Consider the following 115,343-nt stretch of genomic DNA (forward strand, 5'->3'; position numbering starts at 1 on the left):
TTATGCTGCTGCGCCAATTCTTGCAACAAGGTCGAACATTCAATATCACTACCATCATTGACCAAAACCACTGGCAAACCATAAGGGTGAATATAGTCCAGTAATGCTTTGATATAATGCGGATGGTTATACACAGGAATCACAAAACCCAATCGATATTGCTGCATCATCTGTCTCCTAAGCGTTAACCGTAGTAGCAAAAACCAAACGTCCTGATGCTAAAGACTGTTCAGCCTGCTGCAATTGAAAACTGATTTTATCTGCTTTACGCTCAAGTTTAAGCAAAACCACGGCATGCGGTTGGATCAATTCCTGAAACTTAATTTGTTCCAATGCTGTACACCAATCTAGATCAGCCCAGATCTCTTTAGCGAACTTTTGAATAAAAGCAATTTGCCCAACACCAGGATAAATCGGTTGACCAGGAAAATGCCCATTAAAAGCAGCCAGTTCAGGAATAAACTCTAATTTAAATTCTGCGCTATTGGCATCAATATGCGATGCTAAAACCACGGGTAAATTTGAGTTTTCAAATAATGATTTCATATAATTTTTATTGAGCTTTGATTGGGAGTTTTTCGGTAATTGGCTTAAAAAACGCCACTGCCTCGGTATCGCAATATATTCCAATTTATCTGCAAGTTGTTGTTTTATTTTTGCGACAAATGCACGCTTATGACTGTGTCTAAGTTCTAATTGAGCTTGTTCAGACAATACCGCCACACATGCCAAAATTTGTCGATGATCCTTTTCAAAGATCAATGTATGACATTCACTGACTTCTGGCAATTCAACAATACCACTTTCAATAGAATCAAGACTTAAACGCTTTTCTTCAAGCTTAACAATACGGTCTAAGCGACCTTGAAGCTGAAACTGACTTTTTCGATCATCAGGCACAGACACTTCGACTTTATCTGCGGTATAGATCCAATCATTGATATACGCATGTTGAGTCAAGACACCCAGTTCACCTGCATCTGTAACGCTAATTTCGACATCTGCAAACGGCGTCCAAAGCGCCTCATCTTGTGTGCGATAAGCAATGCCACCCGTTTCGGAACTACCAAAAATTTCGGTGATACTGGCATTGAGCAGTGGACGCACTCCAGCATCTAATTTACCACCTGAAGAATAAACCACTGAATGCTGTTCAAGTAATACATCAGAGGTCCAACGTTTTAAAAGTGCTGGGCTGGAAACCACATAATGATTTGAACCAAAATGATCGTGACTTAAATGCTGTAACTTTTTTTGTGCTTCAACCACATCTTCAGGAAATGCCAATTGCGGATTATAAAAAGCTCTGCCACTGGCAAGTGGCCAAAGTAATTTAAACAATAGACCATAAATATGTTGATGACTGACTGTAGCAAGCGCCAGTGCATTTTCTGCTAGATCAAAACTTTGATCTAAACCTTGTACTTCATTAAGCAGCTGTTTTAGGGTGCGCGGAATCTTTTTAGGTTGCCCTGTAGAACCCGAAGTATAAAAAAACACTGCTGCACGATTTAAAAATGCATCATTTAGATCAATGTGTTGAGTATCTTCAACCACAGGATTAATCTGTTTATATTGTCGTTCAATAAAATAAATATTCTGAGCTGCTAAGCTTTTTTCCAAATCACGCACACGATTTGGCGGGAGAATAACCTGTTTATCCGCAAGCAAAACTGCAAAAAATAACACTAAAAAATCATAACTGTCATTTTGCCACAAGGCCCATGCACTTTCAGTGGATTGTTCAATGTGTGTTTTTTCACTCAACACTTCCTGCCAAAATTGGGAAAATGTTTTGACACTAAAATCAGAGGTGATACACAGACATTTTTCAGCATGAATGTGGCTTTGAAAATGACACAACATAAGCGTTTATTTTAACTCGTATGATTTTTAGCTTGATGAATTTTTCGCAGTACAAATTCACCTGCAAATAACAAACCCATCAAAAGATAAGAAATAAAACCATTATAAAGTACCCACATTTGGGTACTGCTAAATAACACTGTATAAAGCGCAATACAGGCATTTAAAATAAAAAAGCCACACCAAACAATCGTAACTTTTTTGGTCCAGATCACCCCAGACTCGGGCAAATCAGGTTCAACCAAACGTGCAAAACGCTCAATCATTGAGGGTGGTTTGATTAAGGTGGTCGCAAAAATTATCAACGCGCCCACACTCATCAATACTGGATACAGCTTTAACCAAGCATGATCTTTTAAAATCAAACTCAGCCCACCACAAATAATGGCAAACCAAGTTAATGGCCACATAAGATCACTTTTTTTAAAAAATAAGCGTGATCCACCGAGCAGAACCAACAAAGCACTCACCCAAATAAAATGACCATGCGCTAGGCTGTAGCCCACGATAAATGGGTAAAGTAGAAATAAGACGGTGACTCCACTGCGGATCAAATGCTTCATTCTGCAGACATATTTTGAATCACAACCACAACATCTTGCACTGTTCTGACATTTTTAAAATCTTCAGGTTTAACTTGCTTACCGGTTAATTCTTTAATTTTAACAACTAAATCAATAGCGTCGATGCTATCAACATCCAGATCAGAATACAGGTTTGACTCAAGCTGAATATCAGCAGGTTCAATTTCAAATAGTTCTTCCATCCACTCACGTAGATTTGTTAAGACGATTTCTTCAGATAACATAACGACCTCTTAAGCAGCGCGTTGCGCTTCAACCAAGTCCACTAAACTTTGCACAGAGGCGAAATGTTGCTTGGTTTCCTGTGATTCAGCATTTAAATGAATGTTATAGCGTTTTTTCAAAGCTAAACCTAATTCTAGGGCATCAATAGAATCCAGCCCTAATCCATCACCAAAGAGTGGTGCATTGGTATCAATATCTTCAATTGAAATATCTTCCAATGCCAGCACATCAATGATCATTTCTTTTAACTCATCAGCAAGATTGCTCATTTGTAGATAACTCTTGTTTAATTAACGCTTGATTAAATAAGTTGTGCAAAAAATGATTGAGCTGTTTCACCTGTTTTGAGTTAACAGCAGCATCATCCAATATATCGTGTACATGTACCGCATCTAACACTTTAATCTGAATGTGAAATGGTTCATTTGGAATGTGATACCACTTTTCATTTTTGGTCAGTGTCGAGGGCGTGCATTCTATCAAAATCGGACGAATTGGAACATTCGCTCGAATCGCAATATTTGATGCACCGCGTTGGAACTCATTCAGTGAGGCACCTCTTTCTGTTCGTGTCCCTTCTGGAAATATCAATAATGAGGCTGCATCTTTTTCTTGGAGTTTTTTAACGCAGTCCAAAATAAATTGCTCAGATCCCTCATTTAAAATATAACCTGCACTACGTACTGGCCCCAATGTAAATGGATTGCGCCAAAGTGCTTTTTTTACAATACAGTTGGCCTTTTCCATTAAGCCAATCAAAATCACCACATCAATCAAGGTTGGATGATTTGCAATGACTAACTCTTGACGGCTATGGGCCAGCTTTTCCAAGCCTTCGACCTCATAGGTCATGATGCCCAATTTAACCATCATTTCAGTAAAGCCTTTAAAGCTATATTTAATGGCTTTTTGCGCACGATCTTGTCTTTTTCTTGTATCAAATGTGCTCACTTTCACCAATGGTGCAACCACACCACCAATCACAATTCCGCCCAAGCCAAAACTTGCAAAACTAAAACCTGTAGCACCAACACGCCAAGCGTAATTTAACTTTTTCTTTACTTTATTGATATTTAGCATTTGACCCAAGCACCCTTTTCCTTCAGGTTTTGATTTTGCCAAAACGCATTAAAATCTTGAGCTTCTAAATATTTGCTTTGTTGCGGTTGCAGATTTTCTACAGCGATTTTTAAATTGGCATTTTCTAAACTGACCACTCCAGCCAATGAAAAAGCTTTAAAATTCTGATACTCATCGTATATTTCAGGCAATGCTTGGTCATAATAAATCACCAAGGCATTTTTAGCATTGTGGTGTGTTTTTAAATAAGCATAAGCTTCTATTAAAGCTTCAGACCATGATGCTGCCAAACTGGTCGCGAGCGTATCATCTTGACAAAATATAGAATACAAACCTGAAACTGCATTATGTACGGAAGTTGAAAAAAGTGTCGGAGATGGGGTCTGGTCTGAAAGGACATCTTTTAAAATTTTAAGTGTTTTTTCTTCATCGCCATATTGTGAGCTCCAAACAATATAGTCGACCTGAATCCCCTGCAAACTTTGAATTGCACTATTCAGTGCAATTTTAGCAATACTTGATAACCGTCTACGTTGCATCGCAGGAATTTTTTCAAGTGCTAAAAATGTATCACCATCTTCGCTCAAGGTGAGCCTAGAAATATTTAATTGAAGCATGTTTTATTCATCAACATCAGCTAATTTAATTGGCTTAAAAAGCCTTCTTTAGACAAATTATAACATTTGAATAACAATAAATACAAAAAATACAATTGAACTTTGTCTAATAATTAGTTCCTTAATTAAAAGATCCTCTTGCAACACTATTTTTTACTGCAACAGTTTATTCAATCCCATTTCATCAAGTGGCGTATTATACTTATAAAACTTATTTTAAAAGCTTGTTTACTGTTAATTATCGCTAAGTAATGCTATTTTTTTTAAATGTCTATGTTGATGGCATACTCAGGGTTTTATACAGAATATTAACTCGAAATAATACAGTATTTTGAACAGTCGATTGCTCTCTAAACAACATATCTTTGCTACAACAAACCTAAGCTTTGAACACAGCTATTTATACAACACTAGATTGTAATTTTACTGTAATTGCTGATTTTAAATCACAATCAATATTTTAAGCTGAACATTAAAGATCTTTCATAAATCAAAAAAATGATCATGTGGAGTAAAGCATTTTGGTATTGAAAATTCCTTCTCCCTCGGGAGAAGGCTAGGATGAGGGGGATTTTATGTTGATCTATGGTTTTAAAAAGGACTCATGGAACAAATTTATTGTTGGCATCCCTTTGCCATGGCTGATTGATTGCTACACGTCATGATCAGCCAAACATACATCTAACAAATCAGCCTGCTGCACTTTCCGCAACCCATTGTGAAAATTTACTTGGAACACCTTTGGTATTTTCATCAAAGCCAAAGAATTTAACACCATCTTCTGTATCTGAATAAGCCGCCATGACTTTACCTGTTTTGGTATTGATCGCAATGACGGCCTTACTCGAACCCGCCCCACGTGGGTCATAACCACTGCCTACCAGCCAATCACCCTGACGCTGCATTGCACTGGATACCACTAAAGCTGAAGTGAGATTTGCATATGATTTGCCAACTAATTGCTGAAAACGAGCTTTCCAAGGTGCTGCCTGTATAACGTCATGTGGGTGTTTACCATCTGGTTTCGCCATACCCGTTGTTGGAACAGGACGTGTACCGCACTTGCTTTTGATTTCTGACTCATAGCCGATATTACCAACTTCTTGCACATCGATAGTACGCCCAACCTTATCGGCACAGTCAGCCCATTGTTGTGGTGTTTTTGCCTGTGCAACAATTGGCGTAATCAGCATGCCCGCCAGTAAAAAACTAACAATTTTCATGATTTATTTCCTTTAAACTTTAAATATGTATTTAATTTAACATCGCGATAACAATGCGCTTTAATAACCTGAGCTTTTAACCAGTTTAGGGGTATCTGCTTTTTGGACTGATACCAATTTTGCCAAATCAGTACCATCACTTTCGCCCTTATAAACCGCATATTCTCCAACCGTTACAGTTGCATGTCCCGTATAGCCAATATAGCCTTCCTTGGGTCTTTTGTTGAGTTTTAATGCCTGAGCTGCCTGTTGAGTATCATTGAAACAAAACCAGCGTGAACGGCGATCATCCGGCTTACGCGGTATCAACTGATCTGAAGGCGCACTGGGATGAAAACAGATAACATCACCTGCCACTTCATCATCAAAATAATATGAATATTCTCCATTTACTGTAATTTGACCACGATATTGATCAAATTCCTGTGTGCTTTTTTGCAGTTTCAAGGCATCTGCATGTGCAAACAAGGGCAAAGCTAAAATACTGCCCAGTAAAAAATTAACCGCTTTCATCATTTTTATCCTTTAAAAAGATCCGATCTTTTATTTAAATATATTTTACTTCAAATACTTATCTCGGGTTTATCACAATAGGCGATGTGACTTAAAGCAGAACCCTATGTATTACCACCAATAAAATATACTGGCGCCCGGCTCGTAATAAGTACTACATGCTGAGTAAACCACTTTACACTCTTGCTTGTTTTTACTTTGACATTCATAAGCAGCTAATGCTTTGGCGCCTGCGGGCGTACGATCAATTCTAATCACAGACTCTTGACCACCTTGAGTCGGATCAGCCAAGGCAACACATTTATTGTTATAGGTAAAGATGACTTCACAATTTTTACCTCCCTTTTTTTGGCAATTTTCCAAGGCTATTTTTTTAGCCCCACGTTCGGTTCGTGTCGCTTGGGCATAACCTGTAGGTCGAGAAGGTGCTGCCTTATCTTCAGCAATCGCGCCCCAACGTTTTTCCCAAAGTGAGGGTTCCCATTTATATGTGCCACCACCGCCACCACCATTACTACCGCCACTTGGAATCGGTGCACACCCTTGCAGGCCTTGCCCACCAATTGGATAATAACCAGGAGGACAATTGCCCTCTGCGGCCACATGGCCTGACCACATCAAAACAACAAACGCCAACACAAGCGTGTTTGCAATCCCCATGAATTGTTTAAAATAGTGTTGCTCTGTGATCGTGAATGTTTTAAACATAATAAAAGCCCTCATGGCCAATAATCATTAACAAATTGAATGATTACTATCCAAAATAACAAACAATATATGATCAATTTTCTGATTGATGGAATGTTAATATTTTATCTAACGTTCAAACTTAGATTAAAACTTCTACAACTTTTTTCTGCAAGTCATTTTTATTCATTAAATTTTCTCTAAGCATTACCAGTAAGATGAAATGCAGAGCAGCTAAACACAAACAATTAAATCATGTGAAAAATCAATACAAAAACATGTTTTAAAACAGCAAAATACAGATAAACTTAACCACATCATCCTTAATTAAATCGCCAGTAAACATGCAACACGATATGATGACCCGCCGAAGTTGTGAAAACAATTCAACTGAAGCATTCCATGTATTGGCTAAAAGCAGACTGACCGATTTGAATAAAGCGATAAAACAAAAATCGTAATGTATTTACATAGCAAGGAATAAAATGAAACTGACGAGGATATGCACTTTACTGATATTGCCCATCGTTTTAACAGCATGCCAATCCAGTACGGTAAATAAGCTGATAAGAGATCTGCCCTCCCCTGATGGGCGCTTTCATGTGGAAGTCCTTCAGTGCCGAGCCAATGATGTAATGTTTGGTGGCGCAACCCAAGTTCAGATTTCAGTTCTGAAAAAAGGTGAAACTGAAAAATGTCGTTCATTTATTCATGCTTTGGCGCAATTCGATGTAAGAACCATCGACTTTGGCGCAAAGGATAATGCTTTGCATATAGCGTGGCTGTCAGACACTGAACTTAGTGCGTGGCATCGTAGTTTTGCAACATCTCAAGGCAAGAATTATATAGGGCCTGATGTACAGCAAAGTCAGGCTAACTCTCCAATTAAAGTGATTTTCTCGCCTTTGGCTGCGCAAATTGGAATACCATCTCAAATAAAAAAATAAAGCGCTATACACAATCAACCGTTGTATAAATCGTCTAGTTTTAATTGCTGTTGTGATAGCGCAAGGTTTGGCATCCCCTATACGAAAATTGAAGCATTGCCTACGCAAAGGTATTTAAACTTTGAATGTAAGCTATGGCATCACAACCTCTTGATAATCAAACAATCTATTTCCCCTTGCGATTAATATTAAATAGAAAAATAATTCTAACTCAAAAGTGTATCTACAAATGCAATGAGCATTTTTGATCAAAAAACCGTACTCACTTATATCAATAATAAGCAACAACACTGTACACAGCACATCTAAGCCAAGCCCTCAGATTAATCACATTAATTCATATACTTTTCATAAAAAAAGATAAGGGCGTCAAATACAAATTAATTATGCACAAAATACAAAGTTATCTATTGTGATGTACGTCACTATAACCCTGCATTTATTTAAGTACATTACTATTTTATTAAACAGTGCGACTAAGTGTAATTTATTGAAATCATAAAAAATGATTTTAAATAAATATTAAAAATCAACCTTCTAAAATGAATGGGTTTTACTATGAAATTAGCTCTATTAAGTACTGCAACTTTATCTGCTTTAACGCTTTCTGTTTCAGCTTTCGCTGCTGATCCTGTAACTGTTAACGGTGGAACAGTACATTTTACTGGTGAAATCGTAAATGCAGCATGTGCTGTAAGTACAGAATCTTCAAATCAAACTGTTGATTTAGGTCAATACCGTACTGCACGTTTAGCTGTTGCTGGCGATAAAACAACTCCAGTACCGTTCCAAATCAAACTTGTTGACTGTGATCCAACAGTTCAAGCAACTGCTGCTGTTGCATTTTATGGTCAGTCTGTAACGTCTAATGCAAACTTACTTTCAGTTGCTGCTGGTGGTACAAACTCTACTGCTGCAACAAATGTAGGGATTGAGATTGCTGATGACACTTCAAAAATCTTAGGTGTTACTGGTGCTAGTTTCTCTACACCTAAAACATTGATCACTGGTGATAACACACTTCAATTCAGCGCTCGTTATGTTGCGACTGGTGCATCTACACCAGGTCAAGCAAATGCTGATGCAACTTTTGTAGTGAAATATGAATAATTTATCTACTTAAGATAATTATTAAATATTTGATTACATGAGCTTATTTACCATGAAAAAGTATATAACCCTGATTGTTGGAATATTAGTAAGTACTCATATTTACGCAGAAAGTTATGTATTTGGTGGAAGAGCTCATTTTCAGGGAGTTTTGATAAATCAAAGCTGCTCAATCTTGATTGAGAATAATGCTGCTGTATCTATTAAAACTCCCAATTCTCCAATTCAAATCAATTTTTCATTATGCCCTGTAAGCATCTACGACAATCTCGCCATTGGTCTATCTGAACAAAATAAGCCAACCCATGAGATGTTTTATACAGATCCAAAAGCAAGAAATGATTTTGATATTAATAAAGAATTAAACATTCAAGATTTTGAACAGACCCGTCTGGATCAGAAATTTATTCGACAAATTGATCGACCTGAACGTTATGACAGTTTCGCTAAAAATAGGATTGGTATTCTCCTCAACCAAACCTCAGAAAAGCCATCCGCTCAAGCATCGAATATTTTAATTTCTGTTTTTTATCCATAAATGAATTCTAAGGACTTATATGAAACTGAACTTATTTAAAAATGGTGTTCTTAGTATAACCTTAGCCTGCTTAGCATCCACCAGCTTAGCCAATAACAATATTATTGGGGGTATATCACTTGGGGCAACTCGTGTTATTTACCCAACCGATGCCAAGCAAGTTTCATTAGCGATTGTCAACAGCAACAATAAAGAACGCTTTTTAATTAACTCGTGGATTGAAAATAATCTAGATGAAAAATCAAAAGATTTTCTGATTACTCCTCCCTTATTTGTCGCAGAAGCAAATAGCGAAAATACATTAAGAATTGTCAATGTTGCTACCAACTTACCCCAAGATAGAGAGTCGGTATTTTGGGTCAATGTCAAAGCAATTCCTTCGATTGATAAATCGACTTTGATTGACAAGAATATTTTACAACTTGCTGTTTTATCTCGAATCAAACTGTTTGTAAGACCGATAAATCTAAAAACTAAACCTGAAGCCGCATTAGAAACACTTAAGTTTTCAAAATCAGCAGAAGGAATCATGGTGAATAATCCATCTCCATATCATGTTTCTTTTGTGAACGTTTTTGTTGATAACCAAAAAGTGCCAAATGTGATGGCAAGTCCATTTGCCCAAACAAAAATTTCAGCGACTTCAGGCAATAAGCTGAGTTATCAAACGGTCAATGATTACGGTGGTTTAACGGCTAAAGTTGATTTAGAACTGAAGTAATAATTATGAATAGTCTATTTTCAATGCCATACAGTGTTGTATGCGTAAGGAGAAATATCAAGCGATATCCAGTGGGTATCGCAGTGACTATGCTGATTTCAATCGTAGTCCCAAGAACCAGTCATGCAGAACAGGTGTTTAACCCTGCATTTTTAACAGATAACTTATCCAATTCACAAATTTCTGATTTGAGCAGATTTGAGAAATCGACCCATCAATTGCCGGGCGTGTACCGGGTTGATGTGTATGTCAACGATCAATATGCGTTTACCCGCGACATCAATTTTATTGAAAAATCAGGCATTCAAGATACGACTGGTTTATTTCCGTGTTTAGACAGCAAAACATTGCAGGGATTTGGAGTCAATATTGCCCAATACGAGCAATTGTCTAGCTCCAACCCACAATGTGTAGATTTTATTTCAATTATTGACGGTGCAAACAGCCACTTTCAATTTGATAAACAAAAATTATTGATCAGCTTGCCGCAAGCGTCTTTACGCAACCAAATTCGCGGCTATATTCCACCCGATCAATGGGATGAAGGGATCAACGGCTTTTATACCAACTATAATATTTCGGGTTATGACAACTCTAAAACAGATACCAACAGTTTATTTTTACGTCTGGATAATGGACTCAATATTGGCTCATGGCAGTTCCGACATTCAGGCAGTTTTAACGCCAATTCACACAACGGTAAAACCACAAATCAATGGAATAATTTAAATACCTATGTACAAAAAACCATTATTCCTTTAAAAAGCCAGCTGGTAATTGGTGACGGTTCAACAAGTAGCGAAATTTTTGACAGCTTTGGTTTCCGTGGCGCACATTTGTCGACTTCTGAGGCAATGTATCCTGACAGTCAGCAAGGCTATGCACCTACTGTTCGTGGGGTTGCAAAAACCAATGCAAAAGTGGTGATCAAACAAAATGGTTTTGTGATTCATCAGGTAAATGTCGCACCCGGACCATTCCTTATCCAAGATTTAAATCCAACCTCAATCAGTGGTGACCTTTTGGTTACGATTGAAGAAAATGACGGTTCGATTCAAAGCTTTCAAGTGCCCTATTCAAGCCTTCCTGTTTTACAACGTGAAGGACGCACAAAATACAGTCTGGTGATTGGTGAGTACCGTAGTGGATTGGATTCTCAAGATAATCCATCATTGTTACAGGCAACTGCAATTCACGGTTTAAAAAATGGTATTTCCGTTTATGCTGGGACGCAATTGTCAGATAAATATAAGAGTGCATTGGTGGGTCTAGGCGCCAACCTAGGAGATTATGGGGCTTTGTCTTTTGACCTTACCCATGCGGACAGTGAGTTGGCAGATCAATCCTCGAGCAGTGGACAGTCTTTGCGCTTTTTATATTCAAAATCATTATTAAGCTCTGGAACAACTTTCCAGTTATTGGGCTATCGATATTCGACCAAAGGTTTCTATACCTTAAATGATGTTGCTTATAATCGTATGAGTGGTTATCACGTTTCCGAAACTCAAGACGGAAATCAAGCCAATACACCAATCATTACGGATTACTACAACTTATATAATTCTAAAAAAGGTCGCTTTGAAGTCAATATCTCGCATTCACTTGGAAACTATGGTTCTTTATTTGTCTCAGGCAATCAGCAAACCTATTGGGATACCAACAAAAAAAATGAATGGGTTCAAGCGGGTTATGCAAACTCATGGAAAGCACTGAATTATTCATTCTCAGTCAGTCGTAACAAATATTCTGAGATTAATCAAAGTGACACCATGTATGCCATGAATCTGTCCTTCCCATTGGACAAGCTATGGCCGAAAGCGAATTTCCGCAATCATCCAATCCAAAATGCATATAGCACTTTTTCGACCACACAAAATTCAAACGGTAATGAGTCCTATATGGCAGGTTTAAGTGGCACTTTACTGAAAGATCGTAATTTAAGTTATAGCATCAATCAGGGACAAGTCAGTAAGCAAGGTGATATTGGTTCAGTCAGCCTAAATTACAATGGTAGTTACGGTACGGTAGGTGCAGGTTATAGCTACGAAAAGAACTCAAATCAATTTACCTATAACGCATCTGGCGGTATTTTAGCGCACCGTGATGGTATTACCTTTGGTCAGCCTTTAGGTAGCACCTCAATTTTGGTTAAAGCACCCGGCGCCAAAGGTGTAAATATCGAAAACTATACCGGCGTTAAAACCGATTGGCGTGGATATGCCATCGTTCCTTATGCCACTGAGTATCGTGCCAATCGTGTTGCACTCAATTCAAATACTTTCAGTAATAATCTCGAAATCAGCAATAACGTTGAAAATGTCGTCCCAATCAAAGGGGCAATTGCCAGAGCAACGTTTAACACCAGTTTAGGTGTACGAGCACTCATCACCTTATCCCATAACGGCAAGTTTATACCGTATGCAAGTAGTGTGATCGAAAAGGAAAGTTCAGCCACCAGCATCGTTGCAGACGATGGCCGGGTTTATTTAACTGGGCTTCCGCTCAAAGGTACTCTGGAAGTGAATTGGGGCGAATCTGCTGAAGGAAAATGTTTGGCAAACTACGATATTTCAGACATGGACCTCAGCAAACCCGTTATTCAATTTGATCTTGAATGTCAATAAGGAGAGATCATATGAAATTTAAGCTTTTAATTTCCAGTATGTTGCTGCTTGCTTCAGCCCAATCTTTTGCAGTTGTCTGTTGGAACAGTAAAGGGAATGGTGTGGTGGATGACGTTTTTTATGATCTATCCAATAGTTTCAGCAGCTCGAATAATGCTGTAGGTAAAATTGTAGAGCTTAAAAAGAATTTTTCTTCGCAAGTTTATGGAACCTGCCCTGTTCATAATTCCAATATTAGTCGAAATAGAACCATGCGTAGTTATGTTTCCGACCTCTCTGTGATAGAAACGATTGATCGATATAAATACTTACCGATCAACGACTATCTGGTCGGTGCCATGAAAATTACCGATAGCTTTGCGGGGGATTTTTATCCTCCTGCAAATTATGTACAGATGGGTACAGATCCCAATGTAAGTAAAGGCCAACCCTTTGGTATTTGGGATTCAAACTTTACCTTCCGCCTCAAGGTGATTAAACCCTTTATTGATTTTGTGCCTATCCCGAAAAAAACCATGTTTACCGTTTATGTGACAACGGGTTCAGCAGATCCATTAAGTATCCCTGTTTATAAGATCAGTTACAGCGGTTCTATTTCGGTTCCACAAAGCTGCAAAATTGGCACAGGTGACTTTTTAGAAATTAAGTTTGGGGAAATCCCAGCCTATGCCTTTAGTCAGGCGGGTCCTGGCAATAAACCCAACAATGTCAATAAACAGAGTCATACCTTAGCGATTCAATGTACCAATATTGATGCCCAAGCAATGCTGACACTTCGGCTTGAGGCTGAAAAAGCCACTGGAGATATGATGATCTCAGATAATCCAGATATTGGCTTTAAGATGTCAGATCAAAATGACAATGTGTTGTTGCCCAATAATATCAATAGTGTGATTCCATTTAATCTTAAACAACAGCCAGCAAATGTGACCATCAAAGCTTGGCCCGTCAGTATCACTGGAAATAAACCAGAAATTGGTCCGTTTAAGTCTAGAGGATATCTCAGAGTGGATTTTGATTAGGAGACAACAATGAAAAAAAGAGCAAGATATATGGCTGCTGCCACAATAATATGTTGTTTAAATATTCATCAGCTCTCTCATGCTCAAAATACCAATGTAGAGCTAGGTCGGGTGAATATTGAGCTTTCAGGAATCGTGACGACAGCAACCTGTGGCGTATTAAGTTCTGAACAAGATAAATATATTCAGCTTGGAAGCGTTGCAAGCAAAGACTTACCCAATATTGGTAGTCAATCAAAACCAACCCCGATTCATTTTGAGATGAGTAACTGTCCGCCGAATGGATCTGTGACCATCACTTTTGAAGGGCCTCGAAATAACGAAAATGCTGAACTTTTAGCGCTCGATGCCTTAGCCAATAAAGCTGAAAATATTGCCATAGAAATCCGAGATCAAGATAAAAAAAGATTGCCTTTAGGCAAGAAAAGCGAAGCTTTTAGCACAGACATCAATGGCAATGTTTCGGCTCTCTTTTATGCAAATTATATCGTGACCAAAGCACAAGCCCTCGCAGGGATTGCAAATGCAAATGCTCAGTTTTCTATTCAATATGATTGAGCATATATCACGATTTATTATTAACGGTTAATACGATTGAGTATTCAAACTTTTTAAAGCACAGGGTTAGGAACTCCTCCTTTTCATTTGAATGGCATAAAAAATAGCGGAGGACTTTATCTATTTTCATCATTCAAATTCCCACATTGCTTTAAAGAAAAATGAAGACCTCACACATAACGACAAATCTTTGATTACTTTAAATAAAAAATAAATACACAGAAACATCAAATGAATATTGGGAGAATTCATGAAAACTTTTTTTAAAATAAAAAGTGTTAATAAAGGAATGGCACTTTTATTAGACGATTTCTGTAAAAAAAAAGGCTTAGATGTTTCAAGCGATGCTGAATATCCACTCAATGATCACCTACCGTTTGGCGAATGGCTCAAAAGAATAAAACAAATCAACAAACAATATCCCCAAGTGGGTATTGGATTAGACATCGGTGCTTTGGTTCAGCCCAAACATATCGGCATCGTGGCTTATATGGCTCAGTCGAGTGATACATTATTTGATTATATTGAAATACTGTCTCAATACGAAAAGCTTTGGTTTAATTATATTCCCAAAAAAGTGCTTATTGAGGAAAACCACTTTTCAATCTCATGGGATAAACCTGCATATTTACAAGTGGGTTTATATCTAGAAGAAACCACCATCGTTGAAGAAATACAAGTGTCTAGCCTTTTTCACCACTTACAACAACTGACCGATTCAGATGCAAGTGTTTTTCATTGTCTAGAACTTGCCATACCCAAACCCAATGACACAAAAAAATACCAACAACTGTTCAATTGCCCGATTAAATTTAATACAAAGCAAACTCGGATTGTCATACCGAATTCGCTATTGGAAACCAAATTAAAATATTATGACCCTATTCTTTTAGAAATATTGTTGAATCATGCCAACATATTACTCAGTAAAATGCCTCAGGAGGATTCTTTCTTAGAATTGGTTAATCTGAGTATGCTACAAGCACTTGAAAATAATAATGTGCAAATTCACTCTATTGCCAAATCATTAAATATTTCTGCGAGAGCACTGCAAAAATATTTAAAAAATAGAGACCTTTCATTTAAAGAAATCCTCAGTAATATTCGTCAAAATCTAGCCAAGAAATATCTCCAAAATCAAAACTTATCCATCACAAAAGTTGCCTTTTTACTTGCCTATAAGGACCAAACCTCATTTAATCGTGCTTTTAAAGCTTGGAACGGCGTTTCTCCTTCTACGTGGAGAAAGGAAAATATCAATAAAAAATTAGATGTAAATGAAAAGCATACTGTAAATGAAAGCTTTGAAACTGAGCTCAGTACACATGATGTTCAACTCAGCTAAAATAAGCCAAATCTCGCTCAAATAACCTAGAACATCCAACTTAAGTTATTGTTTTCTTTTTATAGACTGGCATGATGAAAGCAAAAGCCCATACATAAAAAAACAAACTTTGTATTGTTGGTTTTACCCTTAACCTACAAAGTTTGCTGCTTGTTCTGCGCTGTTCAATGATGATTTAATCCAAATGGACGGCCATACGCTTCGCGGTTTTATTCTTGCGTGTCACCATCAGACCACAAATCACCACAATGGAAGTTACCCCTAAGGACAAAGTCGTTTCATAACTATATTGAGGCGATAAAAACATATAGCCCAATACACTCATAATCACCACGATAACAAACCACGTCAGCCAAGGAAATAACCACATTTTAAAGGTCACTTGAGCGCCTATTCTTTCCAGTTTAGCTCTTGAGCGTAGTTGTGACACAGCAATGACTAAATAAACCACCAAGGCAATTGAACCCGTTGTTGAAAGTAAAAATCCAAAAACTTGCCCTGGGAACATATAATTCACGGCGCAACAAATCAGTCCAACAAAGGTTGAAGCAAACACTGCGATTGTTGGTACACCTGCATCATTAATTTTAGTCACAACTTTCGGCGCTTCTTGACGTGCACCCAATGCAAACAGCATCCGTGAAGAAGTATATACAGCCGCATTCATACAACTTGCCACCGCGATAAACACCACCATGTCCATAATCAATTTGGTTTGCGGCACATTGAGGCTGACCAAGACATACTGAAATGTCCCCAGTTTTTGTAAATCAGGCGAACGCCAATCGACTAAAGCCACTGCTAGAAAAATCGAAACAACAAAGAATAAAATAATACGATACAGCACTAAATTGGTGGCACGTTTAATTTTCTCTTGTGGATTTTTAGACTCTGCCGCTGCAATCGACAGAATTTCAACACCAAAAAATGAAAACGCCGAAATTAAAATAGCCGAAAGAACGCCACCCATACCATGCGGCATAAAACCGCCATTTGAAAATAAATGCCCCACACCACTGACATCACGAGCCAAAGGCCAAAGCCCAAATACAGCCGATGCACCAATCACAATAAACAGCAGTATCGCTACCACTTTAATTAAAGCAAACCAAAACTCAAACTCACCAAAACTTTTGGTACTAAAGAAATTGGCTAAACTGAGTAAAATAATAAAAGCAAAGGCATAAATTGCACTGGAAACTTGAGGAAACCATGCATGTAAAATTTCCGCACCAGCAATTGCTTCAATAGGGATCACCAAAACCCAAAACCACCAATATAACCAACCCACGGTAAAGCCAGCCCAAGGCCCAATTGCTTTACGCGCATAAGTGGAAAATGAACCTGTATCTGGTTGAGCAACGGCCATTTCACCGAGCATACGCATCACCAGAAAAACGATAATACTGGTAATAATATAAGCCAGTACAGCGGCAGGACCTGCTTTGGCAATTGCAGCTGAAGAGCCGACAAATAAACCTGCACCAATAACGCCACCAATACTAATCATCGTGATATGTCGGTTGGAAAGTCCTTCACCTAATTTTGTTGTTTTAACACCATTCATATTTTATTCCTTAAAAATACTTTTAAAATCGTGATTTACATTATTAAATCCTTATTCAAAAGAGAGAAAATCGATGATCTTCCCTCTATATACAAAAAATTAATTTAAAGTAGGCATTGAAAACTGCTTGGCTTCACGAACGTGTGTAGATGGCCAACGTTGGGTAATGGTTTTACGGCGCGTATAAAAACGTACTCCATCTGGCCCATAAGCATACAAGTCACCAAATAACGAACGCTTCCAGCCACCAAAACTATGATATGCAACAGGTACGGGCAATGGCACATTTACACCGACCATTCCCACTTGGATATGATGGGTAAAATAGCGTGCAGCTTCCCCATCACGGGTATAAATACAGGTACCATTTCCATACTCATGATCGTTGATTAACTGCATCGCTTGTTGCATGGTTTCTACACGAATCACCTGTAAAACAGGACCAAAAATTTCTTGCTGATAACTGGTCATGTCTGATGAAACCTGATCAATTAGCGTCGGGCCAACAAAAAATCCAGTTTCATAGCCGATAGGTTTGGCATCACGACCATCGACAACGATTTTAGCACCTTGCTGTTCAGCACTTTGGATAAAAGCTTGAACTTTATCTTTATGTGCTTGAGAAATGAGCGGTCCAAAGTCATTTTGTTGATTTGCATAATGACCAAACTTGAGTTGTTGCATTTCGTGGCTAAGTTTTTCAATCACAAGATCAGCAATTTCATCGCCAATTGCCACTGCAACAGACAAAGCCATACAGCGTTCACCAGATGAACCAAAAGCTGCACCTAATAATGAGTTCACCACATTATCGATATCTGCATCAGGCATAATAATGGCATGATTTTTTGCGCCACCTAAGGCCTGACAGCGTTTGCCTGCCGAGGTTGCTGTGCGATAAATATATTCAGCAATCGGGGTTGAACCAACAAAGCTAATCGCTTGAATATTTGGATGATGTAATAAGGCATCCACTGCTTGTTTATCACCATTGATGACGTTAAACACACCATCGGGTAAACCTGCCTGTTGAAGTAATTCTGCCAAATATAATGCTGCTGATGGGGTTTTTTCAGAGGGTTTTAAAATAAAGCAGTTCCCGCAAACAATCGCCATTGGAAACATCCACAATGGAACCATCACTGGAAAATTAAATGGTGTAATCCCAGCAACCACGCCTAAAGGTTGAAATTCGCTCCATGAATCAATATCTGGGCCAACATTTTTTGAGTATTCACCTTTTAAAAACTCAGGTGCACCACATGCATATTCAACATTTTCAATTCCGCGTTGTAACTCACCTTGCGCATCATGGCAGATTTTTCCATGTTCTTGTCCAATCAATTCACAGAGTTTTTCAGCATTGTCTTCTAGCAGTTGTTTAAACTTAAACATCACTCGTGCACGTTTAATCACAGGGGTGTCACGCCATGCTGGAAAAGCCTGTTGTGCAATTTGAACCACCTGATTGACCAATGCAGTATCGGCAAGCGCAACTTCTTTGCTGATCTTGCCTGTTGCTGGATGGTATACAGCTTGTGTTCTTGAGGTCTTGCTTACAAGTCCCCCTTGAATAAAATGCCCAACCAGCGTGATCGCTTGTACTGCTTCAGCTGTCTCAGTATTAGACAACTCGCCACCACTAAAATTTTCTAAATTGTTCATTACCTTTCCTTGTCTATTTGTTCCGTGTTTATTTGCTTAGTGACTCATCTTATTTATTTCACTTGATAAAGTGCCTCGCCTACAGCATTCATCAAACGGGTTAATTGTGCTTCTGTGGTGTTAAACATTGGACCAAACTGAAGGGTATCGCCGCCAAAACGCACATAGAAACCTGCTTTCCACAGTTTCATTCCAATTTCAAAACCTCGAATCGTGGCATCACCATCACGCGGTGCCAATTGCAAGGCACCAATCAATCCGCAGTTACGGATGTCGACAATATGGGGTGAACCTTTTAATTCATGGACAAGCTTTTCAAAACTTGGTGCCAAGTCAGCAGATTGAGAAATTAAATTTTCATTTTCGAGTACATTCAGCGTTGCTAGAGCAGCGGCACAGGCAACAGGATGGGCCGAATAGGTATAGCCATGGGTGAATTCAATCGCATGTTCAGGCAGGTCTTGCTGCATAAATGCATTGTAAATTTCACGGCTTGCCACCACTCCACCTAATGGAATTGCACCATTGCTAATCTGTTTAGCAAAGGTCAAAAGGTCTGGTGTAACCCCAAAATATTCTGCCGCAGTCCATTTACCGATACGCCCAAAGCCAGTAATCACCTCATCAAAAATCAGTAAAATATCGTGTTGGTCACAAATTTCTCTCAAGCGTTGTAAATAACCAATTGGTGGCACGATACAGCCTGCTGAACCTGAAATAGGCTCTACAATCACTGCTGCAATATTAGAAGCATCATGTAATTCAATCAGCTTGAGCATTTCATCTGCCAGCTCAACCCCACCCGTCTCTGCACAGCCTTTGCTAAAACTTAAATGCGCCTGTAAGGTATGAGGCAAATGATCCACATCCATCAATTGACCAAACATTTTACGATTTCCACCAATGCCGCCTAGACTGGTCCCTGCGACGTTTACACCGTGATAGCCACGCGCTCGTCCAATCAATTTGGTTTTGCTTGGTTTGCCTTGAATACGCCAATATGCACGTGCCATCTTGATCGCAGTATCCACAGACTCTGAACCAGAGTCGGTAAAAAATACATGTTGCAGTTTTTCCGGCATCCGCTGAACAATTTTTTCAGCCAATTGAAAAGATAAAGGATGTCCAAATTGGAATGCAGGTGAATAGTCCAGTTTTGCCAATTGTTTACTCACAGCCTGTTGGATTTCAGGTCGTGTATGCCCTGCACCACACGTCCATAGCCCTGACAATGAGTCATAAATCTCACGTCCAGTACTGTCAATTAAATACGATCCTTTTGCACCCACGATCATGCGTGGATCTTTATGAAAATTACGATTTGCAGAAAATGGCATCCAATGGGCTTGATAATTTAAATTCATCTGCTCATTTGACTGACTGGCTTCCAATGCGTCATCGCGGTCATTTGATGTATCGATATCAAACATAAGTACTCTTCTTGTTTTGTGGTTATCTCTTGAGTGTACAAAGCACAATAGTTTTGATAAATTCAAAATATCTTGAGTTTAGATATAAAAAAGCAAAACTAAATGAAACCTAAAAAATTAAATCAAGTTACTGATTTTGATATAAAATTACTTAAAATATTTAAAACAGTTTGTGATTGTCACAGCTTCACTGCTGCCGAAAGTATCCTAGGGATTAGTCGTTCTGCGATTAGTTTGCATATGAGTGATCTGGAAAATCGCTTAGGGATTCGCCTCTGTCAACGTGGTCGAGCAGGCTTTTCCATCACCGATGAAGGTCGGGAAGTTTTAGAATATATTGAGGTACTGACTGCATCGATTGAGGACTTTCGTGCCAAAATCAATCAAATGCATAATCAGCTCAAAGGTGAATTTAATATTGGTATTATTAATAACTTAGTCACAATGCCCAGTGCTTATATCACCAACACATTGGCACAGCTTGCGGAAGAAAATACTGAGGTGGTTATTAATATTAGTATAAGCACACTGTCAGATATTGAGTGTCGTGTTTTGGACAATCGATTACACGCTGGCGCGATTCCTTTGGTGAGCCCATTATCAGGTCTAGATTATTTTCATTTATATAACGAAGAATCTTCACTCTATTGTGGGCAAAACCACCCACTCTTTCAGCATTTAGGTAAAATAAGTTTAGATGACTTAAAACAATGCAATACGGTTCTTCCGAATTATGCCATTACCCCCGATGCAATGAAGTTGCATCAACGATTGAACTGTTCAGCGACTGCAAGTGACAGAGAAGGTATCGCATTTCTGATTCTTTCAGGAAAATTTATGGGGTTTTTACCCGATCATTATGCGAAAAAATGGGTCCAAGATGGTTTGATGCAACCGATTTTACAAGAGAGAATGCATTATAGTACACCGATATGTCTGATTACACATAAAGGAAAAAACTATAATATTATCTTAAAAACCTTTATGGATATATTAAAGAAAACCGTTCAACCGATAAAATAATATACAAAAATTTAAAAACAGTTTAAAAATTCGATTATTTTTAATACGAATTAAAATATAATCCAACCAAAATAATCAGATTATATTTTAACTTATCACACAACATAACTTTTAATTTATGTTATTTATTTCACAAATTAATTGGCTTAATAATAATCTACCACCAATATTTTATGCTGATCACTTTCCAAATCTTGAATTTTTAAATGGGCCATGCTATTGGCTTTTTTATCAACTAAGCTATTGAAATTAAAGCTATCTATTGTGGTGGTTTTTCTCAACACATCAATCGTATTATCAATCGCTTTGCAATTAGAATTATTAGAATTCTTTTCACATGTAAATTCTACAATCTGCCCTTGAAAATGAATCTCCTCTGCATAAGTGGCTAAACTTAAACTCGATATCGTTGTAAATGTTATTAATAAAAAGGATAGTTTTTTATTTAACTCCATCTCATTCCCCTCTAAAGAAATGGTGTAGTTAATTAATTACATAACCTTATTATTAATACAAGATTTTCCAAGCAATAAATAAAAAAATAATTTTAAAAAATATGATTTACGTCAATTAATCATATTCAATTGTGACGGTTGCCATAGCCCGTACTTTTCCGGGCATCACTTTGGTTGCAGTCTGATAGTAACGCGCAGTCATTGGCACATTGTATTGAATATTATCATTTGACTTTAACGTGCCTAATTCAAGCTTGTCATTTTTAGCAATCACTTTATTCGAATTTTTATATTGTGAAAGCAATTGTACGCCAACACCTGATGCATTACTTCCCGCAGCAGCATTGTTGGTAATGACATTTGTAGTATTGGTCACAGCATCATAATCAAAGCTTAGGCTAATTTTATTGCTTTCTTCATAACCCGTTGGGTTTTTTCCACCATTACATAAGATGTTCAAATCAAATGCTTGCTCACCTTGAGTTGAGCCGACACCTTTAAAATCAACCTTGTTTACAGTTGGCAGTGTCACTGTTTTATTAATATTGCCTTGGATTTCACATGATGAAGACGCAATAGTAATCGCATTACCATATACTGTACTGGTTAAAAAAGGCTGATTTGGATAACCAATCACATTATAGCGACTATACTGTCCAGGAACCAATGCCCCTGATCCTGTGGAAGGCGCAGTTTTAACAATCTCTACAACAAAATATCCAGGCGATAAACGATAAGTCGTATTTCGAGATAAACTTCTGGTATAAGGGTAATAACCTGAAAAGTTAGAGTTATCTGCCGCTTCGCGGTATAGACGAATACCAATCCCTTCAATATTGGTACTATAGATAGAATTACCTGATGGGCTTATAGGGTATCTCTGCTGCAATACTGCCTCAATTGTGCCCGCTGAATAATCACAAGAATAAGTAGATCCATTCGATGAAATTGGAAATGTCGCTTTACGTAAAATAGTTCCAACAGCATCACTCGGTCTCACCACAACACGACCAACAGACATGCTTACATCTTGCGGGGTAAATCCACGCTGAGGTACACAAGCTGCGTATGCGCCCGAACTCACAGTCCCAGCAATGAGCAAGAGAATACGATTTAAAACTTTAACGTTCATTGACATACACCTTCCGCCATAATCATATTTTGCTTTTTGTCTGCTGCTTGTGCAGAAACATCATATTGAATTCGACATTGTTCGTTGGCATTTTCGCCCCATTTCACTGTAACCGAGTCTGCTGTAGTATTGGTTCTTAAATAAACCATACTACCTTGCGCAACCATTCCAATATTTTCACCTTTTGTATCAAATACTTCTGCTGCAAAAGGTAAAGTTTCACCATTTTGTTTTTTACTACGAATATAAATTGCTTTACCAATTTTCGTTGCAAAACTCACTTGTGAAATTGAACCTGCATAGGGTGCGATACGCTGACTTGTACCATCTAACTCTACATCTGTCGACATGCCTTGAGGGTCAAGGGTAATGTCATTTAAACGATATGGTGTTACATATGGAATCACCGCATAACCAGATTTATTAATACTTAAACCTGTCGCATTATTCACTTTAGCACCAGCAGCTTCAGGTGCATACACCAAGACCATGGTTTGCCCCTGATCTGGTCCAAACAAGACACCTTCAGGATGAGCAACAATATTACCACGTGCAGTCAACATTGCTTGCTGATAACCGTCAGCCGCACTGAATGATCCACCAACAGTCGCGTAGTTGGTGCGATACTGAGCATTTAAATTGGCACTCGGATTATCACCATAGCGCGTCGATACAGATGTACCATAGTTAAAACGATCACCAACCACACCGCTCACACCGACAGTCGCATTATCTTGCGTCATAATCGAGTTAAGGTTTGCTGAGCTTTTCTTAAATGAAAGTGGTAAAGACATGGTCAGCATATACTCAGTATCACTATTGCTGATACTTGTGGCATTGTTTTCAACAATACGTTTAATTGCCGACAAACCATAAGTCAAACCACGATAGCTGTTGCTATAACCGACTTGATATTGACGGGTTGTTTCCTGACGATTCCAGTAATCTACCCACGAACCTGTTGCATAAATGTTGCCAAAATCACGTGGTAAACCCTGATTCAGGGTGATCTGAAATTCACTGCGCTGTTTACCTACATGAGCTGAACTAATACCTTTATTGTCGAGGTCTTGTACCAATATCGCATCACGTAACTTGTAAAAGTTTTCTGTAGAATAGCGATATGCAGCCAAAGTCAAATTGGTATCTGTTGGGGTAATTAATTTACTATAGCTAATTCGGAAACTTTGCCCACTTTCACTTTTACGACGTTCAAAATCTGCTTGTGAATGCGTCACATCGAGAGCAATTGCACCAATCGGTGTTGCAAAAGCACTGCCCAATGTCACTGCTGAATAGTCTTCTGAGAACTGCACACCACCATAAGCCGTGATCGAGTTATTAATACCGCGTTGATACTTCCCTTGTACAATAAAAGGATCTAGATCTATATCTTTATCGCGGAATTGACCCATTGACACAGAATAACGGCTCATTCCTGGACGTAGCATTTGTACAACAGAGGCGTAAGGAATTGAATAGCGTTGAATCTCACCATTGGCTTCTAAAATAGAAACTTCGAGTTCACCACCAAACCCTGTCGGATAAAGGTCATTGATTTCAAAACTCCCCGGTGCAACGGTTGTTTGATAAATCAATTGACCTTGCTGACGTACTTCAACCTTAGCATTGGTTTTTGCATTTCCGCGAATACGGGGTGCATAACCAATCATACTGTTGGGTAACATGCGGTCATCACTAGAAAAATCGAAACCACGATAGCCAAATGAATCAAAGATTTCACCATCGGTAAAGCTTTCACCTAAAGTCAACACGCCACGGTATTGCGGGAAAGCGCGTTGTACATAGGTGCTAATCGCATCATAACTCGATTTAGATTGATTATCTGTAGTCGTGCGGTCTTGCCATTGCCATTGACCATTATGGCGCAATTGCCAACCTGCCAAATTTGCACCAGCGGTTACCGAAGTAAACGCATTTGTGGTTTCTTCCCCACCTTGGATTTTATTAAATGTTTTATATGCACTGGCATTATAAGAAAGAAATGCAGCATTGATCCCACGATCCCAAACACTTGGGTCGACATAGCCTTGCGCATTTTTTTGCATCGCAACTTGCGGAATCGAAATATCGACACGTAAGCGTGAAGTATCAAATTCATAAAAAGAATCTTCAACCCACTGTTCGATTTTCTGACAACCTGTCAAAGCAAAGCTTTCGCCTTTTTTTAACACCTCTGCTTTAACGCCATATTCTAATAATTGGTTTGAGCTAAAGCAGGTAAAAGCATTTTGATTATTTTCAGTTGCTTTAAACACCATACGGTGTTTACCAAACCAGTTACCATTGACATAAATATCCACATTATAGTCACCTGGTAACACAGGATTGCCATATTTAAAGCGATTTACATCTATCTTTTTGGCATCGCCAATTAAAAAAGCCGAATCAAATTCTGCTTCTGCAGCAGTCGGAGACTTTTCAGCCTCTTTTAAGTCAGTTTCAGATGCATTAACTAAAGCAGGAATGCTGAGCGTAATAACCCCACAAGCCACATAGTAACTGATATGTCGCTTAATCCACTTGTAGCTTTGTTCATTTTTTTGCATAAAGAAGTCTGCCTATCAACAAATGAATAGGTTTTTTTACTCGCTTACTCTCAGATAAATGAAATGATTAAATCATCATTACGAAGGTGCTTTAAATTTCTTGTATTGAAGAAATTTAAAGACTTGATCAATCTATTAAAATTTAATATTTCGCTCTACACGCCCACCATAATCATTGATTGTGGTAAAGGTCATCTTAGCGACATTGGAATTTTTTAAACTCACCGTTCCATCAGAAAATGGTTTCAACATTAAACCTTGTGAAATCAAATCAACGCGTTTGCCTGATTGATCTTGCATAATAGAAGTCAAGGTAATATGAAATGGTGTTGGGTTTTTTACGGTTAACTGAGTACCGTTATTGCTCCACTGTAATTTTTCAGGTGCCAAAGCGACATCTTCTTTAAGTCCAGCTGGGCGATAAAAAAACTTTATACGCGATCGAATCGCAAGTTGTAAAAAGTTATCTGGTACAACATTCTGATCTTTCGCAGAAGGCTTTGGTGGGATATCGAGAATATTTAACCAAAATAGCGTTTCTTGAGTTTTACTTAACTCATTTGCATTCGGCAAACTGGTAATACGTAAAGACTGCCCTTTTTTTGCTTCCACACGCGATATAGGCGGTGTAATCATAAAAGGCGCTTTAGATTGATCTGGAGTAGATTTTGCATCTCCCTCATCAATCCATGCTTGAACCAATGCAGGATTATTTCCGTTATTACTTACCTGTAAAGTAATTTCACGTGCATCAGATGGATAGATGACACGAGTACCATGAATGATGATTTCAGCATTCGCTGCACCAAACGGAATTAAAAATGCGAGTAAACCTTTTTTAAGAAAGGAATGATTCAAGAACATAACGATTATCTCTATATCTAAAATAAAGTAAAAGAGCTAGGTTGCTAGACAACCTAGCTCCGTACCATTCAATAAAAAATTATTGATAGATAATAGTATATTGAACAGACGTTGTTACTTTACCAGCAGCAGATGCATCAGTTGCATAATATTCAGCATAGTAATTAAGATCAGCTGCACCTTTGTCCGCAACATCTACCCATTGAGAGTTAGTTTGCGCGCCAGAAGCACCAGCAGCAAGTACAGGAATGAATTGGTTATTTGAACCTAACAATTGAACTTGAACGTTTTTCGCGCCAGTTGCATCTGTGTTGTTTAAACGACCAGTACCAAAATCAACTGTTGAACCTGGTTCAAAATAAGTTGCAACTTTGCCTTCAGAGCAGTTAGCCAAGTTGATTGTGAATGGCGTACGACCCGCGATATCACCAGTTTTAGCAAGAGTTTGCTTAGAAACTGTTGGAAGCGTTACTGTGAAATCTTTACCTTGTGGAGTCACGATATCACAAGTTTTGTCAGTTACTAAACCGTTGATTGTGATTGTACCATCTGCTGCGAAAGCGCTAGACATTGCTAAAATTGAAACTGATGTTGCTAAAAAAATATTTTTCATACCAAGTATCCTATACAGACAAAAAAAATGATTCGTTTTGGTCGATGGGTATTATGCACACTGAGACAAAAATGTAAACAAAGTCACACTTTCTATAATGAATAGATACAAGCGTATATAAATTCGTATTTTTTGAGAAAAATATTTTTATTATATATTTCAATATATTAAATATTTATTACATTCATATTTCAGTTTTATTTAAAGTATTTTTTTTTGTAAATTTTTTACATAAAAACAAAATTCACATTATTTCACCTTAAATTTTGAATTAGTCACGTGCAGATAAACCATCACTCTATGTCATTTGATCAGGAAATTTGCTGTGTGTTTTTGGAAATTTAGGCAAGAAAACGGCGATATCACAACTCACCTCCATCCCATTACAAAGTCCAAAGATCAAGGATTAGCCATGCTTTAGCTTCTATTTTACTAACGGATATTTGGCTTAAATTTAGAATTTCCACTAACCAACATTTGCCAAAAGATACTCTCAAGACAATTAATAATTATATTTACATATGAGTTTAAGGAATAAATATTTTATTTTTCTTTACAATATTCAATTTTTTTAATGTTAAAAATCATATAAATATTTTTTCCAATTAAAATGTGAAATAGTTAACATATTAATATGTGTTGTGTTTGAACCTATTTCTGAACAATCTATTCAGGACTACACCTCTTCACCTGTATTGTCTTTCTCACTTTATCTAGATAATCACCTACATCTACCACTGCCCAGATCAAGCCTTTAAACTTTTCCTCATTCAGAAATGTACTTGCTTCTGATGCCAAAGGAATATTTTTGCCATCTTCTGCAAGAATCTCCAAATGATCTGCAATTGCTTCTTTCGCATTGCTTAATGCTTCTTCAAAAGTATCTCCCGCAGAGAAACATCCCTGAATATCAGGAACAATCACGCCATAGGCTTCATCGTTTGAACCTTTTTCTACTGCAACTGTATATAACATACTCACCTCTTTTGGAGAAAATAAAGTCTAACTGTAATACCGCATTCTAGACCGCATACTTCAACATGCTTTTTAAAATGATAATTGGTCAATTTTTTATAGATAAGATACTGTAACTCAGCTCCATGCTAGTCAGATTTCTAAAAAAATAAATATTACCCCCTGTTTAAATAATAACGATTTTTTCTTTCCCAAATAAACTCCATTTTATTTACTTACACTCCGGACCCAACCAATTTAAACAAATCATGCGTTATTTTAATACTTTACCAATGGCTCAACACCAACATCTTTAAAATAATTTTTATCACTTTTCAATAAAACACAGAATAAAAAAATCACTATAATTTAAAGTTAAGCACCTTTAGCGTTCTGATGTTTAAAATATCATTTAGATATAAATCCAATCTATTTTAACAATAATTTTTCCAATTGATTCTATTTACATTAAATTAAACCAATTTAAAATTTAAAAAAAACAACCATTTTATACAAAAAAATAAAAGATTTACATCTTAAATAACACTACAACTTAATTTTAAAAAGTTTTTATCAAAAACACAAATATCCTAAATTTAATTTAAAAATCCAAAATATTTATTAGCAAGTATTTTAAATATTATTATCTTACTGTTATAAAAAATCAGAATAAATTTTAAAACAATTAACCACAACATCAAACTTAAAAGTGCTTAACTTTTCATATCTAAAAGATTAATTAAAAAATTAATTTTTTAAATCTATAACATATGGACTAGAACCATATAAAAAAATGATTTTCTTTTCCTCATGTTCGATTTTGTAAATTTCATAATCAATCAATCCGTTTACAGAGCTAATCTCAATTTCATTGGCGTCATCAATAACTCTCGACTTATTATTTAGATAATATTTGAGTTGAACAACGAATATCTTATCCAGATTGCTCATTTGTTTTGCAACAACCAATCTACTTGTTTTAGCTTTGTTATTCATTTTAACGTTCATATTCATTTAATCCTCACCAATAGCATGGTCTGATGATTTTGAAAGTAGTCTTTGAATGACTGTTCTTGTAACCGAATACTGCTTAGCTAAAGAATAGACACTTTGCCCGTTTTTAAACTTTTCTAAAACTTCATCTTTCTGGGCCTTATTCAAAATTTCTGGTCGACCTACTTTGTTTATATTTTTATTACCAATCTTTCTATTCGATTGAAGTTTTCCATCGAAATCAGAACAGATTTTTAGAAAATGAAAAAAAATCTTTTTTATGTCTCCTTTAATTTCTTTCTTTGAAAATTCCAAACAGACTAAGCGAATTCCTTTTTTAAAAATAAAATTGACACTCGAATATATTTCTTTGAAATCACTTCCCAAAGAATCTATTCCATCTATTAATAAAAGATCTCCGCTTTCCAATGTATAGTTAATTAAGTTAATAAGTTTATGCCTAAATTCTAGGGGTATACCTATTTTCACCTGTTCAAATACAAGCCTATTTTTCGGTATTTCATAACCATACCCAAGAATATAGTCAGCATAATTAAATTCATCCATTGAGAATCCATCAATCCTGAAGTATGCATAAGTCCGCACAATAAGCCCTCTTCAAATAATAACATTTATATTCAGTATTCTTTAGAAAAACAAATATGTATAAAACATATAAATGATTTAAAACATAGAGAAACAATTACCCACCCTTATAATAAATAATTATTAAAATCCATATTTTAATTGAAAATTAAAACACGAATTAAGACCATAAAAGAATAGTCAAAAAACAAAAAAAAACAAATATTATGCCAATACCAACATCTTTAAACATCCATACAAACTATTTTAATCTTGAGATATTTCACATAAAAAATGTATAATAAATAATAAAATACACTTGTATATGTATAATAATGAATTTTAAGAATGGGTTTTAATAAGGCAAAAGGTTCGCATATTTTTATAAAAAAACATAATTAAAGAGAGTTTTTATTTAATATCGATAAAAAAATAAACTATAAAATTATCATTTAATAAAGCCATGATAAAATCATTATCATGGCTTTATATCGTTAAAACTCAACATTTACCGTTATTGTGTCTGAATAATTACCAGCAGGCAGACTTGGTGAATTAGTGTCCAGAACTTTTGCAGTAAAGGCAAAACCCTGTTGATTGGTATTATGCTGACCCGGGTTCGTTGTCGCCTCGAGACTTGACCAGCGTTCATTGCCGATACTGCCCCAACGTTCCGTCGTTGCATTTTTATAAATCTCATAACTCAAATAATTGTTACCCGTTTCAGATTTCATTGCACGTTGATTACCACTTTGTGGATAGAGACCATTATTTAAACTGACATGATAAGGTGTATATACTGAGCAACGTACGCCTAGAGAAGTTTGAACTGGTGTAAAGACATCTGCAAAAGGCGATGTTCCAAAATTAACCGCATTGGTAGAAATACGACAATCTGCTGAAACGTCAATATATAAGTTTAATGTTGCATCAATACCTGTACCCCAATTAAACCCGATCCCCAAAAAGCCTCGGCTAAAACCAGGACTTTCATAGTGTGTAGCCAAAGCACCTATTCCAAAACCAGCTACAGAATAATACCATTTGACTTTAAATGGCGTTTCAGCTTCGTATCTTCCTGGTGATACATTTTGCCCTGCATTAATTTTCGCCTTAAAGAGTAGTGCACCATCTGGTCCACTAAATAAATTAATCAGAGAAAAACCACCTATATCTACTTCTTTGCCGAGATTGATTGCTGCATTAGCGTTATCTAGATAATCTACTGTAAGAACCTCACCAGACCCAGCATTTTTATAACTTACTGGCATTTGATCAACCCGATATTTTATATAATTGGTTGTTGCAAAGGTCGCAAATGCAGTACAAGCCAAACCTGCTCTAAACTGATTAGATTGCGTCCCTTGCTCCGCCAATGTCATAGACGAAATCGTACCCATCGTCACCTTACCACTTGAGGTAATAACACAAGCAGCTTGACTCTGAGCTGTAATCAATATTAACCCAGAGAATAATAGACCTGCGGGTATTATTTTTTTTAAAGTAATCATGGTTGAGCCACCTCACGACAAACAACTGACTTAATCACCGCGATCTGTTGTTGCGCTTGTTTTAAATCCAACGAAAAGTTTGCTTCACATATGCGCTGATCCGGCAGTTGCACTCGAATGCTATTCTCTGCACTCAAATCTTCAAGATAAGCAATCCCCTCCATCCCCACATAACTCGATTCTTGATCGGCACGATGTACCACCGCACCTATTGGAACCGCTTGTCCATTGCTTTGCACTAAATACACATTCGCCGCATAAGACTGTTTGATTGGGAAGCCAATCACAACACCTGAACCTCGTTTTGCCGCAATCCGATTTTCAACTTGGGTTGCATTAAAGTTTGAAGGTAAATCGATTGGGTCAATACTATATTTAGCCGCGTAATAAGGCGTCACTGACGGTACAAATACATAGCCCTTGGCGTTACTACGACCGACCAAGCTGTTTTCATAATGCACTGGAACATCTGCAATTTTGTTGGTATCAATCAAAGCAAATGACTCGCCCAATCGATTGGCAACGAAAACATTGCCTGACATCAACACCACCGAACCTGACAGTCCAAACCAATAGTTGTAGTCATTGGCACCCGACATGCCGACATCGGTATTAAAATATTGGTTACGGTAGCTGACACGTGCCTGATTAAAGTCATCGCTGTTTTCATTAAAACGTCGACTTAAATCAACACCAACACCACCTGCCAACGGTGCACTACGGTTATAGTTGATATAAGCATAATCACCACTGGATTGTTGGCTATAACCTAGACTGGCAGTGGATCTGCTTTTGGAAAATGGAACCGATAACTGAAATGCTGCATTCCACTCTTTTTCCACAAAATCCCGATTGGCACTTAATGACACCGTTGCACCACGCATATAAGACGGGAGTATCGGTGCCCACGACAGATTCATCAGTTTATTTTTAATGTCGCGGTTCTTGGTCTGGATATAGGCCACCCCAAAAGTCCCTGATTTATCTGTGGCAAAATACGTGTTGGCAACCGAACTTTTATGATTGTTGGCTGAGACCAAATTGCTATATTGCAAGCGTGAAAGATCATAATAATCCTGATCACGTTGGGTATGATTGAGACTAAATCCAAAGCGTTGCTGGTTATAGCTATAGCCTAAAGTATATTGATTTCCCTTGATATTTTGGCTATTGATCCGATTAAATTCACGGTCTGCCCAACTTTGAGTTGCCGAACCACTTAACACCCCAAACTGATTCAACTTAAACACTGAACCTAGCCCAACCAACTGAATTGAATCGGAGAGTTCAACTCGTCCTTCAGCCGTGAGCCAGTCGTTAATCCCATAACGCGCATCCGCTGAACTGGCAAATTTGCCATATTCAAAGTTCTTGATCCCATAATCTTCGCGGATTTGTCCCATAGACACCGAATAATCCAATAACCCCGGTTTAAGCAAAGTATTCGAAATATAAAACGGCACCGAGGTTGCCACCTGACGGCCAACACTATCTGTGGTGACAATCACCGCCTCGCCTTTACCATTGATAAATGGAACATTATTTAGAATAAAAGGGCCAGATTGTACATCGGTTGAATTGGCTTTCTGCCCATTAATCAATAAGTCCACGGTGCTCGGTAAGGCCGCTTGTCCTTTAAACTGGGGTAAAGGATAGGTAATCAAATCTGGACGCGTACCAAAATTACGCTGTAACTGCAATCCACCTAAACGCACTGAACTTCCCCAAGCATTTTTACTTCCAGTAATTACATCGCCGGCTAAAAGTGAAACTACCCGGACTGGGTCATCATATTGCCAAGTGGTGTCATAGCGATGATAACCATCGCTGTTCTGATTGGATGAGTCAAAATCAGTTTTGCTATAAACCCCTGAATTTCTCAGTACCCCATAAGGTGAGAAAAAGCGTTGTTCTGTAAATAATGTACTACTATAGCCACCATTCTCTGGGCGGTAGGTATAAAAGTCATAGTTATTTAATAAACCAATACCCGACTGCGCTGTTTCAGGTTGATACCATGAATCCAAGCCGCGTATCTGCACCGGCATCCAGCTGGCAGGAAGATCTAGACTAAAATACTGTTGCGCTGAATTGTACTCATACTTCAATTCGGGAATCTGATTGAGGCTGACCCAATCCAAAGCCTTGCCCGAAAAGCCTAAAGTAAATACATCCAGATCGGTCAGGTTTTTTTCTGACTGTTGCTGAAGTGCATCCGCAGGCAGCTTAATCTGCAACTCATCCAGTTTCGATTGCTGGATAAAGTAATGATCTCCTTTGACAATGACCGGGATTACTTGTCGCGTCGAATATTGATTGATCACCAAGTCCAGATAGAGCTTAAATAAGCTATTCACTTCTGAAACATCTCGCGGTGGTGGTGGTAAACCATTTGCATAGACATTGCAGCTCAGCAATGGGATATTTGCGACCAATATCAATGTCAGGCTTTTGCATAAAAAAGAAGGGGTATTTAACCCTGATAAATAACGCATTTATCCTCCCCCTCCTTCTTTTTTAATCTCAACCAATTCCTGTTTCACCCCTGAACTGTCAACCCCATACAAACTACTTTGACCACTCAGGCTGTTGAGTAACTTATTGTCCAGATCAAACTTCATGGTGCTGTTTGCCAACACATAACCAAAGGCGGTTTTGCCAAAAGCCATTTGCTCTGAAGTCGGGGTTAATTTAATTCCTGAAAGCCGCGAAAATTTTGAACCTGTATTTTTAATATAAAGTTCAGGTTTGCCCTGTTCATTATTTTTGACCCACCAACTTAATATCGGTTTAGCCAAAGGATTTTTTGCATTGGTTTTTTGTGAAACTTCAGTTAAACCACTGCCAAGTCCTTTGCCATAGCTAAACAAGGGAATGGAATAACGCATCTGAAAGCTGACCGTTGATGTTTCTTTATTCGTTTCTGGATTGAGCTTAATCGGTAATTCATCGACAATAATTCGATAGGCAAGTTCTTTTGCATCAGGTACAGCAGCTGAGCGAGTCAAACGCAACATATGCTTTTCACCCGCCTTAATCTTCGCCACTGGCGGACTTGGAATAACCTCAGTTTGCTCCGCATAAGCATCTTGTTGATGATTCTGATCCCATTTAAATACCCGAATCTGTACCATGGCATCAGAATTACCGGTATTTTGTAGCCACACCGCAGAGGCTTTTTCATTTTCTTCGATTTTTGGATAGATTGGCCAGATTAAAAAAGTGGCCTGTGCGAATACCGGTGAAGTGACCATCAATATCGCGGCCGCAGAGAAAGTTCTGCCCGACCATATTTTCATTTTATTTAAGCTCATAGAATCACCATGTAATCGTAATTGCGACCGTATCTTTATAAAGGCCTGCTGATCGTGGTTGATTGTTATTATTCAAGTCTGCAACAGCGTAGACTGCAAAACCCAGTACGGTATTCAGCGTAGTGGTTGGTATCAGCGAGTAAGTACTCCCACTGGCATATTCACCTTGCAAATTACTGTCCTGATAAAGCTGATAAGGTACAAACTCATTCTGCTGGGCATGTTTCATTCGCCGAGAATTATTTGAAAAGTGATCACCACCATTCAACATCACCTTTACCGGTAGCCGTGCAGTACATTGGATATTCCAACTTTGTGTTGTATTTATCACTGATTCACTTAATTTTCCCTGCGCCACAACAGGATGACGACCAAAATCAAGTAACTGTTCGACATTACTTAACCCACAGCCATTGGCAATACGTGCTTGAACCGTAAAAGTTGCTTCTGTTTCAGCATATCCCCACTGCACAGCCAACATCAGCAGAACACTTAAACCTATTTTTTTCATGATTTCGTTCTTTAAAATTCGATGGTAATTGGAATAGTGTCGGTATATTGCCCAAGCGATACTGACCGACCATTATTAACAGTTTGACCCATGAGATTAAGCGTTTGCGGCTGACCATTATTGGTCAAGGTAATTGATTGATTAGGCTTGAGTGCTTCGCGAGCAGTTCCATATAAGATGTTGTAGGCAAGGAAATCTGTGCCATTACTGATGGCACGAAAATAATTTGCGCCAAAAGGTGCTGGAACCTTGCTGTCATTTTGCCCCGCACCAAAAGTAACTTTTATTGGAGCATTGCCAGGGCATTGAATGGTCAAACCTGATGTAGAACCCTGACTTAAGCTGGTCTCAATCACCTGATTAAATGCAGCTGTGGTTTCACCAAAATCCAGCTGACCAAAATTCAGACCATTTGTTGCATTACTGACAGACTGATTATTAATTTCACATGAGGGTTCTAATTCAATCTGCACATTTAATCTAGCTGCTAACTGTGCAGCACTGGTGAATGACGAAATAAGACTACAAACCAACAATCCCACGCATTGTTTAAGCAACAGATGCATACGTTCCTCCTTAAAACAGGCTTGTTTAATAACAAACCTGTTCACTGTTACGTATACCAATTAGAAATTAACAGTCACCAATAAAGTGTCTGTATAATCACCCTGTGCTTTTGCAGTACCGCTATTTGCAGCAACAGCACCAAAGATTGGAATTTCTTGAGCTACGCCTGTCGCAGCAGTGAAAGTCTGAGGCGTATTGATTGCATATGGGTTGGTACGTGCAGCATCACGATAAACGTTATAGCTGACTACATCTGCAGCAGTTGTATGTTTAAGACTACGATCAGCGCGTTGACCACCATCAATTGCAACAGTAAAGTTAACATCTGTTGTACCATCACATTTCACATTGAGATGGCTGCCCGTACCAGATGAAGCAACTTGTGCAGTAAGGGTATTGGTCCAAGTGCCAGAAGTTTTACCAAAATCTAATGTACCAAATTTGTTGATATTGCCATTCACTGTAGAACCTTCAACAGTACAACCTGTTGAAACATTCAGTTTTACATCAACCTGACCCGTCACTGCTGCTTGTGTAGTCGCGATATACCCTGTACCCAATAAAATAGTAAGGGTTAGTTTTGTAAAAATATTCATATTTAATCCCATGATGTGTATTATTTATTAACTTTTACACCAGAAGTGTGAAAGCATTTACATAATTACATGTGATAAATACGCGTTCAATAAATACACTAAAAAACACCATCGATTAAATATAAGTTTTTATATTTTAAAATAATTTTCCAAATCAATATGAATTAAATTGCACTAAAGATTTAAACATATAAAAAAACACTAAAATAATTAATATTATTATAGATATATGCTTATATAATTAACTACAAACCCAAGATTTACAAACATACTGAGCAAAAAAAACCCATTCAATTTTTAGGGGGAGAATGGGCGACGATATGGCATTATAAAATGCTGATCGAAAACTTTTAATTGACAAAAAGATAAAATTCGTCAATTTAAATTTCAATATTTCAATATTTCAATTTAAATATAATTTTATAAAAATTTATCACCTTCTTGTAATTCAAATAAATTTTGCTCTTCCACTCTCAACGAAATATGCAAGCCTAATGCAGCAACGGAATTATAAATAAAATCATTTTCCATAATATCTAAGTAAAAATGACTTTCCCTGCTTACTTCCTTATAAAGCCATTTGAGGTCATTTCGATCATCTTGGATACAACTCTTTTTAAAATCACCCAGTTCACAATCAATCTCTTTCCTCAGCATTTGAATAAAATGCTGACGAGATGCCTGATTATTTACTGCATAAAAAAAATGAGAGTTTTCACCCATTCCTTTATGAAAAATCATTTCATAGATCTTTATCATACACACCCACTATTTATGAGTAGAGTTGTTTATCGCTCAATAAGTTGATGAAAAATTTTCCATTTCAAATTCGTGGGTATTATTTATCACCAAACTTATAATATTTCAAAGTTAAGTATTTAATTTCACTGAATTAAATACACAACAAACATAAAGCAAGTGTATAATTATTATGAAATTATTTACTACCAACAATCTATTAATAGTCGGTATTTTGAGTCAATATATATCCTATTTCATCAAAATAAAAATATGTTATTCTATGAAAAAAAATAAGACCAATTGTAAATTAAATAAAAGAAACCTTTATTTATCTATATTCCAGATAAACCAAAATAAAAATACAAAGCAATAGATTAAATTTATATTTTTTGAGAACCTAATCATATAAAATAAAACACCAATAGCCAAAAAAAATAAATCAATATATAAAAGCAAAAATCTAATATTAATAATAAAAATATAACAACTATTATGTGATGATTATTTTTAAACATATTTAACAACAAAAAAGAAAGATAAAATTATTCAAAAAAACATCATAAAAAATCAAATAAATATTCACCAGATTAATCTTATTATTTAAAACAACAAATACTCACATAGAATAACTAAAAAACAAAAAGCAAGCCTTAACTTTATCTTTAAAAATTAAACACCCATATCGACTAGAGTTTTATTTTAATAAAAAATTTGATAAAATCAGGTTTTAAACCACTCTCTTAAATATTTAACGATGAAATATGAGATTAAAGAATGGAACAATCGTACTGTTTTTATATTTAAAAATCACATAAAAACATTTTAATAATTCACTGAAATTATTGATAATTTAATACAACCAGATCATAAGTCTGAAGTTGAGATAAAAAGTTGGACAGAAGCTTTTATTTTCAAATTTTTTATGCTGATGATTCTTGGTTTTCATTTGAATTATATCCATTTGACAAGCAAAATAAATCTGATTTAAAAAAATTAAAAAACTTAATGGATCAGTTAAGCGCATATTCTTTTTAAACCCAATGATGAGTCTGGAATATTTTTAAACGTAATCTCAGTGATATAAATGATCAAATCATTTTCACGAAGAGTATTAATCAGTCATTTGTAAGCTGCGTGTACATTATCCATCAATTTGATTTACAAACGTTCTCATGATGAAGTAGATCAAGCATTAAAATTGATAAGAATAAAATTTTTACCCATTCGTTCACGTCCATAGATGAAAAAATAAGCATGGAGAGTGAGTCAGATTGGTATTGGACGTTCCTCTCGCGTTGGGAAAAGACGAGGATCAGGGCGCTTTTGTGTTGATCTATACTTTTAAAAAGAACTTATAAAAGAAGCCTATTCAAAATATCACGTTAAAAATCTTATCTTAATTGTCTTTTCGATATTGGCGTAGCGTATAGCCTGTATGCTTTTTAAAATAACGACACATATAGGAAGCGTCATTAAAATGCATCTGGTCAGCAATCACTTGAATTGAGAGTGTATTCATTTTAAGTCGTTGTTTAAGATTAACAATCACCAGCCGATCTATCAGCGTTTTAGGGTTATCATTAAAAATTTGCTTACACAATTGCGATAAATAGTAGGGACTAATGTTTAAGGCTTGTGCATAAAACAAAACCTCCCGTTCAGCGTGACAGTGTATTGCGATCATTTCCCAAAACTTCCAACATAATCTTTCTTTTCTTGTGTACTCATTCTTGGCTAAGGTCTTTTTGTGATCGACGATTTCAGACAGTACCAGAAAAAAATTTTGCAAGTGATTGCATAATAATGTGCGCTGATACTGTTCTGTGGATTTAATAATAAAATCGGTTTGAGATTGCCATATCTTGATTAAACCTGCCTGTTCGGTATTGGGGGAAAAATGTGGCATTTGATTGAGATAAGCAAATAAAGCGTTTGGTAAAACAGCGGCAACTTCAGCAGCAAAATGACGATTGAATATACAATAATTACAAGAAAAATCAGCCGATTGGTTTTTTATAATAGTCAATGAATCTTCTGCAAGAACCAAAAAATCACCTGCTTGCAAATGGTAACTTTTAAACTGAATGCTTAAATCAGCATGGCCTTGTGTAATAAAAATAAGTGAACAATATGCTAATAGCAAAGGCTGGTTTAACGAATCACTTAGATGACTTGTTCCCCATAAATAATCTTTTGCATTTTGACGAAGATAATTTAGATCACTTTGCATTTTGAATAAAATTTATTAAATATTTGCCTAATTATAATGATTTTGTTTTTAAAAGTACCGAAATTGCCAAAATATGCGCATAGGAAACAGTCCCTAAAATGCCTATAGTCCCTTTTGAAATACTATAAATTTTATAAGAGGCTTTAAAAATATGATTTTGACAACTGAACGCTTAGTTTTACGACCTTGGCATGAAAGTGATGCAGGGAGTTTATACGAATACGCAAAAGATGAACGCGTTGGGCCAATTGCGGGTTGGCCTGTACATGAAAGTCAGGCACAAAGTTTAGAATATATTCAGACAGTTTTTGCACATGATGAAGTCTATGCGCTTGCGAAAAAGCAAGACAATCGAGCCATTGGCATGGTCGGTCTACTGATTGGGCAAGACAGTAATTTTGATATCGCTGATAATGAAGCAGAAGTTGCTTATTGGATTGGTGTACCCTTTTGGGGAAATGGTTTTATACCTGAAGCGGTTAAAGCAGTCATGCAACATGCCTATGAAGATTTGCAATTACACGCTTTATGGTGTGGTTACTTTGCAGATAATGAACAGTCACATAAAGCACAAGCAAAGTGTGGCTTTAAGCATCATCACACTGAAACAGATAAATATAATCAGTTTCTAGCGGATTACCGTACAGAGCATATCAGCTATTTATCACGTGAAGAGTGGGTCAAATTGCCTGCACATTACAAAGTAAGGAAATACATGGATTAGAATCAATTAAAGTTAACAAACATCAGAGATATTAATAAATAAATTAAGATCATCTTCTGAACGATTCATATGAAGCGAGAGAGCTTATTGATCTCTCTGATGCAGCTATGTAATTAAATTTTTTGAAGAACTTTAAGTAAGGGCGAGATTCGCCCCTTACTTTAGTAATTCAAATTCACGATAAGTAATGCCAATGCTGCTGGAATCGCTTGTATGTAAATAATTTTCTTACTTGCCGTTAAGCCGCCATAAATCCCAGCAATCAATACACAGCCCAAAAAGAAATTTGCCAGTGGTAAGGCATAAATTACAGGTGCACATAAAGCCCAAAATAAGCCTGCTGCTAAAAAGCCATTATATAAGCCTTGATTTTGTGCCATGACTTTGGTGAGCTGTGCTTTTTCAGGCGTATTCCCAAATGCTTTTAAACCGTATGGTTTATCCCATAAGAACATCTCTAAAACTAAAATATACACATGTAGCAGTGCAATTAAGGCAATTAAAATTTGTCCAATCATCGTTTTCTTCCTTATTTTAAAAACGCTGATAGATCAGTCTCGCAACTGATCTATGCCAAGTACATTTATGGTTTTAATAACACTTTGCCTTGGCGTGCACCTTCAGTTGCTCTGGCTGCTGCTTGTTGAATTTGATCGAAACTAAATACACCTTCAACAGGCAATACTAATTTTTTCTGAGCCGCTAAAGTCACCAATTCTACAATTAACTCTTTTTTTCGTTCTGCAGACAATTGTTTGTTGACCACACTTGCCCAGAAACCTTTGACTGTCGCTTGTTTAAAAATAAGATCACCTGATGAAATTTGCATCAGTTCACCCGTCATACTACCAAATGAAACCAAGACACCATTTTCACTAAGTAAAGCCAACATTTCACCACTGGCTTTCCCCCCAATCGAATCTACTCCAGCAATTAAAGGTTGATCTGCATGTATCGCTTTTACTTGATCTTTCCAATCCGCTTGATCAGTCGCCACTACATTTTGAATACCTAAACCATTCATTTCTGCAACCGCATCACTACGGCGAACCAAATGAATGACTTTTTGACCGCGAGCGTGCGCGATCATCGCAACAGTTTTACCCACAGCGCCATTGGCTGTGTTTTGGATAAGCCACTGATCTTGTTTTAAATCAATAAAATCTAACAACATCAGTGCACTAATTGGCATACCAATCAATTGTGCAGCGGTTTCATCATCTATTGCATCAATTAAAGGCACAACACCATGCGCAGGCGCAATAAAGTATTCCGCCCAACTGCCGTGAACCGCGGCAACTGCAATACGTTGCCCGACAGACACTGCATCGACACCTTCACCGACGGCATCAATCACACCAACCGCTTCGCTTCCCCCAATTGCAGGAAGTGTCGGCTTATAGCCATAACTTCCTCTCACCGTCCAGACGTCATGGTTATGCATCGGAGATAAAATCATTTTAATACGAACTTCGCCCGCTTTAGGCTCTGGCTTTGGCATTTCTGCTGCTGCTAATACGTCGACAGGTTCGCCAAAAACTTGATGAATAATACTTTTCATTTGTTATTCCTATATAGGTTTTAGTAATTGCTGTGTGGTTTCTAAAGCCAAATAAAGTGGCTGTTTGTTCTGTGCTAGTTTCGCCAATAAAGCTGCGCCTAACCAGAGTTGATACATGGTTTGTGCCATTTTCTCAGGCTCAATATGTTGTGGAATTGAGCCATCCTGTTGTCCGTCACTGAGTAAATTTGCAATGCGTTCTGTCAGCTTGCTTACACCAAAATTTAAAATCTGACGCATATCTTCCGATAAGTCAGAGACCTCTGCGGCAAGTTTTACAATCAGACAATTCTCAGCCCAGCCTCCCTCGTTATGACATGGGTCATCAATCCATGCTTGCCAAAGCGCGACTAAACGCGCATAAGCACTCCGCTCTTCTTGTAGAATCAATTGATCAATTTTCACTTTATAATCAGCAAGGTATTGCTGTAAAAGCGCACAACCAAATGCTTCTTTGGAAGTAAAGTAATAATAGAACGACCCTTTGGGTACACCGCAAGTCGTTAAAATTTCCTGTAAGCCAACGCCAACAAAACCTTTATGTAATACCAACTTAAAACTAGTATTTAAGATATGTTGTCGAGTCGCTTCACTTTTATCTGATCGTTTCATGCACACACTATAAATCAATAATAGACCAGTCGTCTATAAATTTATTAAAAATTTAATTAAGAAATTTAGTTGAGGGTTTTGAGTGCATTTTAGGGAGTAAATTGGATTGTTATTTTAGCGAATGGCTGAAAATATCAGCCATCCTTCGATTGATTTAAAACTTTGCACGTAAAGTGAGCGTTGCATTTCGAGGATTACCGAAACGAATGTCGCCATAAGTATCAATTTGTGAATAATATTCTTTGTCAAAAATATTATTGATATTCAATGCAATATTCACTTTATCACTTAATGGGTAGCTCGCCACCAAGTTAGCAATCGTATATCCAGGCTGACGATAAGGATGTTCGCTATAACGACCCACTTTCCAAGTACTTTGATAATTTGCACCGCCGCCTAGGATTAAATTATTTGCAAACTTATAAGTCGCAAATAAACGTGCAATATGTTCAGGCGTATCCTCATTAAAAACCAAACCTTGATTTGTAGGATCATTCGCATATTCCGTAGTATTGTATGTGTAGCCAAAACTCAAATTAAGATTGGGGATAATTTCACCACGAATCTCAGTTTCAATCCCTTTACTGATCACCTCACCTGATGCAACATTACAATAAGCTTCGCCACCATTAAATGGGCATTGCCCTTTGGTGCTTTCATCTCGTATTGAGCGATTAATTTGGTTGGTTTTAAATCCTGCAACTGATGCAATTAAACGATCATCCCAAAGCCCTGCTTTTAGCCCAATTTCATAAACATTACCCTGTACTGGATCAAGTAATGTCTCATTACGATCTTTGACATTTTGCACAACAAAAGTATCGGTATAACTCGCATATGCAGTCAATGCATCATTGATATCGTAAGTAAGTCCAAAATATGGTGTTAAAATATTTGATTTCTTATATTCATTGACACTTTCATAATTGCTTTGACGCACACCTGCAATAACTTTGAGCGGATCAATAATATTTAAACGAGTGGTGAGGTAGTATCCTGTCTGACGTACCTGATCAACGCTGGTATTTTGATAACGTGGTGCGATGTAAGGTAACTGATAAGGACTGTAATTTTTAATATTGACGTATAAATAGTCACGTGTCGGTGTTTCCCCTCCACCAACCAAACTATAATCTTCTAGCACTTGGTCCCAACTTGTCCATGCCCCTGTAATATTACTTTTACTGTGATTTGCACCAAATACCAATTCATGCTCACGACCGAATAAATGATATGTCCCTTTTGCAAAAAAATCATAAATATCTAATTTTTGCTCATAGTTATATCCGTACTTATAAACAGTTGCTAAAGCATCATCAGCACTTGTGGTTTTTGGAGCCACGCTCAATGAAGTAAATGCCATATCCATAGCATAGTTTGCCTTCATATAGCTGGCTTTTACTTCCCATCCATTATTAAATTTATGGCTTATATCTAAGAAAGCTTGTCTATTGGTTTTATCCCAAAAATCTCTGTAATCACAACCACAGTTGGAATTATCGATACCTATTTTTTGACCATTGAAATAGTTAGGAATTGTATTTACGGGAACTGCATGTTCACCTTGACGTGAATATCCAATATTCAATAGCGTATTTTCAGTTAAATCACTGCTCACGATTCCATACAAAACATTAGAATCACGAGTAACAGATTTCATAAATGAATCACCATCTTGACCTGCCACCACTAAACGACCACGCACGCTTCCAGATTGATTCAATGGACCAGAAACATCCATTTCTCCACGTACTGTGTTCCATGAACCATAACTGACAGCACCACTCGCCTGAAAAACTTCTGTTGGTTTTTTACGAATAAGATTAATTGCACCAGACGGGTCTCCTGAACCTTGCATTAACCCAGCTGCCCCTCGTAATACTTCAATACTTTCAATGGTTGCCATATCTGGTTTAGATGAGGTGACATTACTTGCATTTACAGCAACACCATCATATTGCAATATATTTGAATTCCAACCATCTCCAACATTAAAGCCTCGGATAGAAAAGTTGGTCCTCTCCGTATTATCCCCTGTTAGTAAAATCCCTGTTGTATTTAATAGTGCATCACCCAAATTTGTCGCACCCATATCTTCGATTTGTTTGCGTGTAATCACTGAAACAGATTGTGGGGTTTCTTTTACACTCAAATCGAGTTTAGTCGATGTACTGGCATTCTTTTTAGTGTAGTTATTTTCTGTATTATTTTCTGCGGTGACAACGATCATGGGTAAAGCATTTGTTTGCTCTGTTGTTGCTTCCGTCGCAGCATAAGCTGTCCCAATCCAACAACTATAAAGTGTAAGATAAATTGCACTTTTAGCAAAGATTCGATTTTGAGAAATCCATTTATTCACGAAATAAAACTCTTAATCTAAATAAAAATCATTATCGTTATATTTCACATAAAAACAACATATATCTCTACATTCCTCCATTATTTTCTAATTCAAATTCGTTTTGTTAGATAAAGCTATAAAATGAACAGCCTTTCAATCTGAAAGGCTAAGAATAAGGTTACTAGATAATATTACTGAATAAACTTTGACATGACGTGATGTGTACTCCCCCACCTTAGCGTAAATCATGTCATTGTATTTATTTGATAATTACCTTAAAAAACATAAAAACTAATAAATAATAATTAATACTTTTCAAGCAAACCAATGATTCCAGTTGCGATCATATCAATCGCAATTGTGCCAATTAACAAGGCAGATAAACGTCCAACAATATCAAAATAGCGATCAATATATTTTGCATGGCTATAACGTAAGTGGTCATGCCCATACTTCATGATCATTAAAATGCCACAGCTAATAAATAAGGTAAAAGCGATCAACACAGCGGATTCGAGTAAAGACATACTCGCTCCTGTTACGACAGCCGCACTGATTGTGCCAGGACCAATCATAAATGGCATCGCCATGGTACTGGCCAAATGTGCAGGTGTTCCTCTCATTTCTCCGATGGTATCCGCGCCTTGAAATACAAAACGATAGCCAATCACTAAGAAAATTAATCCACCAAAAATCTGAAATGATTCAAAACGAACATTTAAATAAGTACTAAAAATGGCTTCACCACCCCATGCAAAAAGCATAAAAACCACATAAGCAATCAAGGCACCTTGGGCTAAACCTTTATTGAATACATGGGTTTCAGTATGGCGAATCATCCCGATCATATAGATACTCATTAAAAACGGATTGAGTAATGAGAAAAACAAAACAAATGGATGGATATAATTTGAAAACATAATGGCTTTCCATAAAACAAAATCAGGAAACAAAATCAAAAAAAGAGCTTACTTTGCTAAAATTGTACTTCTCAACAAGGAGATACTTTGTCTAACTAATCATTAAAATTGTAAATTTTATTAAGATTCAGCAACTTATTTTTACAAAAAAATATTACATTTACTCAAAAAATGCATAACCTTATAAAATTGACTCATTTTTATCTATAAAAATATTTATACAGTTTTTTAGCGCCCATTTAAGCTAGGCACTGGTTATAACTCATATTGCACCCATTAGCATTTGGATTGTTGATAAAATTATACTTAACGGCTGTTTATTGCTTTAGTCATCATCCAAATACCTATTTCTAGTCTCAACATTTTTTAGCATCAGTTTGGCTTTGCGCCCTGCTAAAATAATTCTAGCTAAGCTGACACAACTATTATTCACAGCCCTTTTGATTATTTTATATACGTTAAATTTATTACATAATTGCATCAGATCTCATACATTTTGTTCATGATTACCCAACACATAAAATTCACAAAAAAACTAAAATTATAATCAATTGATATTTATTAAAATTCTATGACATTGAAATCTTAAATGTAACCTAGCGTTATATTTTTTAATCATTTCTGCTCATGATGAATTTTTTTTGATTGTGTTTTAAAGAGATTTTTTAACACTGTCATTCATTAGGATTAAGCCATTTATGTATAAAAGAAAAATCAAACCACTTGAAATCGATGATGTCGAAATTATTGATTATGATAAGACTAAAAAAGCCATTAAAGCCGCAGCTTTAGGGAATGCCATCGAATGGTTTGATTTTGGTGTGTATGGCTATGTCGCTTATGTATTGGGTAAAGTCTTTTTCCCAAATTCATCACCCAGTATACAAATGATTGCGGCCCTTGCCACCTTTTCTATACCCTTTATATTTCGACCTTTGGGTGGATTATTTTTCGGACATTTAGGCGATAAATATGGTCGTCAAAAAATTCTGGCAATCACCATTATTATCATGTCGGTCAGTACCTTTGGTATTGGTTTGATTCCATCTTATGAAAGTATCGGGATTTGGGCTCCTATTTTGCTGCTCATTGTAAAAATTGCTCAAGGCTTTTCGGTCGGAGGTGAATATGCTGGAGCAGCAATATTTGTAGCTGAATATTCTCCAGATCGAAAGCGTGGTTTCATGGGAAGCTGGCTGGATTTTGGTTCTATTTTAGGTTTTGTTGTTGGAGCGGGCGTCGTTTCAATGATCAGCTTTTCCATGGGCGAAGCCGCCTTTGTCGATTGGGGCTGGCGTATTCCTTTTTATTTAGCACTGCCACTGGGATTGATTGGCTTATATTTACGTCATTCTTTAGATGAAACACCGACTTTTCAGGCGCATGCAGAAGAACAGTCACAATCTAAAAAACCGCAAAAAGTGGGTTTCAAACAAATTTTCCGTGAGCATAAGCGCAGTCTACTGGTCTGTGTTGGTCTGGTGCTGTGTACCAATGTCACCTATTACATGCTACTCACCTATTTACCAAGTTATTTCTCACATAACTTAGGCTATTCAGAAAATCATGGTGTTCTGATTATTATTGCAGTAATGGTTGGAATGCTCTTTGTACAGCCGTTTGTAGGCATGCTTAGCGACAAGATTGGTCGTCGCCCATTTGTCTTTGCAGGCAGCATTGCCCTGATTGTCTTGTCATACCCTGCCTTTATATTGCTTGCCACCAATAATGTTTACTTAATTTTCTTGGGTCTGTTGATGTTGGCACTTTCACTCAATATGCTGATTGGAATAATGGCTTCAACCCTACCCGCATTGTTTCCAACTGAAATTCGTTATAGTGCACTTGCAATCGCGTTTAATATTTCTGTGGTGATTGCAGGTTTAACCCCAACCATCACAGCGACATTGGTTGAAACCACTCAAAATATTATGGTGCCTGCCTATTATTTGGTAATTTGTGGTTGCTTTGGGGTGATTACTGCGATTTATCTTAAAGAAACAGCCAACTTACCGCTCAAAGGTGCAAAACCAATGGCCGTTGATACTGAAGAAGCTGAAGAACTTCTCGAACAATATCATGGAAATATTGAGCAAAAAATCGAAAAAATTGATCAAAAAATTGAAGAGTTGCAAGAAAAACGTGATCATCTCGCCAAGCAACATCCTGATATTGATTAATGGTCTTAAATGGGCTTATTCAATAGAATTGTGTTGGATAAGCCTCTAGCTTAGATTGATTGAACATTCTTTGTGACAAGCAAGAACATAAAGATGCTGGAGTGCATGATATAAATGCCACGAAAATATTAAAGTGCCCAATGAAATTGATTGAACGTTTTATGACATAAGTGTCGTTCTATTACAGGATAAGACAATATGGCAGAATTAAAGAAATCATCTTTTTTTCTTACGCTTTTTTATTTTGCTTTTTCTTTTTGAAGAAATAATTTTTCCAGTCCCCAATCCACGGAAAAAGTAATTGCCAAGATAAATGAATAAAAGAAAGAAATAAAAAATAGGAGAGATACTGAACAAGCTCATGATCAATTCCCAGAACAATACGCCTATTCGATAGTTGTAACTCCATTCTATGAGTGCACCTTTACGACTACCACTTTGGAATGAAATTTCATCATGAACAAAATGCCAAATACTGCCAAGAAAACATAAAATAAAAATGCTCGAAACTAATGTTTTTTTGATTATTGGTTTTTCTAACCAAGGATATTTATATGAAGAAGAGAATTCGAATTGTACGAATAAACTGTAAATCTTTTTTTGAAAGTTTTCCTGAATGCCATACTTTTTTAAGAATAACCAGCAGACATAACAACTTAAGAAAAACATAATCACTGTAATGTATATACTAGAAAGAATAGTAAAAAATGGTAGTGGTCCTTTTGTACCCACTGTAATCAACAAATTCTGTGTGATGTACTTATAAATGGAATATTGCCAATCATTTCTTGGATATGCGGGAAATAACAATAAAGGCGGGATAAATAGAAGAATTGAAAGTTGCAAAAGTAATTTATTTTGTCTTTTTTGCTTTGCTTGATATTCTTGCATTTCTGGTGATAGATAAGGCTTTTTAGACATTTTTAACTTTAAAATTTAAAATCATTTTACATTTACTAAGATCTAACTCTACCCTAATCATTAAAGCAATCAATTGTTAATCAAAATACTTTAAACTTCTTGAGAAGCATTATTAACTTAAAAAAATAGCTAATGAAACATTGTCGTTGACCTTCAATGCTCCAAAGCCTCTAATAAAACATTTATTTTTTATCCAAGGAGTATCGGCCTGGTCCTGTTAAACTTAACAAAAAGAATCCAGCAGCAATACTTATGTTTTTATAAAAATTGATCATATTCGACTGGACAAGTTCCGAGGGAACTTGCCAATAGGCATGACCTAATATTGCAGACCCAATCGTATAAAATGCAAAAATAATCGCAATAGGTCTAGTATAGTAGCCGATCAATATAAATATAGGAGCTACAACCTCCATTACAACTGCGATAAATGCAGCTAGAGTTGAAAATGGAATATTTAAAGATTGCATATACTGGATTGTTTGTTCAAAGTTAATAAGCTTGGGAATCCCTAGCTTTATAAACAATACTACAAGTAATACACGTGTTATCAATAAAATATAAAATTTTGAATTCACAAAATCGTAATATCGCAGCGTATTTAATTTCATGGTATGTAAACCTTTTTTAAAAACTATTTCTCATATAGTTTCAAGAGTGACAGGGAGAATCTAAGCCTTAAATACATCATTTTGCTATTTAAAAATAATTAAATACTCCTTAGATACTGGGTAAATCATCAGTTATCGATATTTTGCTTGAATCACGAGTGTCATAATCACAAGCATTGATGGAACTGCAGCAGCAATAAAGAGATGCGTAATATCCATGTGTTTAGATAAATATCCGCCAAACAATGGTCCAATTACTGAACCTAAACGTGCTATTCCAATACTCCATCCCACCCCAGTAGTACGTAGTGAAATAGGATAATAACTAGCAGAAAACGCATTGATCGCTGGCTGACCACCAACAATTGCAAACCCTGCAATAAAAACAACCACATATAAAAGTAAAGGATTACTAATTGAATAACCAATCACGGCTACGCTCAATACGCCAGTAATAAATACTGGAATAAGTACCTTATAAAATCCGACTTTATCTATTTTCAAACCCATCAAAATACTGCCAAAGGCTCCTCCCAACTGTAGAATGGAACCAATCAGTAAGGCCTGGTTTAAATTTAAGCCTGATTCTTTGGCAAGCATCGGTAACCAGTTCGCTAAAAAATACAAACTAACCATATTCAAAATGCTTATTATCCAAATGGTGTAAGTAAAGAATGCACGGTTTTCTTTAAATAGTTCTAAAGGTGATTGTTTTGTTTTCAGGATCAGGGGATTTAAAATTTTAAGTTCTGAACTAAAATTTAGCTTTGGATAGAATTTTTTTAGCCATAATAATGCTTTGTGATCATTATTCTTGCTTACCATAAATTGTAAGGATTCTGGCAACGTGAACAGCATAATAAAAAAAATGATCAGGGGAATAATTCCACCAAAATAAAAGATCGCATGCCATCCACCAATTGGCGTCAATAAAGCAGAAATTCCACCGCCTAGCATTGCTCCAACTGTATAACCACATGAAATAACCATCATGGTCAAAATACGATACTTGCTTGGCACAATCTCGGAACTATATGCCATAACATTAGGCATAATTCCTCCTAAGAAAATCCCAGTCACAAAACGTATGATGGTCAATTGTTCTACACTACTAACACTTGGTGTGAGTAACATCAGCACAGAAAAAGCTAGAGTTGAAATAAGTAAAATGGGACGGCGACCAAAGCGGTCTGCTAAAGAACTTAAAAATAGTGAGCCTATAAATAAACCAAAAAGGCTGGCACTAAATACGACCCCCAACATGGTTTTATCAATTTGCCAATGTTCCATGATCAAAGGCGCAGCATATGCGATTGCTTGAATATCATAGCCATCCATAACCATCAGTAGCAAACAGGTCAATAAGATAAACTTCTGATACCTTCCTATTTTTTGTTGATCAATAAAATCATTTAATGCAACTTCTTTCATGGTAATTCCTTCTACATCGCTGCAACAATAATTACTTATTTCATAATTCAATTATACTATTCGTAAATTAAAGAAAGTACAAGAATCAGATACAATCTATATCATTTTAAATTTCAAATAAAAAACAATAACTTAAATCAATAAATATTTATTTTTTTAAAATGGAGTTTTTTTACAAGATGTATTCATTATTTTTTTCCTTAGCTAATTCTCAAGTTAAAAATAGAAAAGCCACATCAAAAATGTGGCTAAAGGGAGTAAATTAGAGAGGATTTTGCTTAAGCTATATTGATCCAAAACAAAATCGGATGAAAACTACGCATGGTTTTCGATCTATAACTCTACATTCCGTGATAGGTTGGTAAATCAAATTGATTATTATTGTGGATTCTATGAACATGATCTAAAACATAAACTTTCATATAAAGTTGAAACTGCATATCTACATGAAAAAGATCTTAAAAACATAAAGCATTAACGAGAGCCTTAACCAAGTATATTCAGCTATAAAATTGAAGCAATAATTTACTTAAATTCTAAATTTATGCTTATGACTATAACCAACCTCAAATATGGCAACTTTTAAAATTTATATATTCATAATTTATCAATTACTTTTTATAAAATTTTCAGCTAAATAGTTATAGAGCAATTTAATTCGTTTTGGTGTTGGCCCCAATTGTGGGCGATATAAATACAATCCCCATGGAGATGACTTAACATTTTTCATGACTTCTATAGCAGTACCTTGCTGAATCATCGGTAATGCCAAAAATTCTGGAATATGAGCAAAACCAATACCATCAACTATTGCCTGACAATAAGCATCAAGGTCATTGGTTGAAAAAAATGGCGAGCTAGGTAAAAAAGTTTGATCATATTCAAACCCCCAAAACCAATATTGATTTAAAGATAAATTTTCAAAGGCAATAATAGGAAAATTATCTAAATCGCCAATCTGATAAGGCTGTCCAACTCTTTTTATGAGATCTGGTGAACCCACTACACGAAAACCGATATTCATAACTTTTCGAGACACAAAGCGATTGTCATTTAAAAAGCCAACACGAAGTCCAATATCTATTTGATTTTCAATTACATCACTGTGTTCATCAGTCAAAATACAACTGACCTTTATATTTGGATATTCAGTCTGAAACTTTGTAATTAAAGGTATAACTAAGTGTCGACCAAACGCAGTTGGCATCGTTAAACGAATATGACCAGAGATATTCTGATTAGATTCCTGAGTATTGTTTTTCACCAATTCATTAATTTGTTTCAGTAAAGGCTGAGCTTGTCTTAACAACTCTTCCCCTGCACGGGTAATTTTATGACCACGTGTGCTCCGATAAAAAAGAATTTCTCCTTTCTGATCCTCAAGTTCCTGTATGGCACGTGTAATTGACTGAGGTGATTTCCCCAACTTTACAGCAGCTTTTTTGAAATTTTCAGTATTCGCCACTGTACAGAAAATTTTAATCAGTTCGAAATAATTACTCATAACTTATTCCAAAATATGGAATTAAGAAATCCATATTGTATCATTTTTTTTGATTTATTATTTAAGTATATTTAATTTTTAACTTTGTTATTACAGGTATAGCAATGAAAGCACAAATCTTGAAAAGCTATGATATTAAGGAATTTAGTCTGGTTGAAATTCCAATTCCTGAGATTGATTCGCATGAAGTTTTGGTCAAAATTCATAGTAGTGGTGTTAACCCTATCGATTATAAAATCCGTGAAGGGGCAGCACCTTATGCAGATCCTATTCTCCCCGCCATACTCGGAACAGATCTTGCTGGTGAGGTTATAAAGGTAGGTGAAAATGTTAAAAACTTTATCGTTGGAGATGAAGTATATGGTTTGGCTGGTGGTGTCCGAGGATTACAAGGCACCTTAGCTGAATATATTGCTGTAGATGCAGATTTACTTGCAATTAAACCTAAAAATTTATCTATGCGTGAAGCTGCTGCTTTACCTTTGGTTTTTTTAACAGCGTGGGAAGGTCTAGTGGATAGAGCTCAAGTTAAAAAGGGGGATTCCGTCTTAGTTCAAGGTGGTGCTGGAGGTGTTGGTCATATGGTTGTGCAGCTTGCAAAAGCTAAAGGTGCGGAGGTATATGCAACAGGTAAAGCACACAGTCGTAAAGTGATTGAAGATCTCGGAGCAATAGCTATTGATTATGAGACACATAGTGTTGATGATTATGTTCAAAAACATACTGCGGGTCAGGGGTTTGATATTATTTATGACACTGTTGGTGGTAATACTCTTGCTACGTCCTTATCAGCAATTAAATCATATGGGCACATTTCGAGTTGCTACGCCTTTAGTGAAATAAACTTAGCCCCTTCATCTTTACGAGCTGCAACGCTTTCAGGTGTTTTCGTCCTCTTACCGCTACTCACTGGTCAAGGTCGAGCACACCATGGTGCTATTTTGCGACAACTGACTGAATATGTTGAGTCAGGGAAAATTCGCCCTATTGTTGATCATCATACTTTTAGTTTGGAAAATGCTCTTGAAGCGCATGATTTTTTAGAAAGTGGGGCAGCGTCAATCAAAGTAGTCATTGATATTATTTAACTAGCTCGGTTTAGGACTGAACATAGTCAAAAAAAGACCCTTGAAAATTTAAGGGTCTTTTTAAATATTTGGCGGAAGCAGCGACTGTCAAATTAAAACAATAATACATTGATATAAAGTATTTTTAATTTAACTTTCTATTAGCTGCTGTGACATTTCATAAATAGCTTGCGTTGTAGGCTAAAATTGAGCATAAGACGTATACGTCGAAATGCATGAATAAGAATAGCGAGACTGTATACTCAACCTCCCTTTTCAAAAAGGGAGGTTGAGTTGTCTAGTTTAGTATAGGTTTCAGATGAGCAGTTTCCTCCCCACCTTCATTTACGACTTAATACTTATATTTCACACTAAGCATAAAATTACGTGGCTCACCATACACCCCAGAGTTATAGAAGCCGATGTTGGTAAAGTAATGTTGGTCAAAAATATTATTTAAATTAATCGCAGTACTTAACTGTTCATTAAACTGGTAGTTGGCCATTAGATCGACCAATACAAAGGCTTTCTGATCAATCACTTCACTACGCTTTTTGACATTGTTATACACCGTTTGCCATCCGTGGTTCTGCCAACGAACATTCCCACCCACACTTAAACCATCGAGTTGCTGATCAAATTTATACTGGGTTGAGACATTAAATTGATGTTCTGGTTCCCATGTTGAAATCTTCTCACCATCATGGTCCTTAATTTGCTTGTAGGTATAACCACTTTGCACTTGGACATTGGGGAAGACCTCACCAGAAGCTTCAATCTCTACCCCCTTAGTTTTGGCTTTCGCACCAATCCATGCAAAATCAACAGCGGGATTACTTGGCGCACCATTATAAACAATGTCCTCAATGGCACGATTGGATTCATGGATTTCAAAATAAGCGATACTGGCATTTAACTTAGCATCATCAGATTGAAACTTAAAACCGCCTTCGTAGTTTTTACCTTCGTCTGGATCTAGGATTTTATTGGATGAAGATTTATACCAGATATCATAAGGCATAAAGATATCGCTGAGACTGGCATAAGCACTTACTCGATCAGTGATGTCATAGACGACCCCAACATAGGGAATGAAGCGATTCTTTTCCTCGACTACACCTTGTAAACCTTTCATTTTATAGTTGATCATACGGGTACCTAAGAGCACCTTTAAATCATCTGCCAGATTTAAACGTGTACTGGCGTAGGCACCATATTGCGAAGTACGGTCATGGGTATAGGCATTTGGCTCACCCCAATTTGGCTGTGCAATATTGCCATCCCATTGGCTAAAATCGGGAATATGTGAATCATAACCCTGCATGCCACCATACCAATCTTTCCCCTTCCAACGTGAATAAGCCCCACTTGCGCCTAAGACCAAATCATGTTGCCGACCAAGCAGCGCAAACTTACCTGTGCTATACAACTCCAATGAATCACTGACGGTACGACCGATATATTGAGAAGGCCAAAGATTAGCAGAACCATCTAATTTAGGATAATAGCCTTGGATAGTGCCTAGTGTTGCATCATAGCCATTAATTTTATGGTCATATTGCAGAGTCAGTGCCCAATCATCATTAAATTTATGATGGACATTGGCAAAAATGGTGCGGGTATATTGTTTCCATTCACTCCAATTGGCACCATTATTAAAGGAGCGATCTGGATCTGGATTACGTTCCCCAGCACCATTAAATAAAGGGAAAGAGCCTGACCATGTCGATGCTTTAGGGTCATTGTTCTGGTAATCTGCACCCAGTGTAACTAAAGTTTTATCGCCTAAATCTGCTTCGACAATGCCATAAAATACAGCACTTTTACGTTCATAACGATCAATAAAAGATTCTTTGTCTTGACCCGCAGCCACAAAACGTCCACGAATACTTTGCTCATCATTCAGTGAACCACTGACATCTGCCATAGCACGGTAATTATTCCAAGAACCTGCGCTTAAACTCAGCGATGCTTGAGTCTCTGCGGTTGGTTTTTTACGTACCAAGTTGATGGTTGCCCCCAAAGAACCCACCCCTGTAAGTAAGCCCGTTGCCCCTTTGAGTACTTCGACACGGTCATAAATAGCAGAGTCACTGAGCGTATTACCCGCAGCATAACCGACATTTCGAGTCGTAGAAGGAATGCCATCATATTGGAAATTATTAATGGCAAAACCGCGTGAGTAATAACTGGTCCGTTCACTGTCGTAAGCAGATACGGTAATCCCGGGAGTATGCGACATGACTTGATCAATATTATTTAACTGAAAATCATCCATCAACTGTCGCGTAATCACACTAATGGTTTGTGGTGTTTCTTTCGGTGTAAGTACTAAACGCGTGGCGGTGGCAATTTTACCTGGTGTATAAGAACCACTATTTTCAGTAATTTCCCCCAACTGATTAGCAGTCACGACAATGGTCTCAAGTTTCGCTGCTGGATTGTCAGCGTGAGAATTTGTTGCCACGGCTGAATCCGTTGCCGTGTTTGCAACTGTTGTGGTTTTCGACATCTGACGTCGTTCAATTCGCCACACCCGTGGACTTTGTTGAACAAGCTGTAGATCTGTGTCTTTTAATAACTGTTGAAAACCCTGAGCAATATCAAAACTGCCACTTAAACCGTTGGTTTTATACCCCTGCGTTAGTTTCGGATCAAAAGACAATGCAATATTAGACTGTAGAGCAAAATTAGAAAGCGCTTGCCCCAAATCCCCTGAAGCCACTTGATAATGCTTTTGAGTTGCTGCTGTTTCAGCATGGTTAAATGCACTGACACCCAACATGCTGCTCAGTACCAATAAATGCATGACCGAATAACACATTTTTTTCTCGCGGCTTATTTTATATGGCTTCGGTTTTTTCAAATTTTTTGCGTGTTGCAATGCTAGAGACACCATAACCCCCTATTGAATACCAATGAGTTCTCTTATTAGCCTTGCCAGTTGAGTTTTAAAAAAGTGTCAGCCTTAAATTATTTTTTTTCACCAATACTGACCCAATAGCCTTGTGCATAGCGATTGATGTCTAACTTATAGGTGACAGCCAACATGCTATATAGCGTTGGTAAATCATTGATTGGATAAGTCCCTGATATTTTAATCTGAGCAATATCATCATCTAAAGCAATATAACCCTTTTGATATTTTCCTATACGCTGTACGAATTCAGACAACGGCATATCATTCACGATCATCCAGCCTTGCGTCCAACTGTTGCGTGTAAGATCAGCACTTATAACCTCAGCCACCTGCTCACGATTCAAATGACTTTGCTGACCCGCCGTAACAATCACTGTCTGAGTTGGATGACGTTGCGGTTGTAATTTCACCGCACCTTGCTCGACGAACACCCAAGACTGCTTTGGATCAAGCTCTACTGAAAATTCAGTGCCCAAAGCCTGTATTTGCCCATGTTGAGTTTGCACAAAGAATGGGCGTTGTTGTTGATCTTTCGCAGTTTTAATCCATATCTGACCTTTTCTTAGCACGACATTACGTTGCTTAGCGCTATAGTCCAGATCAATTGCCGATGCACTGTCTAGATACAGCTCACCGCCATCGGGGAGTTTAATTTTTTCAATTTCACCTACTTTTGTTCGATAGTCTGCCGTCCATTGCTGCTGCTGATTTAAGCTATAGCCTAAATACAGTAACGATAGACACGCCAAAACCCACATGTAATGACGGTGTTTTTTCCATGAAAATGATGTACTTTGTTTTAAAATAGGTCGTGCCACTTCCGTTGGCAGTTGATCAAAAGTATGATGCAGTTGCTGCATTTTTTGCCAAACTTTGGCATGCACTGAACTTTGCTGCTGCCAGATCTGCAATTGCTGTAATTCTTGCGGACTCAACTCGCCTTGGCTTAAACGCATACACCAATCAGCCGCTTCATTTAAAATTTGTTGCGTCTGTTGTTGATCTTGTTTTGAGTCTGATTTTTGATTGTGTTGTTGTTCAGATTCATTCTGCTTTGACATTCGCTTAGTCGTCCAGCATGGCAGACAGACAATGTACATACGCTTTTTTCATATAGCGTTTGACTGAACTTAGGGAAATATCCAATTTGACTGCAATCTCATCGTATTTCAGCCCTTCAAGCTGTGCATAGAGAAAAGTATCGCGTACCACCGCAGGCAGTTGCTCTAGCAATTGTGTCACTTCAAGCAAACTTTCGATAATCAAACAGTGCTGTTCTGGAGAGATTTCTTCGAGTTCAGGTTGTAGCGCCAGCACGTCTAAATATGCTCGCTCAATATGCTTCCGTTGAATCCAATTGATCATCAAGCCTTTGGCTACAGTGGTCAAATAAGCACGTGGTTGCAATAATTCAATTTGCTGTCGTCGTGCCATCACTCTTAAGAAAGTATCTTGTGCCAAATCTGCTGCATCAGTGCTATTGCCTAACTTTTTATATAGCCATGCATATACCCAAGAATGATGTTCTTGATAAAGTTGAGCAATATCATGGTTGGGAAGCGACGCAGACATGGAAAAAGTTTATTTAAGCGAATGATAATTATTATCAGTAATTTAATCGCTAAATTCAATCATTATTTTCATCTAAACCACGTCCTCGCCCAACTCACTTTTTTTGCACAAACCAATCTGTAGCAGCTTATTTAGCTTTGCGGTTTAAATTGGACAGCCCTGAATGTCAATATATGCATACACTATTATTTGCTGACGGCAAAATCCTCAATCACCACGTGAAGTAGGCGAAGAAGTGATAAAAAATTGGTGACTATACATTAAATGAAATTAGCTAGATTGGACATATTTTGTAAGTGAAAGCTTGCAAAATATCACTTCATCTTAAAGTACTTGTGTGACACCAATAAAAATTTTCAACGCTTAAAAAACAGACATAATCCTAATCAAATTAAAAGACATTTCATTAATTCACAATAAATATCAATATGCTAAACAGAAATATTATGTTGACTCAGTTTTTGTATTAGATTAGTATTTTTAATGTAAATAATTATCATTATCATATAGCCAACAAAGCATTGTCCTTTCTAGCCACGATGATTGTCCATTTTTTTATCAAGCAAAGGATAAAGCAATGTTGTTATCTAAAATGAAAATAGGTCATAAAACCCTGATTGCCAGTTCAATCTGTACCATTCTTACAGGTTGTGGTGGGGGTGGCAGTGGTAGTGGAGACAGCAAACCGAGCAATACTGCCCCAACAATTGATGCGATCAGCCCAGTGACCGTACAAACCCTAGACAGTAAAAAAATTAGCGTAACGGCAAAAGATGCTGAGAACAACGCGCTCACCTATAGCATCAAAACTGCGCCAAAATTAGGCACTGCCAGCATTGACAGTAAAACAGGTGTGATTACTTATATTGCAGGCAATGTGGTTGGCGCAGATACACTTGTGGTGAGTGTCAGTGATGGTTCACTGAGCACAGATCTGAGCATTACGATTAATACCCAAGTTGAGTCGGTGTTTGATTATCAATTCTACAAAGTCGCCAATCCTGAAACAGGTAATTCTCAAATTGTCCGTTATGACCCTAACAACGGCAAACAGGAGTATTACAGCAGTATCAGCAATGTGATTTTAGGCAATCGTGTCTTTGTGATGAGTGCGGCAAAAGATGGCGATAAAACAGTTTATAAAAAACGAGAATATGCGATTTTCCTTGACCCAAATGCATCTAAAGAAACGCGTAATTACACACCAGCTGGTGCAACAACAGCAACTGAATATACATTCTATACCGACAATATTCTAAAACGATTTGATGCAAGTAATCCAAACAGTCAAGCCACCATTTTTAGTAGTGCAGCATTACCAGCAGCATTAAAAACCGCAGAAATGAAAGTGATTGGCGATACACAAACCATGTATCTCAATGAAACAGATATTGATAATTCTTATGTGCAATTGCGTACTTTTGCCAAACTACCCGATATTTTTAGAGGCGAACTGTCTGACAATATTAAAAATGCCTATATCACTGTGCGTTTATCAGATGGCAAAGTGACACAAGGTCGAACCATTAAGCCAGTTGTCAATAACAGCACAGGTAAAACTGATTCGGTATTGGTCAACTATAGTGCTGCCTATGTCAAAGGAAGCTACCCAACCGCAAGTAATGAAGCTGCGCGTTTACAAAGCTGTACCGTTGATTTAATCACCTGTACTGATATTAGTGGCGGGACAGGTCAATACTACTTCTTAGCACAAAACGATACCCATATTTATTTGGCAAAAGAAGGTGTAAAAACACTTTATGCTTATGATAAAACTGCAAAAACCTTAACGAATGTAACAGGTGCAGAATATCCTGCGAATTATAACCCTGAACATCATCAAATTAAATTTGGTGGTGGGCATGGTGGTTCTGGTATCTTTAGTAATTTCTTTAACATGCCAAATGTAGTCGATAATTTGGCAGAAGGTAATACCGGTTATTTATTGATTAATTATAACCTTGATACACAAAATGCAGCGATCACCCATAGAATATTTGGCAAAGCCTATGTCTTTAAAAATGCCGAAATTCTGAAATTGACAGGCACCAGTGCAAGCAAAATTTATGATAATGGCACTGGTACTGATTTAGCCAATAATTCAAGCAATGTGGCTCTGTCATATAATCTCAACCTGACTGCGGTCAAAAATGGTTATTTATTTGTCGAAGCGGCCAAGTTATCTAAAGACAAGATGAATCTCAATTATCAACAAGGCTGGTTAAATACTGCAACCACAACCACAAAAACAGCGTTGGATAATGCTGTTATTGATCAGGATATTCCATACTTTACTTCAATGCGGGTACCTGCTGTGGCAGTAGGTGATTATGTCTATGTCAATGAGACCAATCCAACTGCCTCAGAAACCCGTGTTTATAACGTTTATAAATTACCACTCGATGCGCCAACAACCAGCAAAACCAGCGTCTCCCCAACGTTTGGCCGTATGTACTTTGAACGCACTGCATTCCGTGCCAATGGTGTTTATGAAGGTAATGTATTGTTATGGAACAAACGTGCCAATCAAGCAACAGATCCAACTGACACAGTCGGTAGTATTGTCAATGCCACCACGGGCAAACTCATGGGTAAAATCAAGGATTTAGAGGGTGGAGGTGGAATTACCAATGTCACTGCTGACGCTTCAGGTAATGTCACGTTGGCTGGGATTGGTGGTCTATTTGGCTTGCATATGACGGGTAGTCATGCTGGTGTTCCTATACTGACTAGTGGCTTCTCAGAAAAAGAAAAGTCATTGAAAAAAGTTAATCATATTAATGGTTCTTGGATCACTGACTAATCCATACATAGCTTATTCAATCGGGTTGCTGTTGCTATTCTTAAGATGGGGGCAGCAACCCTGCGTTTATTTTGACTGGATTTCTGTCATGAACACACCTCCCTTTCTCCCACGATATCTATTATTGACCCTGTGTATTGCTGGTGGATACTCTCCCTTCTATCATCTCTATGCAGCAGATAATAAGAAAGATACAGACATAAATGATGAACAACCTACTAAACTGCCTGTCATTGAAGTTACAGCAGAAAAAGTCCTCAAGGCAGAGCGACAAAATCAACAAGAAATGTTTAACAAACCCTATTCCAAACAGATCATCAGTCAGGAAAAAATTCAGCAGGAAGGCTTAACCGATGTCAAAGAAGCGATTCGGGATATTCCTGGTGTTTCCATTACCGAAACTGGGGCTTTCGGTAAAAATGTAAAAATTCGTGGTCTGACTGGGCAACGCGTGGTCAGTGTTGTTGATGGCATCAAAATCGCCAATCAAGGTTTAGACCATTCAGGTTCTGGTGAAATCAATCAGGTGGATATTAACAACGTTGAAATGATTGAAGTGGTAAAAGGTAGTCCTGCGGTGATTTACGACCCGGGTGCATCAGGTGGCGTCATTATCGTCAAGACCAAACCTGTACAAATGAGTCAAGGCATCGGGGTCAGTCAAAAATTCGCTTATGATGAGGGTTATGACAAAACCAGTTCCACCACCAGTCTAAATGCAGGCATGGATAATTTTGGTGCAAAGGTCACTTATACCAAAGAATCGTCCAATGACTATCGGGTCCGTGGTAATGCTGATAAAAAATATGCGATTAGTAAAACCAATGCATTAAATGCAGTGAATAGCACAGTAACCGTCAAAGATTTGGGTTATGACGCCGAATCACTGAGTGCCAAATTATCAGGAAAATTTGCTACAGATAGCCAAATTGATCTCGATTATGACCAATGGATCGGTAAAGATATTGCATCAGCACATGGGAGTACCATGCAAGATGCAATGGTGATGCTGTTGGCACGTAAAGAGCGTGAATCTAAATCCATCACTTATCGTAAAGACAATCTGGGTATTTTTAATAACTTCTCATTTAAATATAACAAACAGTCCTTATTAGAACGCCAACAAGAAGGCGGTTATACTGAAACCTTAGATAGTGATAATTTTAACGCCAATCTATTTTTAAACTGGCATCAATTACAAGCCAGTTTTGGTCTGGAAGCTGTTTTAGATAAAGCCGTCACTGCGGTGTATTCTGAACAAGATTATTATGCAGGTTTTACCAATTTAGAATATGACTTCGGCACATGGACAGGTTTTGCAGGAGTACGTGCCAATTATTGGGCAACCCGACAAAAATTACTGCCAGGTGCAAATGCTGAACTTGCCTCACAACTCATCGGTATTTCGGGAATTACCCCTGAAAAAACCATATTCGAACCAACATGGGCACTTGGAGCACAATATCACCTCACCGATACCCAGAATATTTCCGCCAATATCAGCCGCACTTTCCGAGCGCCTGATTTGTATGAACGCTATACCTTTGGTGGCTTTTTGGGTGGGGGGTTAGCTTTACAACCTGAAGAAGGCTACCATGCCGAAGTGGCTTGGAAATACCTCAATGATCATTGGGCCTTAAATACCAGTGTGTTTTATAGCGACTTTGACCAATATATTTGGACGAAAACCAATCGTAGAGTTATTGATCGGGCTGGTTTGGAAACCTGTATTCGCATTGGTAAATGCAATATAGCGACAGGCGATTTTAATGATCGTGAATCTGACTTTTTCCAAGACACCACCCGATATTATAATGCCGACCAAGTCAATAATTGGGGTATGGAATTCAGTGCCAATTATATGAATGAAGTCCATGACTTTGGTATTTCAGGCAGTTTTAATAAAATTGATTCTGAAGATGTTTTTGTGCAAGCTGCGGCACATCCAATTGATATTAACAGCCATTATAAATATACCTTTAGCCAATTGCCGTTACAGCCATGGGTGAAAGGCAAAATTCAGACTGTATTTGATGAACCTCAAGTCATACAAAAAGGCGGCTTTGATTCTTATACCATTGGTAGCCTATATGCAGGTTTTAATCATAAATATGTCAATTTAAGTGCAGGGATTCGTAACCTCGGCAATACTACCTATAGAGCTGCGTATAGTGGTTTAAATGGTCTGGAACGTACTTATTTTATCAATGCTGAATTTAAATGGAATAATTATAAATGAATGTAAATTTTTGGGTTGTTGCCCTCGCCTGTGAAAAGAGATTCAACATAATGATCATCTAAATCAATCTGATCTGTTCTATTTCAATCCAAAGTTTATACAAGGTCCGTTAAACAAAATCAAAGCAAAAAAAAGACCCTTAAAAATTTAAGGGTCTTTTAAATATTTGGCGGAAGCGGTGAGATTCGAACTCACGGAGGACTCACACCCTCGTCGGTTTTCAAGACCGGTGCATTAAACCGCTCTGCCACGCTTCCAATGGCGGCTATCATATAAATAAAATTGCAACTTGGCAAATCTTTTTCAGTATTTCTTCAATCAAATGTACAAAATAAAGTCAAATCTCGCTAATTTGATGAATATTCAAGCTATTCATAACGAATTGAATTGATATACCAACGTTTTTTCCCTGATGGTGTATCCACTTCTGCCTCATCATCGACTTGTTTAGACAGTAAAGCTCTTGCCATCGGTGAATCAATTGAGACATGTTGCGGATGATGATCATAAATTTCATCTACCCCGACCAGACGTATGGTTTTTTGTTCACCTTCATCATTTTCTATTTCAACCCAAGCACCAAAATACACCTTGCCTGCTTGTTCTGGAGAAAAATCGATAATTCTTAATTCTTCTAAACGCTTCCCCAAATAACGTACACGACGATCGATTTTTCGAAGTAGCTGCTTATTATACTGGTAATCAGCATTTTCAGAACGGTCACCCAGACTGGCAGCCCATGTCACTTTTTTGGTAATTTCAGGTCGTTCTTCGCGCCAGAGATGTTGTAACTCTGCAACCAACAGATCATGCCCTGAACGGGTAATTAAATTAGATTTCATGATTTAAAACCATTTAAAATACATATTGCACTTGATACTTATTTTTTAAAAAAAGTTGCTACAGTCTACAGCCAATAGCGTAAAAATGTCAGCTCAAAAATAGCGCATTTTAAGTTTTAAAAAGCAATAAAATCGTTTTTTTCCTATTTAAATTCAGACAGAAAATTCAATCAGAAAACCTTTTAAAAGTGGTAATTCTTAACTTACATTTGGAACATTTGCTTACAGTTTTTGGCAGCGTATTTCAGTTTTAAAATTTCTGCATTTTTTAAAAAAATATTCTGTTAAAAATCATTATCTTAAATATTTTAAATTGATCATTTTTCATACAAAGTTTGACAGATCTAAAAACCGCCTATATTATGCGCACATGTTTTATGAGTTTATTTTTTTAATTTTGTAGTTTTTCTGCAAAATCTTTCTATCCCACATGTCATTTTTTGAATGACGTTCATGACTGCCCACCCTTATTGAATTTACCAACTATAAGAAGTTTTTAAGCGTTTTTGTGCTTATTACTTTTTAGGGCAATAAATTACTTGTAGCGGAGACAACATGCACAGTAGTTCAACCTCTGGGTCGAGGCTTAGCCTTAACTCATTTTTTCGTGCGCTGCCAATCAAAACTTTAGTTTTATCCACTGCATTAATTCCTTTTAGTATTAATGCGAGTAAGAACAATCAATACAATGCTGTAGTTAATTCGAGTAAATTGACTGTAGTTGCGGTTTCCAATCCAAGCATCGTGTTTAAGGATGGAGACTACAAGCATGGCTTCGGCTATGACTTAGCCCATAACTATGCTGAAAGTTTAAACGTTAAACTTGAGCTTAAAACTGTTTCTGACAATGCAACAGCATTGAAAATGGTTGCTCAAGGTAAAGCGAATTTTGCGATTACCACCGCAAATATGCAAAGCATCGAAGCAGAACGCTTAACCTCATTTTCAGCAAGCTGTGGCGATTTCAACAGTTTAAAAAGTAATGGTTTAAACCCAGAATTAAATTGGGTATTTAAACAAGCTGAAGATCCATTAACAGCAACTGCAAGTGGTTTCATTTGCCAAAGCAAACAAAATGGTTCAACGCAGCAACTTGCCTCATTTTATAATCGTAATGTCGTCAAGAAAGACGATTGGAACGTGATTCAACGTGACTTAAGTTCTCGTCTACCGATTTATAAAGCCAGCTTTAAGCGCTCTGCACAGCAATATGGCTTAGATTGGCACCTACTTGCTGCAATTGGTTATCAAGAATCATATTTAAAACCAGACTCTGTTTCTCCCACAGGTGTCCGTGGTTTGATGATGTTGACCAATACCACAGCCAAAGAAATGGGTGTCAGTAATCGAAGTGACCCCGCTCAGAGTATCCAAGGCGGCGCAAAATATTTTGATATAATGTTGAGTCGTTATTCTTATATTCGTAATCCAGATCGTCATTGGTATGCTTTGGTTGCATACAATATGGGGCCTGGTGCAGTTGAAGGTATTCAAAAGCGCATCAAAGCACAAGGTAAAGATCCCAATGACTGGATGAATCTTTATAATTATTTGACACGTAATCAAGCAAGTAATGGTCGTTATAAACAAGCGGTACAGTATGTCACACGTATTCGGGCTTATTTAGAACACATTAAGACCACACCTCGATTACTAGAAATTTAATCTGTATTTTAAATCGATTGGATTTGTAAAAATCAGGCAATAAAAAAGCTTACTCTCGGGTAAGCTTTTTTATTGTAAAAAGATTAAGCAGTTTGCTCTAATACTTTCTTAAATAAATCTTTTTGCTCTTGGCTTGGCTTGGCTGTTTGTAAAGCCATCAATTGAGACATATCACCTTGAACTTTGATTTTGCCTGTCATAAATGCTTGCATAGCAGCAGCCATATCAAATTCTAAGAATACTTTACGAAGTGTTTCAGCATCCATGTTCAATGTTGTTTTCGCATTTGCAGAACTACCTTTGACGATTTTTCCGCCGTCTAAAGCAAGCTCTGTGTTGCCATCTGCATCTGCAACAACCAAATTAATTGCTAAACCTGAAAGTGCTGGTGGTAAGTTTAAATCACCTGCTTCAGCAGTTAATTTTTCAACATTTGCAAACCAATCATCAGTTAAAAATGCAGGCATGTTCATTCCTCAAATTATTTATTCAATTTATTGTGTTATCTATCCAGACAACATCAGGTTGAAGCAGTTTTGCTTGCCCAATGTTATAGCATGATAATTTCAATTTGGGCTAAAGTTTTTTGTACGGACTGTTCATGTTTTATCGGTTTTATCGTTTTATTTTTTTAAATCAGGCACTCATCTCAATATGAATGCCCGATTCGTTCATTTAATTGGCAAAAAAGATCAATCTGCTGCAAAACTAAGATTTACAACATCTAAACGTTTTTTCATTTCTTCCGTATCACATTTCATATCGAATTCACGTTCTTCATCCAATTTTTCAAAATCAAATAAATCACGGTCAGCCAATTGAGATGGTGAAACATTCTGCAATGCACCAAAAATGCTATGCAAACGTTTTGGATATTGTTTATCCCAACCACGTAGCATGTCATTTAACATGGCACGTTGTAAGTTTTCCTGAGAACCACATAAGTTACATGGAATAATCGGGAATTTACGAATTTCAGCATATTTGATGATGTCTTTTTCTTCAACATAAGCCAAAGGACGAATCAAGATATTCTTTTTATCCGAAGACAATAGTTTTGGTGGCATCGCTTTTAAGCTACCACCATGGAATAGATTCAAGAAGAAGGTTGCAATGATATCATCGCGATGATGACCCAATGCCACTTTGGTCGCACCAATCTCTTGCGCAAAACCGTAGAGTGAACCACGACGTAAACGTGAACACACTGCACAGTAAGTTTTCCCTTCAGGTGTCAAACGCTTGGTGATGCTATAAGTATCTTTTTCCAAAATATAATAAGGAATATTGTTTTCTTCCAAATATTTCGGTAACACATCTTCAGGAAAACCAGGTTGCTTTTGATCCAAGTTCACTGCGACAACATCAAAGTTGATCGGTGCAATACGTTTAAATTGCAACAAAATATCAAGCAAGGTGTAACTGTCTTTCCCACCAGAAACACAGACCATTACCTTATCGCCTTCCTCAATCATTTTAAAATCACGAATTGCATGGCCGACTTGACGACGAAGTTTTTTCAAAAGACGATAATAAGCTGAACTTGTTGGAAGCTCTGGTTTAAAATTAAATCCTTGTTCGGACTCAACTGGCGAGTACATAGACGAGATAAACCCATAAAAAAATACTGGGCAATTTTATCTGATTTGAACGTTAACCGCATCTAAAGATTTTTTTATTTTGCATCAATTTTTATCTGGTCATCTTCCTGTCGTATTTCCACATTTAAAATAGACGGCTCAGTTCATTTTTTAGCCGAAGTGCTTATCTTTTGGACTTTTCCACAGTTTTCCACAAAACCTGTGGATAAAATTGTGGATTGTTTGGGGCTTGACAAAGTTTTCTCACGCAATGATGGGCATTCTCTTTAGATTGATCATTTTTTAACCATTATATTTTATATATATTTTTCAATTGTTTAGCATAGTCAATAAATATATTTTAAAAAAAATATAAAATTTTTTTTGATTAATATGCCAACAAATAGCACTTGCTTTTTCGCGATTGTATTGTTAAAACTCAATTCATAGTTTTTCTTGTTCAATAACTTTGTTAAACTCCCAAAAATTGGGGAAATATTTTAATTACTACAAAATGAAAAAATTAATTACGGGTTCGCTAGTGTCTATTTTAGGGTGTATGAGCTTTGCCTCATTTACATCGCAAACGTTTGCAGGTCAAATTTATTTCTACAAAGACCAAAATGGGACAACCTTACTGACCAATCGGAAAAATTCGGATCGTTCACTGCAAAAAGTCAAAGTGACTTATTATAAAGACAGTAATATTCATAGTTATAGCAATTGGGGCAGCTCAGAATCTGCAGTACTGCCGAGTTATAGTAAAAGTAAAAACTCTTTTGACAGTATTATCCGCCAAGCTGCGCAGACGCATGGTGTGTCTGAAGGCTTAATCAAAGCAGTAATGCATACTGAGTCTGGCTTTAATACCAATGCCCGTTCTCCTGTCGGTGCACAAGGCTTAATGCAACTGATGCCTGCAACGGCTCGTCGCTTCAATGTGTCAAATTCTTATGATCCACAGCAAAATATTTTTGGTGGTGCCAAATATCTCAGTTGGTTAATGAAACGCTTTAATGGCAATACCAGTTTAGCTTTAGCGGCTTATAATGCGGGTGAAGGGAATGTGGACAAATACGGCGGTATTCCTCCCTTCCGTGAAACCCAAGACTATGTCAAACGTGTCACCAGTCGTTTAAACAACCTCTATGCTGGTGGTTTAAATTTATCTGCAAATAATATTGGCACTTCAACCAGTACTGGACAAATCATTGCCCAATCAAATCAAAATGATTTCTCCAATCAAGTCGAGCCGACACCACAAATCAGCAACAGTTCAAATATTCAACCAGTAAAATATAGTTCTCGACCAATTATTATTGCTTCTGATGGGACTTACACAGATGCACCTGCGGGTTCTTATTCAACAGCACATGCCAGTGCGACAGCACAAATCACCATTGGCAACTAATGCTTATCTGCACTTAGAATCCAATTAATAGCCCTATTGAAATAGAAAATAAAGCACGTAATTTGTGCAATTACATATTTTCAACAAATTGCTGAAAAAAATAATGTTTTCTCTAATACAGAGAATCTTTTTTTAACTTGCCTATTTTTTTAAATAAATTCTTTATCCACTATCCCTTTCAATTGAATTTGTCATTTTTTGCTAGCTAGATTTTTCCCTCTTATTCTTGAATTTTAATCATCTAAACCTCATATTGAATTTCATGATTTATTTTAATACATCATATTATTTATTATTTATAAGAGGGTTCTCTCCATGATGCGGATTGGTTTGTTTTTGCTAACCAACCTCGCGGTACTGGTTGTAGCTGGCATTATCCTATCATTATTAGGTGTTGGTAGTTACTACGGCGCTGGCGGTCTTAAATTAGGCAACCTGATGGTCATCTGTTTAGTGTTTGGTATGGTAGGTTCTTTAATCTCCCTATTTATGTCCAAATGGATGGCGCTAAAAACCACAGGTACTGAATTAATTGACCCGAATGCTCCTCGTAACCAAGCCGAAGTTTGGTTATTACAAGAGGTTGCTCAACTTTCCCAACGTGCTGGTATTCAAATGCCAGATGTTGGTATTTTCCCATCTTATCAGTCGAATGCGTTTGCCACAGGTTGGAATAAAAACGATGCACTTGTATCGGTTTCAACAGGTTTGCTTGAACGCATGAACAAAGATGAATTGCGTGCCGTGCTTGCGCATGAGATTGGTCACGTTGCCAATGGTGACATGGTCACATTATCCCTTATTCAAGGTGTAGTGAACGCCTTTGTAATGTTCTTTGCCCGTGTGGTTGGTGATTTTATTGACCGTAATGTCTTTGGCCGTCAAGATGGTGAAGCGCCTGGACTGGCTTATTTTGCGATTACCATCGTGCTTGATATCGTCTTCGGTATATTGGCTTCGGCAATCGTAATGTGGTTCTCTCGCTATCGTGAATACCGTGCAGATGAAGCTGGTGCTCAACTTGCAGGTAAAGAAGCCATGATTTCCGCTTTATTGCGTCTACAGGCTGAATCTGAAATGCCAGATCAAATGCCGAAAGAAATGAAAGCTTTTGCGATCGCAGAAGGTAAAGAGCAAGGTTTTAGTTTGGCTGCTTTATTCCAAACTCACCCAAGCATCGAGCAACGTGTTGCCGCTTTACGCCAACTCAATTTACCTTAATCTATACACGCTCGCTCAATCGCAGTGATCTCATAGAAAAACAAAGCCTCCAATATGGAGGCTTTGTTTATGGGTAGATCATATTTTAGTTTTTGCTTTATCCAATATTTACCGCGCAATTTCTTTCTTACTTTCTTACTTTCTTTCAATACCAATACCAATACCAATACCAATACCAATACCAATTTGAGGGATTAATCTAACTGGATACAACGAATTAAACTCCCATTCGGATCAATCACACAAAACATATCAATTTCTTCGAGATACTGAATTTCAGTTATTCGTGCTTCTGGGAATTGTGCCCAATCTAAACCTTGCCAAAAATGAAACAGATCTTTCAAGACATGTGTTCTTAAGCAAGCACTAAACCATGATTCTTTTGGATTTAAATTGGGGTGATGGAAAAACTCAACCAGCAAACTGTCTTTACTTAAGATCATCCATTCTGTGGACTGATAATCACACTGAAAACCTAAGAATGCATAAAATTTACGAGTATGATCAAAATCAATAGCAGGAAGGTTTGCCGAAATATAATCTTGCATGATCACCTCTGTATTTTAATATCTACATTTTCAAATCAATTCAATGTTGGAATTTAAGCACGATAGCTTTGATACCAATCCCACAACATATTTACGCCAAACCACATCGCAAGTCCAATCAGGATTAAAACAATCAAGCCTAAAATATCGGGAATATGAATCCAAATCCAAGCAATGACAGGATTACGCCAAAATGCGGAATGCTGTTGCTTTTGTTCTAGCTTCTCATGTAAAAATGGGTGAACCACATGATCATCGCTATAAATCTGATATTCTTCTTGAATATGGTCATGTACAACGTCTAAAGCTCTACGACTGGGCCGAATAAAAATATCGAATAAGGTTCCAGCAATCGGTATACATCCCACAACCCCATCCATCACAGCCAGTTTTAATACTCCATTGAGTTTAGCTTGAGGCACGCCAATCTGTTTGGCTTTATAAACTGCATAGCAAGTCAGCACAAAACCCGCGACATCACCAGCAATCGGTATGGTACTGAGTGCAGCATCAGCCCCAACCCCTTGCTTGGTAAATGGAATACGCACTACTGAATCCATCATATTGGCAAATTTAGCCAAATCTCGTTCAAGTTTAATGACTTCTTGAGTAGATAATTTTTTTTCTGTACCCATAAAGATTTCAATTTTTTTGACATGGTTAAGGTAAATTGATCATACCCAATAAATTCAGTATGTTGTGTATAAGTTTAATATTTACAGCAGCAAAATTTTATCTACGCAATAAAAAAAGCTGAGCCCTCTTTTAAAGTACTCAGCCTTTTCGGATATACAACGGGATTAATCTAAGAACTTAACCACGGTCCCCGGTTGAACCTTGCGACCTAAATCATTGGCATCCCAATTGGTCAAACGAATACAACCATGAGAAGCGGTCTTTGAAATTAATGAAGGATTCGGCGTACCATGAATACCAAATGTCGGTTTACTTAAAGCAATCCACATATTACCAACAGGACCATTTGGGCCAGGCGGTAATGCCAGCTTTTGACGGTTGCTCCCTTGAACAAAGTTTTTCGGGTTATAACCATAGACAGGGTTTGGTGCAACTTTAATGACCTTATGCGTCCCTTTCGGGGATGGTGTACCAGAACCCCCAATTGTGGCAGGAAAAGATGCAATCATTTGATTTGTACTATTATATAAATAAAGTTGTCGAGCAGGCTTATGCGCAATAATTAAGGCCACACCTTCAGGCAAATCATTACGTACGATCGGTACATTGATAGTTTCGCCTACTTTTTTAAAGTTAGCTTTTGGATTGAGTTGTTTAAGAAAGTCTTCATCAATATGAAACTTTTCACCTAACATTTCACTCACACGGGTGTAATACAAACCCGGCATTTTTGCTTGTTGGGCATAATTTCGCGGAATTGCTTTGGCATAAGGTCCTTTAATATCCGCGGCAGTAATTTGATAAGTTCCAAACGCTGCAGTTTTTTGATTTTTTAACAAACTGTCCCAAGTCTGTTTATCCAGTTCACCACTAATCGGTAAACTTTTAATCTGTTGATACGCGGCAAGTGCTTTTAAAAAGTTCTTACCACTTTTACCGTCGATTGGCCCTGGCGAAGCATGTAAATTATTGAGCATCACTTGTGCACGGGCATAAACGGGGAATTGTCCTCTGCCAATATTTTCTGACCAATTGGCTGTATTGATACTATTGACTGACCAATCTTGTTTTAAGTCCGCTTTTATCGCTTCTTGACTTTTATCAGCTTTAACATTTTGTTTGGCAAAAATTTGACTTTGAATATTTAAACCCACAAGACACATGATGCAAATCAGGTTTGGCAGAAACTTGCCCATATAAAGCTCTCTATTAACTCAATATTATAATTGATGTACTTATCTAATAAACTATTGTATTACAGATACATAGTATACTGATCTCAGACAATAAAAGCGACGTCACACACACCTTGAGCCGATCATTTATATTCTCAAGGCTTTAAACACAATTGTATAAGGTCAATAGCGTGTTTATTCATAAAATGAAAGTTATGTATGTTCGAAGTTTATCTTTGTATGACTTTATTATCATTTTTTAAGAAAAATATGCAATAGTACATTTTGACTATTTAATCATTTAAAAACGGTAATTTTAAAATAAATTCAAAATAAGCAATTGAAAATCATTGCCATGTTATACAGTTGTAGATTTTCTACTCAGCATTAGCACCCAATCATGACACATACATGACCAATCCGAACAAAATATAAGCTTTAGATTTGTTTTTAATCATTTAATTTGAATTATTGATTAGAAATAGCTGTTATCATTTTAAAGTGTTATAGATTATCATCTCATTTATTTTGTCAGTAAGAATTGCCTTGAATACGATCACTTTGCTTCAGCCAGATGACTGGCATGCCCACCTGCGTGATGGTCTTGCCTTAAAACGTACAGTTCCAGATCTAGCCAAACAATTTGCCCGTGCGATTTGTATGCCGAACCTCGTTCCACCTGTGAAAACTGTAGATGAAGCGAATGCTTATCGTGACCGTATTATGGCACATGTTCCTGAAGGGGTTGATTTTGACCCACGTATGGTACTGTATTTTACCGACCATACTTCTCCAGATGAAGTTCGCAAAATCAAAGAGTCTCAATTCGTCAATGCAATTAAACTCTATCCTGCTGGTGCAACAACCAACTCGGATAATGGTGTCAGTGACATTCGTAAAGTCTATGCAGTAATTGAACAACTTGAAGAACATCAAGTACCATTATTGTTACATGGTGAAGTTACCCATCAGCATGTGGATATTTTTGACCGTGAAAAACGCTTTTTAGACGAAGTACTTTCACCGTTACTTAAACAATTTCCGAAATTAAAATTGGTGTTAGAACATATTACCACCAGTGAAGCTGCGCATTTTGTGCTTGAACAAGATCGTAATGTTGCTGCGACGATCACACCACAACATTTACTGTTTAACCGTAATGATATGTTGGTCGGTGGCATAAAACCTCACTTTTATTGTTTACCGATTTTAAAGCGTCAAACCCATCAACAAACTTTACTTGAAGTTGCCACTAGCGGCAGCCCTAAATTTTTCTTAGGTACTGACAGTGCGCCACATTCTAAAAATGCCAAAGAAAATGCATGTGGTTGTGCAGGTTGCTATAGTGCACCTACAGCAATTGAGCTTTATGCTCAGGCTTTTGATCAAGTCAACAAAATCGAACGCCTAGAAGGTTTTGCCAGTATGTTTGGTGCAGACTTCTATGGTTTGCCTCGCAACACAAATAAGATTACCCTTGTGAAAGAAGATCAGGTAATCCCTGAAAGTTTAGATTATTTGGATGGTGAACACATTATTCCACTTTATGCTGGAAAAACCATCCAATGGAGAAAGGTGTGACAACTGAAACATTACCTGTGATTGGACAACGCTTTCGTGGTTTTTTACCCGTTGTGGTTGACGTTGAAACAGCAGGTTTTAATGCAGATACCGATGCATTGCTTGAAATCGCATGCATCCCCATTGTGTATGATGCTGAAGGAAAATTTGTTCCAGGTGAAGCACATCATGCACACATCAATCCTTTTGAAGGTGCAAATTTAGATCGTCGCTCTTTGGACTTTATTGGTGTAGATCCATTTAATCCCATGCGTATGGCAATGGCTGAAGACGAGAAAACAGCATTAAAGCGTATTTTTAAGGCGGTTAATGAAGTACGTCGTCAGCAACATTGTACCCATGCGGTCTTGGTCGGACACAATGCCCACTTTGATTTAGGCTTCCTAAGAGCTGCAATTGCGCGAACTGGCAGTAAAAATCAAAACCCTTTTCATAGTTTTTCTGTATTTGATACTGTGACTTTAAGTGCGGTCATGTTTGGTCAAACTGTTTTGGCTAAATCATGTATTCAAGCTGGAATTGAGTTCGATGGTAAAGAGGCTCACTCGGCCTTATACGATACTCAAAAGACGGCTGAACTGTTTTGCTATATTTTGAACAAACTCGCACCTCACTTACTTGACAATTTGGTGGCGGATCAATAAGATATCGCCATCTTCTAAACGACCCTATCGTCTAGAGGCCTAGGACATCGCCCTTTCACGGCGGTAACCGGGGTTCGAATCCCCGTAGGGTCGCCATCTATTTATTCTTATAATTCCTTTCTCTTTTTTTGATTTTCTTGATTCAGTTATTTTATTTCATCCCTCGTTCTTTAGACTTTAGAAGCTGATGGCTTATTTTATTTTGTCAATTTTGGCATTTTAATCTAAAATATCTCTTTAAAGTTCAATGACATCAAATATGCAATCACCTGATCAATCGAATCAGCACACTGTCGCTGATGGGCAAACTATTGTCTTAAAAAGATCCATGACCAAACGCCATCTGATTATGTTGTCATTAGGCGGTGCGATTGGTACTGGCTTATTTTTAAGTTCAGGTGAAGTGATTGCACAAGCTGGGCCGATTGGTGCAGTGATTGCCTATATTATCGGTGGTTTAATTGCCTATATGGTGATGCTGTGCTTAGGCGAACTTGCGGTCAATCAACCTGTGACTGGATCTTTTGGTGCTTTTGCAGCTAAAAATATTGGACCGGGTACAGGCTACATGGTGTCATGGATGTACTGGCTTGGCTGGTCTGCCACCTTGGGGACTGAATTTACCGCAGCAGCCATGCTGATGCAGGAATGGTTTCCAACAACCTCCATCTGGTTATGGACCCTAGTCTTTATTGTTGCCGTCTTGATTTCCAATCTAACCTCAACACGCTTTTTTGCTGAGTCAGAGTTTTGGTTGTCTTTTGTTAAAGTTGCAACGGTACTAGTATTTATCTTACTCGGCCTAACCGCAATATTTGGATTAATTCCCTTCCATGGGCATGAAACTGCACCTTTATTCAGTAATTTAACCGCACATGGCTGGTTACCCAATGGTTTATTTCCTATTTTTGCCACCATGCTGATTGTAAATTTTGCCTTTAATGGTACTGAGATGATTGGGATTGCTGCTGGTGAAACTGAAAATCCTGAAAAAAATGTCCCGAAAGCAATTCATGCTGCGGTTTGGCGGTTAATGATTTTCTTTGTTGGTACCATTATTGTCATCAGTTCATTATTACCCTATCAAGATGCTGGCCTAGCCGCGCATGGTGAAGGGATCAGTAATAGTCCCTTTGTTTCTGTATTTAACTTGATTGGAATTCCTTACGCAGAAGACATCATGCGTTTTGTGATCATTACAGCGCTTTTGTCCACTGCTAATTCAGGACTATATGCGGCATCTCGTATGATGTGGGCGCTTTCAATTCAAAAACAATTACCTCGAGTTTTTTCCAAACTGACCAAATCAGGTACCCCTGTTGTTGCAATTTTTGTGACCATGATTGGGGGTTTACCCGGTTTACTGTCGGAGCAATTTGGCGCAGATGTGATCTTTAAAAACTTACTCGGCGTGGCAGCATTTACCATGGTTATCGTGTGGATGAGTATTTGCTGGAGTCAGTTTAATTTCCGTCGTAAATGGCTAGCCAGCGGTAAAACACTGGCTGATTTAAAATTTAAAACGCCGTGGTATCCCGTTGTACCAATTCTTGGCTTTATCACTTGTACCGCAACCGGTTTAAGTATGGCAGCAGATCCAGAAATGCTTTCTGGCTTTATTGGTTGTTTAGTGTTTATGGCAGCATGTTATGCAACTTATTACTGGCTTTATCATCAGAAAAATTAAGTCGGATTGTAAATCACTGATCAGCCCGTATTCATACGGGCTTTTCTATTTTAGGCTTTTAATCCGCAGCATAATTTTTAAGTGATTCATATATAAATCAAGCTGTTTTCATTTGATTTGGATTCTTCTAAAAACAAAAAATAGCTTTCTGGCTAAATTAAAAACAAATACATGATGATTCGCTTATAGATTCATCAGTTAAACGCTTTTTCGATAAATCCATTTTGACAAAAATGTCTTTTATCCTTAATATACGCATCACCTCATTACGACCCTATCGTCTAGAGGCCTAGGACATCGCCCTTTCACGGCGGTAACCGGGGTTCGAATCCCCGTAGGGTCGCCATATTTGAGAAGGTTGTTAAAATAAAACTTTCTCGTAAAAAAGCCTGAGCAATACGACTCAGGCTTTTTTATATCTATCGTATTTTAAAGCAGTTAAAAACCACCATCCCTTCATATTTAAAAGGTTGTTTTTTCATCAATAATCTGGATTTTTAATTTAAAATAATCAGTGCAGAGTTAAATATAAATAATTGATTTAAATATTTATTTATAAAAACCATAAAATCGCGGTGATTTATAGTATTGCTTATTGAGCATTAGCAACACTCAATCATTGCACTATTTATGAATTGGGCTAAAATAGCGCGCTTCTTGTTTTATTTCCATCTGAAGCTTATGCAGTCATCACCAAATCAAAATGATGCTCAGGTATCATCTAATTCTTCACCACTCAAACGAGCAATGAGTACTCGTCACTTGGTGATGATTTCGCTTGGTGGTGCAATCGGTACAGGGCTTTTTTTAGGTTCTGGTGAGGTGATCTCACAAACCGGTCCGATTGGTGCCATTATCTCTTACATCCTCGGCGGTGTAATTGCCTATATGGTGATGCTGTGCTTAGGTGAACTTGCTGTTCATATGCCTGAGTCTGGTTCGTTTGGTACTTATGCGCAACGATACATTGGTCCAGGTACCGGATACACCGTTACTTGGCTGTATTGGCTAACATGGTCAGCAACACTAGGCACTGAATTTACTGCTGCGGCTTTGTTAATGCAAGAATGGTTTCCGCATATCTCGATGTGGTTATGGACGCTGATTTTTGCAGCAATCGTGTTTGGCTTAAATATGAGTTCAACCAAATGGTTTGCCGAATCTGAGTTCTGGCTCTCTTTGGTCAAAGTCATCACGGTAATCGCTTTTATTCTTTTTGGCCTTTTGGCAATTTTTGGTATTTTAAATTATCAGGGACATACTTCAGCACCGTTATTTAGTAATTTGACCGATGAAGGCTGGTTCCCACAAGGTCTATTCCCAATCTTCACCACCATGTTAATCGTGAACTTTGCCTTCTCTGGCACTGAGTTGATTGGCGTTGCTGCGGGTGAAACTGAAGATCCCGCGAAAAATGTGCCTAAAGCCATCAATACTGCTATTTGGCGTTTATTGATTTTCTTTGTTGGTACTATCATCGTAATTAGTGCATTGCTGCCTCACCAAATGGCAGGATTACATGCTGAAGGGGTCAGTAGCAGCCCATTTGTTACCGTATTTGATCATATTGGTATTCCATACGCAGAAGACATTATCCGTTTTGTGATCATCACTGCGTTGTTGTCTGCGGCCAACTCAGGGCTATTTGCGGCATCACGTATGATGTGGTCGCTCTCAGCCAAGAAACAGCTTCCAGCAATGTTTTCTAGAGTCAATGCACGCGGTATTCCATATATTGCTGTGATTGTCACCATGTTCGGTGCGTTACCTGGTCTGCTTTCAGAACAATTTGCACCTGAGACTATTTTTAAAAACTTGTTGGGTGTGGCTGCGTTTACCATGGTTGTGGTGTGGATGAGTATTTGTCTGAGCCAATTTAATTTTAGACGTCAATGGTACAAACAAGGTCATACCAAAGCTGAATTAGGCTTTGCTGCACCATTGTTTCCAATTGTGCCGATCTTAGGTTTTATCTTCTGTTTAATTACCTGTATCAGTATGGTATTTGACCCTGAGATGGTAGTTGGCTTTATTTGTTGTTTAATCTTTATTGCGATTTGCTATATCAGCTACGCATTCTTATATAAAGATCAATCACAATCCTAAACAAAATCTTACTGATCATGCCTAAGCAAAAAGTGTAGCCATTGGCTACACTTTTTGTACATTCATAGATAGTCAAAATCAGTTTAAGCTCGTAATTTAATAGTTAAACATAACAATCTATAAAAAACCCCAATGAAGATTATTTTTATTCATGGTATGAACCAGCAGAATTATAATGCTGAGAGTTTAAAGCAACATTGGATTGATATTCTTCAACAGGGAATCGATGAACTTAAACTGCCTATTTCAACAGCACAATTAGATATTCGCTTGGCTTTTTATGGCGATTTAATCAGTAAACACCAATTAAGCAATCGCTTTGACTTAGAAAGCTTTCTGCCTAAATCATGGGTAAACTTTCACTTTCATAAACATACAACAACGTCACCCACGACAACTTCAAATATCCCTCCCGCAATTCCAATACTGCCCTACTTCATGCCTGAACATGACTTAAAACTGTCCAACCGCTTGTATTTGGCTTCGCAATTGTTAAAAGATAAAGCGCTCAAAGAGTTCTCTTTAATTTTAAATAATTTTCCAAAACTTCATGAAAGTCTGATTCATAAATTCCTGATCGAAACTTATTTATACCTCGCCAATCCTCAGTTTATGGATGAAGTCCATCAACGGATACTCGCTAGCTTAGAACCCGATCAACCGCATATTATCGTTGCGCATTCATTAGGAACCGTGATTGCCTATAATCTTTTACAACAGCTGCAAACAAACTACCAGATACAACGCTTTATTACCTTAGGCTCACCACTCGCCTTTAAAGTGATTCAGTCTAAACTGGCACCACCAGTCAAAAGACCAAATTGTCTAAATGGTGATTGGCATAATTTCTATTCACCAGATGATTTTTTAACTGCTTTTCCTTTGATCAACGCGCCCTTTGACTTTCAACCCGCGATTTTAAATACCGCGATTTCAACGTTTATTCATACTCCTCATCAAATCGCAGGCTACTTACAACATCCTGCGGTGATTAAAAATATTTTAGATCCCATTGTGTACCCCAAGCCGTAATAATGGTCTTAATTTTAACCACTTTGCTCATATTGCTTTGTTTTTATCCATATAAACGCAATTTCAGTTTTTATTGTGGAAAAAAGTTTGACACCTGCCAGTATTCACCCTAATATACGCCCACCTCTGAAACGACCCTATCGTCTAGAGGCCTAGGACATCGCCCTTTCACGGCGGTAACCGGGGTTCGAATCCCCGTAGGGTCGCCATTAATTTAATGGTTTAGTTTCAAGTGTCTGCCTCAATTTATTGACCCTATCGTCTAGAGGCCTAGGACATCGCCCTTTCACGGCGGTAACCGGGGTTCGAATCCCCGTAGGGTCGCCACATTCAAGAATGTATGTATATACCGCTTCTTATAAAAAGCCTGAGCATAATGACTCAGGTTTTTTTATGCCTGCTATATTTCCAATCAATTCAAGCCAGCAACCGAGTCAACCATTTTCAGTTTCTTTGAATTAAAAATTGCACTTGGCGCAATCACAGTTTCTTGCAATGGAATATGCTGTCCATAGCGTTGTCGCATAAGTGCTTTAACACTTCGATCTGTGAGATCAAAACTTTGTAATTTTTCCAAGGGCGCCAATTCTATTCCTAAAGCGTATTGATAAGCTTTCCATACAATTTCAGAGCAATAAATTGCGTCATCATTCCATTCAAAATAAACATCATAGGGTTTATTTAAATAAGTCTCGGCCTGTTTGACTAACTTGTGCTGTTGCTCTGCAGTTAATTGAGGTTGATAACGCTTTACGACATAGGCTTTATTTACACCGCGATTGATCCATTGTTGAAGCGGTGTATATTTCACAGGCTGAATCGCCTCCAAAACCAAAGCTTGACCTTGTTTCATCACGATCATTCCCATGTGGCTATATGGCGAATGGGTGGCTTTTTGAATCACAAGACTTTGTACAGATTTAGAAGTATGAAAAATAATATCCCCTGTCTGATACTGTGCGGCATATATCGAGTTAACGTAAAACAACACTGCCAGCAACAAGAGTTTGAACGGTTTTCTTAACATCATTTAAATCTTAATTTTGATCTTCTTTATCTTGGATTTAATCTAACAGAGTAGTAAAGCATTGCCTAAACTTTGCAATAAAAAAGGAGCAAAATAAACTTTCATTTTGCTCCTTTAGCTTTTAATTCAAATCAAAAACATCAGCTGTTTGTGATTTTGCTTTTGACTTATATACCTCATCAAGACAAGAGCAAAACCCAATCATTCATCATTTAAAGCACATTCAAAACTACTTGGGGTTTGACCACATCGAACCTTTTTCAAAATTTTCATCATTGTTGGGTCATAGAAGCCTTCTTTGGTCATCTGAATACGTGCTTCACGCATAATCTTAATATAGCCTGGTTTATCTGCTTCACGAATATCAAACCAATACTTATCTGGAACTTCTCGCTCCAGTTTATCGACAAACTGAAATGCTGGGCTGAGTTGTTTAGAAATCATTTCCCGTGCGATTGGTCCCATACCTGCAGGGAACTTATTCCGATGCATGATTAATGTGCCTGTGACCTGTATCAAAGGAAAGCGAATAATACCACCGACCACATTGCCATTTTTATCCGTCATACCCTTTTTCAATTCTAAAGGCTTAAATAACAAAGCAGGCCCCGCCATAATATCGACTTCTTTGTTATTAAACTTTCCACCCACAGTTAATAGATCAACTGAAACAGGTTGTGCACCAACATTTTGCACCAACTTCTTTTGAGTACCGTCAAAGTTCATGACCGCCACTTTTTTCCCTGCTGCTTTTGATAAGGTATCAATACGGCGATCATTAACCATGATATACGCAGCACCTAAAGGAACAATCCCCACCACTTCATAATCACGATTGACCATTTTTGCATCGTACTCAGGTCGTGCAAGTAACTGGATCACGGTGGTTAATTGCTTATAGTTTTGTACTGCCCCAATAGCATCAATACTGCCGACAAACGGATTAAACTGACGTGCACGAATGTTACTGATTCCAGCACCATCACAGCGTTTACTGCGGAAATCCTCAGTCAATACACGTTCATCGGTATAAACTCTTAAATTAATATCCGTAGAAGCGGTTTTCTTTAATTTTGGATAATTTAAATCAATATGCATCGACAATTTGGTTGGACGGGTAATTTTCATATCCACCCCAAATTCCTTAGCAATCTGTGTAATTCGTGGCAGTTCACTGATATAACTGGTCGCTTGTTCAAAAGCTTCACTATTGGCGCCATCAGGAGAATACACACACAGCGTGACTGTTTTGGGAATCTGTTGCCAAACTTTTGGATCATTCATTAAGGTTTTAATTTTATTCTTTGAATGTGCAGATAACTCAAGATCCAGTTTTGGCGCTGCTGGAGCGGCATAGCTCATCAGCGGTAAACTGCTTGCCAATGCAAGCATTGAGATAACAAACCGTCGTGACAAGGTATGAGATTGTTGTTTTAGCTGACTTTGCATGGTGTTTTCCTGTTTATTTTCGTGCTTATCCATAATCATCACTCACGTGAATTTCTTCTCAGCCTAATTGAAGTGCTTTCATTTGCAATTGACTGAGCAAAATCCTACATTTGTCAGAATAGATACTCCGGACTTAAAATGTAGAACATCAATATTTAATCTTGTTTTATCAAACGATTAGCATAATAGCTTAAAACTGCCCATTTATCGCAAACTCTAGTGAATAAAAGATAATCAAAATAACATCTTGATCATTTCGTTATAAATGCTGTTTATCAATTCATTGTATACTGGCAACAGTTTAGTTTTAGCATTCAAAACATGGATCAAAATTCACAACTGCGTAGATCTTTAAGACAACAACGACAAAAGCTGACCCGCAATCAACAAATGGTCATTGAATTGCAATGCTTTAAACAGATGCTACGCCATCGCCATTTTTTCAATGCGCAGAAAATCGGATTATATTTAGATGCTTTTGGTGAAATTCAAACCAAATTGCTTATCGAATATTGCTGTGCGATTGGAAAAACCGTGTATTTGCCCATGATCTGTAATATGAACAAAAAACTGGTTTGGGTCAAAATATCAAATCGGCAGTTTCGCAATCGACGCTTTTCTTTACATCGTCTTGGGATGTTAGAGCCCATGGCAAGTCGTGCTAAACATATTTCAATACTCGATCTGGTGGTTATGCCTTTATTGGCTTGTGATTTAAAAGGTAGCCGTATGGGCATGGGAGGCGGTTTCTATGATCGAACGCTTGCATCAGCTGCACACCGCCCACATCGACTCGGTTTAGCGCATAATTTTCAGTTACTCACCCACGAGCTAAAAAGAAATCCATGGGATCAGCCCTTAGATAGCTTAATTACCCCAGCAAAAACCTATTATTTTCGCCGTTAAATTGACCAATAAATGCAAATAGGTTTATTTGTTAATCAGATACTTGCGATTTTTTAAACTTTTTATTTGGCAAAGCCCTTGTAATTTTTGAAATACACATCACTATAAAAAATATGGCAACACCGTTGTCACTCATTAGGAGTGCCCATGTCTGAGATTATTATGAATCAAGAAAACTTAGAGCCACAGGTTCCAAGTGTATTACCGCTTTTAGCGTTGCGTGACGTGGTTGTGTACCCACATATGCAAATTGCGCTATTTGTGGGTCGTGAAAAATCGATCAATGCAGTTGATGTGGCTCGTAACAGTGACAATTTAGTATTTGTAGTTGCGCAAAAAGATTCGCTTACAGAAGAAATTGATCACGACAACTTATATCAATATGGTACCGTCGCGAAGATTGTACAAGTTGTGAATCATGAAAATGATGAAAACTGTATCAAGGTACTGATTGAAGGCTTACATCGTTCTAAGCTGGTTGAAATCATCGACAATGATGAATACTTATCGGCTGAACATGCATTAAGCCCAATGACGATATCTGTAGATAAAGATACTCAAGCAACACGTGTAGAAGAATTACGTGCACTGTTTTCACAGTATGCAGAAGCCAAATTACGTAATGCACGTGAATTGATTGCAGCAGCAAATAAAATCGACGATTTATTACAATTGTTGTTCTTTGTTGCAACCCGTGTACCTTTAAATATCGATGTAAAACAAAAATTCCTAGAGCACGATGAGTTTGAAGCACACTTACAAGAGCTGATGACTTATTTATTGCAACAATCTGAAGAACAACAGATTGAGCAAACATTGCATGACTCTGTAAAACGCCAAATGGAAAAGAACCAACGCGAATACTTCCTCAATGAGAAGATGAAAGTCATTCAGCGTGAACTTTCCGATATGAATGGTGGCGCGGAAGATGATGTTGCTGAAATTGAAAAACGTTTAGCGGAAGCTGATTTACCTGAACATGTGCGTAAAAAAGCTGAAAATGAATTCCGTAAACTCAAAGCAATGCAACCTGCGTCAAGTGAAGCTGCTGTTGTACGCAACTATATTGAGGCTATTTTAGATACGCCTTGGAATAAAGCCAGCAAAGTCAGCATTAACTTAGCCAAAGCTCAGGAAATTTTAGATACAGACCACTATGGTTTGGATGAAGTTAAAGAACGTATTGTTGAATACTTAGCAGTTCAATCACGCGTGAAAAAACTTCGAGGTCCAATCCTTTGTTTAGTTGGTCCTCCTGGTGTTGGTAAAACCTCACTCGGGGAATCAATTGCCAAAGCAACTGGTCGTGAATTCGTTCGTATGGCACTCGGTGGTGTCCGTGACGAAGCAGAAATTCGTGGTCATCGTCGTACCTATATTGGTGCGATGCCGGGTAAAATTGTGCAGTCATTGACCAAAGTTGGCGTTAAGAACCCTCTGTTCTTGCTCGACGAAGTTGACAAAATGGCACAGGATTATCGTGGTGATCCAGCTTCTGCCCTGCTTGAAGTACTTGATCCATCACAGAACAACAAGTTTAACGATCACTACTTAGATCTTGATCTTGACTTGTCTGAAGTAATGTTTATCTGTACTGCAAACAGCATGAATATTCCTGAGGCTTTATTAGACCGTATGGAAGTAATTCGTTTGCCGGGTTATACCGAAGACGAAAAAGTCAATATTGCTGATCGTTACCTTGTTCCAAAAGCAATCAAGAACAATGGTTTACGTGGCAAAGAATTGACTGTTCATGAAGAAGCGATTCGTGACATCGTACGTCGTTATACCCGTGAAGCTGGTGTACGTAGCCTTGAACGTGAAGTATCGAAGATTGCACGTAAAGTGGTGAAAGAATCAGTCAGTAAGAAAGCGAAAAACTTACATATTGATGTCACTGCTGAAAACTTACCTGAATATTTAGGTGTGCATAAATTTGATTACGGTATGGCGGAAGAAGAAGCTCAAGTGGGTCGTGTAAATGGCTTGGCATGGACTTCTGTCGGTGGTGAGTTATTGACCATCGAAGTTGCAGCAGTAAAAGGTAAAGGTAAATTTATTACCACGGGTTCACTCGGCGATGTAATGAAAGAATCTATTACTGCGGCAATGACTGTGGTTCGTACACGTGCTGATGAATTGGGTATTGAAGCTTCTCGTTTTGAAGAAACTGACGTACACGTTCACTTACCTGAAGGTGCGACACCGAAAGATGGACCATCTGCAGGTTTGGCATTAACCACTGCTCTGGTTTCGGCATTCACTGGGATTGCAATTCGTCCTGATATTGCAATGACAGGTGAAACCAGCTTAGGTGGCCGAGCAATGCGTATTGGTGGCTTAAAAGAGAAACTTTTAGCAGCACATCGTGGTGGCGTTAAACTGGTGTTTATCCCACAAGAAAACGTTCGTGACTTAGCTGAAATTCCTCAGAACGTGAAAGATGGTTTGGAAATTAAAGCGGTGAAAAGTATCGATGAGATTCTTCCACTTGCTTTGGTTGAGCAACCTACGCCATTGGTCAAAGCACCAATCGTTAAAGCGGTTGATGAAGGCAAAAAAGCTGCACGTCATTGATCCAATGACCGAAAAAGAGAACGCTTCGGCGTTCTTTTTTTATGTTTATAATCTATTGTTTCTTTAAGTTCACTTAGAATATTGATTAAAAAATAAACTTATTTACAAAATACAGCTACGCTTGAGTTAAGTTTGTCATAAGCTAATCACAATAAAGTCTAAAAATAGAGTTTAAAGGCTCAACTGCCCTTAAGCTTATAAATACAGCCATGTATGGTTATAAAACCGATAACAGCAAAATAAAAGGACACGTTTATGTCAAATCCAGTGTGTTGGTTCGAAATCTATGTCAATGATATGGCACGGGCAAAATTATTTTATCAAACGGTGATTGGTTCTGAGCTGAGTTTACTTAGTGATCCAAACGATTCATCGGTGGAAATGTGGACATTTCCATCGGATATGAGCCAATACGGCGCAACAGGCTCATTGGTTAAAATGGAAGGCATTTCTGCTGGTGGAAACAGTACAATTGTCTATTTCAGTAGTGAAGATTGTGCCATTGAAGAAGCCCGAGTAGCAGCCGCTGGTGGTCAAGTTCATCAAACAAAAATGTCGATTGGGCCTCATGGGCATATTGTTTTAGCCATTGATACTGAAGGCAATATGTTTGGTATTCATTCAATGAATTAATGGTGAGTGAACATAACGACTGTTGCTAATTTAAAATTGGCAACTAGACTGGTTGAAAAATACACAAGTATCCTCATATATAAATTATACAAGTATGCGCGCTGTAAGTGTGGTTACTTAACGTTGATTTGGTCTCCAGACAGATCTACGTTAAAACACAGTCCTACCCATTTTGGACTGTGTTTTTTTATGGGTAAATTCGAGACTGATACAAAAGCTTATCTTAGAGAAAGTATTTATTGGCTTAAAGCGCATAGAGTTATGAACGGTTCTGCTGCCATTGTGCATATTTTTGACTAATCACGACTGCCATCAAATCATAATTGTCCCATGTATCATCCACAGCATAAGTATCTGTCAAACCTCTAGCATCAACTAAGATTTCATCATAATCTTTAAAATATTGATGGCTCTCATAATAGGCTTGGGTAAACTCAAAGCCTTGTTCATTTAAATCTTCTTCCCAAAATTTTTCATCACACATATTGATCAAAAACTGTCGTCCAGTCATTTGACGTGTGCGTACTTGTTCTAATTCATCGGCACTTTCTTCTTGGTGAAACTCACCTTCCAATTGGTTATTGATAATCCAGGCCAAATAAATTCCAATATGTGTTCCACCATTTTCATATGGAAAGCCTGCTTGCTCTGCGGATTCGCCATGCCAATCAATACGATCTATTGCCATTGTTTATTTTTCCTTGTGATTATTTATTTAGATCTCTAAACAGTATAAACATTTATCTGGTCTTTTTTAATCCAAAAACTAAACAGTTAGAGATAAAAAAGCCCTGAAATTAATTCAGGGCTTTGCTCTAAGCTGTAAAAAGAAAAGCAGATCAACCTTGGAAATAACGTAAATCTAAACGACCTTCATAAACGGTTGCCGTCGGCCCTGTCATCCAAACCACATCGCCTTCTTTCCATTCGATTTGTAATTTACCACCAGCCAACTCAATTTCGACATTATTGGCAAGTAAGCCACGACGCATTCCAGAGACTGCGGCTGCACAAGCGCCTGTACCACATGCCATCGTTTCGCCCACACCACGTTCAAACACACGTAAGCGCGCATGCTTTTCATCAACAATTTGCATAAAGCCTGCATTTACTCGTTGCGGAAAACGTGCATGTGCTTCCACTTGAGGACCAATTTTGGCAACATCTGCAGTTAAAACATCGGGAACGATTGTCACTGCATGTGGATTGCCCATATTGACCACATCAATAGTCAGCAATTCATTATCTTGCAATGCGATGTCATACAATGCATCTGGCTCTTCTGCAAGAAATGGAATCTCATTGGGTAAAAATTTTGGATAGCCCATGTTGACGCGCACCCAACCATTTTCACCCAACTCAGGTTCGACAATACCAGCGCAGGTTTGAACTTTAAAACGCTTTTTATTGGTCAACTGACGTTCATAAACAAACCGTGCAAAACAACGCACCCCATTGCCGCATTGCTCTACTTCTGAACCATCAGCATTGAAAATACGATATTTGAAATCAACATTGGGAAAATCTGGTGGTTCAACAATTAACAGTTGATCAAAACCAATCCCGAAATGGCGATCAGCCAAACGGCGAATGGTCATTGCATCAAAAAATGCACGCTGGCTGATTAAATCAACCACCATAAAGTCATTGCCCAGACCATGCATTTTGGTAAATTCTAATAACATTTAAAATGGCTCCTTAAGGCAATAAGCTTTCATTTTCCCAAAGTGATTCAATCGTTTCTCGCTTACGAATCACATACGATTGGTCAGCATCGACCATGACTTCAGCAGCACGACCACGGCTGTTATAATTTGAACTCATGACAAAACCATACGCACCTGCACCTAAAACAGCAAGATTGTCATTTTCCTGAATGGCAAGTTCACGTTCTTTACCAAGGAAATCGCCCGTTTCACAAATGGCGCCCACGATATCCCAAGTCTTTGCTTCAAAATCTATACGCGATATCACAGGTTGAATGTCCATCCACGCTTGGTAAAGCGATGGACGAATCAAGTCATTCATTGCAGCATCAATAATCGCGAAATTACGATAGTTGGTTGGTTTTAACAAATCAACTTTAGTCACCAATACCCCAGCATTTGCTGAAATACTCCGCCCCGGTTCCATATAGACTTTTAAGCCTAATTTCTCTAAAGCTGGACGCATTGCATTGGCATATTCAGCAACACTTGGCGGTGTTTCATCTTTATAGGTCACCCCTAAACCACCACCAATATCGATGTGTTTAAGCTGGATGCCCAATTCTTTCAATTTTGCAATCATCATAATGACGCGGTCAAGCGCATCTACGAAAGGTTGTGTTTCAGTTAATTGCGAACCAATGTGACAATCGATCCCAATCACATCAAGGTTGGGTAAAGACGCCGCATATTGATAGGTTTCAAAAACTGAATCTGATGGAATACCAAATTTATTTTCTTTTAAACCTGTCGAAATATAAGGATGTGTTTTTGCATCTACATCTGGGTTTACCCGTAACGAAATCGGAGCTTTTTTGCCTAAACCTGCCGCAACTTTTTGGATACGATCAAGTTCAGCATGGGATTCCACATTAAAGCACGCAATCCCTACTTCTAGGGCTTTTTGAATATCTGCTTCTTGTTTGCCTAAACCTGAGAATACGATTTTTGTAGCATCTCCACCTGCGGCAAGGACCCGTGCAAGCTCACCACCTGTGACAATATCAAAGCCTGAGCCTAATTTTGCCAATACATTCAATACCGCAAGATTTGAGTTTGACTTCACCGCAAAACAAATTTGATGATCGATAAAGCTAAATGCCTGATCCATATCCAAATAATGCTTTTCAAAAGTTGCCTTTGAATAAACATAAAGCGGTGTGCCATATTGCTGCGCGAGTTGATCTAAAGAACATTGCTCTGCATGCAATACCCCATGAATGCGGGAGAAACTCATGAATCTATCCTTTCAATGAAAGTGTAATTAGGTTTAGTTTGAAGTGGCTTGAGACGCTGGCACAGATTGATCTGCAATGGCTGTCTGATCTTGCACTTTTGCCTTGCTTTGGGCAGCTTTACTTGCATCTTTTGAATAGAGCAAATATTTGGCACGTTTGTCATAGTCTTGACTGTTTGCCAACTGCAAATTGCCTGATTGACCACAACCCACCAACACTGTACTTGCTAAAACTAAACCGATGCCACAAATTGCAAAACGCATTTGTTCACCTATTTCCAAAATTTTCGTCAGTATACCTTATACCTTGAATCTAAAATATAGACCAAAGCGGAAGCCTTAAAGCTTAAAATGAGAATAAAAAAAACGCCAGTAAATTACTGACGTTTTCTTATCAATATCATTGAAATCGTTAATGACTATTTTTTCTTATAAAAACAGAAATAACCAATTGCAAGGATAATGAGCCAGATCGGACTGACCATCAATGATTTCATTGTATCTGGTTCTAATGCAAGAATACCAATCGTACCGACAAAGAAAATGATCACGATATAACAAGTAATCGGTCCACCTGGTAATTTAAACACTGATTTTGCATGAAGTTCTGGGCGTGTTTTGTAGTACACCAAGTAACTCCACAAAATAATAATCCATACCAAGATAAACAAGATTGTTGACAGTGTGGTTGCTAAAGTAAATGCTTCGACAGTATTAGGAACGAAGTATTGTAATGCCGCACCACCCAATAGACATACACCAGAGAAATATAAAGCATTCGCTGGAACTGCGCGTTTATTTAACAGACCAAATGCTTTAGGACCTTGATCTTCACGAGAAAGACCAAATAGCATACGACTTGTTGAGAATACACCACTGTTCATTGAAGACATTACAGAAGAAAGGACCACCAAGTTCATAATGATTGCAGCCGCAGCAATTCCCGCTTGACTAAACAAGTTCACAAATGGGCTAACTTTAGGATCAATCATATTCCATGGTGTAACTGACATAACAATCACCAATGCCAATACATAGAAGAAAATAATACGGATTGGAATTGAGTTAACGGCTTTAGGTAAGTTCTTCTCTGGATCTTTGGTTTCTGCTGCTGTGGTACCAACAAGTTCAACACCGACAAAAGCAAAGATGGCAATTTGGAAGCCTGCTAAGAAGCCTTCAAAGCCTTTCGGGAACATTCCCCCATGATCCCAAAGATGAGTAAATGACGCCACTTGACCTGTTGCTGCTGAAGTAAAGCCGGTAAAAATCATCCAGAAACCCACCAAAATTAACACCACAATGGCAATAATTTTGATCAGCGCAAACCAGAATTCCAATTCACCAAACAGTTTTACTGTGACTAGGTTCAATCCTAAAATAAAGAAGATTGCGGCAACACTAATCATTGCCCCTTCAGTTGGGGTAAAGGGCACCCCATTATTGAAGAACTGTAAGTAATAGATAATTGCAGATAGATCTGCAATACCAATCGTGATCCAGCACAGCCAATAGGTCCATCCGACAAAATAGCCTGCCCATGGTCCGATCAAATCTGTAGAAAAATCAATAAATGACTTGTATTGCAAGTTCGAAAGTAACAGTTCACCAAGCGCACGCATGACGAAAAAAACCATCAAACCAATGATCATGTAAATAAATAATATGGATGGTCCCGCAAGACTGATCGTCTTCCCTGAACCCATAAATAAGCCTGTACCAATCGCACCACCAATTGCAATCAATTGTAGATGACGATTCGATAAACTTCTTGCTAGTTCACCTGTTTCCGCAGAAGAACTGAGGTTTTCATTTGACATTGTTATATTCTTCTCTCAGATTTCGTTGTACAAAAGTAGCTTAAAACAAAAAAAATAAAAAAGCCTTTTTCAATGAATACTTAAAATATCTAAGTTTTTTCATCTTTTAGCTTATTTAATAGTCAAACGACTATCCCTTACCTTTCTTATTTTTACCGTTCCTTCGATTTGCAGTTTACGTGCCAAAATAGTTTTTGGCGAGATGTTAAGCAAAAAATTGTATTTCAATGGCGCTATTGGTACATTCAGCACATCATTCAAAAGGTGAACGCACTCAAAATGGGCAAAGTCAAAACTGTTTATCGTTGTGAACAATGTGGTACAGACCATCCAAAATGGGCAGGTCAATGTTCAGACTGTGGTGAATGGAATTCTCTGACTGAAGTGCGAATTGAACCTGTCGTATCACATCGTGCCAAACCTATGGGCGGTGGGTATGCAGGACAAGCGGCCAATGTCACCTTGCTTAACCAGATTACCGTGTCCAATGAAACACGTTTAGCTACGGGTATAGGCGAGTTTGACCGAGTACTTGGTGGTGGTTTAGTCACAGGTTCTGTCGTCCTGATCGGGGGTGACCCCGGTATTGGTAAATCAACGATTCTGTTGCAAACCGCAACGCACATGGCTGCTGCGAAGAATTCAGCACTCTATGTCACAGGGGAAGAATCACTTTCACAAGTGGCTTTACGTGCCAATCGTCTTGACTTAGCTACTGATAAATTACAAGTCATGGCAGAGACGTGTGTAGAACGAATTTGTGATACCCTCGCACAATTGCGCCCTGCCGTTGCCATCCTTGACTCAATCCAAACCTTATATACCGAAACCTTACAATCTGCTCCCGGCGGTGTTTCGCAAATTCGTGAATCAGCTGCACTATTGACTCGATTTGCAAAAAATAGTGGTACAGCGTTATTTCTTGTTGGTCACGTCACCAAAGAAGGTGCCTTGGCCGGTCCACGTGTACTTGAACACATGGTCGATTGTGTACTGTATTTTGAAGGGCAATCTGACTCCCGCTACCGTATGATTCGTGCTGTCAAAAACCGTTTTGGTGCGGTCAATGAACTTGGTGTATTTGGCATGACAGATAAGGGCTTAAAAGAAGTCGCCAATCCGTCTGCCATCTTTTTAAGTCGTTATGATGAAGCGATTCCCGGTTCAGTGGTGATGATCAGTCGTGAAGGTACACGGCCATTATTGGTTGAAGTTCAAGCACTGGTTGATGACGCACATGGACAACCGCGTCGGGTCGCACTGGGTTTAGAACAAAACCGCTTAAATATGTTGCTTGCGGTTATGCATCGCCATGGTGGTGTGCAGACCTCTGGACAAGACGTTTATGTCAATGTCGTGGGTGGCTTGAAAATTACCGAAACAGGTTCTGATCTTGCGGTACTTTTGGCCTGTGCTTCAAGTTTACGCTCTAAAGCTTTACCACAACAATTGGCTGTGTTTGGTGAAGTGGGATTATCAGGTGAAATACGCCCTGTTCCCAATGGACAAGAACGCTTAAAAGAAGCCATAAAACATGGTTTTAAATACATCATCGTACCTAGAGGCAATGCACCACAAAAGCCTATTGCAGGTGTACAAATCATTGCAGTGGCTCGACTGCATGAGGCATTAACAGAAGCCATGCAATTGAGTGATGAAGTCTAAGCATCCCATTTATAAAATAGGACCAAGCCTTACAAGGAAGTAAGCTTGCTTTGATAGATGGCTTAAATAAAATTTGCCTCTTCTCCCTCATTAAATGAACCCTCACAGATTCAATAAAAATTAAATCTCTGACTAAAGTTGAAACAACAGTTTTGCTTTAATCATTTTTATAACGGATTGATCGATCGATATTTATTCAAATAATTTAAAGGTAAAGGCTGGGTACTACACGCTATAAATTACCCATTAAATCATGAGAATTTTTATCATAAATTGCTGCACTAAATTTGTATATCACAGCACAATTCCACCGATATGATAAAAGCCTTTTTAAATTGATAGTTTTAATTATTTCAATAGATTAGAAAATACATATTGGGCTTTAAAAGCCCAGCAATATATTCGTTATGTTTATGTGAATATATGTGCAAATAAATCTTAAAAACATTGAAATTCTCTTAAAAAGACTGCATAAAGAGAACTATGAAAAGCAATTACAGTAATGTGCTTGCACTCATATTCATCAACATATTTTTTTAATATAGGTAGATTCAATGGAAGTTCGACAGCGCGGCTTGGTCGCAGGTATTTTAATGGCAACTTTGGCTGTAGCACCTTTGGCTGAAGCAAAACGTGCAGGTGGTGGTAAAAGCCATGGCATGAGCCGTTCTTCGAGTTCAAGTCAGTCTTATTCTCAACCTCGACAAGTTACGCCTGCTCAACAACCAACGCCTGCTCAACCTGGACAACAAAAATCAGGTTCTGGTGTAGGTAAAATGGTTGCTGCTGGTGTTGCAGGTGCAGCAGTAGGTGCGATTGCGGCAAATGCAATGGCTGATGATCATAATGGTAATGCCCAAGCACAGACCAATGATGCTGAATTAGCGAAACAACAAGCAGCTGCTCAACAAGAAGAGAAAAAAGGCGGAATTCCAAGCTGGATCTGGTTAATCCTGATCGCAGGTGCTGCATTCTTCTTGTTCCGTAAATTCGGTGCAAAAAAAAAATTAGCCAGCAATAATCCGTATGCACCAAATAGCACAGGTCCAACATCTGCGCCATTTGGTCAAAACAATACGGCACGTAGTTCAAACGACACGACCAATATTTTTGGTCAGTCTGTCAATGGTGGTACTGCAACACAAGCACCGTTTGGCGCAGCCTCTATGCAAAGCGGCAATCAACTTCCAGATGGAACTGAACCTGCTGCTTTCTTACGTGTTGCTCGTCAACGCTTTAACCATATTCAGTCAATGAACTCAGTGAGCAATATTGCTGAAATTCAACGCTATTTAACAGCTGATCTTTATCAGTCAATGTACAGCGATATCATGGCAAACCAAGATCAAGATGTGGCTGAGTTTTCAAACTTAAATGCATTGGTATTGGATAGCGCGACAGAAAATGGACAATACGTGGTGAGTGTTCGTTTTACTGGAACTGTCAGCGAAGACTTAAATAGTCAACCTGTACCGTTCTCAGAAGTATGGCACTTTGTTAAACCAGCAGGGTCTACGCAAGATTGGTTAGTTGCTGGGATTCAACAAGAAAGTTAATTGAATACCATTTTATTGCAATAAAAACAGTGCTTCGGCACTGTTTTTTTGTTTTAAAAATATAGTATTTTCTATCGAATAGATTGAATCAAGACTGAAATAGTTCTGTTGAGATGCAGCCATTCGTTTAAAATCACTTTGTCTTTATAATCAAAGCTAATTAAAAAAATGGGATAAAACTGATGAATAAAATAATCTATAGTCTAATTCTCAGTTGTAGCACACTTTCAAGCTTTAGCTTTGCCTGTGATCCGGCTTCTTTAGACTGGGAGAAATTCCATAAAACCTATGATTTAAATAAGAATGATACCTTTGAGCTCAATGAATTTTTAAAGGTTAAAGACTTTGAACCCTATCCTTGGCCAGATGACAGACAGTTTCAAGGCAAAGATAAAAAAATTAAATTATTTAAATTCTTAGATAAAAATAAAGATGCAAAGCTCTCAGATGAAGAAGTTGGTGCAATCCATAGCCTATTACCTAATCCCTGTGCCAATTGGCCTCACTAAATAGTCTTATGAGCTAAGGAAAATCTGCATCTCAGAAATAAAAAAGCCCTGATGAATCAGGGCTAAAATTTTTGCGATACTTAACGTCGTGGTAAAGGGATAAATTGTGAGTCAGCACTTTGAACTTTACGCTCACCCACTTTAACCGTGAGATTGACGGTTTGTTCGCCACGGATGACTTCAACTTGAATATCGGTATTCGGTGCTTGGAGTGCAACATAATTAATTAAATGTGAGGTTGAAGTAATATCTTCATTATTCACTTTAACAATACGATCGCCCACTTTAATCCCCGCTTCCGCCGCAGGACCTTTTTTCAATACATCAGCAACCACAACACCTGGCTGACGCGGTTGTAAAACATCTGCTTGCGTTGGAGGAACTAAACTAATGCCCATCCATCCACGAATCACACGACCATCTTTTAAAATCGAATTTAAAATTTGCTGACAGATTTTGGCAGGAATGGCAAAGCCTATCCCCAACGAACCACCTGACTGTGAGAAGATTGCAGTATTAACCCCAATCAAATTCCCAGCCACATCTATCAATGCACCACCCGAATTACCCGGATTAATGGCTGCATCTGTTTGAATAAAGTCTTCGTAAGTATTGATACCGAGATCAGAACGACCCGTTGCAGAGATAATCCCTTGCGTTACCGTTTGCCCGACACCAAATGGATTGCCTATTGCCAATACAACATCACCAACTTCATTGCCACTCAATTTAAATGGCAAGACAGGTAATTCTTTCAATTCAATCTTGATCACAGCCAAATCTGTATCAGGATCCGTTCCGATTACAGTGGCTTCGGCACGGCGACCATCTTGCAAGGCAACAACGATTTGATCTGCTTGAGCAATCACATGGTTATTTGTCAAAATATAACCATCTGGACGTACAATCACTCCAGAACCTAAACTATTTTCATTCTGGTTTTGATTTTGTTCAGGGATCTGATTTCCAAAGAACTCTCTAAACGCAGGATCATTGAGCAATGGATGATTTTGTTTTACTTTTTGAGTGGTAAAAATATTCACCACTGCTGGTGCGGCAACCTTAACGGCAGCACTATAGGACACCACACCACCCGTTCGAGATGTATTGACCAAAGGCTCAACTTTCTCAGCAGGCATCTTCACACCATCAGCAGCAATCGGTGCTTTGGGCTGTTGAAGTTTTTGCCAAACCACAAAACAAATAATAACCAGTATCAGTAAAACCCAAGGGAGCCAAGTAAATGAACGCCGCACGTTTTTATTCCTCTAAGAATTTTTTAATTCGTTGATGCAAAAGCAATTTGTATATTGTAAAGCAATTCAATCAAGAAACATAAAAAACACAAAGAGTTTTGTTCAGCTTTAGTTACAATTTAAAATATGTTTTGATGGTCTTAACACACTTCATTTAAATAAAGGTTATTCATGGCTTTACTCAAAGATATCATCCAGTGGTGTGATCAAACCTTAAAATCACATGAATTTAAAGATTACGCACCCAATGGATTACAAATCGAAGGACGATCTGAAGTAAAGAAAATCCTGTGTGCAGTCACGGCGTCACAGGATGCGATTGATGCAGCGATTGCACAACAAGCAGACCTGCTCTTGGTTCATCATGGCTATTTCTGGAAAGGCGAACCCTATCCAATCACAGGTATGCGTGGCAAACGAATCAAAGCATTAATCCAAAATGATATTTCACTTGTTGGATACCACCTCCCCTTAGATTCGCATCCAACACTGGGGAATAATGCAATGATTGCCAAAATCCTTGGACTGGAAAACATTGAAGCTTTAGACCCAAGCGAACGCAATCCGATTGGTAATATCGGTTATTTAAAAAACCCGATCTCACCAGAAGATTTTAAACACCTTCTCACTGAAAAATTAGGTTTCAACACCATCCATCTCAATGCAGAAAAATCATTGATTCAAAAAGTCGGATTTTGTACAGGTGGAGCACAGGATTTTATTGGCAAAGCGGCAGCTATGAATTGTGATGCCTATATTTCAGGTGAAGTCAGCGAACGTACTTTTTATGAAGCCAAAGAGTTAGATGTGCATTACTACGCATGTGGTCACCATGCAACAGAACGCTATGGTGTTCAACAACTTGCTCAAGCGATCGCTGAACAGTTCAATATTGACGCTAGTTATTTCGAACTCAACAACCCGATTTAAGCGCTATCCTAAAAAATGTAGCGCATTTTTTGGCAAATATTGCTCTGCCGATTAGACACTTTTCCATAAAAATGCGATGTACTTTTTAGATTTTCTATATACGTATTAAATCGAAATAAATTGTGTATTGTTATTTAACATCTTGCACAATTGTTGAAAGAATCCATTACAATAAAGCCACTTAATGTTAAAACCCAGCTAAATGCAAGGAATTTAAAACATGACAACCATTACTTTACCTGCTTTACCATACGGCTATGAAGATCTTGCGCCGCACATCAGCAAAGAAACTTTAGAATTCCATCATGACAAGCACCACAATACTTATGTTGTAAACTTAAACAACTTAATCAAGGGTACTGATCTTGAAGGTAAAACTTTAGAAGAGATCATTGTTGCTGTTGCTGGCGATGCTTCTAAAGCAGGTGTATTCAACAACGCTGCACAAGTTTGGAACCACACATTCTACTGGAACTGTATGGCTAAAAACGGTGGCGGTAAAGCTACTGGCGCTTTAGCTGCTAAAATTGATGAAGCTTTCGGTTCTTACGAAAAATTTGCTGAAGAGTTCGCAGCTGCTGCAACAACTCAATTCGGTTCAGGTTGGGCTTGGTTAGTTGCTGATAAAGTGAATGGCGAGCTTTCTATTCTTAAAACTTCAAATGCAGATACTCCACTTGCACATGGCAAAGTAGCGGTACTTACAATTGACGTTTGGGAGCATGCTTATTACATCGACTTCCGTAATGCTCGTCCTAAATACATTTCAACTTTCTTAGAAAGCCTTGTAAACTGGGACTATGCAAACGCGAAATATGCGGGCCAAGAAGCTGGCGTTGAAAAATAAGATCTCAGCATTTTATTTTTGTAAAAAGGCCATTCTGATTAGAATGGCCTTTTTATGCGATTCAATTTTTTCAATTCAAATATGATCAATCCTAATTACACGGTAAAAGCAGATCCAATAAAAATCTTTTATAGTTATGCAATGCTTAGCGCTATTCAGATCCTATGAACCTTTCTGCAACTGCAATAAAATTTAACCACTTATAATCATTTGATCTCGAATAAAGAGCTGGAAAACTTTAAAAATAATCAATATATATACAAACTCTTTAAATTCGGACAATAAAAAAACATTTAAGCCTTTTTTCTTATCATTTCACTTGACCACTTTGGCTTTCATCCATAAAATGCGCATCAGATTCTCCAATAGCTCAGTCGGTAGAGCGACGGACTGTTAATCCGCAGGTCCCTGGTTCGAGCCCAGGTTGGAGAGCCATCTATTCTTCCATAGCTCAGTCGGTAGAGCGACGGACTGTTAATCCGCAGGTCCCTGGTTCGAGCCCAGGTGGAAGAGCCAGATTCTAAAAAGCCCACTCATAATGAAGTGGGCTTTTTTATATCTTTATTTTCTATAAAGAAAAGATTTAACCGCTTTTCGGCTTACGCCTAAATTTTAGAACGCTTAAAACAACTTTGCTTTTATTCAGATTTACTTTTATTCAGAATGATCAAATATTTAGCAAATAATGCTTTTTTATGATGAATTTAACAATTTTTCCTTGACCCATTCCCATTTCATCCCTAAAATGCGTTCCAGATTCTCCAATAGCTCAGTCGGTAGAGCGACGGACTGTTAATCCGCAGGTCCCTGGTTCGAGCCCAGGTTGGAGAGCCAGATTTTAAAAACCCACTCATGATTGAGTGGGTTTTTTCTTGTCTATACGATACCGATCCCTTATGTCTCTCGATTTACATCAAATTTTATTTTTATTGATTGGCAGTATCGCAACCTTTGCTTTATTGCTTGCCTGCTTTGGTCAGTATTTATTTCGAAATAAACATTATTATGCAAAACGTGTGATCACCCCTTTTGAACAGAAAATGTTTTTCCGTTTAAATGAAGCCTTTCCTCAATATCATGTACTTGCGCAAGTCGCGTTTAGCGCGTTAATTGATTGCAATCAATTTAAATTGCGTTCCAAATTCAATCGTAAAGTGACCGACTTTGTGCTACTCGACAAACAGCTTGAAGTGATTGCTATTATTGAACTTGATGATCCCAGTCACCTTGGCAAAGAACATATCGATGCACAACGTGACGAGATGTTAGAACAAGCAGGTTATCAAGTATATCGCTATACAGATATTCCCAGTTGTCGAGATTTAAGAAAAGACATTGCTGATTAAACATGATCAGCCAAGCATTTTTAAAGCTTACCATTCAGCCATGTCTTATAAAATAATCGATGCAATACATAAGTAAACGATAACACCTGTTGCATCACAAATCGAGGTGACCAAAGGTGCCGAAGCACTTGCTGGATCCAGCTTTAAACGATTCAATATAAATGGCAGACTCATTCCTATTAAGCAGCCCATCAATACAATACCCATCATACTTAAAGCTAAAACCAAAGCGACCATTGCATCGCCTCTAAAGTAACCAAGAATGGACACAGCAATTGCCATTGTTCCGCCCAAACATAGACCAACCAAGCTTTCACGCCCAATCAGATACATCCAATCTTTTAAATGTACATCACCCGTTGCCAATGCCCGTACCATTAACGTGGCCGATTGTGAGCCAGCATTCCCGCCACTCCCGACCAAAAGCGGCAAAAAGAATACCAGCACAATATTTTTTGCAATAATATCTTCAAAATGAGCAATCCCAAATCCAGACAATAAGCTGCCAAAAACCAAAATCACCAACCAAAATACCCGTTTTTTATAGAGGTAATGAATCGGTGCTGTCTTAATACTCATTTTAGGAGACGATGAGACTGCACTGGATTTTAAAAAGTCTTCTGTGGCTTCTTCAGTGACGACATCCATGGCATCATCATAAGTAACAATACCTAAAAGACGTTGTTGCTCATCAACAATTGGCAGTGCAATAAAGTCATAATAATGCAGTTTCTCTGCAATGCTTTCTTGGTCTTCATTAACGTCCCCGACAATCAAATCCGTACTCATGACTTCAGCAATGGTTTGCTCAGGCTCAGCAAGAATAATTTCACGTAAGGACACAACCCCGAGTAACTTGCCTTGTGCATTGACCACATAAATCAAATAGACCGTTTCACGATCTGTGGCAATTGCTCTGATCTGCTTGATGGCTTGTGCCATGTTCAAATCAGGTGACAATGTCACATAATCTGAACTCATAATTGCACCAGCAGACTCTTCTGGATATCTGGCTAAATGTTGGATCTGCTGTTGTATTTCAGGGCTTAAATCGGCATAAACAGATTGTTGTAATGCATAAGGCAAGTACTTAAATAAATCAGTACGATCGTCCGAGTGCATCTCAGAAATGATATTGACCAGTATCTGTTTCGGTAAATGTTCAGAAATTTTAAGTTGTTGTTCGAGTGATAAAAACTCAAGAATGTAGGCAGCATTGGGTAAATACTCCACCAATGTCAGCTGTTCATTTAAAGATAAATCTGCCAAAATTTTTGCGATATCGGCGTCATTGATTTGTTCAAATTGTTTTTCAATGAGATCAAATTGATGGTTTTGAATGGCTTTTTCTATTTCTGAAACGAGTGCCAAAGAAAATTGCATAGGATGATCCAAATTCCATCAAACTTTTGCCACATGTTGGACTGCAATCCCACGAAAATAAAGATGTTTTTTGTTGTGAAACATATTTTAAAAATTCTGGATGATTTTAAGCTTGATCAATGATCATCAAAGACCATTGAGCAAGCGAAGCTCATCAATCAACACCCTGACTCAGAGGGTGTTTTTGATTTAAAAATTGAACGAACCAGCACATACATAAATGGGATAAACAGCAAAACTAAAACTGTTCCGAAGATCACCCCACCCAATACGCTTACCCCTATTTCTTGACGGCTGGCAGCACCCGCACCAAATGCAACAACCAAGGGGATAATCCCCGCACCAAAGGCCAAGGATGTCATCAGAATTGGACGTAACCGCAACCCTGCGCCTTCTAAAGCAGCAGCAATTGCTGTTTTACCTTTTTCCTGTGACAAGGCAGCAAACTCAACAATCAAAATCGCATTTTTACACGACAAACCAATCGTGGTCAGCAATGCAATTTGAAAGTAAATATCGTTTGGAAAACCTGCCAATTTACTAAAAATAATATTGCCCCCAATCCCCAAAGGAATTGCCGCAATCACAGCAGTTGGAATCGACCAGCTTTCATATAAGGCTGCGAGACAAAGGAAAATAAAGCCGATCGAAATCAAATAGAGTAACCATGCTTGGCTACTCGATTTTTGTTCTTCAAATGACAAGCCACTCCACGCAACATCTATTCCATCTTGTTGACTAATCAAGGTCTGAATATCTTTCATGGCTTGACCCGAACTGGTATGCGCCGCTGCATTGGCTTCCATTTGTAAGGCGGTATAACCTTGGAAACGATTCACAACGTCGGGACCACCTTCCCAGCGCGTTGTTGCGAAATTGCTAAATGGCACCATTTGGTTTTGTGCATTACGCACCGTCCATACTTGTAGATCTTCAGGCTTAGAACGAAACTCTGCATCGCCCTGCATCATCACCCGTTTAATTCGTCCACGATCAATAAAGTCATTTACATAAGAGCCACCCCATGCTGCTGACAAAGTATTGTTAATCGCAGTTTGACTCAGCCCATTTGCCAATGCCAATTTTTGATTAACATCAACTTTTAACTTAGATTTATCGGGATTGGATTTTTTATCCAGATTTTCAAAGGATTGGAACTGTTTGGCTTGTGCCTGCAATGTTGTGAATTGTTGGTCTAAATATTTCCGTCCTTGACCGTTAATATCCTGAATCCAAAATTCTAAACTATCACTATCCCCCAAGCCATTTACAGAAGCAGGCAAACTGACCGTAATCCGAGCATTGCGATCTTGACTAAAATACTTTATCGCACGTTCACGAATTGATTGCGCAGAATTTTGTGTACCTGAGCGATCATCCCAATGCTTTAAAGCCACAAAGCCTGTTCCTAGATTTTGCCCTGTACCTGAAAAATTACGCCCATAACGAATCAACACAATATCAACATTTTGTTTTTCATGCTCAAGGAAATATTTCCGGATATTTTCCCCAACCACCTGACTACTCGACATCGGTGCACCATCAGCTAAACGGAACTGCACACTCAACATGCCCTGATCTTCACTTGGAATAAAACTGGTGGGTAAAGTCCGATAGATCAGTGAAAATACAGCAATCAAAGCCACAAAAATCGTCAAAATCACCCATTTCAAATTTAGGGTCTTTTGAATCAGGCGAATATAACCTTGTCTTAGATTTTCAAGTTTGCGATTAAACCATGTCGCCCAACGCATGGGTTTAGGATTGGGTTTTAAAATAATGGCACAGAGTGCTGGGGTTAGGATCAATGCAACCAGCAATGACAAGGCCATTGCCGCCACTAAGGTGATGGAGAATTGACGATAAATTACACCTGTCGAACCTGTAAAGAACGCCATCGGAATAAATACTGCGGTCAAGACCACGGTAATCCCAATCAAAGCTCCTGTCATTTCCTGCATAGACTCGATAGATGCCTGTTTTGCAGTTAAGCCCTGCTCATGCATCAAACGTTCAACATTTTCCACCACCACAATAGCGTCATCGACCAACAGACCAATTGCCAACACTAAGGCAAATAAAGTCAATGTGTTAATACTCATGCCCAACACATTAAGTACCGCAAAAGTACCTAAAATCACAATCGGTACAGTAATGGTTGGAACCAGCGTTGCACGCCAACTTTGTAGGAAAATAAACATGACCAGAACCACCAATACGATGGCTTCTAATAAGGTTTTGACCACCTCTTTAATTGATTCTTGCACAAACGGCGTGTTATCACGTGGATAAACAATCTTATAACCTTGAGGTAATTTTTCAGAAATCTTCGCCAATTCAGCTTTGATGAGTGCAGATGTTGCTAAAGCATTTGCACCAGAGGATAAAGAAATCCCCATGCCCGATGAAGGGTAACCATTAATGGTATTAAAAGACTGATAATTTTCTGCACCCAACTCAATACGCGCCACATCTTTTAAATAGATATAGCTACCATCTGTATTGGATTTAACAATAATATTTTTAAATTCGTCGACTGTTCTTAAACGTGAACCAGCCGTGACTTTTGCATTTAAATATTGGTCAGCAGTTACTGGTAAATCACCGACGCCACCAGCTGCAACCTGTGTATTCTGTGCTTCTATTGCTGTGCGAATATCACTCGGCATCAATTGATATTGACGCAGTAAATTCGGATTCAGCCAAATTCGCATGGCGTATTGAGAGCCGAAAACATCAACTTCACCAATCCCTTCAATCCGTGATAATTCTTGTTCTATATGATCAGATAAGTAGTCACCTAATTCGATATTGTTACTTTTACCTGTTTCATCATACAAGCCCACCACCATAAATGTATCGCCAAGTGATTTATTCACCGTTACACCTTGACGCTGTACATCATCTGGCAAGCGGTTCAGTACACCATTGATACTATTTTGTACTTGGACTTGTGCGGTATCTGGATCCGTTCCGTTTTCAAAACTGATACTAATTCTGGCACGACCCGATGAGTCACTACTCGAACTAAAATACAGCAGATTGTCGATCCCTTTAATTTGCTGCTCTAAAACCTGAGTAACACTCTCTTCAACAGTTTCAGCATCTGCACCTGTATAGGTTGTAGAAACACTAATCCTTGGCGGAGCAATATCTGGATATCGCTCTATCGGTAAATTCAAGACTGAAAATACGCCTAAAGCCATGACAATAATTGCAAGTACACAGGCAAAAATAGGACGTTGAATAAAAAATTTTGAGAGCATCAGAGTAGGTTCTGCGTCAAAGGATTGAGGTAAAGTTGTTGTAGCAATTAAATCGACTTTATATGGATATTCTGTGACTTAAACTAAAAACTCAAGGAAAAATAACAGAAAAGCGAATGATAAGTTTAAATATGAAGAAACTATGAAGAATTTTTTTCTTCTAGACATAAATCAACCAAAAGCATTTCATCAATTTTTCATCTTGATGTCATCACAGTGTCAATTTAACCACTTAGACTACAGCCAGTTTCCATATAAGAATTTGAGAAAAATATGATTAAAAATACTGGGTTAATGATCAGTATTATGGCGTTATTAACCGCTTGTAATGATGACGATAAAAAATCAGAAAACGTCACACCAGAATACAAAGAACCTAAGATCATTATTGTTGGTCACCGAGGGGCCAGTGCTTTACGCCCTGAACATACCCTTGAAAGTTATCAAAAAGCCATTGATGATGGTGCTGATTTTATTGAGCCAGATTTGGTATCGACCAAAGATGGCGTATTGGTTGCACGCCATGAAAATGAAATTGGTGGTACAACCAATGTCAGCACATTCAGCCAATTTGCAGATCGTAAGAAAACAAAAATCATCGATGGGACATCATTAACGGGATGGTTTACAGAAGACTTTACTTTAAGTGAGTTAAATCAACTTAAAGCACGCGAGCGTATTCCAGCTTTACGCCCGAACAATACCCAATACAATGATCAATTGAATATCCCTACCCTTGAGCAAATTATTGAACTGGCGGAAAAAAATTATAAAAAAACCGGTAAAGTGGTTGGGCTCTATATTGAAACCAAGCACCCAACATATTTTCAAAAATTAAATTTAGCTATGGAAGATCCATTGCTTAAAACTTTGGCAAAGTACCAATATAGCCGTGAAATTGCGCCAATTTATCTACAATCATTTGAAGTCAATAATTTAAAGTACTTTAAAGACCAATTGACAGCACATAAAAGCTTAAAGCATGCCAAAATTATTCAGCTTTATGATGATAAGAAAATCAGTCCAGCAGATTATGCCGCACAAGGGATTAAAACCACCTATGGCGATATGGCAACAGCGCAAGGTTTAAAAGACGTCGCCAAATATGCTGATGGTGTAGGTCCATGGAAACCATATATTTTTAATGATAGCTATACTGCACCCTCTTCTTTCGTTACAGATGCACATGCTGTGAACTTAAAAGTCCATCCGTATACTTTCCGTCCTGAAAATAACTTCCTTGCCAACAATTTAAAATGTAGTACAGCTGAAGCAGATGCAGCCAAGCGTTGTGAAGCTGGAGCGAACAAAGAATATGAGATGTATTTTAAAGCTGGTGTGGATGGTGTATTTACCGATGATCCTGGTTTAGGTCGTAAAGCTTTAGATGCGTACTTAAAAGCCAATCCAAATACCAAGTAACAGCTGATTTATTCAAAAAAATTAAGCAACCAATTCAACTGTTTGCTTAATTTTTTCTAAACTTGGTGTTTTTTGTTTAAAATTAATCCCAATTTAAGTTTAGAATAATACACTTCTTAAAAACTTTAGCTGCTTTGATTTATGAGTGATTATTCTCCATTTAAGGGTACGACGGGTTTCAAACGCATTCTCAATGCAACAGGCTATTCTTTAGCAGGATTTAAAGCTGCATACCAAAATGAAGCGGCTTTCCGTCAGATTGTTTGGATTAATATCGTTTTAATTCCGATTACATTTTTTGTCGATGTCTCATCTGTTGAACAAGCAGTGATGATTGGTGTCTGCTTATTGGCAATCATTGTAGAATTGTTTAATTCAGCATTAGAAGCTGTAGTTGATCGTGTTTCTTTAGAACGTCATCCACTCTCTAAAAATGCCAAAGATATGGGAAGTGCCGCACAGTTCGTAGCTCAGGCGATTATTTTCTTTACCTGGATCATTATTCTTTTTAGGTAAGTTATTATTTAAAAAAAAATTAGACAGCATAGTGACATTCCACCGCAGGTAAAATGTCAATTCATAAAAATTTATAACAGCTTAATTTTGCTTTACTGCGCTACTCCAGTCTAAGCACCACGACATTTTAACTCGAACAGCGACTTTCAGTTTAAAGTTATCTCTGTAAACAATGGATTAAAGTGATGGTTGTGGAATTGGGATATTCTTGTCAATTTTGTCAGGTCGATTGAGATGCATAGAACAATTACTATATCCCCATTTGGTGACCTTACCTTGTTCAAGCATAAATTTCCTTGTACAAGCATTCCAGCCATCGTTATATGAAATAATTTTTGCACCATTTGGGAGTGCATAGCTTCTATACGGTGGTCCCCATTTACTGATCAGTTTTTCTTCTGTACTCCCCACCCAAGACTGCATCAAATCATTTCTTGTTTCGGGTCTTTGTCCCATGATACTTAAACATCCCGTTAGCATCTGGGTGATTGCAATAATGAAGATTAATCTTTTCATTTTAGTTCTCCTCAGTTTTCGTGTTGTATTTATATTTACCGAACAGTACAAAAGCATAATAAAAAATATACAAAAAGACAAGGATGAAACAACTTGCATAAAAAATCCCCGCATAAAGCGAGGATTTTTTATGATCTAAGATCGAAACGATATTACATCATTCCGCCCATACCACCCATACCGCCCATATCAGGCATAGCAGGTTTGTCTTCCGGGATATCAGTAATCATACATTCAGTCGTTAACATCAAACCAGCAACAGATGCAGCATGCTCAAGTGCAGAACGCGTTACTTTAGCAGGGTCAAGGATACCCATTTCTAACATATCGCCATATTGTGAAGTTGCAGCATTGTAACCAAAGTTACCTTCACCGCTCTTCACTGCATTGATCACAACTGATGGCTCATCGCCCGCGTTAGACACGATTTGACGAAGTGGCGCTTCGATCGCACGACGAAGGATGTTCACACCTACAGTTTGGTCATCATTTGCACCAACAAGACCGTCAAGTACTTTAGCTGCACGTACCAACGCAACACCACCACCTGCAACAACACCTTCTTCAACCGCAGCACGCGTTGCATGAAGCGCATCATCTACACGGTCTTTCTTCTCTTTCATTTCAACTTCAGTTGCAGCACCAATTTTGATTACAGCAACACCGCCAGCGAGTTTAGCTACGCGCTCTTGAAGTTTTTCTTTATCGTATTCAGATGTTGATTCTTCGATTTGAGCACGAATTTGAGTTACACGTTCAGCAATTTGATTTGCATCACCAGCACCATCAACAATCACAGTATTTTCTTTAGAAATCGTGATTTTATGTGCAGTACCTAAATCTTGAAGCGTTGCTTGCTCTAAAGACATGCCTACTTCTTCAGAAATCACAGTAGCACCTGTCAAGATCGCGATATCTTGAAGCATTGCTTTACGACGATCACCAAAACCAGGTGCTTTAACCGCACATACTTTGATAATACCGCGCATATTGTTTACAACCAGTGTTGCAAGTGCTTCACCCTCAACATCTTCAGCGATGATGAGTAATGGTTTACCTGTTTTTGCAACAGCTTCTAAAACTGTAATCAATTCACGGATATTACCAATTTTCTTATCAACAAGAAGAATGAATGGATTTTCAAGTTCAGCAGTCAAAGTATCTTGTTTGTTTGCAAAGTACGGGCTGATATAACCACGGTCAAACTGCATACCCTCTACAACATCAAGCGCATCTTCAAAGCCTGAACCTTCTTCAACAGTAATCACGCCTTCTTTACCAACGCGTTCCATTGCTTGCGCAATCAACTTACCTACAGTTTCATCAGAGTTTGCAGAAATCGAACCGACTTGTTCAATTGCTTTGGTATCAGAAGCTGGTTTAGCAGTTGCTTTGATATTTTCAACAACAGCTCTAACCGCAAGGTCGATACCACGTTTCAAATCCATTGGGTTCATACCCGCAGTAACTGATTTGATCCCTTCATTTAAAATCGCTTGAGCAAGTACAGTTGCAGTTGTTGTACCATCACCTGCGATATCATTGGTTTTTGAAGAAACTTCACGAACCAATTGCGCACCCATGTTTTCGAATTTGTCTTTTAAAGAAATTTCTTTAGCAACAGTTACACCATCTTTAGTGATGTGTGGTGCACCAAAAGAACGATCAATAACAACGTTACGACCTTTAGGGCCTAAAGTTACTTTTACTGCATCTGCAAGTACGTTTACACCCGCGATCATTTTTGAACGCGCTGAATCACCAAATTTTACGTCTTTAGCTGACATACTAAACTCCAGATATCTTTATAAATTTTAAATTTTGACCAATATGTTTGGATGAAAACCCATCTCAACAGCAGAAGATTAACCTTCCAATACCGCTAAAATGTCAGATTCTTTCATCACAAGAAGTTCTTCACCATCAACTTTAACTTTAGTACCTGCATAAGCACCAAACAGTACGTTATCGCCAACTTTAACGTCTAAAGCGCGTACACCGTTATCAGTGATTTTGCCATTACCTACAGCAAGAATCTCACCTTGAGCAGGCTGTTCAGCTGCAGAAGTACTTAAAATCAAACCACCTGCTGTTTTAGTTTCTTTTTCAACACGGCGGATCACAACGTTGTCATGTAAAGGACGAATCTTGCTCATTTCTAACTCCATAGACATTTTAAAATGTCATTGATTACTCAGCGAAGATGACTTCTTATTCCTAGGTCATCGACAAAATATTTGTATGTCACATTTGTGGGGATGGAAATAAACGCTTCAAGGGGAAAAAGAAAAAAAATTTATTTAATTTGTATGTTTTTTCTTCTTTTGTATCAAATCATGTCTAATTCAGAATTTTTTACCGCAGTTTTAGCAATAAATTCCTGTAATTGTTCATCAAAAAAATAATGTTCAAAGCCACCATCTTGATGAATCACATTAAAGCTATTGGGTATATTTTTATGCAAACGTCGAGAAACTGCTGTACCCGCATGAACCTCATAAACTGGTTGTTTTAAATTTAGCGCAAAGGCTTGATTCAGATCATAGACCGCAACTAAATGCAAATGACCGTGCAATAAAGCATACAGTTGATGTTGTCCCCATTCTTTAATGGCAAACTGCCCTAAAGCCGGACAATCTTTTAAGTGATGGTCTTCATTTGAGGTATAAAAAGGTTGATGACTAACGATTATTTTTAATTTATTTTTTGGTGCATTGGCCAACAACTGATTTACATTTTGAATTTGCTCAAATGAAATATGTCCGCGTGTATGATAACGGCGACGAATACTGTTCATGCCAATTAAATAAAAATGCTCTGTAAATAAGCTGCGTTCTAAACTGCCAAAGAACAGTTGATATAAGCCAAATGGTCTAAAGGCACGATTCCAGACATGATACAAAGGAATATCATGGTTGCCGGGCACCACAAAATAAGGGATGTTTAGTGATTCTAAAAACTGCTTACATGCATAGAATTCTTTAAATTTAGCACGTTGAGTTAAATCACCGCTCACCACAACCACTTCTGGTTTATGCACAGCACAAAACTTTTGAATCGCCCGTATACACTCTGGACGCTCAGTACCAAAATGTAGATCAGACAGATGCAATAACATGCGGCACCATAATTTTTAAAGCATTTTTTTCTACGTGTAAGGTTAATGGGGTCGTCATTGAAACAATTTCTCCATCGACAGCAACGGTCAGTTTAGGCTTTTTTGAATAGACAATGACTTTTTGTGCACCAAAACTATACACATCGGAAGCGTTTTCCAATTTTCCACGAATGGTTTGAAACAAGGTTTTAAATAAAGTGGCTTTATCCCCTTTGGCGATCACCACACCGGCAATTTCCCCCACCTCTGCACATTTCGAAATTTTTAAATTCAATTCTTTTAATTGCAGTTGATTATTACCAAAAAAAATCAGTGGTGTTTTTACAGGATACTTTTGCCCATCTACTTCGATCTCTAATTTGAGTTCTTTACGATCACGAATCAGTACATCCAAACCAGACGTGTAAGCATTTAAAGGAAAGCGTCCAAACCGACGATTATATTCTTCGCGTTTTTTAATAAACAAAGGATATAAACCTAAACTGGCATTATTTAAATAAATTTGATCATTGATACAGGCCACATGTGATGCACGCGGCTCCCCTGTGGCAATCACATTGGCTGCTTCTAAAATATTCAAGGGGATATGTAGAACACGCGCCACATAATTAAAAGTACCCAAAGGTAGTATTCCCATAGGAATTTTTTGCTTTAACATTTGCGAGGCGACTGCATTCAACGTACCATCACCACCAGCAGCGACAATGACACCACAATCTGAGTATTGTGCATGACGTTGAAAGATTTTTTGCATCAGGGTTTTTATATCAGGCTCTGAACCAATATCAAAAACTTGAATTTCAAAGCCATGTGAGGTCCAGATGGTCATGAGTTTTTCATAAATATCATCTTTCTGATTGGCATGAAAACCTGACTTTTCATTGTAAATCATTGAAAGCGGCTTGAGTTCTGTGTCCATAAGCTTGATTATTTTGAAGTATTTGCACTAATTTCGTCGATTTTCTAAACAAATAAAAGCACCTTTATGTAAAATTCGAATTATGCCCATTTATTAAATCAATAATTAATTTAGTAAATCTTATAATTTCAACTTATTGTAAACTATTATTATTTACAATTAAAATACCCTACATTCTATTTAAAAATACCAATAAAAATCAAACAATAATCCATGTTAGATAATACAAATCAAACACTTAGTAAAAATTCGAGCATTGGTATCTTTTAAGCCTTTAGTCTTATTTTTTTTATGAATATATGTTTTAATACCACCACTTTTTTTCATACTTAAATTTGAATGTAGTATCCCTTCATTCAGATTATTATTTGTACACAAAATTGTACATATTTTAGATAGGCCTCACCATGACCCAAGTGAACGCACCAGAATTCGTTCGTCATCCCAAGCTCATTGCATGGGTTGAAGAAATTGCTAAATTAACTAAACCTGCAAAAATTGAATGGTGTGACGGAAGCGAAGAAGAGAATCAACGTTACATCGACTTGATGATCGCTAACGGCACTATGCAAGCGTTGAACCAAGAAAAACATCCTGGTTCTTATTTAGCGAATTCTGATCCGTCTGACGTAGCGCGTGTTGAAGGTCGTACATACATCTGTTCTGAAAAACAAGAAGATGCTGGTGCGACAAACAACTGGGAAGCTCCTGCTGAGATGCGTACTCGCCTTAACGGTTTGTTTGATGGCGCAATGCAAGGACGTACCATGTACGTGGTTCCATTCTCTATGGGTCCATTAGGTTCTCACATTGCTCACATCGGTATCGAAATTACAGATTCTCCTTATGTTGCTGTAAGTATGCGTAAAATGGCTCGTATGGGTAAAGCTGTTTATGACGTACTAGGCACTGATGGCGACTATGTTCCTTGCGTACATACTGTTGGCGCTCCGCTGGCTGAAGGTCAAAAAGATGTTGCATGGCCTTGTAACCCAGAAAAATATATCGTGCATTATCCAGAAACTCGTGAGATCTGGTCTTACGGTTCAGGATACGGCGGTAACGCATTATTGGGTAAAAAATGCCTTGCTTTACGTATTGCATCATCTATGGGTCGTCAACAAGGCTGGTTAGCTGAACACATGTTGATCCTTGGCGTGACCAATCCACAAGGTGAGAAACACTATATTGCAGCGGCATTCCCATCTGCATGTGGTAAAACCAACTTTGCGATGTTGATTCCACCTGCAGGTTATGAAGGTTGGAAAATTGAAACTGTAGGTGACGATATTGCTTGGATCAAACCAGGTGAAGATGGTCGCTTATATGCAATCAACCCTGAAGCTGGTTTCTTTGGTGTCGCACCTGGTACAAACATCAAAACAAATCCAAACTGTATGGCGACACTTCATAAAGATGTCATCTATACAAACGTTGCGGTAACAGATGATGGTGACGTATGGTGGGAAGGCTTAACTAAAGAAGCACCTGCTAACTTGACCAACTGGAAAGGCCAACCGCATGTTGCTGGTGAAAAAGCAGCACATCCAAATGCGCGTTTCACTGTTGCAGCGGGTCAATGCCCTTCTATTGATGCTGACTGGGAAAATCCAGCTGGCGTACCAATTTCTGCATTCATCTTCGGTGGTCGTCGTGCAGATACAGTACCTTTAATCTCAGAAGCTTTTGACTGGGTTGATGGTGTTTATAAAGCAGCAACAATGGGTTCTGAAACAACTGCAGCTGCAGTAGGTCAACAAGGTGTTGTACGCCGTGACCCATTTGCAATGCTTCCATTTGCTGGCTATAACATGGCTGACTATTTCTCTCATTGGTTAGAAATGGGTGAAGAAGTTGGTGCTAAAGCGAAAGCTGCAGGCAATAAACTTCCTAGCATTTATAACGTAAACTGGTTCCGTCGCGATGCTGAAGGCAACTTTGTATGGCCTGGTTTTGGTCAAAACATGCGTGTGCTTGAGTGGATCATTGACCGTTGTGAAGGTCGTGCTGAAGCAGTAGAAACACCAATTGGTTTTGTTCCAACCTATGAACAATTGAACTGGACAGGTTCTGACTTCACTAAAGATCAATTTAATCTTGTGACTTCTCAGAACAAAGATCAATGGATCAAAGAAATCGAAAGCCACACTGAGTTATTTGATAAACTTGGTGAACGTTTACCTGCTGCACTTAAAACTCGTCAAAATGAGCTTTTAGAAGCTGTTAAAAAATCTGCTTAATCGCTAAAATCAAGTCATACAAAAAGACCGCTACATAGCGGTCTTTTTTAATTAATATGAAACATATCACCTTATTGTTTAGGTATTCATTACAATTATGTAATAAAAATACAAATGATTACTGTTTCCATATACAAAATTCATATTTTCTCTATAATTCAAACATTACTTTATTTTATTGATTTTTTTTAATCATGTTAGAAAATATTATTTATTCGGCAAAAGTTATTAGAGCCAAATTTGTCTCAGATAGACGCTATCTCACCAAAAGATTTATTGCTAAATTGGGTTATACCCCGAACTTTGATCAGCCTAAAAGTTTCAATGAAAAAGTCACCGCCAGAATGATCTATGAAAGAGCGCCCTTACATACGAAATTGGCGGATAAATTTGCTGTCCGCGAAATGCTTGCAGATAAAATTTGTTGTTCCCATTTTGTTCCACTGATTGGTGTATATAAGTGCTTTGAGGAAATTGACTTTAATCAACTTCCTAACAAGTTTGTTTTAAAATGCAATCATGACAGTGGCAGTGCAATTGTCTGTAATGATAAAGCGCAATTTGATATCAAAAAAGCGCAGCACAAACTCAATCACCACCTTAAACAAAATATGTATTTTAGAAAACGAGAATGGCATTACAAAGATATTGTTCCTCTAATTTTGGCCGAACAACATATTGATTTGTTTGTTGATCAAGACAATAAGCTGACCATTACAACATGCCGTGTTCATTGTTTTGAAGGTCAGCCTCGATATATTGAAGTCGATGTACAAGACAGCCAAGGCGTGGATTATTCAAATATGTATGACACATCTTGGGTGCTGCAACCCTTTACCGTTGATCTAAAAAGTAATACGCCAAGCTGTTTAGCACGACCGCAAAAATTAAATAAAATGCTTCAACTGTCAGAAGATCTTTGTTTTAAATATGGTTATAGTCGAATCGATTTCTTATTATCTCAAGACGATGTTTTCTTTAGTGAGATTACCTTAACCCCCAATGCAGGTCGTATGGTCATCACCCCAAGTGAGTGGGATGAAAAGTTAGGCGCTTTATGGCTGACTGATTAAGCCGAGCAAAAAGACCGACGCGTTCGGTCTTTTTTGTGATTTAATGCAATCATTCAATATCTAAAAATAAGCGCAATGACACCAATTAAAAACATTACCACAATTCAACCTTATCTAACCCTGTTACCTGACCACGAAGTCGTCTTCGCCCCTTCAAGTCTATTTCTAGCTCAACATTTACTTCCACTTGTTTCAATTGATTTATCCGCAATCAATCCAGCATGGCAAGGAAAAATTCATTTGCTCAATCCGATTGAACCTTATGAAGGTTATATCGGAAGTGATACCACAGAATTTTCTAATGCATTTGCCAATGAAAATTGGTTTATTATGCAATTAAATCAACAAAATCAATATGAATGGTTAGCAAACAAAAGATATTTTGCTTTAGAGAATCCTGATTGCGAGGCCGATCTAAAAACCCATCATAAAGAAATGTATGAAGATTACGTGCAGCTTAAACAGCGCTTTGCTGAAACTGGAAAAGTCATTTCAACATCACGCATTGAATATCAAAATGATTCTGCAACAACCCTGCTTGACCAATTAGGGGGTGAATGTGGCGGTGGAAACTGGACTTATCCCATTGATGAACATTTTGATTTACGCTACATCAACGCAGACCGCGATGATCAAGAAGTTCATATTTATGACCGTGATGGCAGGCGTTATTATTTTATTGCAGCTGTTGCTGGCTGGGAATATTGTTCACATGGTGCAGATTGGATTTTAATGTATTACCAACCTGAAACCCAACGCGTTTTATATACCTTTGATTGGTCATAACACACCTTAAGCAAAGCTATATATTTCCACTTTCGCTTAGGCAACATCTTTCTGTAAGCGACGTTCATGCAATTCAAGCAAATATTCATCCAATGCTTGAATTTCAGCTTCAGTAAATTTTAAATATAACTTGCTACGGCGCTTTAAAATATCCTGACTGGTGACCGCCCACTCTTGGTCAACCAAATAATCGACCTCTTGGGCATATAAACCATGGCCAAAGTCTTGACCAAGTTCATGAACAGATGTCGAATGATTTAAAAATTTCCATGTATAGGTTCCATAGGCATGTGCCCAACGGCTTGAAGTTTCATGATCAAGCCCTTTGATTTTATTTTGAATTTCTAAAACCAACCCATCAACCGAAACTAAATTCTCAGCACCGGGTAGTAAGGATTTTTCAGTCCAAGCTTTCCCAGCGTTAGGGAAGAACTTCTGCAAATGCTCCATGGCAGATTCAGCCAAGCGTCGATAAGTGGTTAACTTCCCACCAAACACAGAAAGTAAGGGGGCATCATTTTCATGATCTTGCGATAAAGCCAAAGTATAATCACGGGTAATTGCGGCTGGATTATCAGACTCATCATCACACAATGGACGTACCCCTGAGAATGTCTGAATAATATCGGCTTGAGTCAGTTGCACTTTAAAATGATCATTGGATACATCAAGCAGATAATCAATCTCTTGCTGACTAATTTCAACATTATTCGGATCTGCTAAATATTCACGGTCAGTTGTGCCAATCATGGTGTATTGATTGAGATAAGGAATTGCAAACACAATACGTTGATCATCATTTTGCATAATAAAGGCTTTATCACCGTCATATATTTTCGGCACAATAATATGACTTCCTTGAATGAGGCGAATCCCATATTGTGATTTTAACTGAAGCTCTTGCTTAATGAATTGCGCAACCCAAGGCCCCGCTGCATTGACCAAAGCCTTCGCTTGTATCTGATAAACACCCTGCTCATTCTCAAACTGGATATTCCATAAACCATGTTCACGTTGTGCCGAAATACAGCGCGTTTGTGTAACCACTGTGGCATTTTTTTCACGTGCTTGCATCGCATTTAAAATCACTAAGCGTGAATCATCTACAGCACAATCTGAGTATTCAAATCCGCGTGTGATCTCTGTTTTTAGCGGACTGGTATGAGGATCAAACTCAACCAAATGTGAACCTGCAAGCTTCTCTCTTTTGCCCAAATGGTCATATAAAAACAGCCCCGTACGAATCAGCCAAGCAGGACGCAAATGAGGTTGATGTGGCATGATAAAACGCATAGGGCGAATGATGTGTGGCGCTTTTGCCAGTAAGACTTCTCGCTCAGCCAACGCTTCTCGCACTAAGCGAAATTCTTTATGTTCCAAATAACGCAGACCACCATGAATCAACTTACTGCTTGCAGACGAGGTATGGCTGGCTAAATCATCTTTTTCACACAAAAATACAGATAAACCACGGCCAGCAGCATCATTGGCAATACCAACACCATTTATTCCACCACCAATTACAGCAATATCATAATAAGTTTGTTGCTCATTGATTTGTGTCATAAACGCCACCACCTTTGATCATTTGCATATATTCACAATCATTTTTGAAAATATATTTTCGTTTGTTTTCATTTAAGAAAATAATAGATAGTTTTTTAATCAATGTCTATCAAAAAATGATCAATTTCACGTTTATCATGTTTTCACTATGGGTTTTAAAATTAGCCTAAACCACAGTTAAAGCCACTTCTGCTGCATGAATTTGTTTTAAATAATTTTCAGTGGGCACTTTATTGGTAAAAAGCCGATCTATTTCAGAAAGATGGCCTAAGCGCATCATTGCATGACGACCAAACTTGCTCTCATCTGCTGCTAAAAATACCTGCCGAGCACCTAAAATAATTTCTTGCGAGACAGACACTTCTTGAAAATCGAAATCGAGCATCGTTCCATCTTCATCAATCCCACTGATACCAATCAGGGCATAATCAACTTTAAACTGTTTAAAAAATTCAGAGGTGGCTTGTCCTATCACACCACCATCGGGGCGTACTTTTCCGCTGGCAATCAGTACTTCAAAATCATCATTCATACTTAAAATTTTCGCCACATTTAAGTT

Annotated in this window: 99 protein-coding genes, 8 tRNA genes and 1 pseudogene (2 of these 108 only partly in view); 43 read left to right on the forward strand and 65 right to left on the reverse strand. The window is 37.9% G+C overall.

The window, feature by feature from the left end; genetic code table 11:
* The 10 genes from CQZ96_RS07750 to CQZ96_RS07795 form a co-directional block, all read right to left on the reverse strand.
* Positions 1 to 167 carry the start of a glycosyltransferase family 2 protein gene (locus CQZ96_RS07750; RefSeq protein WP_105713046.1) on the reverse strand. The gene continues 589 nt to the left of window position 1, outside the view, so 167 of the gene's 756 nt are visible here — the first part of the coding sequence; the start codon lies at positions 165 to 167; its stop codon lies off the left edge, out of view.
* A 10-nt stretch (positions 168 to 177) separates the two neighbouring features.
* Positions 178 to 1,866, reverse strand: coding sequence for an AMP-binding protein (locus CQZ96_RS07755; protein ID WP_105713047.1), 1,689 nt, complete (start codon positions 1,864 to 1,866; stop codon positions 178 to 180).
* Between the two features lie 11 nt (positions 1,867 to 1,877).
* Positions 1,878 to 2,429 (reverse strand): septation protein IspZ, encoded by a 552-nt coding sequence (locus CQZ96_RS07760; protein WP_004722203.1) that lies wholly within the window; start codon positions 2,427 to 2,429, stop codon positions 1,878 to 1,880.
* A complete protein-coding gene (locus CQZ96_RS07765; protein WP_004819854.1) occupies positions 2,426 to 2,674 on the reverse strand; it encodes an acyl carrier protein in 249 nt (82 codons plus the stop codon). The genes CQZ96_RS07760 and CQZ96_RS07765 overlap by 4 nt, the downstream gene beginning before the upstream one ends.
* Before the next feature lie 9 nt (positions 2,675 to 2,683).
* The gene (locus tag CQZ96_RS07770) at positions 2,684 to 2,944 is read right to left on the reverse strand and encodes a phosphopantetheine-binding protein (RefSeq protein WP_004819853.1); all 261 of its coding nucleotides are present in this window, start codon (positions 2,942 to 2,944) and stop codon (positions 2,684 to 2,686) included.
* Positions 2,928 to 3,755: a lysophospholipid acyltransferase family protein gene (locus CQZ96_RS07775; RefSeq protein ID WP_004722208.1), complete on the reverse strand. Its 828-nt coding sequence runs from the start codon at positions 3,753 to 3,755 to the stop codon at positions 2,928 to 2,930. The genes CQZ96_RS07770 and CQZ96_RS07775 overlap by 17 nt, the downstream gene beginning before the upstream one ends.
* Positions 3,749 to 4,372 (reverse strand): beta-ketoacyl synthase chain length factor, encoded by a 624-nt coding sequence (locus tag CQZ96_RS07780; RefSeq protein ID WP_004722209.1) that lies wholly within the window; start codon positions 4,370 to 4,372, stop codon positions 3,749 to 3,751. The genes CQZ96_RS07775 and CQZ96_RS07780 overlap by 7 nt, the downstream gene beginning before the upstream one ends.
* A 689-nt stretch (positions 4,373 to 5,061) precedes the next feature.
* Positions 5,062 to 5,595 carry a hypothetical protein gene (locus tag CQZ96_RS07785; protein WP_004722210.1) on the reverse strand — a complete coding sequence of 178 codons (534 nt, stop codon included), beginning with the start codon at positions 5,593 to 5,595 and terminating at the stop codon, positions 5,062 to 5,064.
* Positions 5,596 to 5,655: 60 nt separating this feature from the next.
* Entirely contained in the window at positions 5,656 to 6,108 is a 453-nt protein-coding gene (locus tag CQZ96_RS07790; protein ID WP_227515164.1) for a hypothetical protein, read from the reverse strand.
* 111 nt (positions 6,109 to 6,219) lie between these two features.
* Positions 6,220 to 6,816, reverse strand: a complete 597-nt coding sequence (locus CQZ96_RS07795) for a DUF4189 domain-containing protein (protein WP_004722212.1) — start codon at positions 6,814 to 6,816, stop codon at positions 6,220 to 6,222.
* Positions 6,817 to 7,397: 581 nt separating this feature from the next.
* Here CQZ96_RS07795 and CQZ96_RS07800 point away from each other — a divergent pair.
* The 8 genes from CQZ96_RS07800 (at position 7,398) to CQZ96_RS07835 (ending at position 15,660) form a co-directional block, all read left to right on the forward strand.
* Positions 7,398 to 7,742, forward strand: a complete 345-nt coding sequence (locus tag CQZ96_RS07800; protein WP_228722784.1) for a hypothetical protein — start codon at positions 7,398 to 7,400, stop codon at positions 7,740 to 7,742.
* A 558-nt stretch (positions 7,743 to 8,300) separates the two neighbouring features.
* Positions 8,301 to 8,852 carry a type 1 fimbrial major subunit FimA gene (fimA, locus tag CQZ96_RS07805; protein ID WP_016539504.1) on the forward strand — a complete coding sequence of 184 codons (552 nt, stop codon included), beginning with the start codon at positions 8,301 to 8,303 and terminating at the stop codon, positions 8,850 to 8,852.
* Between the two features lie 52 nt (positions 8,853 to 8,904).
* Complete coding sequence (locus CQZ96_RS07810; RefSeq protein ID WP_105713048.1) at positions 8,905 to 9,390, forward strand: hypothetical protein; 486 nt, start codon at positions 8,905 to 8,907, stop codon at positions 9,388 to 9,390.
* Between the two features lie 19 nt (positions 9,391 to 9,409).
* Entirely contained in the window at positions 9,410 to 10,111 is a 702-nt protein-coding gene (locus CQZ96_RS07815) for a fimbria/pilus periplasmic chaperone (RefSeq protein WP_004722216.1), read from the forward strand.
* 5 nt (positions 10,112 to 10,116) lie between these two features.
* The gene (fimD, locus tag CQZ96_RS07820; protein WP_004722218.1) at positions 10,117 to 12,735 is read left to right on the forward strand and encodes an outer membrane usher protein FimD; all 2,619 of its coding nucleotides are present in this window, start codon (positions 10,117 to 10,119) and stop codon (positions 12,733 to 12,735) included.
* A gap of 11 nt (positions 12,736 to 12,746) precedes the next feature.
* The gene (locus tag CQZ96_RS07825; protein ID WP_105713049.1) at positions 12,747 to 13,757 is read left to right on the forward strand and encodes a fimbrial protein; all 1,011 of its coding nucleotides are present in this window, start codon (positions 12,747 to 12,749) and stop codon (positions 13,755 to 13,757) included.
* 9 nt (positions 13,758 to 13,766) lie between these two features.
* Complete coding sequence (locus tag CQZ96_RS07830) at positions 13,767 to 14,315, forward strand: fimbrial protein (protein WP_105713050.1); 549 nt, start codon at positions 13,767 to 13,769, stop codon at positions 14,313 to 14,315.
* Positions 14,316 to 14,565: 250 nt separating this feature from the next.
* Positions 14,566 to 15,660, forward strand: coding sequence for an AraC family transcriptional regulator (locus CQZ96_RS07835; RefSeq protein WP_105713051.1), 1,095 nt, complete (start codon positions 14,566 to 14,568; stop codon positions 15,658 to 15,660).
* A 175-nt stretch (positions 15,661 to 15,835) separates the two neighbouring features.
* Here the strand turns inward: CQZ96_RS07835 and CQZ96_RS07840 are convergent, their stop codons facing one another.
* The 3 genes from CQZ96_RS07840 to CQZ96_RS07850 all read right to left on the reverse strand — a co-directional run bounded on the left by CQZ96_RS07840 (position 15,836) and on the right by CQZ96_RS07850 (position 20,322).
* Complete coding sequence (locus CQZ96_RS07840; protein ID WP_105713052.1) at positions 15,836 to 17,227, reverse strand: amino acid permease; 1,392 nt, start codon at positions 17,225 to 17,227, stop codon at positions 15,836 to 15,838.
* 99 nt (positions 17,228 to 17,326) lie between these two features.
* Positions 17,327 to 18,892, reverse strand: coding sequence for a CoA-acylating methylmalonate-semialdehyde dehydrogenase (locus tag CQZ96_RS07845; protein WP_105713053.1), 1,566 nt, complete (start codon positions 18,890 to 18,892; stop codon positions 17,327 to 17,329).
* Positions 18,893 to 18,945: 53 nt separating this feature from the next.
* Positions 18,946 to 20,322, reverse strand: coding sequence for an aspartate aminotransferase family protein (locus CQZ96_RS07850; RefSeq protein WP_105713054.1), 1,377 nt, complete (start codon positions 20,320 to 20,322; stop codon positions 18,946 to 18,948).
* 102 nt (positions 20,323 to 20,424) lie between these two features.
* Between CQZ96_RS07850 and CQZ96_RS07855 the strand changes: the two genes are divergently transcribed.
* Complete coding sequence (locus tag CQZ96_RS07855) at positions 20,425 to 21,345, forward strand: LysR family transcriptional regulator (protein WP_105713055.1); 921 nt, start codon at positions 20,425 to 20,427, stop codon at positions 21,343 to 21,345.
* Positions 21,346 to 21,491: 146 nt separating this feature from the next.
* Here the strand turns inward: CQZ96_RS07855 and CQZ96_RS07860 are convergent, their stop codons facing one another.
* From CQZ96_RS07860 to CQZ96_RS07935, 16 genes and pseudogenes are all read right to left on the reverse strand, one after another.
* On the reverse strand, positions 21,492 to 21,800 hold the full coding sequence (locus tag CQZ96_RS07860) for a hypothetical protein (protein WP_004722235.1): 309 nt from the start codon (positions 21,798 to 21,800) through the stop codon (positions 21,492 to 21,494).
* Positions 21,801 to 21,915: 115 nt separating this feature from the next.
* The gene (locus CQZ96_RS07865; RefSeq protein WP_016539507.1) at positions 21,916 to 22,932 is read right to left on the reverse strand and encodes a fimbrial protein; all 1,017 of its coding nucleotides are present in this window, start codon (positions 22,930 to 22,932) and stop codon (positions 21,916 to 21,918) included.
* Positions 22,929 to 25,502 (reverse strand): fimbria/pilus outer membrane usher protein, encoded by a 2,574-nt coding sequence (locus tag CQZ96_RS07870; protein WP_105713056.1) that lies wholly within the window; start codon positions 25,500 to 25,502, stop codon positions 22,929 to 22,931. The genes CQZ96_RS07865 and CQZ96_RS07870 overlap by 4 nt, the downstream gene beginning before the upstream one ends.
* Before the next feature lie 135 nt (positions 25,503 to 25,637).
* The gene (locus tag CQZ96_RS07875; RefSeq protein WP_004722241.1) at positions 25,638 to 26,366 is read right to left on the reverse strand and encodes a molecular chaperone; all 729 of its coding nucleotides are present in this window, start codon (positions 26,364 to 26,366) and stop codon (positions 25,638 to 25,640) included.
* 79 nt (positions 26,367 to 26,445) lie between these two features.
* On the reverse strand, positions 26,446 to 26,979 hold the full coding sequence (locus tag CQZ96_RS07880; RefSeq protein ID WP_004722242.1) for a fimbrial protein: 534 nt from the start codon (positions 26,977 to 26,979) through the stop codon (positions 26,446 to 26,448).
* A gap of 699 nt (positions 26,980 to 27,678) precedes the next feature.
* Positions 27,679 to 27,954: pseudogene (locus CQZ96_RS07885) on the reverse strand (type II toxin-antitoxin system HicB family antitoxin); the annotation flags it as partial.
* A 726-nt stretch (positions 27,955 to 28,680) separates the two neighbouring features.
* Complete coding sequence (locus CQZ96_RS07890; protein WP_004722246.1) at positions 28,681 to 28,947, reverse strand: hypothetical protein; 267 nt, start codon at positions 28,945 to 28,947, stop codon at positions 28,681 to 28,683.
* Positions 28,948 to 29,532, reverse strand: a complete 585-nt coding sequence (locus CQZ96_RS07895) for a recombinase family protein (protein WP_035372130.1) — start codon at positions 29,530 to 29,532, stop codon at positions 28,948 to 28,950.
* 473 nt (positions 29,533 to 30,005) lie between these two features.
* Positions 30,006 to 31,022, reverse strand: coding sequence for a spore coat U domain-containing protein (locus CQZ96_RS07900; protein WP_105713057.1), 1,017 nt, complete (start codon positions 31,020 to 31,022; stop codon positions 30,006 to 30,008).
* Positions 31,019 to 33,517, reverse strand: a complete 2,499-nt coding sequence (locus CQZ96_RS07905; RefSeq protein ID WP_105713058.1) for a fimbria/pilus outer membrane usher protein — start codon at positions 33,515 to 33,517, stop codon at positions 31,019 to 31,021. The genes CQZ96_RS07900 and CQZ96_RS07905 overlap by 4 nt, the downstream gene beginning before the upstream one ends.
* On the reverse strand, positions 33,518 to 34,321 hold the full coding sequence (locus CQZ96_RS07910) for a molecular chaperone (RefSeq protein ID WP_178283393.1): 804 nt from the start codon (positions 34,319 to 34,321) through the stop codon (positions 33,518 to 33,520). It abuts the gene before it with no gap.
* A gap of 19 nt (positions 34,322 to 34,340) precedes the next feature.
* Positions 34,341 to 34,847: a spore coat U domain-containing protein gene (locus CQZ96_RS07915; RefSeq protein ID WP_105713059.1), complete on the reverse strand. Its 507-nt coding sequence runs from the start codon at positions 34,845 to 34,847 to the stop codon at positions 34,341 to 34,343.
* Positions 34,848 to 34,858: 11 nt separating this feature from the next.
* A complete protein-coding gene (locus tag CQZ96_RS07920) occupies positions 34,859 to 35,413 on the reverse strand; it encodes a spore coat protein U domain-containing protein (protein WP_105713060.1) in 555 nt (184 codons plus the stop codon).
* A 60-nt stretch (positions 35,414 to 35,473) separates the two neighbouring features.
* Positions 35,474 to 36,010: a spore coat U domain-containing protein gene (locus tag CQZ96_RS07925; protein ID WP_105713061.1), complete on the reverse strand. Its 537-nt coding sequence runs from the start codon at positions 36,008 to 36,010 to the stop codon at positions 35,474 to 35,476.
* A 420-nt stretch (positions 36,011 to 36,430) separates the two neighbouring features.
* The gene (locus tag CQZ96_RS07930) at positions 36,431 to 36,751 is read right to left on the reverse strand and encodes a hypothetical protein (RefSeq protein WP_228722786.1); all 321 of its coding nucleotides are present in this window, start codon (positions 36,749 to 36,751) and stop codon (positions 36,431 to 36,433) included.
* 1,396 nt (positions 36,752 to 38,147) lie between these two features.
* Entirely contained in the window at positions 38,148 to 38,981 is an 834-nt protein-coding gene (locus CQZ96_RS07935; protein ID WP_105713063.1) for a helix-turn-helix domain-containing protein, read from the reverse strand.
* Positions 38,982 to 39,132: 151 nt separating this feature from the next.
* Between CQZ96_RS07935 and CQZ96_RS07940 the strand changes: the two genes are divergently transcribed.
* A complete protein-coding gene (locus CQZ96_RS07940; RefSeq protein WP_105713064.1) occupies positions 39,133 to 39,705 on the forward strand; it encodes a GNAT family N-acetyltransferase in 573 nt (190 codons plus the stop codon).
* Between the two features lie 161 nt (positions 39,706 to 39,866).
* On the opposite strand, the gene CQZ96_RS07945 is transcribed toward CQZ96_RS07940, so the two are convergent.
* The 5 genes from CQZ96_RS07945 to CQZ96_RS07965 all read right to left on the reverse strand — a co-directional run bounded on the left by CQZ96_RS07945 (position 39,867) and on the right by CQZ96_RS07965 (position 45,139).
* Complete coding sequence (locus CQZ96_RS07945; protein WP_105713065.1) at positions 39,867 to 40,223, reverse strand: DUF1304 domain-containing protein; 357 nt, start codon at positions 40,221 to 40,223, stop codon at positions 39,867 to 39,869.
* A 65-nt stretch (positions 40,224 to 40,288) separates the two neighbouring features.
* Complete coding sequence (locus tag CQZ96_RS07950; protein WP_105713066.1) at positions 40,289 to 41,266, reverse strand: zinc-binding dehydrogenase; 978 nt, start codon at positions 41,264 to 41,266, stop codon at positions 40,289 to 40,291.
* A gap of 9 nt (positions 41,267 to 41,275) precedes the next feature.
* On the reverse strand, positions 41,276 to 41,878 hold the full coding sequence (locus CQZ96_RS07955) for a TetR/AcrR family transcriptional regulator (RefSeq protein WP_105713067.1): 603 nt from the start codon (positions 41,876 to 41,878) through the stop codon (positions 41,276 to 41,278).
* Positions 41,879 to 42,032: 154 nt separating this feature from the next.
* Complete coding sequence (locus tag CQZ96_RS07960) at positions 42,033 to 44,237, reverse strand: TonB-dependent siderophore receptor (protein WP_105713068.1); 2,205 nt, start codon at positions 44,235 to 44,237, stop codon at positions 42,033 to 42,035.
* Between the two features lie 287 nt (positions 44,238 to 44,524).
* Positions 44,525 to 45,139, reverse strand: coding sequence for a MarC family protein (locus CQZ96_RS07965; protein ID WP_004722279.1), 615 nt, complete (start codon positions 45,137 to 45,139; stop codon positions 44,525 to 44,527).
* A gap of 698 nt (positions 45,140 to 45,837) precedes the next feature.
* On the opposite strand from CQZ96_RS07965, the gene proP reads away from it, so the two are divergent.
* Positions 45,838 to 47,319 (forward strand): glycine betaine/L-proline transporter ProP, encoded by a 1,482-nt coding sequence (gene proP / locus CQZ96_RS07970; RefSeq protein WP_056516445.1) that lies wholly within the window; start codon positions 45,838 to 45,840, stop codon positions 47,317 to 47,319.
* Positions 47,320 to 47,535: 216 nt separating this feature from the next.
* Here the strand turns inward: proP and CQZ96_RS07975 are convergent, their stop codons facing one another.
* From CQZ96_RS07975 to CQZ96_RS07990, 4 genes are all read right to left on the reverse strand, one after another.
* Positions 47,536 to 48,240 (reverse strand): hypothetical protein, encoded by a 705-nt coding sequence (locus tag CQZ96_RS07975; protein ID WP_105713069.1) that lies wholly within the window; start codon positions 48,238 to 48,240, stop codon positions 47,536 to 47,538.
* A 182-nt stretch (positions 48,241 to 48,422) separates the two neighbouring features.
* Positions 48,423 to 48,851, reverse strand: a complete 429-nt coding sequence (locus CQZ96_RS07980) for a DoxX family protein (RefSeq protein WP_105713070.1) — start codon at positions 48,849 to 48,851, stop codon at positions 48,423 to 48,425.
* Positions 48,852 to 48,983: 132 nt separating this feature from the next.
* On the reverse strand, positions 48,984 to 50,282 hold the full coding sequence (locus CQZ96_RS07985; RefSeq protein ID WP_105713071.1) for an MFS transporter: 1,299 nt from the start codon (positions 50,280 to 50,282) through the stop codon (positions 48,984 to 48,986).
* Positions 50,283 to 50,889: 607 nt separating this feature from the next.
* The gene (locus CQZ96_RS07990) at positions 50,890 to 51,786 is read right to left on the reverse strand and encodes a LysR family transcriptional regulator (RefSeq protein ID WP_004722286.1); all 897 of its coding nucleotides are present in this window, start codon (positions 51,784 to 51,786) and stop codon (positions 50,890 to 50,892) included.
* A 104-nt stretch (positions 51,787 to 51,890) separates the two neighbouring features.
* Between CQZ96_RS07990 and CQZ96_RS07995 the strand changes: the two genes are divergently transcribed.
* Entirely contained in the window at positions 51,891 to 52,874 is a 984-nt protein-coding gene (locus tag CQZ96_RS07995; RefSeq protein ID WP_105713072.1) for a zinc-dependent alcohol dehydrogenase family protein, read from the forward strand.
* 331 nt (positions 52,875 to 53,205) lie between these two features.
* Here the strand turns inward: CQZ96_RS07995 and CQZ96_RS08000 are convergent, their stop codons facing one another.
* The 3 genes from CQZ96_RS08000 to CQZ96_RS08010 all read right to left on the reverse strand — a co-directional run bounded on the left by CQZ96_RS08000 (position 53,206) and on the right by CQZ96_RS08010 (position 57,345).
* A complete protein-coding gene (locus tag CQZ96_RS08000) occupies positions 53,206 to 55,752 on the reverse strand; it encodes a TonB-dependent siderophore receptor (protein ID WP_105713073.1) in 2,547 nt (848 codons plus the stop codon).
* Positions 55,753 to 55,826: 74 nt separating this feature from the next.
* Positions 55,827 to 56,834: a FecR domain-containing protein gene (locus CQZ96_RS08005; RefSeq protein ID WP_105713074.1), complete on the reverse strand. Its 1,008-nt coding sequence runs from the start codon at positions 56,832 to 56,834 to the stop codon at positions 55,827 to 55,829.
* Between the two features lie 4 nt (positions 56,835 to 56,838).
* Positions 56,839 to 57,345: a sigma-70 family RNA polymerase sigma factor gene (locus CQZ96_RS08010; RefSeq protein ID WP_004722296.1), complete on the reverse strand. Its 507-nt coding sequence runs from the start codon at positions 57,343 to 57,345 to the stop codon at positions 56,839 to 56,841.
* A 577-nt stretch (positions 57,346 to 57,922) separates the two neighbouring features.
* On the opposite strand from CQZ96_RS08010, the gene CQZ96_RS08015 reads away from it, so the two are divergent.
* A complete protein-coding gene (locus CQZ96_RS08015) occupies positions 57,923 to 60,148 on the forward strand; it encodes an Ig-like domain-containing protein (protein WP_105713075.1) in 2,226 nt (741 codons plus the stop codon).
* Between the two features lie 88 nt (positions 60,149 to 60,236).
* Positions 60,237 to 62,387 (forward strand): TonB-dependent receptor plug domain-containing protein, encoded by a 2,151-nt coding sequence (locus CQZ96_RS08020; protein ID WP_004722305.1) that lies wholly within the window; start codon positions 60,237 to 60,239, stop codon positions 62,385 to 62,387.
* Positions 62,388 to 62,554: 167 nt separating this feature from the next.
* Here CQZ96_RS08020 and CQZ96_RS08025 read toward each other — a convergent pair.
* Both CQZ96_RS08025 and greB read right to left on the reverse strand, forming a co-directional pair.
* A tRNA-Ser gene (locus CQZ96_RS08025) sits at positions 62,555 to 62,644 on the reverse strand.
* Between the two features lie 111 nt (positions 62,645 to 62,755).
* Entirely contained in the window at positions 62,756 to 63,229 is a 474-nt protein-coding gene (greB, locus tag CQZ96_RS08030; protein WP_004722375.1) for a transcription elongation factor GreB, read from the reverse strand.
* Between the two features lie 555 nt (positions 63,230 to 63,784).
* Between greB and CQZ96_RS08035 the strand changes: the two genes are divergently transcribed.
* Positions 63,785 to 64,894: a transglycosylase SLT domain-containing protein gene (locus tag CQZ96_RS08035; RefSeq protein ID WP_105713076.1), complete on the forward strand. Its 1,110-nt coding sequence runs from the start codon at positions 63,785 to 63,787 to the stop codon at positions 64,892 to 64,894.
* An 83-nt stretch (positions 64,895 to 64,977) separates the two neighbouring features.
* Here CQZ96_RS08035 and CQZ96_RS08040 read toward each other — a convergent pair whose 3' ends face one another.
* Complete coding sequence (locus tag CQZ96_RS08040) at positions 64,978 to 65,361, reverse strand: SCP2 sterol-binding domain-containing protein (protein WP_004722377.1); 384 nt, start codon at positions 65,359 to 65,361, stop codon at positions 64,978 to 64,980.
* Positions 65,362 to 65,586: 225 nt separating this feature from the next.
* Positions 65,587 to 66,495: a tRNA 2-thiocytidine(32) synthetase TtcA gene (ttcA, locus tag CQZ96_RS08045; RefSeq protein WP_004722379.1), complete on the reverse strand. Its 909-nt coding sequence runs from the start codon at positions 66,493 to 66,495 to the stop codon at positions 65,587 to 65,589.
* Between the two features lie 538 nt (positions 66,496 to 67,033).
* Between ttcA and CQZ96_RS08050 the strand changes: the two genes are divergently transcribed.
* Positions 67,034 to 67,885 carry a lytic transglycosylase domain-containing protein gene (locus tag CQZ96_RS08050; protein WP_374759594.1) on the forward strand — a complete coding sequence of 284 codons (852 nt, stop codon included), beginning with the start codon at positions 67,034 to 67,036 and terminating at the stop codon, positions 67,883 to 67,885.
* Between the two features lie 315 nt (positions 67,886 to 68,200).
* Entirely contained in the window at positions 68,201 to 69,106 is a 906-nt protein-coding gene (gene htpX / locus CQZ96_RS08055; protein WP_004819720.1) for a protease HtpX, read from the forward strand.
* 194 nt (positions 69,107 to 69,300) lie between these two features.
* On the opposite strand, the gene CQZ96_RS08060 is transcribed toward htpX, so the two are convergent.
* The 3 genes from CQZ96_RS08060 to CQZ96_RS08070 all read right to left on the reverse strand — a co-directional run bounded on the left by CQZ96_RS08060 (position 69,301) and on the right by CQZ96_RS08070 (position 71,486).
* Positions 69,301 to 69,654 carry a hypothetical protein gene (locus tag CQZ96_RS08060; protein WP_004722385.1) on the reverse strand — a complete coding sequence of 118 codons (354 nt, stop codon included), beginning with the start codon at positions 69,652 to 69,654 and terminating at the stop codon, positions 69,301 to 69,303.
* A 53-nt stretch (positions 69,655 to 69,707) separates the two neighbouring features.
* Positions 69,708 to 70,289, reverse strand: a complete 582-nt coding sequence (locus CQZ96_RS08065) for a DUF4112 domain-containing protein (RefSeq protein ID WP_105713077.1) — start codon at positions 70,287 to 70,289, stop codon at positions 69,708 to 69,710.
* 165 nt (positions 70,290 to 70,454) lie between these two features.
* Positions 70,455 to 71,486: a L,D-transpeptidase family protein gene (locus CQZ96_RS08070; protein ID WP_004722390.1), complete on the reverse strand. Its 1,032-nt coding sequence runs from the start codon at positions 71,484 to 71,486 to the stop codon at positions 70,455 to 70,457.
* Positions 71,487 to 72,011: 525 nt separating this feature from the next.
* Here CQZ96_RS08070 and pyrC point away from each other — a divergent pair.
* From pyrC to CQZ96_RS08115, 9 genes are all read left to right on the forward strand, one after another.
* Positions 72,012 to 73,046, forward strand: a complete 1,035-nt coding sequence (gene pyrC, locus CQZ96_RS08075) for a dihydroorotase (protein WP_056514255.1) — start codon at positions 72,012 to 72,014, stop codon at positions 73,044 to 73,046.
* Positions 73,031 to 73,690: a ribonuclease T gene (gene rnt / locus CQZ96_RS08080; RefSeq protein WP_004722393.1), complete on the forward strand. Its 660-nt coding sequence runs from the start codon at positions 73,031 to 73,033 to the stop codon at positions 73,688 to 73,690. Before pyrC ends, rnt begins: the two co-directional genes overlap by 16 nt.
* Positions 73,691 to 73,710: 20 nt before the next feature.
* Positions 73,711 to 73,786, forward strand: a tRNA-Glu gene (locus tag CQZ96_RS08085).
* Between the two features lie 163 nt (positions 73,787 to 73,949).
* The gene (locus CQZ96_RS08090; protein ID WP_105713078.1) at positions 73,950 to 75,377 is read left to right on the forward strand and encodes an amino acid permease; all 1,428 of its coding nucleotides are present in this window, start codon (positions 73,950 to 73,952) and stop codon (positions 75,375 to 75,377) included.
* A 270-nt stretch (positions 75,378 to 75,647) separates the two neighbouring features.
* Positions 75,648 to 75,723, forward strand: a tRNA-Glu gene (locus CQZ96_RS08095).
* A 335-nt stretch (positions 75,724 to 76,058) separates the two neighbouring features.
* Entirely contained in the window at positions 76,059 to 77,483 is a 1,425-nt protein-coding gene (locus CQZ96_RS08100) for an amino acid permease (RefSeq protein WP_004722397.1), read from the forward strand.
* A 132-nt stretch (positions 77,484 to 77,615) separates the two neighbouring features.
* The gene (locus tag CQZ96_RS08105; RefSeq protein WP_105713079.1) at positions 77,616 to 78,515 is read left to right on the forward strand and encodes a hypothetical protein; all 900 of its coding nucleotides are present in this window, start codon (positions 77,616 to 77,618) and stop codon (positions 78,513 to 78,515) included.
* A gap of 133 nt (positions 78,516 to 78,648) precedes the next feature.
* A tRNA-Glu gene (locus tag CQZ96_RS08110) sits at positions 78,649 to 78,724 on the forward strand.
* Between the two features lie 42 nt (positions 78,725 to 78,766).
* Positions 78,767 to 78,842 (forward strand) — tRNA-Glu (locus CQZ96_RS08115).
* An 85-nt stretch (positions 78,843 to 78,927) separates the two neighbouring features.
* Here the strand turns inward: CQZ96_RS08115 and CQZ96_RS08120 are convergent.
* Together CQZ96_RS08120 and CQZ96_RS08125 are read right to left on the reverse strand one after the other, a co-directional pair.
* The gene (locus tag CQZ96_RS08120) at positions 78,928 to 79,545 is read right to left on the reverse strand and encodes a YiiX family permuted papain-like enzyme (protein ID WP_228722787.1); all 618 of its coding nucleotides are present in this window, start codon (positions 79,543 to 79,545) and stop codon (positions 78,928 to 78,930) included.
* A 198-nt stretch (positions 79,546 to 79,743) separates the two neighbouring features.
* Positions 79,744 to 80,934, reverse strand: coding sequence for a putative solute-binding protein (locus CQZ96_RS08125; RefSeq protein WP_224965497.1), 1,191 nt, complete (start codon positions 80,932 to 80,934; stop codon positions 79,744 to 79,746).
* Positions 80,935 to 81,312: 378 nt separating this feature from the next.
* Between CQZ96_RS08125 and CQZ96_RS08130 the strand changes: the two genes are divergently transcribed.
* From CQZ96_RS08130 to CQZ96_RS08140, 3 genes are all read left to right on the forward strand, one after another.
* On the forward strand, positions 81,313 to 81,897 hold the full coding sequence (locus tag CQZ96_RS08130; RefSeq protein WP_056514265.1) for a 5-formyltetrahydrofolate cyclo-ligase: 585 nt from the start codon (positions 81,313 to 81,315) through the stop codon (positions 81,895 to 81,897).
* A 147-nt stretch (positions 81,898 to 82,044) separates the two neighbouring features.
* Positions 82,045 to 84,474 carry an endopeptidase La gene (lon, locus tag CQZ96_RS08135; RefSeq protein WP_004722406.1) on the forward strand — a complete coding sequence of 810 codons (2,430 nt, stop codon included), beginning with the start codon at positions 82,045 to 82,047 and terminating at the stop codon, positions 84,472 to 84,474.
* A 255-nt stretch (positions 84,475 to 84,729) separates the two neighbouring features.
* Positions 84,730 to 85,107, forward strand: coding sequence for a VOC family protein (locus CQZ96_RS08140; RefSeq protein ID WP_004722409.1), 378 nt, complete (start codon positions 84,730 to 84,732; stop codon positions 85,105 to 85,107).
* Between the two features lie 259 nt (positions 85,108 to 85,366).
* On the opposite strand, the gene CQZ96_RS08145 is transcribed toward CQZ96_RS08140, so the two are convergent.
* From CQZ96_RS08145 to CQZ96_RS08165, 5 genes are all read right to left on the reverse strand, one after another.
* Positions 85,367 to 85,795: a hypothetical protein gene (locus tag CQZ96_RS08145; protein WP_105713081.1), complete on the reverse strand. Its 429-nt coding sequence runs from the start codon at positions 85,793 to 85,795 to the stop codon at positions 85,367 to 85,369.
* A gap of 151 nt (positions 85,796 to 85,946) precedes the next feature.
* Positions 85,947 to 86,792, reverse strand: coding sequence for a diaminopimelate epimerase (gene dapF, locus CQZ96_RS08150; RefSeq protein ID WP_105713082.1), 846 nt, complete (start codon positions 86,790 to 86,792; stop codon positions 85,947 to 85,949).
* A 13-nt stretch (positions 86,793 to 86,805) separates the two neighbouring features.
* On the reverse strand, positions 86,806 to 88,050 hold the full coding sequence (lysA, locus tag CQZ96_RS08155) for a diaminopimelate decarboxylase (RefSeq protein WP_105713083.1): 1,245 nt from the start codon (positions 88,048 to 88,050) through the stop codon (positions 86,806 to 86,808).
* A gap of 33 nt (positions 88,051 to 88,083) precedes the next feature.
* Positions 88,084 to 88,314 (reverse strand): hypothetical protein, encoded by a 231-nt coding sequence (locus tag CQZ96_RS08160; protein WP_105713084.1) that lies wholly within the window; start codon positions 88,312 to 88,314, stop codon positions 88,084 to 88,086.
* A gap of 155 nt (positions 88,315 to 88,469) precedes the next feature.
* On the reverse strand, positions 88,470 to 89,870 hold the full coding sequence (locus CQZ96_RS08165) for an amino acid permease (protein WP_004819689.1): 1,401 nt from the start codon (positions 89,868 to 89,870) through the stop codon (positions 88,470 to 88,472).
* 279 nt (positions 89,871 to 90,149) lie between these two features.
* Between CQZ96_RS08165 and radA the strand changes: the two genes are divergently transcribed.
* The 3 genes from radA to CQZ96_RS08180 all read left to right on the forward strand — a co-directional run bounded on the left by radA (position 90,150) and on the right by CQZ96_RS08180 (position 93,600).
* Positions 90,150 to 91,535 carry a DNA repair protein RadA gene (radA, locus tag CQZ96_RS08170; protein WP_004722416.1) on the forward strand — a complete coding sequence of 462 codons (1,386 nt, stop codon included), beginning with the start codon at positions 90,150 to 90,152 and terminating at the stop codon, positions 91,533 to 91,535.
* Between the two features lie 554 nt (positions 91,536 to 92,089).
* Positions 92,090 to 93,091: a Tim44 domain-containing protein gene (locus CQZ96_RS08175; protein WP_004722417.1), complete on the forward strand. Its 1,002-nt coding sequence runs from the start codon at positions 92,090 to 92,092 to the stop codon at positions 93,089 to 93,091.
* A 182-nt stretch (positions 93,092 to 93,273) separates the two neighbouring features.
* Positions 93,274 to 93,600, forward strand: a complete 327-nt coding sequence (locus CQZ96_RS08180) for a calcium-binding protein (protein WP_105713085.1) — start codon at positions 93,274 to 93,276, stop codon at positions 93,598 to 93,600.
* An 80-nt stretch (positions 93,601 to 93,680) separates the two neighbouring features.
* Here CQZ96_RS08180 and CQZ96_RS08185 read toward each other — a convergent pair whose 3' ends face one another.
* Positions 93,681 to 94,856 carry a S1C family serine protease gene (locus CQZ96_RS08185; protein ID WP_004722420.1) on the reverse strand — a complete coding sequence of 392 codons (1,176 nt, stop codon included), beginning with the start codon at positions 94,854 to 94,856 and terminating at the stop codon, positions 93,681 to 93,683.
* A 171-nt stretch (positions 94,857 to 95,027) separates the two neighbouring features.
* On the opposite strand from CQZ96_RS08185, the gene CQZ96_RS08190 reads away from it, so the two are divergent.
* The 6 genes from CQZ96_RS08190 to CQZ96_RS08215 all read left to right on the forward strand — a co-directional run bounded on the left by CQZ96_RS08190 (position 95,028) and on the right by CQZ96_RS08215 (position 97,979).
* Positions 95,028 to 95,786: a Nif3-like dinuclear metal center hexameric protein gene (locus CQZ96_RS08190; RefSeq protein WP_004722423.1), complete on the forward strand. Its 759-nt coding sequence runs from the start codon at positions 95,028 to 95,030 to the stop codon at positions 95,784 to 95,786.
* 220 nt (positions 95,787 to 96,006) lie between these two features.
* Complete coding sequence (locus CQZ96_RS08195) at positions 96,007 to 96,633, forward strand: superoxide dismutase (protein WP_004722425.1); 627 nt, start codon at positions 96,007 to 96,009, stop codon at positions 96,631 to 96,633.
* A gap of 359 nt (positions 96,634 to 96,992) precedes the next feature.
* Positions 96,993 to 97,068, forward strand: a tRNA-Asn gene (locus tag CQZ96_RS08200).
* 5 nt (positions 97,069 to 97,073) lie between these two features.
* Positions 97,074 to 97,149: transfer RNA gene (locus CQZ96_RS08205), tRNA-Asn, on the forward strand.
* 242 nt (positions 97,150 to 97,391) lie between these two features.
* Positions 97,392 to 97,467: transfer RNA gene (locus tag CQZ96_RS08210), tRNA-Asn, on the forward strand.
* Between the two features lie 62 nt (positions 97,468 to 97,529).
* Positions 97,530 to 97,979 carry a DUF2726 domain-containing protein gene (locus tag CQZ96_RS08215; protein ID WP_105713086.1) on the forward strand — a complete coding sequence of 150 codons (450 nt, stop codon included), beginning with the start codon at positions 97,530 to 97,532 and terminating at the stop codon, positions 97,977 to 97,979.
* A gap of 45 nt (positions 97,980 to 98,024) precedes the next feature.
* Here CQZ96_RS08215 and mgtE read toward each other — a convergent pair whose 3' ends face one another.
* On the reverse strand, positions 98,025 to 99,362 hold the full coding sequence (gene mgtE / locus CQZ96_RS08220) for a magnesium transporter (RefSeq protein WP_056514288.1): 1,338 nt from the start codon (positions 99,360 to 99,362) through the stop codon (positions 98,025 to 98,027).
* A 158-nt stretch (positions 99,363 to 99,520) separates the two neighbouring features.
* On the reverse strand, positions 99,521 to 102,628 hold the full coding sequence (locus CQZ96_RS08225; RefSeq protein ID WP_105713087.1) for a multidrug efflux RND transporter permease subunit: 3,108 nt from the start codon (positions 102,626 to 102,628) through the stop codon (positions 99,521 to 99,523).
* 273 nt (positions 102,629 to 102,901) lie between these two features.
* Here CQZ96_RS08225 and CQZ96_RS08230 point away from each other — a divergent pair, with 273 nt between their 5' ends.
* A complete protein-coding gene (locus CQZ96_RS08230) occupies positions 102,902 to 104,050 on the forward strand; it encodes a glycerophosphodiester phosphodiesterase (protein ID WP_105713088.1) in 1,149 nt (382 codons plus the stop codon).
* A gap of 141 nt (positions 104,051 to 104,191) precedes the next feature.
* A complete protein-coding gene (locus CQZ96_RS08235; protein ID WP_004722437.1) occupies positions 104,192 to 104,566 on the forward strand; it encodes a diacylglycerol kinase in 375 nt (124 codons plus the stop codon).
* Between the two features lie 177 nt (positions 104,567 to 104,743).
* On the opposite strand, the gene CQZ96_RS08240 is transcribed toward CQZ96_RS08235, so the two are convergent.
* From CQZ96_RS08240 to CQZ96_RS08260, 5 genes are all read right to left on the reverse strand, one after another.
* The gene (locus CQZ96_RS08240) at positions 104,744 to 105,082 is read right to left on the reverse strand and encodes a hypothetical protein (protein ID WP_105713089.1); all 339 of its coding nucleotides are present in this window, start codon (positions 105,080 to 105,082) and stop codon (positions 104,744 to 104,746) included.
* A gap of 152 nt (positions 105,083 to 105,234) precedes the next feature.
* Positions 105,235 to 106,869 (reverse strand): chaperonin GroEL, encoded by a 1,635-nt coding sequence (gene groL, locus CQZ96_RS08245; RefSeq protein WP_004819670.1) that lies wholly within the window; start codon positions 106,867 to 106,869, stop codon positions 105,235 to 105,237.
* A gap of 78 nt (positions 106,870 to 106,947) precedes the next feature.
* The gene (locus CQZ96_RS08250; RefSeq protein ID WP_004722444.1) at positions 106,948 to 107,238 is read right to left on the reverse strand and encodes a co-chaperone GroES; all 291 of its coding nucleotides are present in this window, start codon (positions 107,236 to 107,238) and stop codon (positions 106,948 to 106,950) included.
* A gap of 173 nt (positions 107,239 to 107,411) precedes the next feature.
* Positions 107,412 to 108,200 carry a metallophosphoesterase family protein gene (locus tag CQZ96_RS08255; protein ID WP_105713090.1) on the reverse strand — a complete coding sequence of 263 codons (789 nt, stop codon included), beginning with the start codon at positions 108,198 to 108,200 and terminating at the stop codon, positions 107,412 to 107,414.
* Positions 108,181 to 109,119, reverse strand: coding sequence for a diacylglycerol/lipid kinase family protein (locus CQZ96_RS08260; protein ID WP_004819665.1), 939 nt, complete (start codon positions 109,117 to 109,119; stop codon positions 108,181 to 108,183). The genes CQZ96_RS08255 and CQZ96_RS08260 overlap by 20 nt, the downstream gene beginning before the upstream one ends.
* A gap of 407 nt (positions 109,120 to 109,526) precedes the next feature.
* Between CQZ96_RS08260 and CQZ96_RS08265 the strand changes: the two genes are divergently transcribed.
* The 3 genes from CQZ96_RS08265 (at position 109,527) to CQZ96_RS08275 (ending at position 113,218) form a co-directional block, all read left to right on the forward strand.
* On the forward strand, positions 109,527 to 111,359 hold the full coding sequence (locus tag CQZ96_RS08265; RefSeq protein WP_105713091.1) for a phosphoenolpyruvate carboxykinase (GTP): 1,833 nt from the start codon (positions 109,527 to 109,529) through the stop codon (positions 111,357 to 111,359).
* A gap of 194 nt (positions 111,360 to 111,553) precedes the next feature.
* Positions 111,554 to 112,432, forward strand: a complete 879-nt coding sequence (locus CQZ96_RS08270) for an ATP-grasp fold amidoligase family protein (protein ID WP_004722451.1) — start codon at positions 111,554 to 111,556, stop codon at positions 112,430 to 112,432.
* A 75-nt stretch (positions 112,433 to 112,507) separates the two neighbouring features.
* A complete protein-coding gene (locus tag CQZ96_RS08275; protein WP_105713092.1) occupies positions 112,508 to 113,218 on the forward strand; it encodes a hypothetical protein in 711 nt (236 codons plus the stop codon).
* A 36-nt stretch (positions 113,219 to 113,254) separates the two neighbouring features.
* Here CQZ96_RS08275 and glpD read toward each other — a convergent pair whose 3' ends face one another.
* Positions 113,255 to 114,784 (reverse strand): glycerol-3-phosphate dehydrogenase, encoded by a 1,530-nt coding sequence (gene glpD, locus CQZ96_RS08280; protein ID WP_105713093.1) that lies wholly within the window; start codon positions 114,782 to 114,784, stop codon positions 113,255 to 113,257.
* A 166-nt stretch (positions 114,785 to 114,950) separates the two neighbouring features.
* A protein-coding gene (locus CQZ96_RS08285; protein WP_056514315.1) for a DeoR/GlpR family DNA-binding transcription regulator crosses the window boundary here: on the reverse strand, positions 114,951 to 115,343 show its 3' portion. The gene runs 363 nt beyond the window's last position; the window shows 393 of its 756 coding nt (coding positions 364-756); the start codon falls outside the window, past its right edge; the stop codon is at positions 114,951 to 114,953.

This window comes from Acinetobacter sp. MYb10, assembly GCF_002980175.2.
Classification (GTDB): Bacteria; Pseudomonadota; Gammaproteobacteria; order Pseudomonadales; family Moraxellaceae; genus Acinetobacter; species Acinetobacter guillouiae.

Coding starts and splice junctions, on each gene's coding strand:
- CQZ96_RS07755 (WP_105713047.1), bottom strand. CDS start 1,866: ATGTTGTGTCATTTTCAAAGCCACATTCATGCTGAAAAATGTCTGTGT.
- CQZ96_RS07760 (WP_004722203.1), bottom strand. CDS start 2,429: ATGAAGCATTTGATCCGCAGTGGAGTCACCGTCTTATTTCTACTTTAC.
- CQZ96_RS07765 (WP_004819854.1), bottom strand. CDS start 2,674: ATGTTATCTGAAGAAATCGTCTTAACAAATCTACGTGAGTGGATGGAA.
- CQZ96_RS07770 (WP_004819853.1), bottom strand. CDS start 2,944: ATGAGCAATCTTGCTGATGAGTTAAAAGAAATGATCATTGATGTGCTG.
- CQZ96_RS07775 (WP_004722208.1), bottom strand. CDS start 3,755: ATGCTAAATATCAATAAAGTAAAGAAAAAGTTAAATTACGCTTGGCGT.
- CQZ96_RS07780 (WP_004722209.1), bottom strand. CDS start 4,372: ATGCTTCAATTAAATATTTCTAGGCTCACCTTGAGCGAAGATGGTGAT.
- CQZ96_RS07785 (WP_004722210.1), bottom strand. CDS start 5,595: ATGAAAATTGTTAGTTTTTTACTGGCGGGCATGCTGATTACGCCAATT.
- CQZ96_RS07790 (WP_227515164.1), bottom strand. CDS start 6,108: ATGAAAGCGGTTAATTTTTTACTGGGCAGTATTTTAGCTTTGCCCTTG.
- CQZ96_RS07795 (WP_004722212.1), bottom strand. CDS start 6,816: ATGTTTAAAACATTCACGATCACAGAGCAACACTATTTTAAACAATTC.
- fimA (WP_016539504.1), top strand. CDS start 8,301: ATGAAATTAGCTCTATTAAGTACTGCAACTTTATCTGCTTTAACGCTT.
- CQZ96_RS07810 (WP_105713048.1), top strand. CDS start 8,905: ATGAAAAAGTATATAACCCTGATTGTTGGAATATTAGTAAGTACTCAT.
- CQZ96_RS07815 (WP_004722216.1), top strand. CDS start 9,410: ATGAAACTGAACTTATTTAAAAATGGTGTTCTTAGTATAACCTTAGCC.
- fimD (WP_004722218.1), top strand. CDS start 10,117: ATGAATAGTCTATTTTCAATGCCATACAGTGTTGTATGCGTAAGGAGA.
- CQZ96_RS07825 (WP_105713049.1), top strand. CDS start 12,747: ATGAAATTTAAGCTTTTAATTTCCAGTATGTTGCTGCTTGCTTCAGCC.
- CQZ96_RS07830 (WP_105713050.1), top strand. CDS start 13,767: ATGAAAAAAAGAGCAAGATATATGGCTGCTGCCACAATAATATGTTGT.
- CQZ96_RS07835 (WP_105713051.1), top strand. CDS start 14,566: ATGAAAACTTTTTTTAAAATAAAAAGTGTTAATAAAGGAATGGCACTT.
- CQZ96_RS07840 (WP_105713052.1), bottom strand. CDS start 17,227: ATGAATGGTGTTAAAACAACAAAATTAGGTGAAGGACTTTCCAACCGA.
- CQZ96_RS07845 (WP_105713053.1), bottom strand. CDS start 18,892: ATGAACAATTTAGAAAATTTTAGTGGTGGCGAGTTGTCTAATACTGAG.
- CQZ96_RS07850 (WP_105713054.1), bottom strand. CDS start 20,322: ATGTTTGATATCGATACATCAAATGACCGCGATGACGCATTGGAAGCC.
- CQZ96_RS07855 (WP_105713055.1), top strand. CDS start 20,425: ATGAAACCTAAAAAATTAAATCAAGTTACTGATTTTGATATAAAATTA.
- CQZ96_RS07860 (WP_004722235.1), bottom strand. CDS start 21,800: ATGGAGTTAAATAAAAAACTATCCTTTTTATTAATAACATTTACAACG.
- CQZ96_RS07865 (WP_016539507.1), bottom strand. CDS start 22,932: ATGAACGTTAAAGTTTTAAATCGTATTCTCTTGCTCATTGCTGGGACT.
- CQZ96_RS07870 (WP_105713056.1), bottom strand. CDS start 25,502: ATGCAAAAAAATGAACAAAGCTACAAGTGGATTAAGCGACATATCAGT.
- CQZ96_RS07875 (WP_004722241.1), bottom strand. CDS start 26,366: ATGTTCTTGAATCATTCCTTTCTTAAAAAAGGTTTACTCGCATTTTTA.
- CQZ96_RS07880 (WP_004722242.1), bottom strand. CDS start 26,979: ATGAAAAATATTTTTTTAGCAACATCAGTTTCAATTTTAGCAATGTCT.
- CQZ96_RS07890 (WP_004722246.1), bottom strand. CDS start 28,947: ATGAATATGAACGTTAAAATGAATAACAAAGCTAAAACAAGTAGATTG.
- CQZ96_RS07900 (WP_105713057.1), bottom strand. CDS start 31,022: ATGATTACTTTAAAAAAAATAATACCCGCAGGTCTATTATTCTCTGGG.
- CQZ96_RS07905 (WP_105713058.1), bottom strand. CDS start 33,517: ATGCGTTATTTATCAGGGTTAAATACCCCTTCTTTTTTATGCAAAAGC.
- CQZ96_RS07910 (WP_178283393.1), bottom strand. CDS start 34,321: ATGAAAATATGGTCGGGCAGAACTTTCTCTGCGGCCGCGATATTGATG.
- CQZ96_RS07915 (WP_105713059.1), bottom strand. CDS start 34,847: ATGAAAAAAATAGGTTTAAGTGTTCTGCTGATGTTGGCTGTGCAGTGG.
- CQZ96_RS07920 (WP_105713060.1), bottom strand. CDS start 35,413: ATGCATCTGTTGCTTAAACAATGCGTGGGATTGTTGGTTTGTAGTCTT.
- CQZ96_RS07925 (WP_105713061.1), bottom strand. CDS start 36,010: ATGAATATTTTTACAAAACTAACCCTTACTATTTTATTGGGTACAGGG.
- CQZ96_RS07930 (WP_228722786.1), bottom strand. CDS start 36,751: ATGATTTTTCATAAAGGAATGGGTGAAAACTCTCATTTTTTTTATGCA.
- CQZ96_RS07935 (WP_105713063.1), bottom strand. CDS start 38,981: ATGCAAAGTGATCTAAATTATCTTCGTCAAAATGCAAAAGATTATTTA.
- CQZ96_RS07940 (WP_105713064.1), top strand. CDS start 39,133: ATGATTTTGACAACTGAACGCTTAGTTTTACGACCTTGGCATGAAAGT.
- CQZ96_RS07945 (WP_105713065.1), bottom strand. CDS start 40,223: ATGATTGGACAAATTTTAATTGCCTTAATTGCACTGCTACATGTGTAT.
- CQZ96_RS07950 (WP_105713066.1), bottom strand. CDS start 41,266: ATGAAAAGTATTATTCATCAAGTTTTTGGCGAACCTGTCGACGTATTA.
- CQZ96_RS07955 (WP_105713067.1), bottom strand. CDS start 41,878: ATGAAACGATCAGATAAAAGTGAAGCGACTCGACAACATATCTTAAAT.
- CQZ96_RS07965 (WP_004722279.1), bottom strand. CDS start 45,139: ATGTTTTCAAATTATATCCATCCATTTGTTTTGTTTTTCTCATTACTC.
- proP (WP_056516445.1), top strand. CDS start 45,838: ATGTATAAAAGAAAAATCAAACCACTTGAAATCGATGATGTCGAAATT.
- CQZ96_RS07975 (WP_105713069.1), bottom strand. CDS start 48,240: ATGTCTAAAAAGCCTTATCTATCACCAGAAATGCAAGAATATCAAGCA.
- CQZ96_RS07980 (WP_105713070.1), bottom strand. CDS start 48,851: ATGAAATTAAATACGCTGCGATATTACGATTTTGTGAATTCAAAATTT.
- CQZ96_RS07985 (WP_105713071.1), bottom strand. CDS start 50,282: ATGAAAGAAGTTGCATTAAATGATTTTATTGATCAACAAAAAATAGGA.
- CQZ96_RS07990 (WP_004722286.1), bottom strand. CDS start 51,786: ATGAGTAATTATTTCGAACTGATTAAAATTTTCTGTACAGTGGCGAAT.
- CQZ96_RS07995 (WP_105713072.1), top strand. CDS start 51,891: ATGAAAGCACAAATCTTGAAAAGCTATGATATTAAGGAATTTAGTCTG.
- CQZ96_RS08000 (WP_105713073.1), bottom strand. CDS start 55,752: ATGGTGTCTCTAGCATTGCAACACGCAAAAAATTTGAAAAAACCGAAG.
- CQZ96_RS08005 (WP_105713074.1), bottom strand. CDS start 56,834: ATGTCAAAGCAGAATGAATCTGAACAACAACACAATCAAAAATCAGAC.
- CQZ96_RS08010 (WP_004722296.1), bottom strand. CDS start 57,345: ATGTCTGCGTCGCTTCCCAACCATGATATTGCTCAACTTTATCAAGAA.
- CQZ96_RS08015 (WP_105713075.1), top strand. CDS start 57,923: ATGTTGTTATCTAAAATGAAAATAGGTCATAAAACCCTGATTGCCAGT.
- CQZ96_RS08020 (WP_004722305.1), top strand. CDS start 60,237: ATGAACACACCTCCCTTTCTCCCACGATATCTATTATTGACCCTGTGT.
- greB (WP_004722375.1), bottom strand. CDS start 63,229: ATGAAATCTAATTTAATTACCCGTTCAGGGCATGATCTGTTGGTTGCA.
- CQZ96_RS08035 (WP_105713076.1), top strand. CDS start 63,785: ATGCACAGTAGTTCAACCTCTGGGTCGAGGCTTAGCCTTAACTCATTT.
- CQZ96_RS08040 (WP_004722377.1), bottom strand. CDS start 65,361: ATGCCTGCATTTTTAACTGATGATTGGTTTGCAAATGTTGAAAAATTA.
- ttcA (WP_004722379.1), bottom strand. CDS start 66,495: ATGTACTCGCCAGTTGAGTCCGAACAAGGATTTAATTTTAAACCAGAG.
- CQZ96_RS08050 (WP_374759594.1), top strand. CDS start 67,034: ATGAGCTTTGCCTCATTTACATCGCAAACGTTTGCAGGTCAAATTTAT.
- htpX (WP_004819720.1), top strand. CDS start 68,201: ATGATGCGGATTGGTTTGTTTTTGCTAACCAACCTCGCGGTACTGGTT.
- CQZ96_RS08060 (WP_004722385.1), bottom strand. CDS start 69,654: ATGCAAGATTATATTTCGGCAAACCTTCCTGCTATTGATTTTGATCAT.
- CQZ96_RS08065 (WP_105713077.1), bottom strand. CDS start 70,289: ATGGGTACAGAAAAAAAATTATCTACTCAAGAAGTCATTAAACTTGAA.
- CQZ96_RS08070 (WP_004722390.1), bottom strand. CDS start 71,486: ATGGGCAAGTTTCTGCCAAACCTGATTTGCATCATGTGTCTTGTGGGT.
- rnt (WP_004722393.1), top strand. CDS start 73,031: ATGGAGAAAGGTGTGACAACTGAAACATTACCTGTGATTGGACAACGC.
- CQZ96_RS08090 (WP_105713078.1), top strand. CDS start 73,950: ATGCAATCACCTGATCAATCGAATCAGCACACTGTCGCTGATGGGCAA.
- CQZ96_RS08100 (WP_004722397.1), top strand. CDS start 76,059: ATGCAGTCATCACCAAATCAAAATGATGCTCAGGTATCATCTAATTCT.
- CQZ96_RS08105 (WP_105713079.1), top strand. CDS start 77,616: ATGAAGATTATTTTTATTCATGGTATGAACCAGCAGAATTATAATGCT.
- CQZ96_RS08120 (WP_228722787.1), bottom strand. CDS start 79,545: ATGATGTTAAGAAAACCGTTCAAACTCTTGTTGCTGGCAGTGTTGTTT.
- CQZ96_RS08125 (WP_224965497.1), bottom strand. CDS start 80,934: ATGCTTGCATTGGCAAGCAGTTTACCGCTGATGAGCTATGCCGCTCCA.
- CQZ96_RS08130 (WP_056514265.1), top strand. CDS start 81,313: ATGGATCAAAATTCACAACTGCGTAGATCTTTAAGACAACAACGACAA.
- lon (WP_004722406.1), top strand. CDS start 82,045: ATGTCTGAGATTATTATGAATCAAGAAAACTTAGAGCCACAGGTTCCA.
- CQZ96_RS08140 (WP_004722409.1), top strand. CDS start 84,730: ATGTCAAATCCAGTGTGTTGGTTCGAAATCTATGTCAATGATATGGCA.
- CQZ96_RS08145 (WP_105713081.1), bottom strand. CDS start 85,795: ATGGCAATAGATCGTATTGATTGGCATGGCGAATCCGCAGAGCAAGCA.
- dapF (WP_105713082.1), bottom strand. CDS start 86,792: ATGTTATTAGAATTTACCAAAATGCATGGTCTGGGCAATGACTTTATG.
- lysA (WP_105713083.1), bottom strand. CDS start 88,050: ATGAGTTTCTCCCGCATTCATGGGGTATTGCATGCAGAGCAATGTTCT.
- CQZ96_RS08160 (WP_105713084.1), bottom strand. CDS start 88,314: ATGCGTTTTGCAATTTGTGGCATCGGTTTAGTTTTAGCAAGTACAGTG.
- CQZ96_RS08165 (WP_004819689.1), bottom strand. CDS start 89,870: ATGTCAAATGAAAACCTCAGTTCTTCTGCGGAAACAGGTGAACTAGCA.
- radA (WP_004722416.1), top strand. CDS start 90,150: ATGGGCAAAGTCAAAACTGTTTATCGTTGTGAACAATGTGGTACAGAC.
- CQZ96_RS08175 (WP_004722417.1), top strand. CDS start 92,090: ATGGAAGTTCGACAGCGCGGCTTGGTCGCAGGTATTTTAATGGCAACT.
- CQZ96_RS08180 (WP_105713085.1), top strand. CDS start 93,274: ATGAATAAAATAATCTATAGTCTAATTCTCAGTTGTAGCACACTTTCA.
- CQZ96_RS08190 (WP_004722423.1), top strand. CDS start 95,028: ATGGCTTTACTCAAAGATATCATCCAGTGGTGTGATCAAACCTTAAAA.
- CQZ96_RS08195 (WP_004722425.1), top strand. CDS start 96,007: ATGACAACCATTACTTTACCTGCTTTACCATACGGCTATGAAGATCTT.
- CQZ96_RS08215 (WP_105713086.1), top strand. CDS start 97,530: ATGTCTCTCGATTTACATCAAATTTTATTTTTATTGATTGGCAGTATC.
- mgtE (WP_056514288.1), bottom strand. CDS start 99,362: ATGCAATTTTCTTTGGCACTCGTTTCAGAAATAGAAAAAGCCATTCAA.
- CQZ96_RS08225 (WP_105713087.1), bottom strand. CDS start 102,628: ATGCTCTCAAAATTTTTTATTCAACGTCCTATTTTTGCCTGTGTACTT.
- CQZ96_RS08230 (WP_105713088.1), top strand. CDS start 102,902: ATGATTAAAAATACTGGGTTAATGATCAGTATTATGGCGTTATTAACC.
- CQZ96_RS08235 (WP_004722437.1), top strand. CDS start 104,192: ATGAGTGATTATTCTCCATTTAAGGGTACGACGGGTTTCAAACGCATT.
- CQZ96_RS08240 (WP_105713089.1), bottom strand. CDS start 105,082: ATGAAAAGATTAATCTTCATTATTGCAATCACCCAGATGCTAACGGGA.
- groL (WP_004819670.1), bottom strand. CDS start 106,869: ATGTCAGCTAAAGACGTAAAATTTGGTGATTCAGCGCGTTCAAAAATG.
- CQZ96_RS08250 (WP_004722444.1), bottom strand. CDS start 107,238: ATGAGCAAGATTCGTCCTTTACATGACAACGTTGTGATCCGCCGTGTT.
- CQZ96_RS08255 (WP_105713090.1), bottom strand. CDS start 108,200: ATGTTATTGCATCTGTCTGATCTACATTTTGGTACTGAGCGTCCAGAG.
- CQZ96_RS08260 (WP_004819665.1), bottom strand. CDS start 109,119: ATGGACACAGAACTCAAGCCGCTTTCAATGATTTACAATGAAAAGTCA.
- CQZ96_RS08265 (WP_105713091.1), top strand. CDS start 109,527: ATGACCCAAGTGAACGCACCAGAATTCGTTCGTCATCCCAAGCTCATT.
- CQZ96_RS08270 (WP_004722451.1), top strand. CDS start 111,554: ATGTTAGAAAATATTATTTATTCGGCAAAAGTTATTAGAGCCAAATTT.
- CQZ96_RS08275 (WP_105713092.1), top strand. CDS start 112,508: ATGACACCAATTAAAAACATTACCACAATTCAACCTTATCTAACCCTG.
- glpD (WP_105713093.1), bottom strand. CDS start 114,784: ATGACACAAATCAATGAGCAACAAACTTATTATGATATTGCTGTAATT.